Source organism: Variovorax sp. PDC80, assembly GCF_900115375.1.
GTDB lineage: Bacteria > Pseudomonadota > Gammaproteobacteria > Burkholderiales > Burkholderiaceae_C > Variovorax.
On the sequence record NZ_FOWG01000006.1, the window covers coordinates 228,040 to 339,363 of the forward strand.

Consider the following 111,324-nt stretch of genomic DNA (forward strand, 5'->3'; position numbering starts at 1 on the left):
AGTCCGTCATGTGTTGTTTTCCTTGGTCGGATGGGAATCGGGTGGCTTGCATCCATGTGGATTGCAATATGCAAGTTACTATACAGTTGCGACTTGCATCGTGCAAGTAACTGACCGATCGACCTTCGAATCCCGCCGCCCAAGGAACCTCCATGAACCTCCGCCAGACCCCGTTGCCGATACCGCCCCGCCGCCTGCGTTGGCCCGGCTTCCGCCGGTTGCGCGTCGGCATCGCCATCGCCTCGCTCGGTGTCGCCGCGTGCGCCGTCGGCCCGGACTACACCGGGCCCGAAGCAGCGATGCCCGAACGTTTCCAGCACGCCGCGCTGCCGTCGCCCGCTCCCGAGGTGCGGCTGGAAGCCTGGTGGAAGGGCTTCGGCGATCCGGTGCTCGAGCGCATCGTCGAGCGCGCGCTCGCGCAGAACCTCGACCTCGCCGCGTCGTTCGCGCGCGTCGCGCAGGCGCGTGCCGCGGCGCAGCGCGCGGTGGCCTCGGAACGCCCGACCATTGCCGCCGATGCGCAGGCCGCGAGGCAGCGCCAGTCGCTCGAAAGCCCGCTCGGCGCGCTGGCCAGCGCGCATCCCGGCTACCAGCGCGATGCCTCGCTCTACGACAGCGGCATCGGCGCCAGCTGGGAGCTCGACCTCGCCGGCGGCCTGCGCTGCGGCGCCGAGGCCTTTGCGGCCGAAGCGCAGGCAGCCGAGGCCGAGCACGCGGGCGTGCGCATCTCGATCGCCGCGGAAGCCGCCGATGCCTACTTCCGCGTGCGCGCCGCGCAGGCCCGCCTCGCGGTCGCGCAGTCGCAGCTCGATACCGACCGCGAACTGCTGAGCCTGGTGCGCATGCGCCTGAGCCAGGGCATGTCGACCGCGCGCGAGCGCGCCCAGGCCGAGGCGCGGGTGGCGCAGGTCGAGGGCACGCTGCCCGCGCTGCAGGCGGAGCGCGACACGCAGCTCAACCGCCTCGACGTGCTGATGGCCGCCACGCCCGGCACGCATGCGGCCGAACTCGCGACGCCCGCCGCGCGCGTGGTGCTGCCCGCGCTGGCGACGGCGCTCACGCCGGGCGAGCTGCTGCGCCGGCGCCCCGATGTGATCGCCGCGGAACGGCGCCTGGCCGCCTCCAACGCCCGCATCGGCGTGGCAACGGCCGAGTACTACCCGAGCGTCTCGCTGTCGGCGTTGTTGGGCTTCGAGAGCCTGCGCACCGCGACGCCGTCGTCGGCCAACTTCCAGCCGCTGGCCGCGGTCGGCCTGCATTGGCGGCTGTTCGATTTCGGCCGTGTCGACGCGGAGGTGGCGAAGGCCGAGGGCGCGAAGGCCGAGGCGCTGGCGCGCTACCGGCAATCGCTGCTGCGCGCCACCGAGGACGTCGAGAACGCGCTGATCCGGCAAGGGCAGCTCGATGCCGAACGCCTCGCGCTGCTGCAGGAGGTCGATGCCGACGTGCGCGCGCGCGGCGCCACGCAGCAGGCCTACGCGGGCGGCGCGGTGAGCCTGCTCGAATTGCTCGAGCAGGACCGGCAACTGCTCGCCGCGCGCGACCGACTGGTGCGCGTGCAGTCCGACAGCGGCCGTGCCGCGGTCGCCACCTTCCGCGCCCTGGGCGGCGGCTGGTAGCGCCTCTGTTCCGCGGACCTCAGAGCAGGTCGGCGCGCAGCTCGCGCACGCCGCGGCCCAGGCGTTCGCGCAGCAGCGCGCCGAGCGTGGAGCCATCGGCATAGCCGACCTCGGCCGCGATGGCCTCGAGGTCGAGATCGCTGCCGTGCACCAGCGAGCGGGCACGCTCGATCCGCAGGTCCTGGATGTAGGCCAGCGGCGACTTGCCGAGCACGGCCTGGCAGCGCCGCTGCAGCGTGCGCGGACTGGTCGCGAGCGCGCGTGCCGCCGTGTCGAGCGAGAAGCCCTGCTTGAGGTTGTCGCGCGCCCAGCGTTCGAAACGCAGGATCGCGGGGTCGGCCTGCGCGAGATGGTGGGGCACGATGTACGGCGCCTGCGAGGAGCGCAGGTCCGCGAGCAGGTAGCGCGAGACCATGGCCGCGAGGTCGGGGCTGGCCTGCTGGATCAGCCACAGCGCGAGATCGAGATGGCCCATCGCCGCGCCGGCCGTCACCACCCGGCCCGAGGGCACCAGCATGCGCGACTCGTCGAGCGAAACCTCGGGATAGCGCTGGCGGAACAGCGGGCCCAGCCACCAGGTCGTGGTCGCCTGGCCGCCGTCGAGCAGGCCGGCATCGGCGAGCAGGAAGGTACCGATGCACGAGGCAGCGATCCGCGCGCCCTGCGCATGCCAGGTGCGCAGCTGCGCCTTGGCCTGGCGCACGTCGGGCCGCGCGAGCGCGGGCACCAGCGATTCGGGTGTCGAGGTGTTCAGCGCGGGCACCACCACCCAGTCGGGCCGCAGGCCCGGCGGTGGCGGCTGCACGGGAATCGCGAAGCCCTGGCCCGAGCGCACGCGCCGGCGCATGCCCACGATCGTCACCTCGAACGACGGCGACCCGCCCATCTCGCGGGCCGCGAACTTGTTGGCGAGGCCGAGGGCGTCGAGCATCACGGTGAGGCCGGTGTCGAACACGCCGTCGAGGGCGAGCAGGAAGATGTGCATGGCGGAAATGGCGGGAAAGACGTCGCTTGCGACTATAGGGACTCGGCGCCGGAACGAGCCTGGAAACCCTTCCGGCAGGTTGGCGGAAATGACCGTGAAGTTGTCGTTCGCGCCTGTTCGGGTTTTTCGCGCCGCCACCTAATCTCGGTCTTCCTCAACAACGCAACGCACTTGCATCAGGAGTCCCCCATGAAAGTCCTCGCCATCGGAACCATCGTCAAGCCGCTCTCGCCCGAGCAACGCCAGCAGGTCATGTCGAAGGAGGTGCCCGACACCCTGCAGCTCTACCTCGACGGCAGGATCGAGCAGTACTGGTACCGCAGCGACAAGCCCGGTGTCGTGTTCCTCATGAGCGCCGAGTCCGTCGAGCAGGCCAAGGCCGCGATCGATGCGCTGCCGCTCGTGACGGGCGGCTTCGCGCAGTACGAGTTCATGCCGGTGGGCCCGCTCGCGCCGCTGGGCCTGCTGCTCCAGGGCCGCTGAGCCACCTACCCGCCGATCTCGACCACGATCTTTCCCTTCGCGCGTCCCGCCTCGACTTCCTCATGGGCCTGCATGGCCGTATCGAGGTCGAAGCGGCGCGCATCCATCAGCGGCAGCAACCGGCCGGCCTCGACCAGCTTCGCGGCCTCGCGCAGGATGTGGCCGTAGTGGGCGCGTCCCTTGCCGCTGAGCATCGGCAGCAGGGTAAAGACGCCCGAATAGGTGGCCGCGCGAAAGGACAGCGGCGCCAGCTTGTGGGTGCCCCAGCCGAGGCAGCTGACGACATGGCCGCGGTACTGGCGCGCCGCGCCGAACGAGGCATCGAGCGTGGCGCCGCCCACGGTGTCGTAGACCACGTCGAAGCCTTCGCCGCCGGTATGGGCCGCCACGTACTGCTCGACCGTCGTGCTCGTGTAGTCGATCGGCGTGGCATCGAAGCCGCGGATGGTCTCCGCCTGGGCGGGCAGCCCGGTGGCGTAGACCTGCGCGCCGAGCGCCACGGCGATCTGCACCGCCACATGGCCGACGCCGCCGGCGCCGCCATGCACCAGCACCTTCTGTCCCGTCTGGGTCCGCGCGCGGTCGACCAGGCCTTCCCACGCCGTGATCACGACCAGCGGCAGGGCCGCGGCCTCGCGCATCGAGAGGTTGACGGGCTTGGGCGCGAGCAGGTCGGCATCGACCGCGGCGAACTCGGCCAGCGAGCCCTGCAGCCCGCCGACGCCGCCGGTGAGGCCGTACACCTGGTCGCCGACGCGGAAGGCCGTGACGCCGGGGCCGACCTGCTCGACCACGCCGGCGAGGTCCATGCCGAGGATCGCTGGCAGCGGATGGCGCGCATGGGCCGCGGCGCCGGCACGGATCTTCGCGTCGAGCGGATTGACGCCGCTCGCATGGATGCGCACCAGCACCTGGCCTTCGCGCGGCACGGGTCGGGGCACCCGGACGGCCTCGAAGCGGCCGCCGGCTTCGCGCACCATCAGTGCGCGCATCGAATCGTCTTTCGACATGGAGAACTCCTTGTGTTGCTTGCAGAGGCGTCCATTGTTCGATCTTCAAAACTGAACGTAAACTCACAGAACTGCATCACATCCATTCACTTTTGATGGGTTGAAAAACATGGACTGGAGCGACGTGAAGATCTTCCTGGCGGTGGCCAGGGCCGGTTCGCTGGGCGGCGCCGCGCGCCTCACCGGCCAGTCGCAGCCGACCATGGGGCGCCGGCTGCGCGTGCTCGAGCGCGAGGTCGGGCAGGCGCTGTTCCAGCGCGGCAAGGACGGCTTCGTGCTGACCGACGAAGGGGCCTCGGTGCTCGCGCATTCGGAACGGATGGAAGAGGAGGCGCTGGCCTTCGAGCGCCGGCTGGCCGGCCAGGCGCAGCAGCTCGAGGGCCAGTTGCGCGTGTCGTCGTCGGACTGGTTCGGCGTGCACATCCTCACCCCCGTGTTCGCGGAGTTCGTGCAACAGCACCCGTTGGTCAACATCGAGCTGATCACCGATGCACGCCTCTTCAGCCTGGCGCGCCGCGAGGCGGACCTCGTGTTCCGCATCCAGCCCTTCGACGAAGCGGACGTGGTGCAGCGCAAGGCCGTGCACGTCGCCTACCGCGTCTATCGCGCGAAGGGCACGGCGCATCCCGTGCGAAGCGATGGCCAGGGCGTGCCGCTGATCACGCTCGACAGCGCGTTCCAGGACTTCCCCGACGCGGCCTGGCTGCGCAAGAAGCTGCCGAAGGCGCGCGTGGCCTTCGGCAGCAACAGCCGCGAGGCGCAGGCCCGGATGTGCGCCGCGGGCGTGGGCCTGGCCGTGCTGCCCGCGCCATTGGGCGATGCCTGCACGGCGCTCGAGGTCGTCGATCTCGGCGGACTGCCGCCGGGGCGCGACGTCTGGGTCGGGTTCCACCGCGACCTGCGCCGCCTCGGACGGCTGCGGGCTCTGGTCGACGCGACGGTCGAGCGCCTGTCCGCGGGCTAGAAAACCATCCCGCCCGCGACGTCGATGGTGCAGCCCGTGACCCAGCCCGCATCCTCGGAGACGGCGAAGGACACCGCTGCGGCGATGTCCCGGGGCTGGCCGGCGCGGCCCAGCGGCGTCTTCGGCACGAAGTGGGCCGAATAGGCCTCGGCACCGGCCGCGTTGCCCTCGGTGAGGACGAAGCCGGGCGCGATGCCCACCACGCGGATGTTGCGCGGACCGAGTTCCATGCCGAGGCTGCGGGTCAGCACGTCGACGGCACCCTTGGTCGCGCAATAGATGTGCGCCTGCGGCGAGGGGCTGGTGGCCACGCCCGAGCTGATGTTGACCACCGTGCCGCCGCTGGGCAGCACGCGCGCCGCGGCCTGCGTCATCAGCAGCAGGCCGCGCACGTTCAGGTCGAAGTGTTCGGCGATGCTTTCGGGCGTGATCGTGTCGAGCGAATCGAGCCTGTAGGTGCCGGCGTTGTTCACGAGGATGTCGAGCCTGCCGAAGCGCGCCAGCGTGGCATCGACCAGCGACTGGATCTGCTCCGGCCGGGAGATGTCGGCCTGCACCGCCACGGCCTGGCCGCCGGCGGCGGTGATCCGGTCGACCAGGGCGGCCGCTTCCTTCTCGCTGCGTGCGTAGTTGATGACGACGCTGGCGCCGTCGCGCGCGAGGCGCTCGGCGATGCCCGCGCCGATGCCCTTCGAGGAGCCGGTGACGATGGCGACCTTGCCTGCGAGATGGGTCATGGTGAATCCTTTGAATGGTGAAGCGTTGGACCCGACGATAGGCCGCCGATTGCTGAATTGAAATATGGATCGGGTCGATGCGGTTTGAAGTCGAGCTTCATAATGAAGCGATGGCTCCCGACCTCATCCCCTTCATCGCGGTCTTCGCCCGCGTCGCGCATCACGGCAGCTTCACGCGCGCCGCGGCCGAGCTCGGCGTGTCGCCCTCGGCACTGTCGCAGACGCTGCGTTCGCTCGAGAAACGGCTCGGCGTGCGGCTGCTCGACCGCTCCACGCGGCGCGTCAGCGTCACCGAGATCGGACAGAGCTTCCTGCAGGATGCGGCGCCCGCGCTGGCGGCGCTGTCGGCCGCCGTGGAGCGCGTCAACGAGGTGCGCGAGAAGCCGGCCGGCCTGCTGCGCATCAACCTCTCGCGCGTCGCGTTCGAACTGCTGCTGCTGCCGCACCTGGCCGCGTTCGCGCAGGCCTATCCGGACATCAGGCTCGAGCTCCATTGCGACAACGCGCTGGTCGACCTCATCGGCAGCGGCTTTGACGCGGGCATCCGCCTTGGCGAGAACCTTGCGCAAGAGGTCGTCGCCGTGCCGCTCGGCGGCCCGCATCGCATCGCGACCATCGCGGCGCCGAGCTACCTGAAGGGCCGCGTGGCGCCGCGCACGCCCGAGGAGCTGAGCCAGCACCGCTGCATCAACATCCGCCTGAGCAACGGCGTCTACCGCTGGGAGTATTCGAACAAGGGCCGCGACTTCGAGGTGGAGGTCGATGCGGCCATCCTCACCAACGACGGCGACGTCTTGCTGAGCGCCGCGCGCGCCGGCGCCGGCATCGCCTGCGTGTTCGAGGCCCAGGTGCACGACGACCTCGCGAGCGGCCGGCTCGTGCCCCTGCTCAAGCCGTGGTGGCCCAGCTTCCCGGGCTTCCACCTCTACCACGCCAGCCGCATGCACGTGCCGCGCAAGCTGCGCGCCTTCATCGACTTCATGCAGCAGCGCACGGGCCCGCGGCGGCGCTGATCAGCGCGGCGCCGCGAGCGAGCGCAGGTAGGCGATCAGGTCGGCGCGGTCCTGCGCGCCGGGCACGTTCAGCGGCATCGTGGTTCCGGGCACGGCTTTGGTCGGCGCCGCGAGGAAGGCCTCGAGGCCCTGCACGTCCCAGGGGCGGGTCGAGGCCGCCATGCCCGGCGAATAGCGAAAGCCCTCGGCCTTGCCCGCGACGCGGCCGAAGACGCCGTCGAGATGCGGGCCGATGCCGTTCCTGCCGGTGACGGAATGGCAGGCGGCGCAGCGGGCGAAGGTGGTCTTGCCGCGCGCCAGGTCGCCAGCGCCGGGATCGACGGTCTGCGCCTGCGCCGCGCCGATTCCTCCCAGGGCCGCCAGGCAGGCGGCGATCAGCTTCGGTCCGAGCTCGTTCGTTGTCATCGTGGATTTCCAATCGTGGGTGGCGCGGCGCTTCATGCCCGCTTGAGTTCTTCCGCGGCGAACGGCAGCCGGCGGATGCGCTTGCCGGTGGCCGCGAACACGGCGTTGAGGACCGAGGGCGCGGTCAGCACGGTGCCGACCTCGCCGATGCCGCCCGGCGTTTCGGTGCTCGGCACCAGGTGCGTCTCGATGACGGGCATCTCGTCCATGCGCAGCACGCGGTAGGTGTCGAAGTTGCCCTGCTCGACGCGCCCGTCCTTGATCGAGATGTTTCCGTAGAGCACCGCCGACAGCCCGAAGGCCGTGCCGCCCTGCATCTGCGCGACCACGGTGTCGGGGCTGATGAGGCGTCCGCAGTCCACCGCGATCACCACGCGATCGACGCGCACCGCGCCGTCGGCATCGACGCTCACCTCCGTCACCTGGGCCGCGTAGCTGCCGAAGCAGAAGGTCAGCGCGACGCCGCGGCCCTTGCCGGCGGGCAGGGCGCCGCCCCAGCCGGACTTCCGCGCGACCAGTTCGAGCACGTGGCGCGCGCGCGGATGCTTCTCGAGCAGCTCGCGCCGGTAGGCGATGGCATCGCTGCCCGCCAGGTGCGCGAGTTCGTCGACGAAGCATTCGACCGGGAAGGCGTTCTGCATGTGGCCGACGCCGCGCCAGAAGGCGGTGGTGATGCCCGCCGGCGGTTCCTCGCGCACGTACTCGACCAGCACGTTCGCGAAGCCGTAGGGTCCGGCTGCGTCGCGGATGGCATCGCCGTCGAGCTCGTTCTGGAACCGTGCCGGCGCCCAGCGCGCGAGGATCGAGGAGGCGGTCACGCGGTGATGCCATGCCACCGGCCGGCCGCGCGCATCGAGCGCGGCGCTGAGCCGGTTGTAGTGGTAGGGGCGGAAGGTGCTGTGCTGCGTGTCCTCCTCGCGCGTCCACACCACCTTGACGGGGCCATTCACCTGCTTCGCGATCTTCACGGCCTGGATCACGAAGTCGATGTCCAGCCGCCGGCCGAAGCCGCCGCCGAGCAGATGGTTGTGGACCTCGACGCGTTCGATCGGCAGGCCCGTGAGTTCGGCCGCGGCGGCCTGCGCGCGCGCCGGCACCTGCGTGCCGACCCAGAGCTCGCAGGCATCGGGCCGCACGTGCACGGTGCAGTTCACCGGCTCCATCGGCGCATGCGCGAGCAGGGGCTGCTGGTAGACCGCGTCCACCGTCCGCGCGGCGCCGCGCGCGGCTGCCACGGTGTCGCCTTCCTTGCGCGCCACGGCGCCGGAGCGCAACGACGCATCGGCGAGCGCGGCGATCAGCTTCTCGGTCGAGTAGTCCGCGTTGGCGCCTTCGTCCCAGCGGATCTCGAGCGCGGCCAGGCCCTTGCGCGCCGCGCCCATGTGGTCGGCCACCACCGCGACCGCGTTGTCGATGCGCACGACCTGCCGCACGCCCTTGACCGCCCTGGCCCGGGTGTCGTCGACAGACGCCACGCGCGCGCCGATCACCGGGCAGTGGGCGATCGCGGCGATGCGCATGCCCGCGACGCTGGCATCGAGGCCGTAGCGCGCGCGGCCGTTGACCTTGTCGGGTCCGTCCAGCCGTAGCAGGGGCTGGCCGATCCGCTTCAGCGTCGCCAGGTCCTTGAGCGGCACCTCGGCGGGCACGGGCAGGCCCGCGGCCGCCTGGGCGAGCTGCCCATAGCCGAGCTTCCTGCGCGTGGGCACATGCTCGACCGCGCCGTCGCTGGCGCGGCAGGTCGACGCATCGACCTTCCACTGGCGCGCCGCCGCCTCGACCAGCAGCAGCCGGGCCGTGGCGCCGGCGCGGCGCATCGGCTCCCAGGTGCTGCGCACCGAGGTCGAGCCGCCCGTGATCTGCCCGCCCGTCAGCGGGTTCGAATAGCGCGTCTCGTCGGCGGGCGCATGTTCGAGGCGAACGCGCCGCGGATCGATCTCGAGCTCCTCCGCGATCAGCAGCGCGACCGCGGTGTAGATCCCCTGGCCCATCTCCACGCGGGGCATCACCAGCGTGACGAGGCCGTCGGTGCCGATGCGGACCACGGCATTGGGCGCGAAGGCCTCTGGCTGCGCGCCGGCGGCCTTGGCGTCGAGCGGCGGCAGGCTCACCGTGAGCGCCAGCCCGCCGCCGGCGGCCAGCGCCGTGGCCACGAAGGCGCGGCGCGTCAGGCCGGGGGTGGATGCGGTGTCGGCCATGGGCATGCGATCGTGCTTCATGTCAGGCCGCCTTGATCGGGATCAGCGTGGCGGCGCGCTGCACCGCGGCCTGGATGCGCACATAGGTGCCGCAGCGGCAGATGTTTCCCGACATGCCGCCCACGATGTCCGCGGGCGTGGGGCGCGGCGTGGCCGCGAGCAGTGCCGTGGCCGACATGATCTGGCCCGACTGGCAGTAGCCGCACTGCACGACGTCCAGTTCCAGCCAGGTCTTCTGCACCGCCTGGCCGACCTGCGTCGCGCCGATGCCTTCGATGGTGGTGATGCGCTGCGCGCCCACCGACTCGACGGGCGTGATGCACGAGCGGATCGCGACGCCGTCCTGGTGCACGGTGCAGGCGCCGCACAGGCCGGCACCGCAGCCGAACTTGGTGCCGTACAGGCCGAGCACGTCGCGCAGCACCCAGAGCAGGGGCGTGTCGCCGTCGACATCGACCTCGCGCGAGCTGCCGTTGATGTGGAGTGTGAAGGGCATGGTGCGGTCCGTGGGCGTGTTGGGGTGCGCAAAGTCTAGGGACGCGCATCGCCGGCACACAGGCCCGAAGTCGCTAAGGCCTTTGAAGCCAAACTGAACAATCGGCCGCCGGACTCCGGTCCGTTCGACCCCGCGTCGAGCGCACGCGAGTAGCGCGAAAGCGCTCGGCCCCGACCGCTCGAAAACCCTTGGCATCGATCTTGCGGAACCGCGCCAGAATTCGGTCTCGTTTTTGATCCTGGTTTCTTTAATGGTGCTTTTTTATCGGATGTGCCGAGTTTTCGAGGCGATACGCCTCATGCCGGTGCACCCGTGCCAGAGCCACCTGTCCGTCGTTCGGGCGTGCCGCGAAGGGGCGCTCGGCGTTCCCTCGAGCCTTGAGAAGTGAGCCACCCATGAAGAGTCTTGTAGTTGCCGCCGTCGCGCTGTCGACGGCTTTTTGCGCCTGCGCGCAGGGCAGTGTGTCGGTGCAGGGATTGATCGACGAATACGCGGGATCGATGCGTTACGCGGGCGACCTCGGCCGCACCAAGGTCCTTGGAAGTGGAGGCATGACCACCTCGTTCTTCGGCTTCGCCGGCACCGAGGACCTGGGCGGCGGGCTCAAGGCCTACTTCGCGCTCAACTCCTTCTTTCGCGCCGATACCGGCAAATCGGGCCGCTTCGACGGCGACCCCTATTTCGCGCGCGATGCCAACGTCGGCATCGCCGGTGCCTACGGCAGCCTTCAGCTCGGGCGCGCCGCGGCGCCGAACTTCATCCCGACCGTGCTGGTCAACCCCTTCGGCAACTCCTTCGCGTTCTCGCCGCTGGTGCTGCATGCCAACGTCAACACCGCGCGCTGGCTGTACCGCACCTCGCCCTCCGATACCGGCTGGAGCAACCAACTGATCTACAGCACGCCGAGCTTCGGCGGCCTGCGCGTGAACCTGCACTACCAGTTCGGCGAGCAGTCCAGCGACACCGGCTACAAGGGGAAGAACAACACCGGCATCAGCGCGACCTACGTCAGCGGGCCGCTCACGGTGGCGGGCTTCTACGAGCGCGACCAGATCTCCAACCCGGTCAACCCGGGCGTCATCACCGCCACGGTCGACGGCGCGGTGGTGCCCACCACGCGCAAGGACTGGATGCTGGGCGGGGCCTACGACTTCGGCCTGCTCAAGGCCTATGCGAGCTACGGCCGGTCGAAGGCCGAAGCGACCGGCTATCGCGGCACCACGAGTTCCCTCGGCGCCAGCGTGCCGGTCGGGTCGACCGCGGGGCAGGTCCTCGCGGCCGTCGCGAGGACAAAGATCGCCGGCTCCTACGACGGCACCCGCACGACGCTGAGCCTGGCCTACGATCACTACCTGTCGAAGCGAACCGACGTCTATGCCGTCCTCATGCGCGATCGCGCGACCGCCATGGCGGGCGGCAACAGCCTCGGCGTCGGCATCCGCCACCGCTTCTAGCGGCCGCGCGAGCCGATGCCAGGCTCGATCCCCCGGTTTCCCTCGTTCCTTTCATCCATCCACAGAGACAACCCCGGTGAACTTTTTCTTGATCGATATCTTTTTTGATACTAGTATCGCAAATGATCGAAACGGACTCCATGTCGAGACCGTTTCCATGGCCCATCCATCCGCCGGCGCCGGGCTTTCCGCGTCGAACCAGGAGTCCTGACGTGTCATCCACCCTAGATTCGACCGCCTCCGCGCCACGCGACGACGCCGTCTCGGGCTACGCCTGGAAGGCGCTGGCCGGCTCCGCCATCGGCTATGCGATGGACGGCTTCGACCTGCTGATCCTGGGCTTCATGCTCACGGCCATCTCGGCCGACCTGCACCTCACGCCGGGCCAGGCCGGCTCGCTGGTGAGCTGGACGCTGGTCGGCGCCGTCGTCGGCGGCATCGTCTTCGGCTCGCTCAGCGATCACTTCGGGCGCATCCGAGTGATGACCTGGACCATCGTCCTGTTCGCGGTGTTCACCGGGCTCTGTGCCTTTGCGCAGGGCTACTGGGACCTGCTGGTCTACCGGACCATCGCGGGCATCGGCCTGGGCGGCGAGTTCGGCATCGGCATGGCGCTGGCGGCCGAGGCCTGGCCAGCCAAGCACCGTGCCCGCGTGTCTTCCTATGTGGCGCTGGGCTGGCAACTCGGCGTGCTGGGCGCGGCCTTGCTCACGCCGCTTCTGATGCCGCACATCGGCTGGCGCGGCATGTTCCTGGTCGGCGTCGTGCCCGCGCTTGTGGCCTGGGTGATCCGCAACAAGCTGCACGAGCCCGAGGTGTTCGTGCGCAAGCCCAAGGTCCGGGGCTCGCGCCTGAGGTCCTTCAAGCTGCTGGTCAAGGATGCGCAGACCACCCGCACCAGCCTGGGCATCGTCGTGCTGTGCGCGGTGCAGAACTTCGGCTACTACGGGATCATGATCTGGATGCCGAGCTTCCTGGCCAACAAGCTCGGGTTCAACCTCACGAAGTCGGCCATGTGGACCTCGGTGACCATCCTCGGGATGATGCTGGGCATCTTCGTCTTCGGCCAACTGGCCGACCGCATCGGGCGCAAGCCGAGCTTCCTGCTGTTCCAGGCCGGCGCCGTGGCGATGGTGCTGGCGTACTCCCAGCTGTCCGATCCGGTTTCGCTGCTGTGGGTCGGTGCCGTGCTCGGCATGTTCGTCAACGGCATGCTGGGCGGCTACGGCGCGCTGATCTCCGAGGCCTATCCCACGGAAGCACGCGCCACGGCGCAGAACGTGCTGTTCAACCTCGGCCGCGGCATCGGCGGCTTCGGCCCGGTGGTGGTCGGCGCGCTGGTCGCCGCCTACTCGTTCCAGATCGCCATCGCGCTGCTCGCCGCGATCTACCTGGTCGACATGGTCGCCACCTACTTCCTCATTCCCGAACTCAAGGGCAAGGAGCTCGAATGATGCTCGCCGCCATCGACCACCAATCGCCCGCGTTCCGGCCCGTGCATCCGCCAGCGCCGCAGGGCGAGGGCGCCTGCTTCCAGCGCAACGCGCAGTCCGTGGCCTCGTACCGCTGCGAGGTCGCCGAGCACCGCTGGGTCAACGACCGCTACAGGTACCTGAAGCTCAGCGCGCCGGCCGACTTGGCGGGCGCGACCAGGCCCGGGCAGTTCTACCAGCTCAAGTGCCCGACGACGAACGACCTCCAACCCTTCCTGCTGCGCCCGATGAGCGTCTACGGCGTGGGACCGGAGGCGGGCACGATCGAGTTCCTCTACAACGTCACCGGCACCGGAACCCACGCGCTGGCCTCGCTGCCCGTCGGCGGCGCGATGGACATCGTCGGCCCGCTGGGCAACACCTTCACGCTGCCGCCCGGCGACGAACGCATCATGGTCGTCGCGCGCGGCGTCGGTCTGGCGACGATGGCGCCGCTGCTGCAGCAGGCGGCCAGGATGGGCATCGCGATCACGGCAGTGATGTCGGCGCGCGCCCCCAAGGACCTGATGCGCGAAGAGTTCCTGCGCGGCGCCGAGGCCGAGGTGCATTGCGTCTACGACTCCGACGGCAGTTCCTCGGTGGAGGCCATGGACACGCTGGTGCGCCGGCTGCTCGGCGAACGCCACCACGACGCCGTCTACACCTGCGGCTCGCACCGCGTGCTGATGCTGCTGCAGCGCATCCTCGCCGACCATCCCGGCACCCGGGGCGAGGTGGCGATGGAACAGCGCATGGCCTGCGGCATGGGCGTGTGCCTGTCCTGCGTCAGGCTGTTCGACCGCGAGGGCGACAAGCAATTCCTGCGCGTCTGCCGCGAAGGTCCCGTGTTTCCCATCGGCGACGTGGTCGGGGAGGTGGAGTTTGGCTGATCTCAACGTCAGGGTCGGCGACGTCGGCCTGCGCAACCCGGTCATGCCGGCCTCGGGCTGCTTCGCCATCGAGTACGCGGAAGCGCTCGACTTCAACCGGCTGGGCGCGCTGGTGATCAAGAGCGTCTCGCCCAAGAGCCGTGCCGGCAACCCGACGCCGCGCGTGGCGGAAACCCGCGGCGGCATGCTCAACGCCATCGGCATTCCGAGCAAGGGCCTGGACTACTACCGCGAGACGGTGCTGCCGCCCTACACGCGCTTCGACACGCCCGTCGTGGTCTCGATCTCGGCGGACACGGTCGACGAGTTCGCCGACGCGGTGGCCGAGATGTCGCTGCCCGAAGTGGCGGTGATCGAGGCCAACATCTCCTGCCCCAACCTCGAGGCCGACGGCATGGCCTTCGCGATGACACCCGAGACCACCTACAAGGTCGTGAGCGCGATCCGCCGCCGCACCCATCACCCCGTGTGGGCCAAGCTCACGCCCAATGCCTCGCACGTGGCGACGGTCGCGAGGGCCGCGGAAGAGGCCGGTGCCGATGCGCTCGTGATGGGCAACACGGTGCTGGCCATGTCGATCGACGTGCGCACCCGCAAGCCCATGCTCGGCAACGTGATGGGCGGCCTGTCGGGGCCGGCCATCAAGCCGATCGCGCTGCGCATGGTGCACCAGTGCTACCGCAGCGTGCGCATTCCGGTCATCGGTTGCGGCGGCATCGCGAGCGCGCACGACGCGGTCGAGTTCATGCTGGCCGGCGCGAGCGCGGTCCAGGTCGGCACGGCCTCCTTCATCGATCCGGGCGCGATGCAGAAGATCATCGACGGCCTGGTCGCGTACTGCGACGAGATGGGCGTGAAGAACATCCGCGATCTCACCGGCCAGGTCAAGCTCGACCGGCAGCTCTCGGACCGCTGGCTGCGCTTCGCGCAGCAGTCGGGCTAGGGAGGGTAAGGATGATGAGCCTGCCGGGACTTCGCCCCATGGCCGAGAAGTTGTTCTCCGACGTGCGCGAGCTGACCTTCGACGGGGTCGGCGTCACGCGGCAGAGCTACGGCCGCGGCGAATCGGACACCGCCGACTACCTGCGCGCCTTCGCCGCGAGCGAAGGGCTCGAGGTCCGGGCCGACCGCGCCGCGAACCTCGTGTTCGGCCTGCCGCAGACCGCGACGGCGAGCGCGGTGACCTGGTGCGGATCGCACATCGACTCGGTGCCGCAGGGCGGCAACTTCGACGGCTATGCGGGCGTGGTCGCGGGCCTTCTGTGCCTCGTCGCGCAGAAGGCCGGCGGCACGCCCTACGCACGCCCGCTCGAGGTGGTCGCGTTTCGCGGCGAGGAGAGCGCCTGGTTCGGCAAGGCCTACATGGGCTCGGGCGCGCTCTTCGGCAAGGTCAGCGAAAGCGACCTCGCGCTCAAGCAGCGCAGCACCGGCGAATCGATGGAGGCCTGCATGCGGCGCTGCGGTGCCGACGTGGAGGCGATCCGCGCGCAGCAGACGCTGCTCGACAAGGCGCGCATCAAGGCCTACCTCGAGCTGCACATCGAGCAGGGGCCGGTGATGGTCGCGCGCCAGCTTCCGCTGGCCGTGGTCTCGGGCATCCGCGGCAACGTGCGGCACAACCGCGTGGTCTGCCACGGCGACGCGCAGCATTCGGGCGTGGTGCCGCGCTGGCTGCGCCACGACGCCATGTTCGCGGTCGCCGACCTGATCATGCGCATCGACGAGCACTGGCGCGTGCTGCTGGAGCGCGGCACCGACCTGGTCGTGACCACCGGCATCGTCAGCACCGACCCGGCCGAGCATTCGATCTCGCGCATTCCGGGGCAGGTGAGCTTCAGCCTCGAGGCGCGCAGCAAGAGCACGGACACGCTCGAGGCCTTCTACCAGCTGGTGCGCGCCGAATGCGGCTCGATCGAGCGCGAGCGCGGCGTGCGCTTCGAATTCGATCGGCGCCTGCTCAGCGATCCCGCGACCATGGACGAGAAGCTCTGCGGCGTGCTGTCCGAGGCCTGCGCCGCGCAGCAGGCGGCCTTCGAGCTCATTCCCAGCGGCGCGGGGCACGACGCCTCGCTGTTCGCCAATGCGGGCATCCCGAGCGGCATGTTGTTCGTGCGGAACCAGAACGGTTCGCACAATCCGCACGAAGCGATGGACATCGAGGATTTCATGCTCGGCGTCGGCGCGATGGATGCGGCCTTCGCCCGATTGAAGTGAGCTTGTTCATGACCCCCCGCATCACCCTGCGCCGCCCCGACGACTGGCACCTGCACCTGCGCGACGGCGCCATGCTGCAGACGGTGCTGCCCTACAGCGCCGCGCAGTTCGGCCGCGCCATCGTCATGCCGAACCTCAAGATCCCCGTGACGACCACCGCGCTCGCGCGGGCCTACCGCGAGCGGATCGTGGCGGCCCTGCCCCCGGGCGCCGACTTCGTGCCGTTGATGACGGTCTACCTCTGCGACGGCACCTCCGCCGACGACCTGTGCCGCGGCTTCGAGGACGGCGTGCTGACCGCGGCGAAGCTGTATCCGGCCGGCGCCACCACGCATTCCGAGCATGGCGTCACGTCGATCGCGAAGGTGGCGCCGGTGCTCGAGACGATGCAGGCCATCGGCATGCCGCTGCTGCTGCACGGCGAGAGCACCGATCCGGCCGTCGACGTCTTCGACCGCGAGGCGGTGTTCATCGAGTCGACACTGCGTCCGCTGCTGCGCGACTTTCCCGCGCTCAATGTGGTGCTGGAGCACATCACGACCGAGGAGGCCGCGGACTTCGTCAGGGCCGATGCGAGCGGGCGCCTCGCGGCGACGATCACGCCCCAGCACCTGATGTTCAACCGCAACGCGATCTTCACGGGCGGCATCCGGCCGCACTTCTATTGCCTGCCGGTGCTCAAGCGCGAACGCCATCGGCTGGCGCTGCGCCGGGTGGCGACCTCGGGCGATGCGCGCTTCTTCCTCGGGACCGACTCCGCGCCGCACCTTCGCACGCTGAAGGAGGCGGGTTGTGGCTGCGCCGGCATCTTCAATGCGCCGGTCGCGCTGCAGAGTTATTGCACGGTGTTCGAGGAGGAGGGCGCACTCGACAGGCTCGAGGCCTTCGCGAGCCTCAACGGCCCGCGCTTCTACGGCCTCGCGCCCAACGAGGCGCGCGTGACGCTCGAGCGCTCGCCCTGGGAGGTGCCGCAGGACGTGGCGCTCGCGGCCGGCGGGGCGCTCCATCCCTTCCTCGGCGGCAGCCGCCTGCCGTGGGCCCTGCGGGACGCGCCCGTGCGCGAGCCGGTCGCGGCGTGAGTTCCCGCACCGCCTCGCGCCTCGCCGGTGACCGTGGGTGCCCGAATTCGCCTATAGTTTCTTTTTCGATCCATAAATTGGAAAACGAGATGGAAGCTGCGAATTCGACCTTCAAGTCATCGATCGACTACGTGGCGCTGGGCAACCGCCTGCGTGCCTACCGGGTGGGCGCCTCGCTGCTGGCCGAGGACGTGGCCGAGCGGCTGGGCATCTCGCGCGCGGTCGTGTACCGGCTCGAGAAGGGCGAGATCGTCAAGATCGAGACGCTCGAACGCCTGGCCCACCTGCTCGACACCACGCTGGCGTCGCTGCTCGGCGTGGAGGTGGAGTACTACTCGACCGCGCTGGGCCTGTTCGAGCGCATGCGCCAGCTCGAGGAGTCGTCCGACCGCATCCTCGCGCACTTCGAGCCCATCTCGCTGCTGCTGACCTCGGAGGACTACCTGCCGACCCTGCGCCAGATGCTGATCGAGGCCTCGCCCAAGGGCGCGGGCAAGGGGCCGACCTCGGCCGACATCGACAAGATGCTGCAGATCATGCAGGAGCGCCGGGCCTTCTTCCAGCGCCGGCGGCCGCACATCGTGAGCCTGATCGGGCTGCGCGAGCTCGAGCGCTTCGTCGACACCGGCCTGGTCGGTCGCATCGACCTGCCCGAGAGCGTGCGCACCGAGCGCCGGCTGGCGGCGCGCCGCGAGGTCGAGCGCATCGCCGACCTGATGGAGAGCGAACCGATCGACGTGCAGATCGGACTGATCGACGACGCCATGCCGACCGCGACCTTCCAGGTGTTCTCCGGCCGGGCCGGCAGCGTGCTGGCCGTGAGCCCGTTCCGGCTCGGCGAGCTGCCGAACGTGCGCAACGGCATCGCGACCGTGACCGCATCGCCCGAGGCGGTGCGCATGTACGAAGCCATGATCGGCAGGCTCTGGAAGGCCGCCTACAAGGGCAAGGCGGGTGCGATGCACCTGCGCAAATTGCTCGACCGAATTCACTAGCCGAAGGCTCGACCGCCATGACCACCGCCCCAGACCCGACTCCGATCCGCCTCGAGGTCGCCGCCCGGCTGCTCGATGCCGGCTGCGTGACCTTGCGCACCGACGAGCCCTTCCGGCTCCCCTCGGGATGGGCGACGCCGGTCTACATGGATTGCCGGCGACTCGTTTCCTTTCCCGAGGCGCGCCGCGCGCTCGTGGGCCATGCCGTCGAATTGCTCAAAGCCGATGGCTGCCTGGCCGGCGTCGGCTCGATCGCGGGCGGCGAGTCGAGCGGCATCGCGCTGGCGGCCTGGATCGCGGATGCGCTGGACCTGCCGATGCAGTACGTCCGCAAGCGCGCGGTCGGCGCCCGCCAGGTCGAGGGCGTGGTGCGCGCCGGCGAGCGCGCGCTGCTGGTCGACGACATGATGGCGGCCGGCGCATCGAAGGCCAATTTCGCGCGGGCGCTGCGCGCCGCGGGTGCCGAGGTCGGCGATGTGCTCGTGCTGTTCGACTACGGCATGTTCGGCGCCGACCGCATGCTGGCCGCGCTGGGGCTCAAGGTCCACGCGCTGGCGAACTGGCACGACATCCGCGCGGTCGCGGCACAAAGAGGCAGTTTCGGCCGCGAGGTGATCGCCGAGTTCGACGATTTCCTGCGCGATCCGGTCGCCTGGTCCGCGGCGCACGGCGGCAAGGGTTTCATCACTGAGCACATCGAAAGCAACGCACCATGAACTTCCAGGACATCAGCACCCGCTTCGCGAACGACCTGTCGGGCTCCGACGCCTTCAAGCTGCTGTACCGCGGCGCCTTCGACCTCATGAAGTCGGACCTCGACAACGCGGGCCTCTATTTCGTCATCGGGGTGGCGGCGCAGGCCTTCGTCCAGAAGTACGAGGACCAGGGCATCACGGTGGAATTCGCCGACAACGCCAAGGCCAAGATGGTGGCGTTGAACACCCGGATCCTGGCCGCGTTGGCTGTCGAGCCCGCGCAGCGCTTGCGCATCCTCGGCGAGGTCGCGACCGAGTACGAGTGGAACGTCACGGCGTTCTGAACGCGCTGCGCCGGTCATGGCGCGTGCGCGCGCCATGACCTATTCACTCAGAGATCGAGGACGAGCCGCGCGGAGCAGCTGCGCGACACGCAAGGCAGCATCAGCGTGCCCGACGCCTTCTCGGGCTCGGTGAGGAAGGAATCGCGATGCTCGGGTTGGCCCTCGAGCACCGTGGTCATGCAGGTGCCGCAATGGCCTTCCTCGCACGAGGTCTCGATGTGCACGCCGTGGGCGCGCAGCACCTCGACGATGCTCTGGCCCGCTTCCACCCGCGCCGAGATGCCCGAGGCGGCGGCGCAGACCTCGAACGCGGCCTGCGGCGCCGATGCGGCGGCGGGCGTCGAACCCGCGCCGAAATACTCGAAGCGGACCTGGTTGGCCGGCCAGTTCGCCGCGGCCTGCCGCACGAGCTCCATGAAGGGGCGCGGTCCGCACAGGTAGAGGTACTTGCCCGGCGCCGGATCGCCGACGATCGATGCCAGCAGCTCGGGCAGCGCGTCGGGGCCATGACCCTGGTGGTGCCTCACGGCAGGTGCCAGGCCCGCGTCCTCGAGATGCCGGCGGAAGGCGACGTGTTCCGCCGACTGTGCGAAGTAGTGCAGCTCGAGCGCTCTTCCGGCAGCGCCCAGGTGCGAGGCCATGCACAGCAGCGGCGTGATGCCGATGCCGCCCGCGACGAGGATGAAGCGCTCGCCGTCCTGCGCGAGCGGGAAGTGGTTTCTAGGCGCGCCGATGGTGAGGACGTCGCCTTCGTTCACGGCCTCGTGCATGAACCGGGAGCCGCCGCGCGAGCGCGGATCGCGCTTCACGCCGATGACATAGCGCCCCTCGCCATGGGGTGCGCACAGCGAGTACTGCCGGGTTTCGCCCCCGCCCACATCGACATCGATGTGGGCGCCGGGCTCGTAGGGCGGAAGCGCTTCGGCGCCGATGGCGACCAGTTCGAAGGAACAGATGTCGGTGGCCTCGGGCACCTTGCGTTGGACTTTGACTTGCATGGGTATCGACGGAGTGGGTGGATGGATGGCGTTCGGTTCGGTGTTCAGGCGGCGGGCCCGGCTTCGGCCACGACCTCGCAGATGTAGGAGCGGTGCGGCGCCGAGCCGCTGATCGGGTCGAGATCGCCGTCGTCGACCAGCAGGTTGAAGTTCGAGCCCTGTTCGGAAAGCGGCGCGTGCGCGGGCAGGCCCAGCTGCTCGTTGCCCTGCCACCAGCCGTACTGCGCGCAGACCACGCGCGGATCGAGGCTGGGATCGAGCGTGGCCTTGAAGCGCACCGAGCCGCTCGGCGAGCGAACGCGCACCCACATGCCGGGCTTGATGCCGCGCGCGGCGGCCGTGGCGGGATTCATGGCCACGAGCGGGTCGGGTGCCTTGCTGCGCAGCGACGCCACCTGCCGGTGCTGGCTGTGGCAGTACTGGGGCAGCTTGGCCGAGGTCAGCACGAGCGGGAAGTCCGAGCTTCCTTCGCGAAGCCGCAGCTTTGGCAACGGCGGCACGTACACCGGCAGCGGCGACTGACCGTGCCGGTGCAGCAGCGCCGAATAGATCTCGACCTTGCCGGTGTCGGTCGCGAAGCGGAAGCCCGCGCCGTGGTGCTTCTGGTAGCGCGTCTTCAGCGGATAGCGGATGCCTTCGGGATGCTGCCGCAGTGCCTCCAGGCCGATGCCCAGCGGCGCGAGCATGTAGCGCATGCCCTCGTCCATGTCGCCGCCCCAGAACCGGTCGGCCAGCCCGAGCCGCTTCGCGAGTTCGAAGACCACCCAGGCATCGGAGCGGCTCTCGCCCACCGGCGCCACCATCCGCGGGCGCAGCTGCACCAGCTCCTCGGCGCCCTGGTTCACCTCGAAGCCGATGCGCAGCGCCTCGCGCTCCCAGGGCGTGCCGATCGGCAGCACCACGTCGGCGTAGTGCGCAGTCGGGGTCAGCGTCAGGTCGGCATGCACGAAGAAGTCGAGCCGGCGCAGCGCCTCGGCACCGCGCAGCGGGTTGGCATGCGCGAGCAGCAGGTTGGCGCCGAAGCCGATCACGCCACGGATCGCATAGGGTTTGGCTTCGAGGATGGCGCGGTACAGCGTGTCGCTGCCGATGCAGCCCTGCGCGGCCGGGCCGAGCGGAAGTTCGTCGATGCCCACGCATTTCGCGAGCTGCGCCGCCGACAGCAGCTCCTTGCCCGATGCCTTGCGCGCCGGCGGATGCGCGAAGTCCACGTTGCCGCCGGCCGCGTCGAAGCTGCCCGTGAGCGCGTAGAGCAGGGCGATCGCTCGGTCGGTCTGCGTCGCGTTGGTGTGCTGGCCGACGCCCGACCACGCGTAGTAGCTGACGGGGCGGTGCGCGAACAGCAGCCGTGCCGTGTCGCGCACCTGCTGCGCGGGGACCCAGCACAGTTCCTCGGCGCGTTCGGGCGACATGGCCTCGCACAGCTCGGCATAGAGCGCGAAGGCGGGCCGGCATCGAACGGGGCCGGTGGTCGTCTGCAGCGTCCTGGTGCCGAAGAGCGCGAGGGTGCAGTCCTGCGATGCGTAGCTGGCCGTGCCGGTGTCGTAGGGCACGATGGATTCGCTCGCCTCGTCGAAGGCCACGAGCCGCTCCGAGGCGAGGCCGGTGATGTCGGCTTCGCGCAGGAACGCGCCCGTGTCATCGCGCACCAGCAGCGGCCCGTTTGAATGCCGACGGATGAAGTCGATGTCGTATTCGCCGTTGCGGATCATCTCGCCGGCGATGGCCAGCGCCAGCGCGCCGTCCGAGCCCGGCCGCACGCGCAGCCATTGGTGGGCGCGCATCGCGAAGCCCGCCTTGCGCGGATCGACCACGACGATCTTCGCGCCGCGCGCGAAGGCCTCCGTCACGCCCGTTGCATGGTCGAGCCAGGTCGCCGACGGGTTGTGGCCCCACAGCACGATGCACTGCGTGTTCGAGAAGTCGGGCGAGCCGATGCCGCGCCCGAAGGTGAAGCCGTGCGCGACGTCTTTGTGCCAGTTGCAGATCTCGGTGCCGCGGCACAGGTTCGGGCTGCCGAAGGCATTGACCAGCCGTTCGATCCAGACGATGCCGTCGGACAGCGGCGAGCCGCTCGGCGAGGTGATGGCGAAGGACACCGACTCGGGACCGCTCTCGTCGCGGAGGCGCCCGATGCGTTGCGCGACGAGGTCCAGGGCCTCGTCCCACGAGGCCTGGCGCCAGAGCGGATCGGCGGCATCCTTCGGCGCCGTGCGTATCAGCGGATGCAGCAGCCGCTGCGGATTGGCGACCAGCTCGGGCGCCGCGCGGCCCTTCACGCAGAGGGCCTTGCCGGTCGGGTGGGAGGGGTTGGCTTCCTGGGCGATCAGCACGCCGTTCTCCACCACGCTGATCGAACCGCAGCGCGAGCGGCAGAGGGCGCAGAAGCCAGGGATTTTTTCGGCCATAGTTCCAGTGCCCAGGCGGAGGTGGAAGTCCGGCCTGGCGCATGATTATATATAAAGTGAAGAAAGTATATATACTTTGAGAAAAGGCGCAACATGAAGGAAAGCAGCTCGCAAGTGGCCGCGGGGTCGGTCTACGAGACGCTCCGCTCCGAGATAGCGACGGCCGTGCTCGAACCCGGCGCGCCGCTGAAGCAGGACCACATCGCGGCGCGCTTCGGCGTCAGCCATGTGCCGGTGCGCGAGGCGCTCTCGCGGCTCGTCGCCGCGGGGCTGGCCACGGCCCGGCTCAACAAGGGCACCTCGGTGGCGTTTCTGAGCGCGCGCGAGGCGGTCGAGCTGATCGAGCTGCGCTGGCTGCTCGAAGGGCGGCTCATCGAGCTGGCCGTGCCCCATCTCTCGCGCGCCGACATCGCGCGCGCCACCGGGCTGCTGGACGAGCTCGGCAAGGCCAGGCAGGTCGAGGAGGTGTTCCGCCTCAACCATGAATTTCATGCGAGCCTCTATGCCAAGGCCGATCGACCGCTGCTGTTGCAGTCGGTCGAGTCCGCGCGGCTCAACCTCGGGCGCTATCTCTACCTGCCGTGGAAGTCGAAGACCAACGTCGATCGCTCCGAGGCCGAGCACAAGAAGCTGCTGCGCCTGTGCCTGGCCGGCGATGCGCAGGGCGCGAAGGCGATGGTGACGGAGCACGTCATCCATACCGGCAAGCTGATCGTCGAGATCATCGAGCAGCAAAAGACGAGCATCGCCATCGACTAGCCCCAGGTGAAGCACGGGCTGTTGCGTTGCGATCGGCGATTCGTCGCGATAATGGCGCCCGTGCACGTCCTTCGAAAACTCTCGACCCTGCATCGCCTCGTGCTGGCGTGGTTCGTGCTGTCCCTGTCCGTCGCGGTCGCCTCGCCGATCGTCAAGCCTCAGCAGATCGACATCGTGTGCTCGGCCTCGGGCCACGTCACGATGGTCGTGCAGACCGAGGATGGAGCGGTGCCGATGGGCAGCATGGGCATGGACTGCCCGTTGTGCGTGATCGGCGGCCTCCCGCCCGCGGTCGCGCAGGTCGAGGTGCCGATGCCGGCACCGCTGTCCTACGCCCTGCGTTCGATCCCCGCCGCGCGCATCGCCGCGGCCACCGCCGCGCCGCTGCCGGCGCGCGGGCCTCCTTCCTTCCTCTTCGCCTGAACCGCTGAATCCGTCGCGCGACGGACCCTGGCGTCGCCTCGTTGGCGTGCCGGTCCGCCCGCGGCGCCCATCGTTCGTCGACGGCATGCGCGGCCACGCGCCGCTGCGCCGTCAGCGCAGCCACGCGCTGCGAGAAGAGAGATCCCGTGCCTTTCATTGCCATTTCCCACGGCCGTGGTGCCGAGCGCCTGCGCGCGCGTGCGCTGTCCTGCTTCGCGCTCGGCGCCTTCGCCGCGCCGTTCGCGCAGGCCCAGGTCCAGACCACGCTGCAAGCGATCGAGGTCGATCCGCCACCGGCGCCCGCGCCCAACGGGCGCCTCAACCTCGACACGCCTTCCGAGACCGGCAGCCGCCTGGGCCTGACGCCGCGCGAGACGCCGGCCTCGGTCAGCGTGGTCGACCGCGCCACCATCGAGGCGCGCGGCGCGCAGGACACGCAGGAGATCCTGCGCGCCGTGCCCGGCATCACGGCGCACAACGCGCCCGGCAACATCGGCGTGAGCTACCGCGGCTTTGGCGCCGGCTCGCTGAGCCAGATGTTCAACGGCATCAACGTGCAGTACTCGATCGCCGCGCGGCCGGTCGACAGCTGGATCTACGACCGCGTCGAGGTCATCGGCGGGCCCTCGAGCTTCCTGTTCGGCGCCGGCGCGGTCGGCGGCTCGATCAACTACATCAGCAAGATCGCCGAGCGCAGCGACCTCACCGAGGCCCGGCTGCGCCTGGGCACGCAGCAACTCAAGGAAGCCTCGATCAGGCTCAACCGCCGCATCGCGGGCGATGGCGGCGCGGGCAGCCACTACGCGCGCATCGACCTCAACCGCAAGGACGCCGACGGCTGGACCGACGGCACGCGCACGCGCGCCACGCAGCTCGCGGCCTCGCTGCTGTCGGACTTCGGCGGCGGCTTCACGCACACGCTGGCCTACGAGTACCAGGACGAATGGGTGGACCGCCCGTACTGGGGCACGCCGCTGCTCAATCCCGTGGTTGGCAGCCTGCGCGTGGACCCGGCCACGCGCTTCAAGAACTACAACAGCGCCGACGGCCTCTATGCGCAGCGCGTGCAATGGCTGCGCTCCATCGCGGACTGGCGCGTGTCCGATGCGCTGCAGCTGAAGAACACTTTCTATGCCTACGACGCGCTGCGCGACTACCGCAACGTCGAGAGCTACCGCTTCAATGCGAGCAACACGGCCGTGATCCGCTCGGCGGCCCTGCTGCAGCGCCATGACCAGCAGGTGGTGGGCGACCGCATCGAGGGCCTCTACAAGGGGCAGATCGCCGGCCTGCGCAGCGACTGGTCCTTCGGGCTGGACTTCAGCGTCAACAAGCAGACGCGCTTTCCGAACAGCCTGCCGGCCACCGTGAGCACGGTGAACCCCTACCTCTTCGCCACCGAGCCCTTCTTCGCGGTGCCGGGCATGCGGCCGGGCTTCAACCCCGACCGTGACAACAAGGTGACGACCACCGCGCTGTCGATCGAGAACCGCACCGCGCTCGCGCCCTCGCTGCACCTCGTGAGCGCGCTGCGCCACGATCGCATCGAGCTCGAGCTGACCAACCGTCGCGCCATCAGCGCCAGCGCGCCGGCCAGCTACCGGCGCAACTACAACCCGACCACGGGACGCGTCGGCCTGGTATGGGACTTCGCGCCCGGCGCCAACCTCTATGCGCAGTACGCGACCGCGGCCGATCCGCCCTCGGGCGTGCTGTCGACCGCCTCGTTCGCCGACGTGATGAACAACAGCGAGCTCACGACCGGCCGACAGGCCGAGGTCGGCGCCAAGCTCGACTTCTGGCAGGGCAAGGGCACGGCGACCGTGGCGGCCTACCGCCTCTCGCGCAAGAACATCGCCACGCAGGACCCGAACAACAGCGCGCTGACCGTGCTCGTGGGCGAGCAGTCGTCGAAGGGCGTGGAGATCGCGGTGGGCCTGCAGCCCACGCCGCAGTGGTCGCTGCAGGGCAACCTGAGCTATGTCGACGCGAAGTACGACAACTTCGTGCAGAACGGCGTGTCGCTCGCGGGCCGCACGCCGACCAACACGCCGGCCGTGGTGGCCAACCTCTGGATGTCGTACGCGATCACGCCCGCGCTGCAGGCCAGCGTGGGCCTGCGCCACGTGGGCAAGACCTACGCGGACGCGGCCAACAGCGCGCGCTGGCCGTCGTACACGCTGGTCGACCTGGGCCTGTCGTGGAAGATCAACCGCTCGCTGACGCTGGTGGGCCGCGTGCGCAATGCCACCGACCGCATCTACGCGGCCAACCTCGGCAGCACCTTCGCCTACCTGGGCGCGCCGCGCACCGGCGATCTCAGCCTGCACGTCGCGTTCTGAGGAGGGCGATTCCATGGCCCATTTCAAGCGCTGGCTGTTCCTGCTGCACCGCTGGCTCGGCATCGTGGTGTGCGCCTTCTTCGCGATGTGGTTCGTCTCGGGCGTGGTGATGATGTACGTGGGCTATCCCAAGCTCACCGAGTCGGAGCGACTGCTGCACCTGCCGCCGCTCGCGGCCGATGCCGCGCTGCTCGGGCCGCGCGAGGCGCTCGATGCGGCGGGCATCGCGGGGCCGCTCAAGGAACTGCGCCTGGCTGTGGCCAGCGGCGGCCGCGCCGTGTATCTCGCGCAGCCGGCGGATGGCAAGGGCGCCAAGGCCGGCGTGGTGATCGACGCGGCCACCGGCACGCCGTTGCGCCATGTCGACCGCGAACTCGCGATGGCCAGCGCCGCGGCCTTCGCGGGGCCGGGGGTGGGCCTGGTGTACGAGGGCACGCTCGACGAGGACGCCTTCACCCATTCGCGCGCGCTCGACGCGCACCGGCCGCTGCACCAGGTGGCGCTGGTCGATGCCGCGCACACGCGGCTCTATGTCTCGGGCCGCACCGGCGAGGTGGTGCGCGATGCGCCGCGCGCCGAGCGGCTGTGGAACTACGCGGGCGCGTGGATCCATTGGCTGTACCCCTTGCGCGGCGGCGCGCTCGATCCGTACTGGGCCGACATCGTCAACTGGCTCTCGATCCTGGGCATCGCGGTCACGCTCATGGGCACGGCCGTCGGCATCCTGCGCTGGCGTTTCGCGGGCCGCTACCGCAGCGGCTCGCGCTCGCCGTACCGCGGCTTCATGATGCGCTGGCATCACATCACCGGCCTGCTGTTCGCGGCCGTCACGCTGACCTGGATCTTCAGCGGGCTGATGTCGATGAACCCCTGGCGCGTGTTCGACAGCGGCGCACCCGCATTGCGCACCGAGGCGATGAACGACGGGCCGCTCGTGCCGCCGGCCGATGCCGCCTCGCCCCAGGCGCTGATCGCGGCCGCGGGCGGCACGGTGCGCGAGCTGCGCTGGACCCGCGCCGCGGGGCGCGATCTCGTGCTCGCGCGCGGCACCGCGCTGCGCCCCACGGTGCTCGATGCCGCGAGCGCCATGCCCACGGCGCTGGACGCCGATGCGTTGAAGGCCGCGGTCGCGAAGCTCTCGAGCGCACCGGTCGCGCGCATCGAGGTGCTGACCGCCTACGACAGCCACTACTACACGCGCGAGCCGCACACCATGACCGGCGGCGGCGACAAGCCGCTGCCCATCTGGCGCGTGGTGTTCGCGGACGAGGCCGGCACCTGGGCCCATGTCGATCCGCGCACCGGTGCGCTGCTGAACCGCAGCGACAGCCACCGCCGCGCCAGCCGCTGGCTGTTCGCGATGCTGCACAGCTGGGACTGGCGCCCGCTGCTCGAACGCCGTCCGCTGTGGGACCTGGCGATGGTGCTGCTGAGCCTCGGCGGCGCGGCGCTGAGCCTCACGGGCGTGGTGATCGGCTGGCGCCGGCTGGGCCGCAAGCTGACACCGAAGCCGGCGGCCCGGCGCATTCCCCCATTCACTCCCTCGAAGGAACATCCATGACCCGCGTACTACCGACGACCCGCCGCCGCCTGCTGCTGGGCACCGCCACGCTGCCCCTGTGGGCCGCGCTGGCCGCCTGCGGCGAATCCGAGCCGAAGCCGAGCTTCACCGGCACCGACATCACCGGCGCCAACTACGGCCGCGACTTCGCGCTGAGCGATCCCGATGGCAAGCGCCGCACGTTGGCCGACTTCAAGGGCAAGGTGGTGATGATCTTCTTCGGCTTCACCCAGTGCCCCGACATCTGCCCGACCGCGCTGACGCGCGCGGCGGAGGTCAAGCAGCAGCTGGGCGCGGCCGGCGACGACCTGCAGGTGATCTTCGTCACCGTCGATCCGGAGCGCGACACGCCCGAGGTGATGCGCGCCTACACGGCGGCCTTCGACCCGAGTTTCCTCGGGCTGCGCGGCGACCTCGCGCAGACCGAGGCGACCGCGAAGGAGTTCAAGGTGTTCTACGAGAAGGTCCCCACGCGCACTTCGTACACCATGGACCATTCGGCCTTCACCTACCTGATCGACCGCAAGGGCCGCATGCGCGTGGTGATGCGCTATGCGCAGAGCGCGAGCGAATTCGCCGCGGACGTGCGCGCGCTGCTGGCGGCGGGCTGAGGGAAAGTCCCCATGCGCGGCGTCGCTCGCGCATAAGTTTTTGCCCGTCGCGCAAAGGACGCGCCGCGCGGCCGTCTATAGACTGCCCCGCATGCAGACCGACCCGACGCCCGCCGTGGCCCCACCGTTCTTCTCCCCGTCGCGCCGCGAGGGCGAGTTCGTCTTCGTCAGCGGCCAGATGGCCTTCGACGCCCAGTGGCGCATCGAGGGCGACACGGTCGGCGAGCAGACGCGGCGCTGCCTCGGTCGCATCGGCGAGATCCTCGCGGCCGAGGGCCTGGGGCTCGCCGATGTCGCGAAGACCACCGTGTGGCTGTCGCGCGTGGAGGACTTCGCCGAATTCAATCGCAGCTATGCCGAATGCTTCGATCCCGCCGCGGGCCCCGCGCCCGCGCGTTCGACGGTGCGCGCCGACCTGATGGTGCCGGGCGCGCTGGTCGAGATCGAAGCCATCGCGCATGCACGCCGCGCCCGCCGCGCACCTGGAGCCTGACGCCATGAGCACCACATTCCCAGCCGCTTCCGAACTGCCCGACCTCGATCTCGAGGCCATCCGCGAGACCGCGCGTGCCAATGCCCAGGCGCTGCTGCGCACGCCGGTCGCGCCGCTGCACGGGCCCACGGTCGAGCGCCTGCTCGGCCGCGCCGACGTGCACATGAAGCTCGAGCTGTTCCAGCGCACCGGCACCTTCAAGGCACGCGGCGCGCTCAACGTGGCGCGCCGGCTGTCGAGCGAGCAGAAAGCGCGCGGCATCACCGCGATGAGCGCCGGCAACCACGCGGTGGCCGCGGCCTTCGCGGCGCGCGAGGCCGGCGTCTCCGCGAAGATCGTGGTGCAGGCCTCGGCCAATCCGGCGCGCGTGGCGATGGCGCGCGCCTACGGCGCCGAACTGCTGATCGCGCCCGACGGCGCCACCGGCTTCGCGATGGCCGAAGCGCTGGTGCGCGACGAGGGTCGCACCTTCATCCATCCCTTCGAGGGCGAGGGCACCTCGCTGGGCACCGCCACCGTGGGGCTCGAGTTCGCCGAGCAGGTGCCGGGCCTCGACACGGTGCTGGTGGCCGTGGGCGGCGGCGGCCTCGGCAGCGGCGTGGCCACGGCGATCCGCAAGCTGATGCCCGGCTGCCGCGTGATCGGCATCGAGCCCGAGGGCGCCGACGTGATGCGGCGCAGCTTCGAGGCCGGCTCGCCGCAGCGCATGGAGAAACTCTCGACCATCGCCGACAGCCTGGCGCCGCCGATGACCACGCCGATGGCCTACGGGCTCTGCCGTCGCCACATGGAGCGCATCGTGACCGTGAGCGACGACGAGATCTGCCGCGCGATGGCCGTGATGTTCCGCGATGCCAAGCTGGCGGTGGAGCCGGCCGGCGCCACGGCGCTCGCCGCGCTGCTCGGGCCGTTGCGCGAGGAACTGCGTGGGCAGCGCACCGGGCTGATCGTCTGCGGCGCGAACCTCGATGCCGAGACCTACGCGCGCCAGCTCGCGCGCGGCGAGCAGTTGCTCGAGGCCTGAGCGCCGGCTTTTTCCTCTTCGTTGCGTTCGTTGTTCCGTGGCCGGTGGGCGCGCGTCGCGCCCGCCAGCCGCTCGTTGCCGTTCGTCCCCTGTCTTTCGGAGAACCCCCGATGAAGCGTCGCGCCTTCCTGCCCCTGCTGCCCGCCGGCGTCATCGCCGCTACCTTGCCGCCACTGGCCGCGGCGCAGCCGTCCGCCACGGCCGGGCGCACCATCCGCCTGGTGGTCGGCTATCCCGCGGGCGGCACGGCCGACGCGGTGGCGCGCCTCTATGCCGAGGAGCTGCAGAAGCGCCTGGGCGCCACCGTGGTGGTGGACAACCGTCCCGGCGCGGGCGGCCAGATCGCGGCCGAGCAGTTCCGTGCACTGCCGCCCGACGGCAGCGCGCTGCTGCTGGGCAACAGCCACATGTTCTCGACCCTGCCGCTGACCTCGCGCTCGGTGAAGTACGACCCGGTGAAGGACTTCGCGCCGGTGGCGCGGCTCGCGACCTTCGAGGTGGCGCTCGCGGTCAGCGCGGCGCAGCCCGCGAAGACGCTGCAGGAGTACCTGGCGCTGGCGCGCGCGAAGCAGGAGGCGCGCAGCTTCGGCGTGCCCGCCGCGGGCAGTTCGCCGCACTTCGTGGGCTACGTGGTCGGCAAGAAGGAGGGCATCGAACTGCTGCCCGTGCCCTACAAGGGCGGTGCACCGCTGCTGGCCGACCTGATGGGCAACCAGATTCCGGCCGCCGTCGATGCGCTCGGCGGTTTCCTGGGCGCGCACCGCGCCGGCAAGATCCGCATGCTGGCCGTGACTGGCCCGCGCCGCGCGGCCAGCGTGCCCGAGGTGCCGACCTTCGGCGAGCTCGGCTTCACAGCGCTCGGCAGTTCGAGCTGGGTCGGGCTGTTCGCGCCGCCCGGCACCTCGCAGGCGCTGGTCGATCGCGTGAGCGCGGCCGTGGCCGAGATCGCGGCGCTGCCGTCCACCACCGCGGGCCTGGCCAACGTGGGCTTCGATCCCGCGGCCGGCAATCCGCAGCAGTTGCGCGAGGCGGTGCGCAGCGAACTCGCGCTGTGGCAGCCGATCATCCGGGAATCCGGCTTCCAGATCGATTGACGAATGGAGCGCCGATGATCCCCACCGACACGCTGTTCAGCGCCGACTACGCGACGGCGCGCCGCAAGTTCCTCGCCGCCTGCGCGCTGCGCGGTCTTGCGCCCGAGGTGCATGGCCATCCGCTCGCGGGCGCGCAGGGCGAGGCGCTCGCCACCGACGTGGTGCGCATCGGCCCGGCCGACGCGCAGCGCGTGCTGGTGCTGACCTCGGGCGTGCATGGCGTGGAGCTGTTCGCGGGCTCGGGCTGCCAGATCGACTGGCTGCTGACGCAGTCGGCCGACGACCTGCCGCCCGACACCGCCGTGGTGCTGGTGCATGCGATCAATCCCTGGGGCGCTTCCTGGCTGCGGCGCTACACCGAGGACAACGTCGACCTCTGCCGCAACTTCATCGACCACGCGCAGGCGCCGCCCTCGCACAAGTACGCGCCACTGCATGCCGCGATCGCGCTCGATCCCGGCGATGCCTCGGCCGTGGCCGCCGGCGATGCGCTGCTCGCGGAGTTCGCGCGCAGCCATGGCAGCGAGGCGCTCTACAACGCGCTGATGGCCGGGCAGTACGCCTTCGCGCAGGGCATGGGCTTCGGCGGCCAGGCGCCCACCTGGTCGCGCCTGACCATCGAGGCCGTGCTGCGCCGCCATGGCGCGTCGGCGCGCGAGGTCTGCCTGGTCGACTACCACACGGGGCTCGGCCCCTATGGCTACGGCTCGCTGGTCGCGCTGCAGCTGGGCGAGGCGCTGGCGCGCATGCGCGAGGTGTTCGGCGAATGGGTGGTGGCGGTGCACGAGAGCGGCGCGCCCGAGGACTTCGCGCCGGTCACGGGCCACAGCACGCCGGGCTACGAGCGCGCGCTGCCGCAGGCGCGCGTGACGGCGGCCGTGCTCGAGTTCGGCACCGCGCGGCCGCAGCGCATGCTCGAGCTGCTGGTGCGCGACCAGCGCGAATGGGCGACGGGCATCGGCCGCACGCAGCTGTCGGACACGCGGCGCGAGCTGCTGCGTTTCTTCTATCCGGGCGAGCCCGCGTGGTAGCGCAGCCTGGTCGACCAGTCGCGGCAGGTGATCGCGAACGCGTTGCGCTGGTTGGGCGAGGCCTGAAGCCTCGACGTCCTAGGCGTTGTCGACCTGCGCCAGCGAAGTGCGGAAGGCCTGCAGCAGGTCGTCGAAGTCGGCGCGCCTGCGGCCTTCCGCGACCGACAGCGCCGACACCGTCACCGGGATGCGCGGCGAGACATTGCGGATCGACAGCGATTCGCCGCGCGAGAAGCCCGCGGTGAAGGAGTCGATCACGCAGGGGCCGAAGCCGTCGAGCGTGAGCAGCAGCGCGGACTGGTAGGTCTGAGCCGAGAGCCGCGTGCCCGCGAACACCGCGCTCTCCGACAGCAGGCCCAGCAGGGCCTTGCCGACGAGGTCGTCCTTGTCGATGCCGATGAAGTCGCGCGCCGCGATCTCGGCGATCGGCATGTCCGCAGTGTCGGCGCGCTTCCTCGCGCCGGCCTCGCGACGCTCGACCCACACCAGGTGGCCCGTGCCCACCACCTCGGCGTCGATCGGGGGCGCATCGATCTCGCCATAGGCGATGCCCAGGTCGCATTCGCGCAGCGCCACCGAGCGCGCGATCTCGTCGGAATGGAGGATCTTGATCGAGACCGCGCTGCGCGGATGGCGGGCCTTGAACGACGCGAGCGCGCGCGACAGGCAGGTGGTGGACAGCGAGGGCACGATCGCGATGCGGAACTGCGCCAGGTGATCGGGCCGCAGCGACTGCGCGAGGCGCCGCAGTTCGTCGACCTGCTCGAAGATCTTCTGCGCCCGCAGATGGAGCTGCCGCGCCTCGGGCGTCGGCTTCATGCCGCCCTTGTCGCGCACGAACAGCGCATAGCCGAGTTGCTGTTCCGCATGCTTGAGCGTCTGCGTCACGGCGGGTTGCGTGACGTTGAGGATGCGCGCCGCGGCACTCACGCTGCCCGACAGCATGATCGCGTTGAAGACCTCGATGTGCTTGAGTTTCATAGGGGGGCCATTAGAAGACCTTATCGCCTTGCGTCAAATTCTGATTTGACGCTCCCGGGCCCCGGATCGGAGACTTCGATGCATGGAAGACAGCCGGGGCGCGCCGATCATGGCGCACGCCGGAAGTCGATGGCAACAACCGGCATCGGGAACCTATGGCGCATTCATTGGCGGTGGACCACACCGCACGACACGAGATCGATCCAGGCCTGTTCGACACGCCCGAGGTGCAGCAGGCTTGCGTCGACCTCGCTGCCTGCTTTCGCATGGCTGCGAGGCTCGGCATGGAAGAGGGCATCTGCAACCACTTCTCGGCAGTGGTGCCGGGCTTCGACCACTGCTTCATCGTCAATCCCTTCGGACTGGCGTTCGACGAGATCCGCGCTTCCGACCTGATCATCTGCGACTTCGATGGCCGTGTGCTCAAGGGCGACCGGCCGCCCGAGATCACCGCGTACTACATCCATGCGCGGGTGCACAGGAGCCTGCCGCGCGCCCGCGTCGCGTTCCACACGCACATGCCGTACGCGACCAGCCTCGCGCTGGTCGAAGGTCAGCCACTGCAATGGGCCGGCCAGACCGCGCTGAAGTTCTACGGGCGCACGGCGGTCGACGACTTCAACGGTCTGGCGCTCGATGCGAGGGAAGGCGACCGCATCGCGGCGGCGATCGGCGACGCCGACGTGGTGTTCATGCGCAACCACGGCGTGATGGTGGTCGGCGCGACCATTGCGGAAGCGTGGAACGACCTGTACTACCTCGAGCGTGCCTGCGAGGTGCAGGTGCTGGCCGAGTCCACCGGCCGCAAGCTCAGCCCCGTGCCGAAGGAACTGGCCGCGGCCACCTATGGGCAGATGCGCAGCGGCGGCAACGAAAGCGCGGTCCAGCACCTGGCGAGCATCAAGCGGCGCCTGCTCAAGACCGATCCCGATTACCTGCTCTGAATGCCACTCCTCGAACCTCTCATGAAATCCCGTCTTCCGCATCTCGCCATCGCCGCTCTCGCATTCGCCTGCCTGGGCGCGAACGCCGCCGAACTGACCGGCCGCCTCAAGGCCATCAAGGAGCGCAACACCATCACCGTGGCCTACCGCGAGTCCTCGATCCCGTTCTCCTACCTCGGCGGCAACGGCCAGCCCATCGGCTATGCGCAGGACATCTGCCAGAGGATCGTCGAGGACATCAAGACCGCCATCGGCAGCCCGGACCTCGTGGTGAAGCGCCAGGCCGTGACCTCGCAGAACCGCATCCCGCTGATCCAGAACGGCACCATCGACCTCGAGTGCGGCACCACCGTCAACAACCCCGAGCGGCAGGCGCTGGTGAGCTTCAGCACTACCTACTTCGTGGTCGGCACCAAGTTCGTTTCGCGCAAGGCCGACAAGCTCGCCACGCTGCAGGACCTCAAGGGCAAGACCGTCGTGGCGACCACGGGATCGAACACCGTGATGCGCCTGCGCGGCATCGACCGCAAGGAAAGCCTGAACCTCAACCTGATCCAGGCGAAGGATTTCTCGGACAGCATGCTGACCTTCACCTCGGGCCGCGCCGATGCCTTCTTCGAGGACGACATCAACCTGGTCGGGCAGATCTCGTTCTCGCTCAACCCGGCCGATTTCAGCCTGAGCACCGACACCCTGAGCCGCGACCCCTATGCGGTCATGCTGCCGCGCGGCGAACCCGAGTTCAAGGCCGTGGCCGACAAGACCATCGCGCGGCTGTTCGCCAGCGGCGAGATCAAGGCGCTCTACGACAAGTGGTTCCAGTCGCCGATTCCGCCGCGCGGCGTGAACCTGCATTTCCCGATGAGCGATGCGCTGGCCAAGGTGATCGCGAAGCCGACGGATTCGCCGAATCCGGCGGACTACTGAGCAAGGAGTCCGGCGTGCCTGACACCCGCAAGGTCGGCATCCTGGGTGGCATGGGGCCCGCGGCCGGTGCGGATTTCCTGCGGCTCTTCGTCGGCGCCTGCGAGGCGCGACTGCGAGCCAGCGGCAGTCCCGTGTCCGACCAGGCCTTTCCCGAACACTGGCTCGCGCAACTTCCGGTGCCTGACCGCACGCTGGCGCTGCTCGAGGACGGCCCCTCGCCCTTCGAAGGAATGACGAGCGGCATCGAGGGCCTGCGCAGCCACGGCGTGGCGAGCATCGCGATCGCGTGCAACACCGCGCATGCGTGGCACGCGAAGCTACAGCGCTCGCATCCCGACGTGGAGCTGCTGCACATCGTCGAGGAGACCGCGAAGTACCTCGCGGCGCAGCGCATCGAAGCGGTGTGCCTGCTCGCGACCCAGGGCACCTACAGCCTGGGCTTCTACCAGGCGGCGTTGGCGGAGCGCGGCATCGCCTGCCATCTGCCGACGGAGCCGGAGAGGGCGCAAGTCATGCGCGGCATTCGCGATGGCGTGAAGGCCGGGGACCTCGGGCTCGCGACGCGGCTGTTTGCCGAGGTGGCGCGGCGGATGGTCGAGCGGCATGGGTGCGACAGCCTGCTGCTGGCTTGTACCGAGATACCGCTGGCGTTGCATGGTGTGCCGGGGCATGCGGGGGCACGGTTGGTGGATCCGGCGGATGTGCTGGCGAGGGCGTTGGCGGGGCGGGCCTATGCAGTGGGCTGAGTTTGGGCATGGTGCTCCTCCATAAGGAGGAGTGGCAATCCGGAAATCGGGAACCGTCCATCCTCTGATGTAGCATCCGCGCGCTCAAATCAAGAGGGAGAGGTTTCCGATGGAAAGAGGGTTGCGTTTTTCGCCGGTCGTCGTTGGACTGGCCATCTTGCTGACGGCCTGTGGCGGGGGCGGAGGTGGTGGCGGTGGTTTCCCCTTGGTGGGCGCAGCTCCTTCGACCACACCCACGTCTTCGGATCCGGCATCCACGCCGAATCCCGAAACGCCATCGAGCCCCTCGGAGCCCTCGGGGCCTTCAGGTCCCACGCCCGGTACGGATCCTGATCCGGGTTCTCCCAAACGGACGACGCCCTATTCATACAAGGTTGGAAGCGCGACCTACGAGAATCGCGAGGCGTTCCTGGCCGAATTGAGCAGCCCGGCGATGGCGGGCCGCCTCTTTTTCTCGACCACGGGTGCCGAGGAAGGCGGGAAGATGGTCGTCAAGGCGGTCTACGAGAAGAAGGGCAACGCCACGAAGTACGAGCATCGCATGGCACTGGCGACCGAATCCAGGTCTGCCGCAGGCCTCAAGGCGCAGGGGGCCGAAGGCTTTATTCCGACCGCTATCTGGGTGGATCCTCTCAAGCCGTGGATGGAAGCGATCCTCAGCAAATCGCTGGATGTTCCGACGAAGTACGAGTACGTCGAAGTCGACGATCTGACTGGCAAGGTCGATCCCGAAGCCGTGGCGCCGCTGAACGTGCTGGGACAGCAGGGCTATTGCAAGCTGGATTTGACTTTCGATGGGAAGACGGTTCTATCGAGGGAGGCGCCTACATCGGCACGGTGCACCTTCGAGCTGCAGCCGACGCGTTCATTGGTGTTTCGCGAGTTCGTGGGCCAGTTGAACGATCAAGGCCAGCGAGGCTACAAGTTCGCCTACAACACATCGACGTTCACTTCCGCGGGCGCCAAGTACGCGACGATTTTCGTGCGGGACGAATCACAGAAGACGACGTTCCACTATGAGATCGTAGCCAATACGCTGGTGGGCCTGGGTACCCAGCAGGCAACGGACGAATATCTGGCGGTACTGAATCGCCAGGGTGCGGCAGGCGCTCGGTCGGTGACCGATTTTTCCGAGAACGGTAAGAGTTTCTGGCTTTTCATGACCGCCTACGATTGCAGCGGCCTTTTGTGCAACTGACCGGCGGTGGTGTTGATCGGCGCAGACCTTCTCTGCTCACCGATCGACACCCCTCGGCATGAAACAGACAGGGGCGGCGAACCCCTGTCGTTGACCGCGTCTCTCGCGGACTGACTCAGAGCCCCAGCGCCTTCGCCACCCCCGCCCCATACGCCGGATCGGCCTTGCTGCAGTTGTCGATGTGCCGCCGCTTGATGAACTCCGGCGCATCGCCCATCGCGCGCGCGGTGTTGTCGAACAGCACCTGCTGCTGCTCGGGCTTCATCAGGCGGAACAGGTCGCCGGGCTGTTTGTAGTAGTCGGCGTCGTCCTCGCGGAAATTCCAAAAGTCGGCGTCGCCGCGCAGCTTGAGCGGCGGCTCGCGGTAGTCGGGCTGTTCCTGCCATTGGCCGAAGCTGTTGGGTTCGTAGTGCAGGGTGCCGCCGTAGTTGCCGTCCACGCGCATGGTGCCGTCGCGGTGGTTGCTGTGCACCGGGCAGCGCGCGGCGTTCACGGGGATCTGGTGGTGGTTGACGCCGAGGCGGTAGCGCTGCGCGTCGGAATACGCGAACAGGCGCGCCTGCAGCATCTTGTCGGGCGACACGCTGATGCCGGGCACGAGGTTGTTGGGCGCGAAAGCGCTCTGCTCGACGTCCGCGAAGAAGTTCTCGGGATTGCGGTTGAGCTCCATCACGCCGACCTCGATCAGCGGATAGTCCTTCTTGGGCCAGACCTTGGTGAGGTCGAAGGGGTGGTAGGGCACCTTCTCGGCATCGGCCTCGGGCATGACCTGTACGTAGAGGGTCCACTTGGGGAAGTCGCCGCGGCCGATCGAGTCGAACAGGTCGCGCTGGTGGCTCTCGCGGTCGCCGCCGACGAGCGCGGAGGCCTCGGCGTCGGTGAGGTTCTGGATGCCCTGCTGCGTCTTGAAGTGGAACTTGACCCAGAAGCGCTCGTTGGCCGCGTTGACGAAGCTGTAGGTGTGCGAGCCGAAGCCGTGCATGTGGCGGTAGCTGGAGGGAATGCCGCGGTCGCTCATCACGATGGTGACCTGGTGCAGCGCCTCGGGCAGCGAGGTCCAGAAGTCCCAGTTGTTGGTGGCGCTGCGCATGTTGGTTTTCGGATCGCGCTTCACCGCCTTGTTGAGGTCGGGGAACTTGCGCGGATCGCGCAGGAAGAACACGGGCGTGTTGTTGCCCACCAGGTCCCAGTTGCCTTCCTCGGTGTAGAACTTCAGCGCGAAGCCGCGGATGTCGCGCTCGGCATCGGCCGCGCCGCGTTCGCCGGCCACGGTGGTGAAGCGCGCGAACATCTCGGTCTTCTTGCCGACGGCGCTGAACAGCTTGGCGCGCGTGTACTTCGTGATGTCGTGCGTGACGGTGAAGGTGCCGAAGGCGCCGGAGCCCTTGGCGTGCATGCGGCGCTCGGGAATGATCTCGCGGTTGAGGTTGGCGAGCTTCTCGATCAGCCAGACGTCCTGCATCAGCAGCGGGCCGCGCGGGCCGGCCGTGAGGCTGTTCTGGTTGTCGACCACGGGTGCGCCGAAGGCGGTGGTCAGGGGGGTCTTGTTCTGGGGATCGGATGGGTTGCTCATGGGGCGTCCTCTCGTCGTGGGTTGAAAGCGGGTCCACTCTACGAGCATCCGATGACCTTTCCAAACGACCTCCGTGGGGGGACGGGGGATACGATGGAATGATGCGGCGAGGCGCGGAATGGAGTAGGCAATCGGCCCGGCCCTGTGCGCGCTATCGCCGGCCCTAGCCGCGCATCCGTTCGACCGCGTCGATCCAGCGCGCGAAGGCCGCCATCTGGTCGGTGACGAACTTGCGCGTGGTGTCGTCGGTGCAGCGGCCGCTCTCGGCGTCGAACTTGGTGGGCGCGTGGCCGATGAAGACCTCGGGCTTGACCAGCGGCATGGCGTTGAGGAACAGCATGACCTTGCGCAGGTCGTACTGCACGCGCGCGCCGCCCAGCGGGCCCGGCGCGGCGCTGACGATCGCCACCGGCTTGGCGTTGAAGGGCTGGTCTTCGCCGCGGCTGAGCCAGTCGATGAGGTTCTTGAGCCCGCCGGGAATGCTGAAGTTGTACTCGGGCGTGGCGATCAGCACGCCATCGGCGGCGCGGATGCGCTCGCGCAGCGTGGCGACCGGTGCCGGCAGGCCGCGCGCGTAGTCGTCGGCGTCGAACACGGGCACCTCGCGCCATTCGAGCAAAGTGAGGGAGGCGCCCTCGGGCAGCACCTCGCGCGCGAGCTGGACCACGTGGCGGTTCACGGAGGCGGCGCGCAGGCTGCCGCAGAGGGCGACGATGTCGCGGGTTGTCATTCGGAATCCTTCGGGAGCAATGGGAACGGGAAAGTGGCGAGCGGGCTCACTCGAGCGAGATGTTGTTGTCCTTGACGACCTTGACCCAGCGCTTCGATTCGGTGCCGACCAGCTGGGTGAAGTCCGCCGGAGAACCGCCGACGGGAATCAGCCCGAACTCGCCGAGGTAGCGCCGGTACTCGTCGGACTCGGCGATGCGGCGCGACAGGCTGGCGAGCAGGTCGACGATGGGCTGCGGCGTGCCCTTGACCGCGAACACGCCATGCCACGAATCGCCTTCGAAGCCCGGGAAGGCCTCGGCCACGGTGGGCACCTGCGGCAGCGACTCGAGCCGGTGCGTGCTCGACACGGCGAGCGGCCGCACCTTGCCGGCCTTGATGTAGGGCAGTACGTCGGCGATCGGCGAGAACGCGGTGCTGACGCGGCCGCCGAGCACGTCGGTCAGGCCGCCATCGCGGTAGGGCACGTGGTTGAGCGCGAGGCCGGCGCTGTTGGCGAAATAGGCCATCGACATGTGCGGCACCGTGCCCACGCCGTACGAGGCATAGCTGACCTCGCCGGGGCGGGCCTTCGCGTCCTTGATCAGGTCGGCGAGCGTCTTGTAGGGCGACTGCACCGGCACCGAAACTACCAGCGGGATCGACAGCATGCGTGTCACCGGCACCAGGTCCTGCGGCTGGTAGGGCAGCTTCTTGTAGACGAAGGGGTTGATGGTGAGCGTGCCGCTCGCGGTGTAGAGCAAGGTGTAGCCGTCGGCGGGCGCGGTGGTGACGGCCTGCGTGCCGACGATGGTGGAGGCGCCGGCGCGGTTGTCGATCACCACCGGCTGCTGCAGCTGCTTGGAGATGCGGTCGCCCCAGTAGCGCGCCATCACGTCGGGCGCGGTGCCGGCGGGGAACGGCACCACCACGCGGATCGGCTTGCTCGGGTACTTGTCCTGGGCTTGAGCACTGGCGGCGACGGTGAGGCCGAGGGCCAGCGTCCAGGCGGCGCGTTGGAAGAAGGGGCGGATCGCGGTCGGCATGGTTGTCTCCGGTGGGCCGGACTTGGGTGCCGGCTGGTTGAAGCGCGGGGTGCGCGCAGTGCCAGCGAATCTAGGTGTTCCATCGAGCGCAATGAAGCGCCCCCGGCGGAAAGCTTTGTTCCGCCTGTAGGAAAACTCGGGCGCGGGAGTATCCTCGGCGCCTCTTCGAACCCGCCCACGGACCCAAGCGATGGACACGCCGTTCAGCCTGCCTTCCGCCTATCGCCTCGCGTCGACCCGCCGCTGGGGCCGCACCCAGGGACTGACGGTGACGCCGACCGGCGCGGCGCGCGGCCGGCGCGAGTTCCTGTGCTTCCGGCCCGGCTTCTATCTGTCGCTGGGCCATGTCACGCACCTGGAAGAAAGCCGCGAGGTCTATCGCAGCGGCGACTTCATCAAGCTGCATTTCCGGCTCGAGGGCGAGAGCCGGGTCGGCCAGCCCGGCAGCACGGGCGCGCAGACGGTGAACGCGATGAGCGTGAGCACCCTGCTGCAGCCGCCCGGCGCGGCCAAGGAGGAGTTCTTCGCGAGCGAGGTGCGCGAGCGTTCGGTCACGCTGTGCTGTTCGCGCGATTTCCTGTCGGAGGAACTCGGCCTGCTCGAGCTGCCGCTGGATGGGCCTTTCGGCGCCTTCATGCAGGCGCGGCCCGATCGCTTCGAACTGCTGCGCTTTCCGTTGAGCATGGCGCAGCATGGGATCGCGGATGCGCTGCTCGACGATGGATCGGGCGACCGCTTCAGAGGGCTCTATGCCGAGGCCAAGGCTTTCGAGTTGCTGCATGGCTTCCTGACGCGCGGCTTCGGCGATGCGCCGGTCGATGGCGCCACGGCCGCGGCGCGCGAGCGGCTGGCGCCGCTCAAGGACCATATCGACACGCATCTGGGCGAGGTCTTCGACATGCGCAGCCTGGCGCGCCGTTTCGGGCTCAGCGAGAGTCGCCTCGCGCGCGGCTTTCGGCAAGCCTACGGGAGTTCGCTGTTCGAGTACGTGGCCAAGGCGCGGCTGGCACGCGCCAGGGTGCTGCTGGAACAGGGGCACCAGAGCGTGACCGAGATCGCGCTCGACGTGGGTTATGGCCATGCCGCGAACTTCAGCACCGCCTTCAAGCGCCACTTCGGGCTGAGCCCGCAGGCGGCGCGGCAGGCCGCGCGCTCGGGTCACGGCGGGCACTGACGCGCCGGCTCAGACCACGTCGGCCGGGGCAATCAGCACCCGCGTGTACTTGTTCATCGCCTCGACCTCGAGGCCGAGCCAGCGCGCCACCTGTTCCACCGACGTGCCGCGACGAAGCTGGCGCAGCGCGAAGGTATGGCGTAGCCGGAACGAGCCACCCTCGGCGCTGTCGAGCCCGGCCTGTGAGAGCAGTTCGCGGGCGCAGCGGTAGTGCGATTCCTTGCCCCATGGCTTGCCCGTGCGCGTCGAGGGAAAGAGGTGTTCGCCAGGAATACCCAGTTCGGCGCGGACCTGCAGCCAGTGCTTGAGCAACTCGGCGGCCCAGGGCGCGATCGGCGTTTCGCGCGGCGGCAGGTTGCCGTTGCCGGGCACGGCGATCTTCCAGGGGCGGTCGGCCACGCGGCCACCGGCGGTGGTGGGGGCGTCGATGGCCAGTGCGCGCACGTCGCCCGGCGCGAGGCCGGCACCGAGCTGCAAGCCGACGGCCGCGTGGTTGCGCAACTGCTGCCAAGTCAGCGGCTGGCCGCGGCCTTCCGACGAGGCGCCGGGGCGCGGGCGGGCACTGGAGAGAAACAGGATCAGGTGCTTGGCCTCGGACGCGGACAGGAACTCGGGCGGCGGGTCGGCACTGGCCGCTTCGGCATAGCGGATCTCGGGATGGGCCAGCAGCCAGTCGGCGGCCGCCGTGCTCGGGGGCAGGTCATGCATGGCGCAGCGATGGCGCAGCACGTGATCGATCAAGCGCACCAGCCGCAGCGCATGTCGCGGTGAGAGCGACAGGTCGCTGCTCTTGATGCCGTAGCGCGCGGCCTTGAAGGCGTCGAGGTCGGCGGGTGACAGGGACTCCAGCGTCACCTTCGGCGACTGGCTCAGGCACCACGAGGTGAAGCCGTTCCACATGTCGCGGTAGACGGCCATCGACGAGGCCTCTCGCAGGGTGCCTGCGGCGCTGCGGGCCGCGAGCCATTCCTGGAAAGCCGATTCATGCGGGCTGCCGACGGGGTCGGTATCGAAGAGGGAAGGCGTGACCATGAAAATACGCTAACGGCCTGGGTTTGTGGTTGAGGGGCGGTGTTTGTTTCGGCGGAGACTTAAAAGGGGTTCGTATCAAGAGTAAGCCGTTAGTGTATTTATAGAGTCTTGCTCCTGCTGCATATAGAGGCCTGAAAGAGACATCTTTTCGATTCCCACTAGCCGACCTGTTGCAACCCGACCCGTCGCACTACCGTTTTCCGTTGGCAACTTGTCGGGCAGCCGTTTTCAAGAATCGCCCGAGGCCGCCGAGATGCCCTCTGACAGGCCATCTCGTGGGGACGCTGCAAGTTCCAGCGCATGCTGAGCCTGAATGCCCTCTCACCCATGCTGGCCGACTCGCGCACCATCGATCTGAGCGAGTCGGGCTGGATCTTCGAGCAGCGACTGAGCGGCTGCCGCCTGCTGGCGCAGACCCGCACGCCCACGCGATCGGGCAAGGTGCAATTGCAGACGCGTGACGGATCGGACGCCACGGGCTGGTTTCCCGAGGTGGTGGAGAGCCTGGCCCAGTTGAAGGAAGGTCCCTGCATCCTCGATGGCGTGGCCTGTGTGCTCGACGACAGAGGCCGTTGCGACCGCGAAGGGCTCAGCGAGCGTGCCAAGCGGCGCGGGTGGTATCGCGGCGCCAGGCCGGTGTTCTATTTCGTCTTCGACCTGCTGATGGTGCAGGGCACCGATCTCACCAGCGAGCCCTTGTCGCAGCGCAAGCAAAGGCTCGCGCGTCTGCTCGGAACGCCCTTGCTCAACGTGATTCCGGTCCATCACTACGAACGTTCGGAGGCCGTCGCATTGCTGCAGCAGGGCAGGGCCCAGGCGGACTTCGCGGGCCTGATGGCCAAACGGGGAGCCAGCATCTACAAGCCTGGCATCCGTTCGGCCGATTGGGTGGCACTCAACGCACAGGGTCCGCACGAGCGCATTGCGACCTGAGCCGATGCCTCGGCGCCTTCAGCGCGTGTCGGTCGTCTCGAGCTTGGCGGCCAGTTCCTCGAGGATCGAGCGCAACTGCGCGATCTTGCGTTCGCCGAGCAGTCCGGCCAGCCGCTCCTCGTAGCTCTTCGACAGCACGATCCCGGTCAGCACCGCCTTCTCGCCGCGCGCGGTGAGCTGCACCGTGTTGGCCCGGCGGTCCTGCGCATCGGGCGTGACCATGACGAGGCCGCAGCCCTGCATCTGTTCGACGAGGTAGCTCATGCTCTGCTTGGTCATGCCGGCGCGCGCCGCGAGTTCGCTCACGCGCGAACTGCCGGGCCCCAGGTTGCGCAACACCGCGCTGAAGGCGGGCCGGATGTCGTCGAAGCCGCTTTCCCGGAGCTCCGCATAGAGCCATCCGGACATGCGCTCGTAGGGCATGCGCAGCAAGGCACCCAGGGTCTGGTGGGTGTCGGTGAAGGGCTTTTCCTGTGGCATCGCGCGAGTATCCCGAACGACAGTCCACCTGTCCATCTGCGATCCCGCCTATGGCCAATGGCCGATGGAAAAGACAGGGCCTTTGTCAATAATTGGCAGACATTCTGTCTTTCAACGGCGCCCCGGCAGAGGCGTCACCTGCATCAGGAGCTTTGGCTTGCAAACGATCGAACACAACCTGGCGGTGGTGGACCGCCATATCCAGGGGGAGGCCCGCGATGTCGACTCCATCCTCGACCTCTACACCGACGACATCGTGCTCGAGGTCCCGGGCCGCGGCCTGCGCTTCGTCGGCCGCGATGCCGTGCGTGCCAACTACCTCGCGATGTGGCCGTCGATGGCGGAGGTGGAGATCACGCCGCTCGACCGCTTCGCCACAGAGCACCGCGTGGTCGACGACATGCTCGTCCACCTGCGTCTCGTCGGACCGGGCATGGTCAACGCGCCGGTGGCCATCGGCTCGCGCGTGGCGCTGCGCCTCGTTCACCACTTCGAGATGCGCGACGGACTGATCGCGCGCGAGCAGGTGTTCGAGATGTGGAACCTGCGCGAGCCCGAGGCCGGTCGCTGAACAGGAAGAGGCATTCGCGGCGGAACCAGTGCCGGCTTTAGCGAGTCGCATCGGTCGGTCGGTGAGCAGCCGTCTTGCGCGTGTCGGCATCTCTTCCGACAGGCGCGGCGAAGGCCGCTGACTACGCTCGTCGGCAGACCCGGGTGACACCGGGGCCCGATTCCTGCCACGCCTGCTTCTGCGTCACGCGACATGTCCTCGATGCCTCTGCCACCGTCCCTCCATCCGTTCTTTCTCCGGAAGCAGCCGAAGACGCCCGCATCGAGCGGCATCGGGCGCGACACGCTCTCGCATTCCGAGCAGCACCAGGGATGGGAATTCCACTACAGCCTCGCGCCGGTGCCCGCGCGCGCCACCTTCTCGGGCACAGCGCAGATCCATCGCCAGGGCGAACGGCATTGCGAGCTGCCGATCTTCGAACCGCAACGCAATGCGCTGGCATCGATCGACCTGTTGCGCGAGCAGTGCCTGGCGTGGATCGAGAGCCGCTCGGCGGCCACGGGCCAGCCGCCGCCCTCCGCGAACTGAGCCCCCATGGACTGGATCTCCTGGCTGCAATGGCCCGCCTTCGTCGCCTCGGTCGGCGCCGCCTGGCTGGTGGCATCGAGTGCGAAGGGCAGGCGCAACACGGGGTTCTGGGTATTTCTCGCGAGCAATGTGCTGTGGGGCATCTGGGGCGTGTATTCCAGCGCCTGGGCGCTGATCGCGCTCCAGGTGTGCCTGGCCGCCATGAACCTGCGCGGTCTCGGCAAGACCAAGGAGGCGTCGTCGCAGAACTGATCGGCAACCGATACGGAGCGGAAAACAGCCCCATCGGTCAAAAATAGCCAATAGGGCTAGAATGGCCAGATTCCTCCCTCGGAGAAGACCATGGCTGCCCTCTGGCCCCCGCTCGATCAACTGCCGCGTCAGAACGCCTCGCAGGTCAAGAACCGCTGGGGCGAGGTCGTGCGCCAGGTGCGCCAGTCGGGCAGCGTGGCGATCACCAACCACGCCAATGTCGAGATGGTGCTGCTCGACGCAGCCACCTACGAACAGCTGACCACCGACCTGCAGGCCCTGCGCTCGCGCGAGGCCAACGTGCTCGAGGAGCTCGGTGCGCGCTTCGATGCGCGGCTGGCGGTGCTGCAGCAAGAGGACAGCGCTGGCAAGCTCGACGGCCTGTTTGAAGCGCGCGGCAAGCAGCGCCGGCGTCCGCGGGCCGGCGAAAGCTTCTGATGGGTGCCGCCGCGGCACGGCGGCCGTTCATCTTCGTGCTGGCCGGCGTCAATGGCGCCGGCAAGAGCTCGGTCGGCGGCGCGATGCTGGCCGAGCACGGCCTCGACTGGTACAACCCCGACCGCTTCGCGCGCGAGCTGGTGGCCGCGCTCGGCATCGACATCGCCGATGCCAACGGCCGCGCCTGGGAGCATGGCCGTGCGCGGCTAGCGGCCGCCGTCGAGAGCGGCCGCAACTTCGCCTTCGAGACCACGCTCGGTGCCCGCACCATCCCCGACCTGCTGGCGCGCGCCGCGCGCAGCCATGACGTCTCGATGATCTTCTGCGGCCTCGCTTCGCCCGAGCTGCATCTGCGCCGCGTGCGCGCCCGCGTGCTGCGCGGCGGCCACGACATCCCCGAAGCGAAGATCCGCGAGCGCTGGACCGCCTCGCGCGCCAACCTGATCCGGCTGCTGCCGCATCTCGCGCGGCTGCAGGTGTTCGACAACAGCGCCGAGGCCGCGCCGGGCGAGGAGATCGACGATCCCGTGCTGGTGCTCGAAGTCATCGGTGGCCGCGTCACGTACCCGGCGCCCGAGGACGCCGCGGCACTGGCCGCCACGCCCGCGTGGGCGCGGGCCATCGTGCAGGCGGCGATCGAGCAGGCGCGATCGCCGGGTAGCGCCGCCTGATTCGAGTTCAGGCGGGCAGCGCGCCGGGCCGGACCGTCTCGCCCGCGATCGCGCGCCGCGCGACATGGGCCACGCCCTCGGCGTCCAGCAGGTAGTGGCGGTACAGGTGCGTGGGCGGCGCGATCAGGCTGTATTCGTCGTGGATGCCGTGGCGCACGAGCCGCACCGACCCGCCGACATCCGACAGCACCTCCGCCACCGCGGCGCCGAGGCCGCCGAGCACGTTGTGCTCCTCCACCGTCATCAGCAGCTTCGATCGGCCGGCGGCCTCGAGCACCGCCGCGCGGTCCAGCGGCTTCACCGTGGCCATGTCGAGCACGCCGACCGACAGCCCCTCGGCGCGCAGCGCCTTGGCCGCCTCGAGCGCGGAGAAGACCGGCATGCCGCAGGCCATGATCGTGAGGTCGGTGCCCTGGCCGTGCGCGATCGCCTTGCCGATGCGGAAGTCGATGCCGCCCGCGTAGATCTCCGGATCGCGGCCGCGCCCGATCCGGAAATAGATCGGCTCGGGCCAATCCACCGAGGCCTTGATCGCGGCCTTCAGCTGGTGGCCGTCCGCGGGCGAGATGATCGTGAGCCCGGCGATCGAGCGCATGGTGCCGATGTCCTCGGTCGCATGGTGCGAGGTGCCGTAGAAGCCGAGCGAGATGCCCGTGTGGTGGCCGATCAGCCGCACCGGCAGCGCGCTGTAGGCCACGTCCATGCGGATCTGCTCGCAGCACAGCAGGCCGAGGAAGGAAGCGAAGGTCGCCACGAACGGCATCTGGCCCGTGGTCGCGAGGCCGGCGGCGGCCGACACCATGTTCTGTTCGGAGATGCCGAACTGGATGTAGCGCTCGGGAAAGGCGGCCGCGAACTTGTTGAGGCCGTTCGAATACTGCAGGTCGGCCGAGCCGGCCACGACCGGATGGCCGGCCTCGGCGAGTTCGATCAGGGCGTCCGACAGCATGCTCAATCCGGGCGTGGTGGCGTTGAGCGAGCGGTACTGCCAGCTTTCGGGGGAGAGGGGGTGGGACATCGGGTGGGCCTCGTGGTCAGATTTCGGTTTGCATGATTTCTTCGATCGCGCGCGCGGCGTCGTCGGGCGACAGGTAGCCCAGGTGCCAGCCGGGCTCGGTCTCCATGTACGACACGCCCTTGCCCTTCACCGTGCGGGCGATCACACAGGCCGGCCGCTCGCGCCGCGCGTCCTGCTTGAGGCGGCGCAGCAGCTGCGTGAGGGCCGAGAGGTCGTGGCCGTCGACCTCGTGCGTCTCCCAGCCGAAGGCGCGCCACTTGTCGGCCAGGCCCTCGATGCCGATCACGTCGTCGACGCGGCCGTCGAGCTGGAAGCCGTTGCGGTCGACGATGGCGATGAGCTTCGAGAGCCGGTAGTGGGCCGCGAACATCGCCGCCTCCCAGACCTGGCCCTCCTGCATCTCGCCGTCGCCGAGCATCACGAAGGTGTTGAAGCCGCGCTTCGCGATGCGCCCGCCGAAGGCCATGCCGGCACCGGCCGACAGCGCATGGCCGATCGAGCCCGAGCTGAAGTCGATGCCCGGCACCTTGCGCATGTCGGGGTGGTCGCCCAGCGGATTGCCCAGGCGGGTGTAGCCGTCGAGCGTGGCGCGGTCGATGTAGCCGTACTCCGCGAGGATCGGGAACAGGCCCACGGCCGCATGGCCCTTGCCCATGAGGAAGCGGTCGCGATCGGGCCAGCGGGGCTCGTTGGCGCGGATGGCCATCACGTCGTAGTAGAGCGAGGCGAACAGCTCGGCGGCGGAGAACACCGAGCTGTAGTGGCCGACCTTGGCGATCTCGATCAGCCGGATCGTTTCGAGACGGATGAAGCGGGCCTTCTCGCGCAGGCGGTGGAGCTCTTCCGCGGACAGGGCGGACGGGGCGGGCGGTGATTCGGACGGGAATGGCATATCGGTTGGGTGGCTAGAGGGTGAAAGAAGAGCCCGCGCGCATGGGCATGCGGCGCGGGCGGGCTAAGGGGTTCGGGAGCGTCGTGCCGGGCCTGCGTCCTCCATCGGGTTTTCCATCAACGGATCGAGCGAAAAAAGACTTGTCTCGCTCGAAATCAACATATAGGATATATCCTACATCACCGATCGGGACCTGCAAAGTCCGATTTCCTCCCCACTGTCCAGAAGGTCGTCCATGACAGTCGTATCCGCGCGTTCCCGCTGTCGCGCAGGCATTTCCAAACTCGCCGCGCTCCTCGCGCTGGCCGCCGCCGCCACCGCGTCGATGGCGGCCGATCTCACGGTCGTCGGCTTCGGCGGCGCCTTGCAGGAAGCATTTCGCAGCGCCTACTTCGAGCCGTTCAGGAAGCAGGGCGGCATCGCGCTGGTGGAGGACAGCTACCCCGGCGGCTACGCGCGGCAGAAGGCCATGGTCGAGACCGGCAACGTGACCTGGGACCTGGTGCAGATGGACGAGAACGAGATGGCCTCGGCCTGCGAGCAGGGCCTGCTCGAGCCCATCGACCGCAAGCAGTTCGCAAAGGCGCAGGACATCAATCCCGCGGCCTTCGCCAGGTGCGGCGTGGGCGCCTTCGTCTGGTCGAAGGTGCTGGCCTACGACGGCCGCAAGTTCGGCGACAACGGGCCGCGCACCTGGGCCGAGTTCTGGGACACCCGGCGCTGGCCCGGCAAGCGCGGCCTGCGCAAGCAGCCGCGCATGACGCTCGAGATCGCGCTGCTCGCGGACGGCGTGCCCGCCGCCGACGTCTACAAGGTGCTCGCCACCAAGGCCGGCCAGGACCGCGCCTTCGCCAAGCTCGAGCAGTTGCGGCCTGCCATCGTCTGGTGGGAGTCGGGCGCGCAGCCGCTCGAATGGCTCGAGAGCGGCACGCTGGCCGCCACCGCCGCCTACAGCGGACGCATCGCCTCGGCCAACCAGCAGGGCAAGCAGTTCCGTTTCAGCTGGGACGGCCAGCTCTACAGCATGGACTACTGGACCATCGTGAAGGGCAGCCCGCACCGCCAGCAGGCCTACGCGCTGCTCGACTCGATGTTCGACGCGCAGCGCCAGGTCGCCTTCGCGCAGGCCATTCCCTACGGCGTGACCAACACCCGCGCCGCCGCCGCGATGCCCGAGGCGCTGCGCCCGCTGCTGCCCACCTCGCCGCAGAACCTGCGCAACGCGCTGCTGCTCGACACCGCCTTCTGGGTCGACCACGAGGAAGAGCTGCTGCAGCGCTTCACGCGCTGGGTGTCGCAACGTTGAGGCCCGCGACGATGTCCACCGGTTCCTCCGCCGTCTCGCTCGCCGTTCCAACCCCGCCGGTGGGTGCCGGCGCGGCCCTCAGGCGCTCGACCCACCGCGCGGGCCGGCGCCAGCGGCTGGTGTCGCTGCTGCTGGTCGCGCCGCTGCTGCTCTACGGCGCCGTCTTCTTCCTGCTGCCGCTCGCGATGATGATCCACCGCGCCGTCGACAACCCCGAGGTGCGCGAGGCGCTGCCGCGCACCGCGCAGGTCCTGGCCGACTGGCAGCCCGCGGCCGCTTCGCTGCCCGGCGACCCCGCCTTCGCCGCGCTGGCCGCCGACATGGCGCAGGCCCAGGGCACGCGCGCCATCGGCGAGCTGGGCCGCCGCATGAACTACGAGATCAGCGGCTACCGCACGCTGGTGATGAAGACCGCGCGCCGCGCCGGCACCGACGCGCCTGCCGCACCCGATGCCAGGGCCTGGCTGCTCGAGGTCGACCCGCGCTGGGGCGAGGCCGTCTACTGGAGCGCGCTGCGCCGCGCCGCCACGCCCTACACCGCGCGCTACCTGCTGGCCGCGCTCGACATGGCGGAGAACGACGAGGGCCGCATCGTGCGCGCCGAGCCCGACCAACGCATCTACCTCGACATCCTCTGGCGCACCCTGTCGATCGCGGGCGCGGTCACGCTGGCCTGCCTGCTGCTCGGCTATCCGCTCGCGGCGCTGCTCGTGAAGGCGCCGAAGCCGATCGCCTTCGCGATCATGCTGGCGGTGCTGCTGCCCTTCTGGACCTCGCTGCTCGCGCGCACCACGGCCTGGATCGTGGTGCTGCAGGAGAACGGGCTGGTCAATGCGCTGCTGCAGGCCATCGGCGTCGTGAACCAGCCGCTCGCGCTGATCTTCAATGCCACCGGCCTCTACATCGTGATGGTGCACATCCTGCTGCCCTTCGCCGTGCTGCCGATCTACAACAGCCTCAAGGGCATCCCGCCGCACCTGATGCGCGCCTCGTCCTCGCTCGGCGCGCATCCGGTGCGCGGCTTCCTGCACGTCTACCTGCCGCTGAGCCTGCCGGGCGTGGCGGCCGGCGGCCTGCTGACCTTCATCGTGGCCGCGGGCTACTACATCACGCCCTCGCTGGTCGGCAGCGCGCGCGAGCAGATGCTCGGCTACTTCGTCGCCTTCTACGCCAACAACACCGTCAACTGGGGCATGGCCTCGGCGCTCGGCCTGATGCTGCTGGCCTGCGTGATGGCGGTGTACCTGGTGGCGGCCTCCACGCTCGGCGTGAAGCAGCTCGCGGGCATCAAGTGAAAGACGGGAACCCCTTCGCATGACCCACCGCCAATTCGCCCGCGCCGCCGGCGCCGTGCACTACCTGTACGGCGCGCTGATGGTGTGCTTCCTGCTGCTGCCGCTGCTCGCGATGACGCCGATCTCGCTGAGCGCCGGCTCCTTCCTGTCCTACCCGCTGCCCGGCTTCTCGACCCAGTGGTACCAGCGCGTGTTCTCGCCCGGCCCCTGGCTCGATTCGCTGCGCAACAGCCTCGTGGTCGGCGTGTGCTCGACCCTGATCGCCACCGTGCTCGGCACGCTCGCGGCCTTCGCCTTCGCGCGGCGCAACCTGCCGGCGCGGCGCACGCTGCTGGGCTTCCTGATGGCGCCGATGATCGTGCCGCCCGTGATCACCGGCCTGGGCATGTACTTCCTGTTCTCGCGCATCGGCCTCACGGCCTCGCTGCCGGGACTCGTGATCGCGCACGCGGTGCTGTCGACGCCCTTCGTCGTCATCACGGTCACGGCCACGCTGCAGCAGTTCGACATGGGCCTGCTGCGCGCCGCCTACAGCCTGGGCGCCTCGCCCGTGCGCGCCTTCTTCACCGTGGTGGTGCCGATCGTCATGTCGGGCATCGTCTCGGGCGCGCTGTTCGCGTTCATCACCTCGTTCGACGAGGTCGTGGTCGCCATCTTCATCGGCGGTCCAGGCCAGCGCACGCTGCCGCGCCAGATGTTCGACGGCATCCGCGACACCATCGACCCCTCGATCATCGCCATGTCGACCTTCCTGATGGTCGTCGCGGCGGTGGCGCTCACGCTGTCGGCCTGGCTGAGCCAGCGCGCGGCCCCTGTTCAACGCCCCCAGGACCCCGGAAGCTCCACATGAACCCAGACTTCTCCGCCGGCGTCGCCCACGTCGACGGCCAGTACGTCGCGCTGCGCGACGCCCGCATCCCCCTCGTCGACCGCGGCTTCGTGCGCTCCGACGCCACCTACGACGTGGCCCACGTCTGGCAGGGCCGCTTCTTCCGGCTCGACGACCACATCGACCGCTTCCTGTGGTCGATGGGCGAGCTGCGAATGAGCCTGCCGCTCTCGAAGAAGGAGATGCGCCACATCCTCGAGCAATGCGTGGCGCTCAGCGGCCTGCGCGATGCCTATGTGCAGATGACCTGCACGCGCGGCGTGCCGCCGCCGGGCTCGCGCGATCCGCGCGAATGCCAGAACCGCTTCTATGCCTTCTCGCAGCCCTTCGTCTGGATCGGCACGCCGGCACAACAACGCTCGGGGCTCGCGATGGTGATCAGCCAGGTGCAGCGCATCGCGAGCGCGGCGATCGACACGCGCGTGAAGAACTTCCACTGGCTCGACCTGACCATGGGCATCTTCGAAGCCTACGACCGCGGCGCGCTGGTCGCGGCGCTGCCCGATGCGCAAGGCAACGTGACCGAGGGCGCGGGCTTCAACATCTTCGGCGCCAAGGACGGCGCGCTGTTCACGCCGCGGCGCAATGTGTTCGAGGGCATGACGCGGCGCACCGTGATCGAGCTCGCGCGCCAGCTCGGCATCGGCTGCGAACTGGCCGACATCCCCGTGCAGCGGCTGCGCGAAGCCGACGAGATCTTCATCACCAGCACCGCCGGCGGCGTGATGCCCGTGACCCGGCTCGACGGCGCCAGCGTGGGCAACGGCGAGGTCGGTCCGCTGACGCAGCAGCTGCAGCGCATGTACTGGCAGCGCGCGGCGGACGACCCGCGCAACACCCCCGTGCCCTACGAGAACGTGGCCGCCGCGCGCGGCGGCAAGGAGCTCGCATGATCGTCGTCACCGGAGGCACCCACGGCATCGGCGCGGCCATCGTGGCCCAACTGGCCGGCCATGGCGAACAGGTGCTATTCACCGGCCGCGACACCGCGGCCGGCGAGGCACTGGCGCAGCACACCGGCGCCCACTTCGCGGCCGCGGATGCGTCCGACCCCGCGGCCGTGGCCGAGGTCGTCGCGCGCGCCGAGGCGCTGGGCGGCGGCGTGATCGACGGGCTGGTCAACAACGCGGGTGCCGGTTCGCGCAGCGCCTTCCTCGAGCTGGGCGTCGACGACTGGGACCGGCTGATGGCGGTCAACCTGCGCTCGGTGTTCCTGTTCAGCCAGAAGGCGCTGCCGGCCCTGCAGAAGTCACAGCGCGGCGCCGTCGTCAACGTGGCCTCGATCGCCGGCAAGGTCGGCGAGGAGGGGCTCGCGGCCTACTGCGCCTCGAAGGGCGGCGTGATCGCGCTCACGCAGGCGCTGGCGCTGGAGTTCGGCGAGCGCGTGCGCTTCAACGCGGTGTGCCCCGGCCAGATCGCCACGCGGATGATGGCGCGCGTGATCGCCGACGCCGACCGCCTGGCCGCGCTCACGCGGCGCATTCCCGCCGGCCGGCTCGGCGAGGCCGGCGAGGTGGCCGACACGGTCTGCTGGCTGCTCTCGGCGCAGGCCAGCTTCATCAACGGCGCGGTGCTCACGGTCGACGGCGGCGAAACCGCGGGCTACCGCACGCCGCCGCTGCCCGGCGCACCGCGCGCCTGAACGCTCCTTCCTTCGATAGCGAGACACCCATGCTTCCCGTCCTCTACACCCCCATTCATCGCGAGCACGAGCCCTCGTTCTTCTTCGTCACCGGCCGCTTCACGCCCGCGCAGGAGCGCATCGACCGCGCGGAGCAGCTGCGCGATGCGGCCGTGCAGGCCGGCTGCGAACTCGTGGCCGCCGCCGAGCATGGCCTGGGCCCGGTCGCCGACGTGCACACGCCCGACTACCTGTGCTTTCTGCAGGACGGCCATCGCCGCTGGTCCGAGATCCCGGGCGCCGCGCCCGAGATCGTGCCCAACGTGTTCGCGGTGCCGGGCCTGCAGCACGGCTACCCCGAGCGCGTGGTCGGCCAGGCCGGCTACCACATGCAGGACCTGGCCTCGCCGATCGGCCCGGGCACGGCCGCCGCGGCCTTCGCCTCGGCCAACCTCGCGGCCGATGCCGCGCAGCGCGTGCTGCAGGGCGCCAAGGCGGCCTACGCGATCTGCCGGCCGCCCGGCCACCACGCCTACCGCGAGCGCGGCGGCGGCGTCTGCTACCTCAACAACGCCGCGATCGCCGCACAGCTGCTGCGCCGCCATGGCCGCCGCGTGGCCGTGATCGACATCGACGTGCACCACGGCAACGGCACGCAGGGCATCTTCTACGAGCGCTCCGACGTCTACTTCGTCTCGCTGCACCGCGACCCGACGAACTACCACCCTTACTTCTGCGGCTACGCGCAGGAGCGCGGCGCCGGCGCGGGCCTGGGCTACAACCTGAACCTGCCGCTGCCGGCCGAGACCGGCGACGACGCCTACCTGGTGGCGCTCGAGCACGCCTGCCGCCGCCTCGCGGCCTACAGCCCCGACGCGCTGGTGATCTCGCTGGGCCTCGATGCGCACGAGCACGATCCGTTCAAGGGCCTGAAGGTGACGACCGAGGGCTTCCGCCGCATCGGCGAGCGCCTGGGCCGGCTCGGCATGCCGAGCGTGATGGTGCAGGAGGGCGGCTACGACTGCGACCACATCGGCGCCAACCTCGTGCACTTCCTCGACGGCTTCACGGGCGGGCTGCGCGCCTGAGCCTGTTCCTTTCTTTCCTCCCCGTTCCTTTCTCCCGGAGTTCCCATGAACCTTTCGCTTTCCCTGCGCGGCCTCGTCCTGGCCGGCCTCGCCTTCGCCGCCCCGTGGACCCAGGCGCGCGACCTCACCGTCGTGAGCGTCGGCGGCGCGTTGCAGGAGTCCTTCCGCAAGGCCTACTGGCAACCCTATGCCGCCGCGAAGTCCGAGAAGCTGGTGGAGGACAGCAACGTGGTCGGCCTCACCAAGGTCAAGGCCATGGTCGAGTCGGGCAACGTGATCTGGGACCTGGTGCAGATGGACGAGGAGGACGTGATGGTCGGCTGCGACTCGGGCCTGCTCGAGAAGATCGACTGGGCCAATGCGGCGCCTGCCACGCGCGACTTGCCCAGGGAGTTGATGAACCCCTGCGGCGTACCGGCCATGCTGTGGGCCAAGGTGCTCAGCTACGACAGCAAGCGCCTGCCCGACGGCCCGAAATCGTGGGCCGACTTCTGGGACACCAAGCGCTGGCCCGGCAAGCGCGCGCTGCGCAAGCAGGCCAAGCAGACGCTCGAGATCGCGCTGATGGCCGACGGCGTGCCGGCCGCCGAGGTCTACAAGCTGCTGGCGACCAAGGCCGGCCAGGACCGCGCCTTCGCCAAGCTCGACCAGATCAAGAAGGACGTGCAGTGGTGGGAGGCCGGCGCCCAGCCGATCGAATGGCTGGCCTCGGGCGCGGTGGTGATGGCCTCGGCCTACAACGGCCGCATCGATGCCGCGAACAAGGAAGGCCGTTCGCTGGCCATGGTGTGGAAGAACCAGGTCTACGGGCCGACCGACTGGGTGGTGGTGAAGGGCAGCCCGAACAAGGCCAAGGCGCTCGCGCTGATCGACTACATGAGCGCGCCGGCGCAGCAGAAGCTGTTCGCCGAGACCATTCCCTACGGCCCGGCCAATCCGAAGGCGCAGGCCCTGCTCTCGAAGGCCGTGCTCGACAAGCTGCCCAACGCGCCGCAGAACATCGACCAGCCGCTGCTGCAGAACACCGCCTTCTGGGCCGACCATCTCGACGAGCTGCAGCAGCGCTTCGCGAAGTGGGTGTCGAACTGAGCGGCATGGCGATGGCGGCTGACGCCAGCGGGTTGCAGATCCTGCACACGCCGCTGCATGCGCTGCACCGCCCCGGGCTGCTGGGCGCGCGCGGTGGATGGCGCAGCTCGCGCGATGTGCCCGAGCGTGTCGACGCGATGCGCGCTGCGCTCGGCGCAGCGGGCTTCGCGGTGGAGGACGGCACGGTATCGCACGGCCTGGCGCCGCTGGCGCGCGTGCACGATGCGCGCTATCTCGACTTTCTCGCCACCGCGCATGCCGAGTGGTTGGCGCTGCCGGGTGCCTCGGCCGAGGTGCATGCCAACGTGTTCGCGATGCGGCGCCACGGCGGCGGCTATCCGCGTTCGGTCGAGGGCCGCGCGGCCTTCCACTTCCACGACCAGTTGGCCCCGATCGGGCCCACGACCTGGGAGGCCGCGCGCGCCGCCGCGGACCTGGCCGTCGAGGCCGCCGAGCGCGTGCTGCGTGGCGCGCGCTGCGCCTATGCGCTGTGCCGGCCGCCCGGCCACCATGCCTATGCCGACATGGCCGGCGGCGGCACCTATCTCAACAACGCGGCGATCGCCGCCGAGCATCTGCGCCAGCGCTTCGCGCGTGTCGCGGTGCTCGACCTCGACGTGCACCACGGCAACGGCACGCAGGACATCTTCTGGCGCCGCGCCGACGTGCTCTTCGTCTCGCTGCATCGCGACCCGGTCGACTACCACCCGTTCTTCGCGGGCCATGCCGATGAGCGCGGCGAAGGGGAGGGCGAGGGCTTCACCTTGAACCTGCCGCTGCCCGCGGGCACGGGCGACGCGGATTACCTGCGGCAGCTCTGGCCCGCGCTCGAGCGCATCGACCGCTTCGCGCCCCAGGCACTGGTGGTGTCGCTGGGCCTCGACGCCCACGAGTCGGACCCGGCCGCGGGACTGCGCCTCACCGAAACGGGCTTCGCCGGCATGGGCCGGCAGGTGGCGTCGCTGGGGCTGCCGACGGTGCTGGTGCAGGAAGGTGGCTACAACCCCGCGGTGGTCGGGGCGTCGCTGGTGGCGTTCCTCGACGCCTGGCGCTGAGCGCGCGGGCCGATCAGGCCTCGGCGGCCTCGAGGCTCTGCTCGTATTCCTTGAGGAAGCGCTCGATGCTCGGCCCGGCCGACATCAGGTCGGCCCGGATGGCCGTCACGGCGGCGGCCGGGTCGCGACGCGCGAGCGCGTCGAGCAGCGCATCGTGCTGGCCGTAGCCCTGGTCGTACGAACCGTCGGACTTCTCGTAGAAGGCGCGCAGGATCGGGCCCATCGAGGCCCACATGTTCTCGATCATCGACAAGAGCCGCGGCAGGCCGCAGTGCTCGTAGACGCCGAAATGGAACTCGCGGTTGTAGCGCAGCTGGTTCTCGGGATGGTGCGCCGCCTCGGCCTGCGCGAACTTCTTGTTGATCCGCACCAGCTCCGCCACGTCCTTGTCGCTGACCTTGAGCGCGGCCTGCTCGACCGCCGCGCTCTCGAGCGCCACGCGCACCGTGCGGATCTCGATGTAGCGCTCCAGGCTCAGCGGCGGCACGATGATCTGCTTGGCCGTCTCCATCTCGAGCGCATGCTCGCTGACCAGCCGCAGCAGCGCCTCGCGCACCGGCGTGTCGCTGGTGCCGAACATCTGCGCCGCCTCGCTGATGCGGATCCGGTCGCTGGGCATGAAGCGCCCGGCGATCAGCGATTCGCGCATCTCCGAGTACACGCGCGCGGCGAGGTTGGTCTTGTCGATGGGTTTGATCTTGGGTTTCACGGGTTCTTTTCAGGCGGGTCGCGCGAAAACGAGCATATCGCGGGATTGCCATCCCAGAGCGACGTCCGCGCCCACCACGGTATCGCGCGGCAGCGTGCCGTGGCCGAGCTTGGCCACGATCTGGTCGCCGTTGCGCAGCCGCGCGATCAGCCGCGTGTGGTCGCCCAGGTAGACCAGGTCGACCACCTCGGCGCTGACCTGCACGCCCTGGCCGTCGGCCAGCCGCACGCACTCGGGCCGCACCAGCGCGCAGCCCGCGCCCGCCGGATGCGATGCCTGCCCCTGGCCGGTCTCGGGCAGCGGGATCCGCAGGCCGTCGCGCAGCTGCAGCACGCCCGCGGGCTCGATGGTGCCGTCGAGCCGGTTGTTCTCGCCGATGAAGGTGGCGATGTAGTCGGTGGCGGGCGCGTCGTAGATGGTGCGCGGCGGCGCCAGCTGCTCGATGCGGCCGTCGTGGAAGACCGCGACCCGGTCGGACATCGTCAGGGCCTCGCCCTGGTCGTGCGTGACGTAGACCACCGTCACGCCCAGCTCGCGGTGGATCTGCTTGATCTCGTACTGCATGTGCTCGCGCAGGTTCTTGTCGAGCGCGCCGAGCGGCTCGTCCATCAGCACCAGCTCGGGGTCGAACACCAGCGCGCGCGCCAGCGCCACGCGCTGCTGCTGGCCGCCCGAGAGCTGGCCCGGCTTGCGCTCGGCCATGCCCGCGAGCCGCACCAGCTGCATCGCGCGGTCGACCTTGTCGCGCAGCGCCTGCCCCGAGATGCCGCGCATCCTCAGCGGATAGGCCAGGTTCTGCGCCACGCTCATATGGGGAAACAGGGCGTAGTTCTGGAACACCATGCCGATGCCGCGCTTGTGCGGCGGCACGTCCTGGATCGGCCGGCCGTCCATGAGGATGCGCCCGCGCGTCGGGTTCTCGAAGCCGGCCAGCATCATCAGCGTGGTGGTCTTGCCCGAGCCCGAAGCGCCCAGCATGGTGAGGAATTCGCCGCGGCGGATCTCCAGGTTCAGGTCGGGGATGACGAGGTGCTCGCCGTCGTAGCTCTTCTGGACGCCGATCAGCTCGATCAGCGGGCGTTCCGTCGTGGTGTTCACGCTGCTTCCTTTCGCGCCGCGGCGGGTGCCTTCCAGGGATCGCGCGCGGCCACCTCGTCGAGCGCGGCGCCGAGGGTATGCGCCATCCATTCGACCTGGGCCTCGTCGAGCACATAGGGCGGGCTCAGCGCGATCACGTCGCCCATGTTGCGCACGATCAGGCCGCGCTCGCGCGTGGCCTGCTCGACCTGGGCGCCCACGCCCTGCGTCGGATCGAAGGCCTCGCGCGTGTCGCGGTCGCGCACCAGCTCGATGCCCGCGATGAAGCCCCTGCCGCGGATCTCGCCGACCAGCGGATGCGCGGCCAGCGGCGCCAGGCTCGCGTGCAGCCGTTCGCCGAGGCGACGGGCATGGGCCGGCAGGTCCATCTGCTCGTAGATCGACAGCGCCTCGAGCGCCACGGCCGCGCCCAGCGGATGGCCGGAGTAGGTGAAGCCGTGGCCGAAGCCGCCGGTGCGGCCGCTCTCGGCCTCGATGACCTCGTACACCCGCGGCGCCACCACCACGCAGGAGATCGGCGCGTAGCCGGCCGACAGCCCCTTGGCGCAGGCCATCATGTCGGGCTCGAAGCCGAAGGACTGCGCGCCGAACCATTCGCCGGTGCGGCCGAAGCCGCAGATGATCTCGTCGGACAGCATCAGGATGCCGTGGCGCCGCAGCACCGCCTGCACGCGCGGGAAGTAGCCCTCGGGCGGCACCAGCACGCCGCCGGCGCCGATGATCGGCTCGGCGATGAAGGCCGCGATGGTGCCGGCGCCCTCGCGCTCGATGGTCTGTTCCAGGTCGGCCACCAGCCGGTCGACGAAGGCCGCGTCGCTCTCGCCGGGCAGGGCGTGGCGGTAGGCCGAGGGGCATTCGAGCCGCACGATGCCGGGGATCGGCAGGCCGAAGGCGGCATGCATGTTCGGCAGGCCCGAGAGGCTCGCGCCCATCACCGTCGAGCCATGGAAGCCGCGCTGGCGCGCGAGGATCTTGCGGCGCGCCGGCTCGCCGCGCGCGATGTGGAAGTTCCAGGCCAGCTTGACCATGCTGTCGTTGGCCTCCGACCCCGAGGTGGCGAAGAACACGCGCGCATCGCGCATCGGCGCCAGCGCCGCCACCTTGGCCGCGAGCAGCGAGGCGACGTCGGTCGAGCGGTGGTTGAAGGTGTGGTAGTAGGGCAGCCGGCGCATCTGGCGCAGCGCGGCGTCCACCAGCCGCGACTCGGAGAAACCCAGCGAGGCGCACCACAGGCCGGCCATGCCCTCGAGGTAGCGCTGGCCGTGCTCGTCGAACACGTAGGCGCCTTCGCCGCGCACCATCACGAGCGGGCCGCGGCTGCGATGGGTCTGGAGGTTGGTCTGGGAATGCAGGTGGTGTGCCGTGTCGGCCTTGCCGACGGCGCTGTGGCGCGCCGTGTCCGGGGAGAGGGTTTCGATGTCGGTCATGGTCTGGGTTTGGATGCAGGATATATCCTATATGACGAATTGAAACGGTGCAAGCCGATGGCTGGCGGCGCGAAACGCTGGATGGAGGGGGGCGGCGGGCACGCGAAGGCCCATGCGCAGCGCGCCCGGGCCGAAGGCGACCGGGCGGAGGGAATACCAAAGGATGAAGGGGTTCGGCGCTCGCGCCCTCAGCGGTGGAGGGCGTTGGTCAGGGAAAAGATGGCGCCGGGAACCTGCCAGACAAAGCTGTGCACCGCACAAACTTTAAGCAGACTGTTGTTTCCCCTTTGAAAACAACAGCTTAGATCGCTTTTACAACGCAGTACCTGAGTTATCCACAAAGTTGCCCACGGAAAATGGGGAGCACTTGGACATCATCAGCTCGCGCGCGGAGAAGGTACGGCGCAGGTGGGGCCGCGGCAGCGCGAAGGTCGGGCGGTCGCGCTCCTCGATCCAGTGCGAACCCACGCCGTAGACCGCGTTCTGCACCTCGCACACGATGCGGGCCTCGCGCCGAGCCGCGGCCGTGGCCGGCACCCACATGCCGCCATCGTGGTGCTCGTCGTCCTCGTGGTGGCGCACATCCCAGCGCCAATGGACGCGGATCTGGGCGGTCTCCACACCCGGAAAGATCTCGGCGATGAAATTGTTAAAAATCATTAACTGCATGCTAGGCAGGCCCGGCGGAGGCACAAGGGCCGCCGGCGAAACCTGCCTTCAAGGCTGTGCAGTTTTCCTCACTTTTTGACACATTTTTGTTCCGTGTCACGTTTCGTTTGTTCCCGAAGGAACGTAACGCCCGTAACGCCGGCAGCCCCGAAGGGCGGTCGGATGCCCGGGTTCAGGCGTCGACAGGCAGTCTCAGTCCCGTTCGCGTGTCGAACAAATGGACCTTGCGCACGTCGGGCAGGAAGCCGACCCGGTCGTCGACCCGGGCCTGGGTGCGCTCGCGCAGCACGCAGTTCAGCCGCAGCGTCTCGCCGATGCCGAGCACCACGTGGGTCTCGGGCCCGGTCGGCTCGATCGACCGCACCACGGCCGAGCCCTCGCCCGGAACGCCGCCGCCCAGCGCGATGTCCTCGGGCCGCACGCCGTAGGTGCAGTCCTGGCCGGCCCAGCGCCGTGCCGCCTCGGGCAGCGCCAGCACCAGGCCTTCGGGGGTGCGCAGCACCGGCGCGCCGCCGTCGGGCGACTCGACCCGGCCCGGCACGAAGTTCATGGCCGGCGAGCCGATGAAGCCCGCCACGAAGACGTTGCGCGGCCGGTCGTAGAGCTCGAGCGCCTCGCCCATCTGCTCGACCACGCCGTCGCGCATCACCACGATGCGGTCGGCCATGGTCATGGCCTCGATCTGGTCGTGCGTGACGTAGACCATGGTGGTGCCGAGCCGGCGGTGCAGCGCCTTGATCTCGGCGCGCATCTGCACGCGCAGCTTGGCGTCGAGGTTCGACAGCGGCTCGTCGAACAGGAACACCTGCGGATCGCGCACGATGGCGCGGCCCATGGCCACGCGCTGGCGCTGGCCGCCCGAGAGCTGTTTCGGAAAGCGCTGCATCAGCGGCTCGAGCCCGAGGATCGCGGCCGCGTTGGCCAGCCGGCGCTCGATCTCGGCCTTGGGCTCGTTGCGCATCTTCATCGCGAAGGCCATGTTGTCGGCCACCGTCATGTGCGGGTAGAGCGCGTAGTTCTGGAACACCATCGCGATGTCGCGCTCCTTGGCCGGCAGGTGGTTCACCAGCCGCTCGCCGATCCGGATCTCGCCCGCGCTCACGCGCTCGAGCCCCGAGATCATGCGCAGCAGGGTCGACTTGCCGCAGCCCGAGGGCCCGACCAGCACCACGAACTCGCCGTCGGCCATCGGGATGCTGACCTCCTTGATGACGGCCGTGTCCCCGAAGGACTTGCTGACCTTGTCGATCTGGATCGCTGCCATAGCGCGCTCAGGCCTTCGCTTGCGCTGCGCGCCATGCCTCGTAGGCGCGGCGGCTCTCGTCCGAGGGCGGGTAGAGGCCGAAGGTGGAAGCGCCCTGGTCGACCTGGCGCGTGACGTAGTCCTCGAACTCCGTCATCTGCGCGGCCTCCTCGGCCACCTCGTCGACCAGGTGCGGCGGGATCACGATCACGCCCTCAGCGTCGCCCACGATGACGTCGCCCGGATAGACCGGCACGCCGCCGCAGCCGATGGGCACGTCGATGTCCATCGCATGGTGCTTGGTGAGGTTGGTCGGCGCGGCCGGCTGGCGGCAGTACACAGGGAAGTCGAGTTCGCGCAGCTCGGGCGTGTCGCGAAAGCCGCCGTCGGTGACCGCGCCCGCGGCGCCGCGCCGCAGCATGCGCGTGATCAGGATGGCGCCGGCCGAGGCCGCGCTGGCATCGCCGCGGCTGTCGATCATGAGCACATGGCCCGGCGGGATGGTCTCGACCACCTTGCGCTGGGCGTTCTCGCGGTCTGCGAACACGCCCAGGTGATCGAGGTCCTCGCGCGCCGGGATGTAGCGCAGCGTGGTCGCCAGGCCGACCATGCGCGCGGCGCGCCGGTTCAGTGGCAGCGCGCCCTGCACCACGGCATTGCGCAGGCCGCGCTTGAACAGCGCGGTCGACAGGGTGGCGATGCTGATGCCGCGCAGTTGCGCCGCGCGCTCGGGGCTGAGGGTCGGGGTCGTGGAGGTGGTCATGGGTGAAGGCCTGGAGAAGTGGATCTGTGCGGTGGATCAGGCGGCGCCGATCGGCTGCGCGAAGGCGAGTCGGTTGCGCTCGCGCGCCTGCTGCAGTTGCGGATGCGCGAGCAGGGTGCGCAGCAGCGCCTGGTCGGCGTCGGACAGCTCGGGCCGCGCGGCCGCCTCGACGCTGGCCGACAGCTGCTCGGGCGTGCCCGCGCCGACGATCAGGCCGTCGACGCCGGGCTGCGCGAGCGTCCAGCGGATGGCGGCGCGTGCCACCGCGGCGCGGTCGTCGATGCCGGCGGCCGCGGCGATGCGGAACAGCTCGCCCTTCATGAAGACCTCGCGCACCACCACGCGCACGCCCATGGCCCGCGCGGCGGGAATCAGGCGCTCGAGGGCACCGTCGTCGGCCAGGTTGAAGTTGAGGTTCAGCGAGGCGAAGGCGCCGGTCTCGAGCAGCGCGAGGTAGGTGGCCGCGCCCGAGAAGCTGTCGGCCGCGGCGCAGCGGATCAGCCCTTCCTGCTGGAGCGCGCGCACCGCTTGCGCGAGCTTGCCGGGAAAGGCGCGGTCCTGTTCGATGGCGTCCTTCAGGATGCCGAGATTGAGGATGTCGATGCGCTCGCGGCCCATCAGCGCGAGGATGCGCAGCACCTCTTCGCGCAGCTGGCCCGGCGAGACCATCCGGCGGTTGCCGGGGTCGTAGCCGTAGACCATGCCTTCGGGCCGGGTCTGCACCACGGCCGCTCCGGGTGGCGGCAGTTCGCGCAGGTTGCGGCCCAGCGCTTCCTTCTCCGAATCCATGGTCACGTCGAAACTGTCGATGCCCAGCGCGTAGGCGCGCTCGAGCACCGAGCGGCGCAGCGGCCCGCCGAAGCCCGGGAACAGGTGGCCGGGCGTGACCGCGAGGCGCAGGTCCTCGTTGAAGGCGCGCGAGCGGCCGTCGGGCAGGTACTCGTGCCCGCCGAGCACGATGCGCGAGAGCCGTACGCCGCTGGCGCCCAGCGTGAAGTGGTCCATCGGCGTCATCCCTTCACGGCCGAGCCGGCCGAACTCTTGACCAGGTAGCGCTGCAGGAACACGTAGGCCCCGGCGGGAATGGCGCAGCCGATGACGGTGGCGGCCATGATGTCGGACCACAGCACGCGGAACTGGCCCACCAGGTTGGTGATGCCCAGCGTCATCGTTTGCTTGCTGGGCTCGCTGATCAGGCACAGCGCCCACAGCAGGTCGCCCCAGGCGAGCAGGAAGGCGAACACCATGGTCGCCACCAGCCCGGGCAGGATGTTCGGCAGGATGCAGTGCCACAGGCATTGCAGGCGCGAGGCGCCGTCGATCTCGGCGGCCTGGTCGATCTCCAGCGGCACGCTGTCGATGTAGCCCTTGAGCATCCAGACCGAGAACGGCAGGGTCAGCGTGGTCTGCGCGAGGATCAGCCCGAGATGGGTGTTGTAGAGCCCCGCGAAGGACATCATCTTGAAGTAGGGCCCGACCAGCAGCACGCCCGGGATCACCTGGCTCGCGAGGAACATCACCATCATGGTGTCGCGCCCGCGGAAGCGGAAGCGCGAGAAGCCGTAGGCGCAGAACACGCCGATGGTGGCCGAGAGCAGGGCGGTGGCGCCCGACACCTGCAGGCTGTTGAGGAAGTAGCGCACCAGCCCTTCCTGCCCCCAGATGCGCGCATAGGCGTCGACCGTGAACGACTGCGGCAGGATGGTGGCGGGAAAGCTCGTGACCTCGATGTCGGTCTTGAACGAGGACGACACCATCCAGAAGAAGGGCAGCAGGTTGTAGAGCGCCATCGCGGCCAGCGCCGCGTAGATGCCGAGCCAGCGCGCGAAGCCGCCGCCGCTCTCGTCGTGGGTGCGCATCACTTGTCCTCCTTGAGCGTGAGCCGCACGTAGGGCACCGCGAGCACCATCAGGATGGCCGCGAGCACGACCGCGATCGACGAGGCATAGGCGGTGTCGAAGAACTGGAAGTAGTTCTTGTAGACCTGCAGCGAGAGGTTCTGCGTGGCGTAGCCGGGGCCGCCGCCGGTCATGCCGTAGACCATGCCGAACAGCCGGCATTCCCAGATCGCGTCGAGCACCACCGCCAGCAGGATCATGGTGCGCAGGTTGGGCAGCGTGATGTGGCGGAACTTCTTCCAGGCGCCGGCGCCGTCGATCTCGGCCGCCTCGTACTGGTCGCGCGGTATCGCCTGCAGGCCGGCCAGCAGGATCAGCATCACGTAGGGATAGCCGCGCCAGGTCTCGGCCATGATCACCGACAGCAGCGACAGCGAGGGATCGCCGAGCCAGTCGATCGGGCCGGGCAGGTCGAGCCGCTGCATCACGGCGTTGATGCCGCCGGTGAGCGTGTCGAAGATGAAGCGGAAGATCAGCCCGCCGATCACGTCGGGCATGGTCCACGGCAGGATCGCGATCACGCGGAACAGCCAGCGCGCCTTCATGTCGAGGTTGAGCAGCATCGCCACGCCCAGCCCGAGCACGAGGTGCAGGCTCACGACGGTGCCGACGAACAGCGCGGTGTTGAACAGGGTGCGCGCGAACTCGGCATCGCCCAGCAGCCGCCGGTAGGCGCCCAGGCCCATCGGCGCGCTGCCGCCGGCGCCGAAGCTCTGGAACACCGAGGCGATGGCCGGGAACCCCAGGATCACCACCATCAGCACCACGGCGGGCATGACAAAGGCATAGCCCGCGCCGCGGGACTCGTCGGACATCGTCGGTTCCTTCGCTTGAACGCCCGGGGGCTTACTGCTTGAGCAGCGCTTCGATCTGCTGGTGGGCGTCGGCCAGCGCCTGCTCGCGCGGCTTCGAGCCCGCCACCGCGGCCTGCAGGTTCTGGCGGAAGATCTCCAGCGCCTGCGGCCACTTCGGCGTCTGCGGCAGGAAGGCGCCGTGCGCGATCTCGGCCGCGACGATGCGCGCCGATTCGCTGTTGGCGATCTTGTCGTAGCCCTCGTTCACGCTCTTGCGCGACGACAGCATGTTGTTGTCGTCGAACCATTTCTTCATGCTCGCGCTGTCGGTCAGGTACTTCGCGAGCTTCCAGGCTTCCTCGGGATGCTTGCTGTTCTTGCCGACGAAGATCGACTTCTGGAACAGCGTGGTGCGCACCTGCTTGCTGCTGCCGGCCGGCTGCGGCATCGGCGCCATCGCCAGCACGTTCCAGCCGTCGAGCTGCGGGTTCATCGCGCTGACCTCGGGGTAGCTCCAGGTGGTGCCGATCTTCATCGCCACGGTGCGATTGGCCAGCAGCCGGCGCGAGCCGTTGGCGTCGACCTGCGCGGCGCCGGGCGGCACCGACTTGTCGACCAGGATCAGGTCGACGATGAAGTTGAAGGCCGCCTTGGCCTCGGGCGTGTCGAGCGCCGAATGCTGGCCGTCGGGCGTGATGAAGTCGGCGCCGAAGCCGCGCAGGATCGACGACACGCGCAGGTCGAAGCCGGCCGGCGCGAGCACCACCGAGAAGCCCCAGCGGTCGATCGCCGAGCCGCCGGTCGATGAGCGCGTGAGCTTCTTCGCGGCGGCGCGAAACTCGTCCCAGGTCTTGGGCGGCCCGGCCACGCCGGCCTCGGCGAACAGCTTCTTGTTGTAGACCAGGGTCATCGCGACGGTGTTCATCGGGATGCCCCAGGTCTTGCCGGTGACGGTGACCGGCAGCAGCGAGTTCGGATAGAAGTCGGCCAGGAAGTTGCCGCCTTCCTTCTGGATGTAGGGCGTGAGATCGCGCACCCAGCCCTCGGCGATGTACTGGCGCACCGGGTTGGCGTCGAGCGCGAACACATCGGGGCCTTCGCCCGCGCGGATCGCGGTGCTGTACTTCACGTCGCGCTGCGCCAGCGGAACCGGCTCGCGCTTGACCTTGATGCCGGGGTTGGCCTTCTCGAAGGCGTCGATCACGCCGTTGAGCGACTTGCCCCAGACGTCCTGCGCGAGCTGCCAGTCCGAATAGGTGATCGTGACATCGGCATGCGCCGACATGGCCGCGGCCATGCCCGCACCCGCCACCATGGCCCGCAGCAGATGCGCGGCCCGCAGGGATAGCTTCATTTCTTGTCTCCGGTTTCCGAGGTTGTCGCTCATGACGCCTTCTTCGTGGCGTTCTGGGATACTAGTATACCAGTTGAGCCAAATCAAGTTCTTTCGCGATCGGCCGGCCCATAATCGGCCGCGATCCCACTTTCCGAACAAGATGAATGCGCCTTTGCTGAAGCCCGCGCTGAAGATGCCGCCGCGCGAAAGCACCAGCCAGCAGGTCTACGAACTGCTGCGCACCGCCATCGTCAATGCCACGCTGGCGCCGGGCCGCGCGATCTCGGAGATCGAGATGGCGAACCAGCTCGAGGTGAGCCGCACGCCGGTGCGCGAATCGTTCCGCCGGCTGGCCGCCGAAGGCTTTCTCAAGGTGGTGCCGCAGGTGGGCACCGTGGTCTCGAAAATGAGCCGGCGCGAGCTGATGGACGCGCTGTTCATCCGCGAGTCGATCGAATGCGCGGCTGCGCGCCTGGCCGTGAAGGCGCCGCTCGAGGAGCGCGAGGCGCTGCACCGGCTGATGCTGCGCCAGCGCGCGGCGGTCGACCGCGGCGACATCGAGGAGGGACTGAACAAGGACGAGGACCTGCACCGCGGGCTGATCGACCTGTCGGGCCATCCGCGTGCCTGGGAGCCGGTGCGCCAGGCCCGCGCTCACATGGAGCGCGTGCGCCGCATGGCGATTCCCGAACTGCAGAGCAACATCAAGGCCGCCGAGCAGCACGAGCGCATCGCCGCGGCGCTGGTGGCGGCCGATACCGAGGTGCTGGTGAGGGAACTGCAGGCGCACATCCGGCTGATCGAAGGGTTCATCGAGGGCATCTCGGCGCGGTACCCGGACTACTTCGAGGACTGAAGCGCACCAATGAAACGCGCAAAAAAACACCCGCCGAAGCGGGTGTATCCCTTGCGGGCCCAGAGGGAGGTTCTTCTTGCTCTTCTTGGCACCCTGGTGCGTGACAGCGACGCCATGTTCGATGCGAAGCCGTAAGAGACGCGTCAGCCTTTGGGAGGCAGCGCGTGTAGGCCATTGCAAAAATCGTGAAGAATTGCTCAGAATTATTCATATGGGATGCCGAAAAGCCCGCCCTCCCATAGAAATGTCGGTGTCGTCTGACGTGAGATGACTGTTTCAGGCTCGAACATCCTTGTGTCCGGCCGTTCCTCCCTCGGCTGGGCGCCTAGTGTGTGACAGCAACTTAGGCTTCGCGCCCGGCCTCGTGCCGGGCGCTTTTCTTTGTGCCGCCCGATCCGGTCCTCGAGTCCACGTAAAGCTTGTGTGAAACCGTGCCAATAAGAATCATTCTTATTAAAATGATTTCAATAGTGTTACAGCCGAGGATCAGGCATGGACAAGTTCATGGCACGTGCCGAGTGCGAATGGCTCGCACAGTTTTTTCCGGATTCGGGGGCGGACACCGCGCCCGCGCCGCTGAGCCAGCGCGGGAACGTCCCTCCCAAGCAAGAGGCCGCCACAAGCCGCGCGCCCTGGCATCGGGCGATCCGGTCGTCGGTCGCGCGCGTGCTGCGCCCCGGCGCGCCCAAGGCCGGCGCCTGAGCCGGTGCCGGCCCGGCGCTGAGCTCAGCGCCGACGCAAGGCCCGGCTCAGATGCGGGTCCGCTTCCTCGTCGTCGGGCGCGTCCGCACCCAGGCTGACTTCCACGGTGTGGAGGTGGCTGCGCAGCAGCGCCAGCGCTTCCTCGGTCGATCCGCTTTCGATCAGGGCGATCAATTGCGCATGCTCGTCCTGCAGGCATTCGGTGTGCTTGTCGTATTCGTGCTGGTAGAGCAGCAGGATCAGCGCGATCCGCCCGACCAGTTGATCGAGCGTCTGCGCGAGCAGGTCGTTGCCCGCGAGCCGCGCGAGCAGCACGTGGAATCCCGCGCCGAGCCGGCGCACCTCTTCCATGTCGTTGCCCACGCGCGCCGCGCGCTCCTGCTTGACGTGCGCGCGCAGCGCCGCCAGGTCCTTCTTGCTATGGGCCTGCGACAGCTTCTCCAGTGAGTGGCGCTCGATCGCCCAGCGCAGATCGAAGGTGTCGCGCGCTTCCTTCGGCGTGGGCTTGGCCACCGAAGCGATCTTGCCCGGCGTGAGGTCCACCAGCCCCTCGCGCGCCAGGCTCTGGAGCGCCTGTCGCACCACCGTGCGACTCACGCCGTAGAGCTTGCCCAGGCTCACTTCGCGCAGCTGCGTGCCCGGCAGCAGGCGGTGGGCAGCGACGGCCTCCCGGATGCTGTCGCTGATCTCTTCGTTCTTGGTAGACATGGTCCGGGATTGTAATTAGACTGAATCGGTATACCGATATAGAGTACTGATTCAGAATTCAGACTGCCCCAACCACCCTCGAGGACAACGCCCCATGATCGAATTTCGCCCGGCTGTCGCAGCCTTCGCGGCCTTCTTCTGCGCCGCACCCACGTTCGCGGCCGAGCCGCTCCAGATCGGCTTCGTCTATCAAAGCCCCGTCTCCGACGTCGGCTGGGTGGCCGTCCACGAAAGCGCGCGCAAGCAGCTCGAGAAGGAATTCGGCAACCGCATCAAGACCCAGGTGGTGCAGGACGTGAAGGCCGGCCCCGACGGCGCGCGCGTGATCCGCGAGCTGGTCGGCAACGGGGCGGGGCTGATGGTGCTCGGCAGCTTCGGCTACATGAACGACGGCCTGAAGGCGGCCGCCGAGAACCCCAAGGTCAATTTCGTCCACGCCAGCGGCTTCAGGCAGGCCGCCAACTTCGGCACCTACAACGCGCGCTGGTACGAGGCCGCCTATGTGGCCGGCCTGGTGGCGGGCAAGGTCACGAAGTCGAACAAGCTCGGCTACGTGGGCGCGCTGCCGATCCCCGACGTGGTCTCGACCATCAACGCCTTCGCGCTCGGCGCGCAGAAGAGCAATCCCGCCGCCAAGGTGTCGGTGGTGTGGGTCAACGAGTGGTTCAACCCCGGCAGCGAGCGCGATGCCGCCAACACGCTGATGCAGCAGGGCGCGGACGTGATCGGCTCCGGCTTCCAGGACAACCCCGCCGTGCTGCAGGCGGCCGAGGCCAAGGGCGTCTGGTCGATCGGCATGTTCTCCGACCATCGCAAGTCCGCGCCGCAGAAGCTGCTGACCTCGCTCACGCACGACTGGACGCCCTACCTGCGCCAGGCCGTGCAGGACACGCTCGACGGCAAGTTCAAGGGCACGGCCTATGCCGCGACCCTGGCCAATGGCGGCGTGAGCCTCGCGGACTGGAACCCCGGCGTGCCGGCCGACGTGGTCCAGATGGCGAAGCAGGCGCGCGCCGACATCGTGGCCGGCAAGCTCAAGGTCTTCGCCGGCCCGCTCAAGGACAACACGGGCAAGCAGCGCGCGGCGCCGGGTGCCTCGCTGCCCGATTCGGACATCGCCGGCATGAACTGGTTCGTCGAGGGCATCCAGGGCGCGATCCCGCGTTGAGGCCCGGCCATGAACCAGACCGCAGACACAGCGGCGACCTCCGCCGACTGGTTTCCCGTGGAGTTCTCGCGCAACCTGCTGCCGGGACAGGTGCTGCAGTCCACGCTGCTCGGCCATGAACTGGCCCTGTGGCGATCGGCCTCGGGCGCGATGGAGGTGTGGGAGAACCGCTGCCCGCACCGCAGCGTGCGACTCAGCCTCGGCTTCGTCGTCGGGGAAGAACTGGTCTGCCGCTACCACGGCTGGCGCTATGGCCGCGACGGCCACTGCGTGTCGGTGCCTTCGTCGCCGAAGGACGCGAGCCCGCCTGCCGCCTGCGCGCGGACCTACCTCAGCCGCGAGAGCGACGGCATCGTCTGGGCCAGCCTCGCGCGCATGCCGGCCGGCTATCCGCCGCGCCTCTGCGAGGGCCTCGTGCCGTCGCGCAGCTTCACGGTCGACCTCGATGCCGGCACCTTCGCGCTGCAGGCCGAACGCGCGGGCTGGTTGCAAGGGCAGAGCACTTGCGTCTGGCAGGAAGGCGCGTTGGCCCTGCTGATCCAGCCGCTGCTGCCCGACACCTCGATCGTCCACCTGCTCGTCGCGCGCGGTTCATCGAGCCTCGACAAGCAACGGGCCATCGAAAGCATCAAGACGCACATCGCGCAATGGACGGCCGAGGCCCGCGCCCCGAGGGAGACCGAACATGCCTGACACCATCGATCCCGCGATCGCGGCCGACTGGCTCGCCATCGGCGACAGCCTGGGCCTCGCGCCCGGCACGGGCCGGCGCACGCGCCTGCTGGGCCACGACCTGCAAGTGCGCCGCCAGCCCGACGGCGCGCTCGAGGCCTGGTTCGAGGCCGAACCCACGAGGCCTTGCCACGCCACCGACCACTGCGGCTTCATCCTGCTGTGCCTCGGCGACGAGCCCAGGCCACTGTTCGAACTGACGGCCTTCGCGAACCCCGCGCGCCGCTTCCTCTACATGGGCGGCTTCGGCATCCACAGCGGCCCGCTGCGGGTGGTGGAGAACTTCCTCGACATGGCGCACTTCCCCTTCGTCCATGCCCACATCCTCGGATCGGAAGAGGCGACCGAAGTGCGCGGCTACGAGGTCGAGCTAGACGCCCGTCAGGAACTCTGGGCCCGCGACTGCAAGTTCATCCAGCCGCTGGCCTCGGCGGATGCAAAGGGCGGAGCGGACGTCGACTACGTCTACCGCGTCGTCAATCCGTTTTCGCCGATGCTCTACAAGCATCCGGCGGGCCGTTCGGCCGAGCTCGCCGACATCATCTTCCTGTTCATCCAGCCCACCGACGAAGAGCGCTGCATCGCGCACTTCGCGATCAGCCTGTTCGATGTCGAAAGCTCGAGTGGCGAAATCATGGCCTTCCAGCAGAACATCCTCGGGCAGGACAAGCCGATCCTCGAGAACCACGTCCACAAGAAGCTGCCGCTCGATCCGCGCATCGAAGTGCCTTCGCGCGCCGATGCGGCCTCGAGCACCTTTCGCCGCTGGCTGCGCGACATCCATCTGCGCTGGGGCATCGAAGCGCAGAGCACCGAGCCAAGGCCGCGGCTCAGCGTGGAGGTGGCGGGAAAAAGAACCGTGGCGCAGGACATCGTCGAGTTCAGGCTGCGCTCGCCGCGCCGCGGACCGTTGCCGAGCGCCACCGCGGGCTCGCACCTCGACGTGCACCTGCCGAACGGCCAGATCCGCCAGTACTCGGTCTGCGGCCAGGACGACGAGGGCTACACCATCGCCGTCAAGCGCGAGGCCGATTCGCGCGGCGGTTCCATCGCCTTGCACGAGTCGGTGCAGGCCGGCATGCAGCTCGAGATCGGACTGCCCAAGAACAACTTCCGGCTCGACCCGCGCATCGAACACGCGGTGCTGATCGCGGGCGGCATCGGCATCACGCCGATTCTCGCGATGGCGCGCGATCTAGTGGCAAGGGGAAAGCGGCTGGCTCTGCACTACTTCTGCCGCTCGGCCGAGCATGCCGCGTACCGTGCCGAGCTCGAGGCACTGCTGGGAATGAACCTGCATCTGCACCTGGGCCTGTCGCCGCAACAGACCGAAGACCACGTACGGCAGGCACTGCAAGCCGGTGGCGACGCGCATGCCTTCGCCTGCGGGCCCACACCGCTGATGCAGTGCATCGAGCGCGTCGCGGCAGAACTCCATTGGCCCGCCGATCGCGTGCACTTCGAATACTTCCGGCGCACCACGCCTGTCGAGGCCTGCGGCCCCGCCTTCACCGTCGAACTCGCGCGCAGCGGCCGCCGCGTGCAGGTTGCGAGCGACACCACCATCGTCGAAGCACTGCGCGCCATCGACATCCACCTCGACACCAGCTGCGAACAGGGCGTCTGCGGCACCTGCCTGTGCACCGTCATCGACGGCCAGCCCGACCATCGCGACCAGTACCTGAGCACGGGCGAGAAGGCGTCCCACATGCAGATGCTGCCTTGCGTCTCGCGGTCGCGTTCGGCGACGCTGGTGCTCGATCTCTGAGGGCTGGCGATGATCAAGCTCTACAACGAACAGATGTCCGGCAACTGCTACAAGCTGCGGCTCTTCATGGCGCTGCTCGGCATCGCCCATGAGCGCGTGCCGGTCAACTTCCATCCCGGACGCGAACACAAGCAGGCCGAATTCCTCGCGCTCAATCCCTTCGGCCAGTTGCCGGTGATCGACGACGACGGCTTCGTGCTGCGCGACGCGCAGGCCATCCTCGTCTACCTCGCGAGCATCCACGACAGCATGGGCACCTGGTTCCCCGCCGATCCGCAGCGTCGCGCCCAGGTCATGCTGTGGCTCACCGTGGCCGAGGACATCACGCGCAGTGCCTCGGCCGCGCGCCTGCACGATGCCTTCGGCTATGACTTCGACGCACCGGCCTGCCGCGCGGCCGCGCACAAGCTGTTCGCGCACATCGAAGACCACCTGGGCGACCGCGAGGCCGCGGGCGAGGGCTGGCTGGTCGGCGCCACGCCCACGCTCGCCGACATCGCCTGCTTCCCCTACATCGCGCTCGCGCCCGAGGGCGGCATCGCATTGACGCGCTATCCCGCGCTCAGGCGCTGGATCGCACGCGTCAAGTCGATTCCCGGCTTCATCGGCATGCCCGGCATCTTCGCGCTCGGCATCGACGCCGAAGCCTCCTGATGCGTCGCGGGATGCCCCGCTGATTCGCCTCAAAAAACCTCATCCCGGTCGATTGGTCCGGGTCGCCGCGTCCCTTAACCTCGGTCGCGAGGCAGCAAAGCACTGCCTCGATTCGACCCAGGACAGGAGACAAGCCATGACCCCAACGAGCGCGACCGCCGCGCCGGCCGCCGATGCACGCGGCTTCGAACCCGACGCGCCGATCCGTTGCCGCGATTTCCGCATCGGTGCCATCGGCGCCGGCTTCATCATGGCGGACGTGCAGCTCGCGGCCTACCGCGAGGCCGGCTTCCCCGTGGTGGCGATCGCCTCGCGCACCCGTTCCAAGGCAGCCGATGTGGCGCAGCGCTGGAATATCCCCACGGTGCACGACACGCCCGAGGCGTTGATCCGCGATCCGCAGGTTCAGATCGTCGATATCGCCTTTCCGCCCGACCGCCAGCCCGAGCTGATCCGCCTCGCGCTCGCGCAGCCGCACGTGAAGGCGGTGCTCGCGCAGAAGCCGCTGGCGCTCGACCTCGACACGGCGCGCGCGCTGGCCGAGGAGGCGCGCGCGGCCGGCAAGCCGCTGTCGGTGAACCAGAACATGCGCTTCGACCAGTCGATGCGCGTGCTCAAGCAACTGCTCGACCGCGGGGAACTCGGCACGCCGGTGCTCGCCACCATCGAGATGCGCGCCATCCCGCACTGGCAGGAGTTCCTGCGCGGCTACGGCCGCCTCACGCTGGCCAACATGAGCGTGCATCACCTCGACGTGCTGCGCTTCCTGTTCGGCGAGCCCGAGGACATCTACACCGCCGCGCGGCCCGATCCGCGCACCGGCTTCGAACACAGCGACGGCATCGTCTGCTCGACCCTGCGCTTTCGCAGCGGCGTGATGGCGCTCAGCATGGAGGACGTCTGGACCGGCCCGCATGGCGAGGGCTTCGATGCCGGCATCTTCATCAAGTGGCGCGTCGAGGGCACCGAGGGCGTGGCCGAAGGCACGATCGGCTGGCCCGACTATCCCGAAGGCAGCCCGAGCACGCTGCGCTACAGCTCGCGCCACGGCACGGACGGCCAATGGGTCGAACCGAGCTGGTCCACGCGCTGGTTCCCGCAGGCCTTCGCGGGCGTGATGGAACAGCTGCAATGGGCGCTCGCCCAGGGCGAGGCGCCGATGCTCGACGTCGCCGACAACGTGAAGACCATGGCGCTGGTCGAAGCCGGCTACCGCTCGCTCGCCGAGCGGCGCGCCGTGCCGCTGGCCGAGTTCGGCGTCTGAGCTGCGCGCTTTCCCCGCATCCCCACCCACAACCCATCGGAGACAACCCATGATCCAAGTCGGCATCTTCAGCGGCTACTTCCCCTATGCCCTCGAGGAGTCCGCGCGCCGCATCAAGGCGCAGGGCTTCAACACCGTGCAGCTCGACCTCGCGTTCAAGGACATCGACTTCTCCACGCCCGAGGCCATCACGCGCGAGAAGTGCCACCGCGTGCGCGACACCTTCCGCCGCCACGACCTGCCGATCAGCTGCATGTCGGCGTACACGAACATCGTTCACCCCGATGCCGGCGAGCGCAAGCGCCGCAACGACTACCTCAAGGCCACGCTGCGCCATGCGCGCGACTGCGGCACGCCCTACGTGATCAGCGAGACCGGCACCGTCAACCCCGACAGCGACTGGTCCTCGCATCCCGACAACAAGAGCGAGCGTGCCTACGCCGACTGCGTGAAGGTGGTGCGCGAGCTCGCGCAGGAGGCGCACGACCACGGCGCGGTGTTCCTGGTCGAGACCTACGTGAACAACATCATCGGTTCGGTCGAGGAGACGCTGCGCCTGTTCGCCGACGTCAACCATCCGGGCCTGGGCCTGCTGATGGACCCGACCAACTACTTCGAGACCCACAACATCGACCGGATGGACCAGGTGCTCAACCAGATGTTCGACGCGCTCGGCGACAAGGTCCGCATCGCGCATGCCAAGGACGTGAAGCGCGCCGCCGGCGACGACAAGAGCGAGAAGTTCGCCGACATCGACGCCTCCGAAGCGCACCAGTTCCGCGGCGTGGGCGAGATCGAGCTGCCGGCGCCGGGCCTGGGCGCGCTGAACTACGACCTCTACCTCAAGCGGCTCGCGCAGCACCATCCCAACATCCCGATCATCATCGAGCACCTCGACGAATCGGACGTGCCGCGCGCCAAGCGCTTCCTCGACGACAAGCTGCTGGAGGCCGGCGCGTGACCCAGCTCCACGGCCGCCACTGGACCCGGCGCGAGTTGCGCGAACACGCGGGCACGCTTGCGCAGTTCGCGGGCGTGCGACTGGTGACGCTGGGCGACGGCGTGGAACGCGGCATCCGCTGCCTCGAGTTCCGCACCGGCACCGGCTTCGCGTTCCAGGTGCTGGTCGACCGCGCGATGGACGTGGGCGCCTGCGAATACCGCGGCGCCGCCATCGGCTGGCAATCGCCTACGGGCTTCCGGCATCCGGGGCTGCACGAGAACGCGGACGAGGGCGGCCTCGGCTGGCTGCGCTCCTTCTCGGGCCTGCTCGTGACCTGCGGCCTCGACCACACGCTGTTCATGGACAGCGACCCGGCCGGCCACTACCACTACACGCCGCGCAAGAGCGTCGACAGCGGCCTGCACGGCCGCATCGCGAATATTCCCGCGCGGCTCACCGGCTACGGCGAGCGCTGGGAGGGCGACGACTGCATCCTCTGGTGCGAGGGCGTGGTGCAGCAGTCGGCCGTGTTCGGCGAGGACCTGCACCTGGTGCGGCGCATCAAGGCGCGCGTGGGCGATCACGGCTTCACGCTGCACGACCGCGTGGTCAACCACGGCTTCTACCGCACGCCGCACATGTTCTGCTACCACATCAACGCCGGCCATCCGGTGCTCGACGAGGGCAGCCGCTACATCGCGCCGATCCGCCACACGCCCTGGGCCGCGCATGCCGATGCATTGCGCAAGCAATCGGTGGGCTACCGCACCCAGCCCGGACCGCAAGCCGACTTCCACGAGCAGGTCTACGAGCATGCGATGGCGGCCGATGCGCAAGGGCGCATCCCGGTCGCGCTGGTCAACGAGGGCTTCGACGGCGGCCGTGGCATCGGCCTCGCGGTCGAGGTCAACCGCGACGAGTTCCCGTGCCAGTTCCAGTGGCAGAACTACCAGCGCGGCCAGTACGCGATGGGCATCGAGCCGAGCACCAACCACGTGCTGGGCAAGCCCTTCGCACGCGAACGCGGCGAACTGATCTGGCTCGAGCATGGCGACGAGCGCCGCTACACCACGCGCTTCTCGGTGCTCGACGGGCGCGGCGAGATCGCGGCCTTCGAGGAGCGCGTGCGCGCCATCTGCGCGCAGCCCGCCGACGAGTACCCGGCCATCACCGGCCGCTGGGACTGAGGCGCGAAGAAGATGGGCGAGCCGGTGCGGACATCGCGGCAGGGCGTCTCGTTGCGCGGAATACTCGGCGACATGAAGACGAAGACATCGACGCCCTCCGCCGAGGCCCCCGGCCGCTCGCGCCTGGCCGACGTCGCGCGCGTGGCCGGCGTTTCGAAGGCCACGGCCGACCGCGCGCTGCATGCGCGCAAGGGCGTGCGCTCGGCCACGGTGCAGCGTGTGGTGCGCGCGGCCGCGCAGCTGGGCTACCTGCCCGACGAGAGCCTGCACCAGGTGCTGCGCCCCAGGCCGATGGAGCTGATCTTCCTGCTGCCGGCCGGCACCAACCAGTTCATCCGCATGCTCGGCGACTACGTGGGCATCGTCGAGAAGCAGCTCGAGCCCTTCAACGTGCGCTGCCGCCGCGTCGAGATCGAGGGCTTCGATGCCGAGGTGCTGGCCGCGCGGCTGCTGCGCCATGGCCGGCAATGCGACGGCATCGCCTTCGTGCCGCTCGAGCATCCGGCGGTGCGCGAGGCCGTCGCCACGCTGGCCGACCAGGGCGTGCACCTGCTCACGCTGCTGTCGGACCTGCCGGGCTCGCGGCGCGCCGCCTATGTGGGCATCGACAACCATGCGGCCGGCCGCACCGCGGGCTATCTCATGGGCCGCATGCTCGACCGCAAGTCGGGCAAGGTCGGCCTGATCGCGGGCAGCCTCAGCTACCGCGGCCACGAGGAGCGCGAGGTCGGCTTCCTGCAGGTGCTGGCCGAGCAGTTCCCGGGGCTGCGCGTGGTGGGCCTGCGCGAGGGCCACGACGACGTGGCGCAGAACTACCGCCAGGCGCGCACCTTGCTGCGCCAGCATGCCGACCTGGTGGCCCTCTACAACATCGGCGGCGCCTCCGAAGGCATCGGCCGCGCGCTCAAGGAGGCGGGCCTCGACCGCAAGGTGGTCTTCATCGGCCACGAGATCACGCCCGACACCCGCGCCATGCTGATCGACGGCACGCTCGACGCGGCCATCAACCAGAACCCGCAGACCGAGGTGATGAACTGCGTGCGCATCTTCGCCAACCTGCGCGCGGGCCGCGATGCGCTCGCGGGCGTGGAGCCGGTGCGCGCCGGCATCGCGGTGCGCGAGAACCTGCCCTGACCCTCCTTTCCTCCCACGACTTCAAAAGACACGACACGACCATGGACATGACAGGCAAGAAGGTGCTGGTGACCGGCGCCGCCGGCGGACTCGGCACCAGCATCTGCTGGGCTTTCGCGCGCGCGGGCGCGCAGGTGCTGGCGCTGGACATCGATCCGGCCAAGGGCGAGCGCCTGGTCGCGGCCGGGGAGGGCGAGGGCGCCGAGGTGCGCGCGCGGCTGCGCTTCGTGCAGGGCGACCTCGCCGACCTCGGCGCGCTCGCGGCGCAGCTGGCCGCGCTGTTCGAGGCCCAGGGCGGCGTCGACGTGCTGATCAACAACGCCGCCATCTATCCCTCGCGCAGCATCGAGGAGTTCAGCATCGAGGAGCATCGCCGCGTGCAGGGCGTGAACGTCGACGCGGCGCTGGTCTGCGTGCAGGCCGCGCTGCCGCACATGAAGCGCCAGCGCTTCGGCCGCATCGTCAACGTCGTCAGCATCACGATGTACGGCGGCTGGTCGCTGCTGCTGCCCTACGTCACTTCCAAGGGCGCGCTGCTGGGCATGACGCGCGCGATGGCGCGCGAGCTCGGACCGCACGGCATCACGGTCAACGCGGTGTCGCCGGGCGCCTTCCCGACCGATGCCGAGAAGATCCATCCCGACCCCGAGGGCTACGAGCGCTTCGTGCTCGAGCACCAGTCGGTCAAGCGCCGCGGCGCGCCCGACGACATCGCGAACGCGATGCTGTTCTTCGCGGCCGAGGGCAGCGGCTTCATCACCGGCCAGACGCTCAACGTCGATGGCGGCTGGGTGATGCAGTAGCCGCCGAAGCTCCGCCCTTTCACTCGACCTCTCGACCACCAGCTAGGGAAATCCCGTGATCGCAGCCATGGGCTGCAACGCTAAAGTCGTACTTGTTAGCGCTAACAGTTAGCGCTAATAATCTCGCCAACAACAGCGCGACGGCTTCGGCCGGACGCCTCGAATCCCACGGCAGGGCCTGCCGTCATCGGAGACAGACACACATGAAGCAACGCCTTTTCACCGGCCGCCGCGCGGCCCTCGCCGCGATCGCCATCGTTCCGGCCCTGCAGCTGCTCGCCGCGGGCAGCGCCCAGGCGCAGGCCGCCGGCAAGCAGGTCGTGACCTTCGCCGCATCGAGCTTCGCCGAGCCCGGCCGCGGCGAGAAGATGCGCGCCTGGATCGGCAAGTTCAACCAGAGCCAGGACAAGGTCGAGATCCAGCCGGTCACGATCCCGTTCTCGTCGTTTGCGAGCACCGTCTTCACGCAGATGGGCGGCAATGCCGGCCCCGACCTCGTGCGCTTCGACCTGCCCGAGTTCTATGCCGCGGTCGATGCCAAGCGCCTCGTGCCCATCGACGACGTGATCGCCGACGGCGCCTTCCCGCTCACCGGCCCCGACAAGTACATGAAGATCGGCGGCAAGCGCTACGGCGTGGTGTTCGAGGTCAGCAACTACGCGATGGTCTACAACAAGGCGCTGCTCAAGGGCACGCCGCCTTCGAACTTCGACGAGTTCCTGGCCGCCGCCAAGGCCGCGACCGCCGCCGGCAACTACGGCTACGCCTACCGCGCCACCATGGCCGAGCGCGGCGGCTTCTGGTATGACCTGTGCAACTACGTCTACGGTTTCGGCGGCCGCTGGTCCGACGAGCAGGGCAACCCGACCATCAACAGCGCCAAGGTGATCGAGGGCGTGGCGGCCTACAAGAAGGTCTACGACGCCGGCGCGATCCCCAAGGGCGCCGATGCCGCCACCTACCGGCGCATGTTCGCCGAGGGCAAGATCGCGATGCAGGTCGACAACGGCGGCGTGGCCGCCAACCTCGCGACCCAGGCCAAGGGCTTCGAGTTCGGTGCCGCGCCTTCGCCGTTCCCCACCAAGGCGCAGGGCATGATCCTGGCGCCGATCAGCATCAATGCCAACAGCAAGAACAAGGCCGCCGCCGGTGCCTTCCTGCAATGGATGCTGACGCCCGAGGCGCAGCGCGAGCTGCAGCTGATCCACGGCGCCTCGAGCGTCGCGATCGCCGTGCCGCGCTCGGCCGAGGAGGTCGCCAAGTGGCCCTGGATCTCGGTCTATGACCAGCAGACCGCCAACAGCGTGCCCGCGCTGCCGCAGGGCCTCGAGGTCAAGGCGCCCGAGATTCAGCAGATCGTGATCGAGCAGGTCATCAAGGTGCTGCAGGGTGGCGTCGATCCCGCCAAGGCGATGAACGACGCGCAGCAGACCGTGCTGAGCCGCGTGCTCAAGCGCTGAACCCGCGCCACATCCCGTGACGATGAACGCCACGCTGTCCTCCGCCGCCGCGGTGGCCCGCCGCGAGGGTGCGCGCCGCCGCGCGCGCCTCGACGGCCACCCGCTCGCGCCCTATGCGCTGGTGCTGCCGGCCACGCTCTACCTGCTCGTGTTCCAGGGCTATCCGCTGTTGCGCGAACTGGTGCTGAGCTTCACCTCGACCTCGCTGCTCGCGGCTTCGCAGGGCGAATGGGTTGGCCTGCAGAACTACGCCGACCTCTGGAACGATCCCGACTTCCACCGCGTGATCTTCACCACGCTGCTCTACACCGTGGCCTGCGTGGCCTCGGCGATCGGGCTGGGCCTGGCCTCGGCGCTGCTGCTCGACGCGCCGTTCCGCGGCCGCGGCATCGCGCGCGCCGCCGTCACCATCCCGTGGGCCGCGCCGCCGGTCGCGGTGGCGCTGATCTTCATCTGGATCTACAACGCCCAGTACGGCGTGTTCGGCCACACGCTGCGCTTCTTCGGCATCGCCGCGGGCAGCGAGAACTGGCTCGACAGCATGCAGCACGCCATGCCCGCGGTGCTGATCACCACCATCTGGCAGATCTTCCCGTTCGCCTCGGTGGTGCTGCTGGCTGCGTTGCAGGGCGTGCCTTCCGAGTTGCGCGAGGCGGCCGTGATGGACGGCGCCGACCGGCTCAGCGTGTTCAAGGCCGTGGTGTGGCCCACCATCCGGCCCTCGGTCGCACTGCTGGCGCTGTTCTCCACCATCTGGTCGCTGCGCCGCTTCGACCTGATCTGGCTGCTCACGCAGGGCGGGCCGGTGGGGGCCACCAACACGCTGGTGATCGACCTCTACCGGCGCGCCTTCGTCAACCACCACCTGGGCCAGGCCGCGGCCGTCGGCATGGTGGGCGTGGCGATCGCGCTGGCGGTGACGCTGGTGTACTTCCGTTACACCGCGCGCGCCGAACGCGAGGGAGAGCGCTGATGCACGCCGCCATGAGCCGACAGGCGCTGCGCATGCTCGCGGTGCTGGTGCTGCTGGGCGCCGCGGCCTTCCCCATCTACTGGATGCTGGTGACCTCGCTCACGCCGACCGAGGCGCTGTTCGCCGACCGGCCGCAACTGCTGCCGTCGCTGGGGCAACTGCCGGTGTATGCGAGCGTGTTCGCCATCAAGCCGGTGGCGAGTTGGCTCTTCAACAGCGCCTGCGTCGCGATCGGCACCACGGTGCTGAGCATCGCGCTGGCGGTGTTCCCGGCCTATGCGCTGTCGCGCTTCCGCTTCGGCGGCAAGGGCGCGATCGGCTTCGGGCTGTTCGCCACCCAGATGCTGCCCGAGGCGATGCTGGTGGTGCCGCTGTACGCGATCTTCGCGCAGATGCAGCTGCTCAACACCCTGAGCGGCCTGATCCTCGCGAACACCGCCTTCACCGTGCCGGTGATCACCTGGATCCTCAAGGGCGCCATCGACGGCGTGCCGATCGAGGTCGAGGAGGCCGCGCGCGTCGACGGCTGCTCGCGCATCGGCATCGTGCTGGGCGTGGTGGTGCCGCTGATCGCGCCCACGCTGGCCGCGGCCGCGGTGATCTCCTTCTTCCATGGCTGGAACGAGTACGTGTTCGCGCAGACGCTGATCACCGAGGAGCGTCTCCACACGGCCTCCGTCGGCCTGGCTGGCTTCATCGGCGAGCTCAGCACGCCGCTCGATGCCGTGATGGCGGTGGGCGTGATGTACACGCTGCCGGCCGTCATCTTCTATCTGATCGTGCAGCGCCACGTCGTCTCCGGCATGACGGCCGGCAGCGTCAAGGGCTGACCCCGAACCATCGAACCGAACACACAGCCATGGCTTCCATCAAGCTCCAGGACATCACCAAGAACTTCGCCGACAAGCATGTCGTCAAGGGCGTGTCGATCGACGTGCCCGACGGCGAATTCCTCGTGCTGCTCGGCCCCTCCGGTTGCGGCAAGTCGACCCTGCTGCGCATGCTCGCCGGGCTCGAGAGCATCAGCGGCGGCGAGATCCACATCAACGAGCGCCGCGTCGACGAACTGCCGCCGACCGAACGCGACATCGCCTTCGTGTTCCAGTCCTATGCGCTCTATCCGCACATGACGGTGCGGCGCAACATCGCGTTTCCGCTGATCATGCGGCAGCACCGCTGGTGGTTCCACATTCCGCTGCTCGGCGGCATGGCCAAGCGGCGCATCGAGCGCTCGCCGGCCGTCTCGCAGCTGGTGGAGCGCACCGCGCGCACGCTGGCGCTGACCGACTGGCTCGACAAGTACCCGCGCACGCTCTCGGGTGGCCAGCGCCAGCGCGTGGCGCTCGGCCGCGCGATGGTGCGCGAGCCGCAGGTGTTCCTGATGGACGAGCCGCTGTCGAACCTCGACGCCAAGCTGCGCACCACCATGCGCGCCGAGATCTCGAAGCTGCATCAGCGCGTGGGCGGCACCTTCGTCTACGTCACGCACGACCAGGTCGAGGCGATGACCATGGGCACGCGCATCGCGCTGCTCAAGGACGGCGTGGTGCAGCAGTTCGGCAGCCCGCGCGAGATCTACGAGGCGCCCGCCAACCTCTACGTGGCGCGCTTCATCGGCACGCCGCCGATGAACCTGCTGCAGGCCACGGTGAACGCCGACGGCAGCGCGCTCGCGCTCGGCGGCGAGGCCTCGATGCCGCTGCCCGCGCACCTGCGCGGCCTGGCCGCGCCCGGCGCCGCCGTGGTGCTCGGCCTGCGGCCAAATGCGCTGACGGTGGCGCGCGGCGGCCAGGGCCTGGCCGGGCGCATCGCGCTGGTCGAGCATGTCGGCGCCGAGTCGCTGGTGGCGGTCGCGCTCACCGACGCCCGCACGCTGCACGACGAGGAAGGCGCCGCGAGCGCCGACCTGATGGTCACGGTGCCGGGCTACACCGACCTCGCGAACGGCGACCCGGTCGCGGTCGGCTTCGATGCCGCGCAGGCCGTGCTGTTCGACGCCGCCACGGGCCGCAACCTCGCCGCCGCGCCGCGCGCGCACTGAATTCCTCCCACCCCTCATCGCCAACACACTCCATGAACAAATCCTCCGCCATCCTCGAAGGCTTCCGCGTCCTCGACTGCTCCATCGCCATGGCCGGCCCCTTCGCGGCCCAGCGCCTGGGCGACCTGGGCGCCGACGTCATCAAGGTCGAGCCGGTCGCCGGCGAATGGCAGCGCCACGTCTCGGCCGGCGGCGCGCGCGGCAACCGCATCAACGTCTCCTTCCTCTCGCTCAACCGCAACAAGCGCAGCCTCGCGGTCGACCTCAAGAGCGACGAGGGCCGCGACGCGCTCTACGAGCTGGTGCGCGGCTCCGACGTGTTCCTGCAGAACTACCGTCCCGGCGTGGCCGAGCGCCTGGGCGTGGACTACGCCACGCTGTCGAAGATCAACCCGCGGCTGGTCTACGTCTCGATGTCGGGCTACGGCGAGGACGGCCCCTACAAGCTCTGGCCCGGGCAGGACCTGCTGCTGCAGGCGATGAGCGGCGCCATGCTCTCCACCGGCCGCGCCGGCGAGCCGCCGTCGCCCGCGGGCCAGTACCTGGTCGACGCCATCACGGCCTCGACCGCCTTCGAGGCCGTGATCGCCGCGCTGCTGCACCGCGAGCGCAGCGGCGAGGGCCAGCTGGTGCAGGTCAACATGCTCGATGCCATCGTCGCGCTGCAGATGCAGGAGCTGTCGGTGTTCAGCGTGGCCGGCAAGCCGCAGGAGCGCACGGCCGAGCCCCATGCCCACGTCTACATCCGCGCGCCCTACGGCGTGTTCGCCACGCAGGACGGCTTCCTCGCGCTGGCCTTCCCGAAGATGGCGGCGCTCGCGCAGGCCATCGGCGCGCCGGTGCTGGCCGACTTCGACGACGAGCGCGACACCTTCGCGCGGCGCGACGAGATCTTCTCGATCACGCGCGAGAAGCTGCGCCACCGCAGCACCGCCGAGTGGCTCGCGGTGTTCCGCGCGGCCGACATCTGGGCCGGCCCGGTGTACGGCTATGCCGACGTCATGAACGATCCGCAGATCGTCCACAACGGCACCTTCGTCGAGTACGAGCATCCGACCGAAGGCAAGGTGAAGACGCCGGGCTTCCCGATCAAGTTCACGCGCACGCCCTCGAGCGTGCGCCGCGGCGCGCCGCTGGCGGGCCAGCACACGCGCGAGATCCTCGGCGAGCTGGGCTGGAGCACCGAGCGCATCGACGGCCTGCTCGCGGCCAAGGTGATCGGGGAAGAGACGCTGTGAGCGGCGCGCCGATCCAGGGCCTGACCTGGAACCATCCGCGCGGCTACGTCGCGCTCGAGCGCGCGGCCGAACGCGCGCGCGCCGAGGGCCTCGACCTGCGCTGGGAACGCCAGCCGCTCGAGGGCTTCGAGTCGCATCCGATCGAGGACCTGGCCGAGCGCTACGACCTGATCGTGCTCGACCATCCGCACATCGGCGACGCGGTGGCCGGCGACTGCCTGCAGCCGCTCGAATCGCTGTTCGCCGCCGACGATCTCGCGCGCTGGCGCGCGCAGAGCATCGGCCGCTCGTTCGACAGCTACCGCTATGCCGGCGTGCACTGGGCGCTGCCGCTCGATGCCGCCACGCAGGTGGCGGTGGCGCGCACCGATCGACTCGAGGGCGCGCTGCCGCGCAGCTGGACCGAGGTGCTCGCGCTGGCCGCGCGCCAGCCGGTGTGCCTGTCGCTGGCCGGCCCGCATGCCGCGCTCTCGCTGTTCAGCATGGCGGCCGCGCATGGCGACGCGCCCACGGGCAGCGAGCCCGGCCGCCTGTTCACGGGGCAGGGCGCCACCACGGCCTGGGAGCTGCTGTCGGAACTGCATGCGCTGGCCTTTCGCGGCTGGGCCGGGCTCAATCCGATCGGCATCCTCGATGCGATGTCGCGCGATGCGCAGGCCGTGTACTGCCCGCTGGTCTACGGCTACGTCAACTACGCGGTGGCCGGCGCCGGCGCGCAGCCGCTGCACTTCGCCGACGTGCCCGCGGGTTCGCACGGCCTCGGCTCGACGCTCGGCGGCACCGGCCTCGCGGTGAGCCGGCGCGCGACGGTCGGCGATGCGCTGCGCGCCCACCTCGTCGCGCTGATGAGTCCGGCGATGCAGGAAGACTTCATTCCCTTCGCCGACGGCCAGCCGAGCGCGCGCAGCGCCTGGAGCAACGAGCGCGTCAACGGTGCCTGGAACGGCTTCTTCGCGCAGACCCAGGCCACGCTCGAGGCCGCGATCGTGCGGCCGCGCCACCCGGGCTACATCCCGTTCCAGACCGCGGCCTCGGCGCTGGTGCGCGAGATGCTCGCCGACCGGCTCGCGGCCAGGGCCGCGCTCGAGCGGCTGCAGTCCCTCTACCAGGCCCACCGACCCGCGGACAGCGAAGTCTGAGCCCGTCTTCCCTTCTTCAGTCCACCTCCGCCATGAACCACATCCTCTTCGAGGTCCGCGACCAGGTCGCGACCCTGATCCTCAACCGCCCCGAGAAGCTCAACGCCGTCACGCCCGAGATGGCCGATGCGCTGGTCGCGCACGTGAAGGACTGCAACGCGCGCGCCGACGTGCGCGCCGTCGTCATCACGGGCGCCGGCGAGAAGGCCTTCTGCGCCGGCAGCGACATCGCCGAGCTCGACGGCTACGACACGCCCTGGACCTTCCGCAACCGGCCCGACTACTGCGACGCGATCCGCGCGCTGCGCAAGCCCGTGGTCTGCGCCATCAACGGCTATGCGCTCGGCGGCGGCCTCGAGACCGCCATGTCCTGCGACATCCGCATCGCGGCCGAGCACGCGCGCTTCGGCGCGCCCGAGGTCAAGCTCGGCTGGATCGGCGGCGGCGGCATGTCGTACATGCTCGCGCACAGCATCGGCGCCTCGAACACCGCGCTGATGCTGATGGGCGGCGATCCCGTCAGCGCGCAGCAGGCGCTGCAGTGGGGCCTGGTGAGCGAGCTGGTGCCGGCCACCGAGCTGCTGGCGCGCGCGCAGGCCATTGCCGCCACCATCGCGAGCCGCCCGCCGATCGCGGTCGAGACCGCCAAGGCCAACCTGCGCGCCGCCTATGCGATGCCGCTGGAGACCGCGATCCAGTACGAACGCGACCTGCAGACCGTGTGCTTCGCGACCGAGGACGCGAAGGAAGGCCGCGCGGCCTTCAAGGCGCGCCGTCCGGCCGTGTTCGAGGGGCGCTGAGATGCAGGCGATTCCCGACATGGTCGATGCCGCGGCCACGCTTCCCATCGATGCGGAGAAAGCGCTGCTCGTGGGCCGCGCCTGGTTGCCGGGCGAGCAGGGCGGCCCGACGCTGGTGACGGTGCGCGAAGGCCAGCTGGTCGACATCGGCGCGCTCGCGCCCACGGTCTCGGCGCTGCTCGAGCGCGAGGACGCGGCCGCCGCGGTGCGCGATGCCGAGGGCGTGCCGCTCGGCACGCTGGCCGACTGGCTCGCGAGCACCGCCGCGCACGGTCCCGATCCCGCGCGGCGCCATCTGCTCGCGCCCAACGACCTGCAGGTGGTGAAGGCGGCCGGCGTGACCTTCGCGGCCAGCATGGTCGAGCGCGTGATCGAGGAGCAGGCGCGCGGCGACGCGAGCCGCGCCGAGGCCGTGCGCCGCCAGGTGGTGGCCGTGGTCGGCGACGACCTCTCGGGCATCGTGCCGGGCTCGCCCGAGGCGATGCAGCTCAAGCAGGTGCTGCTCGCGCAGGGCCTGTGGTCGCAGTACCTCGAGGTCGGCATCGGACCCGACGCCGAGGTCTTCACCAAGGCCGCGCCGCTGGCCTCGGTGGGCACCGGCGTGCAGGTGGGCCTGCATCCGGGCTCGACCTGGAACAACCCCGAGCCCGAGGTCGTGCTGGCCGTCGACAGCCGCGGCCGGACCGTCGGTGCCGCGCTCGGCAACGACGTCAACCTGCGCGACTTCGAAGGCCGCAGCGCGCTGCTGCTGGGCAAGGCCAAGGACAACAACGCCTCGTGCGCCATCGGCCCGTTCATCCGCCTGTTCGACGCCCACTACGGCATCGACGACCTGCGCGCCACCGTGGTCGAGTTGCGCGTGGAAGGCGAGGACGGCTTCGTGCTCGAGGGCTCGAGCTCGATGGCGCGGATCAGCCGCGATCCGCTCGAGCTGGTGCGCCACGCCATGGGCGCGCACCACCAGTACCCCGACGGCATCCTGCTGTTCTGCGGCACCATGTTCGCGCCGATCCAGGACCGCGACGCGCCCGGCGCCGGCTTCACCCACCACGAGGGCGACCGCGTCGCCATCCGCGCCGAGCGGCTGGGCACGCTGTTCAACCGTGTCGGGCGCAGCGACCGCATTCCGCCGTGGACCTTCGGCATCGGCGCGCTGATGCGCAACCTCGCCGCGCGCGGGCGGCTTTGAGCGCGGCGGTGGCCGGGCGCGCTTGGCGGCAGAATCCGGGCCACCCATGACAGAACCCGAAAAAAGACAGGGCCGCCGCCGCTTCGGCACCAACTCCGTCACCATGGCCGACGTGGCCCAGGTGGCGGGCGTGTCGGCACAGACCGTGTCGCGCGTGCTGCGCGACCCCGAGGGCTGCACGCCGCAGACGCGCGAGCGCGTGGAGGCGGCGATCCGCAGCACCCGCTACGTGCAGAACCTCGCGGCCAGCCACCTGGCCTCGAACCGCAGCATGACGGTGGCCGCCGTGATCCCGCAGATCGCGGCCTCGGTCTTCGCCGAGACGCTGCAGGGCCTGTCGAACGTGCTGCTGCAGGCCGGCTACCAGGTGATCATCGGCCACACCGACTACAGCCACGAGCGCGAGGAGGCCGTGGTGCGCAGCCTGCTGGGCCGCCGTCCCGACGCCTTCTTCCTCGTCGGCACGCGCCACACCGACGCGGTGCGCGAGATGCTCGCGCGCGCCGCCATTCCCGTGGTCGAGAGCTGGGCCTGGACGCGCAAGCCCATCGACCAGCTCGTGGGCTTCTCGAACCAAGAGGCGCTGGCTGCGGCCGTGGCCTATGCGCAGCGCCGCGGCTACCGCCATCCCACCTTCGTGGGCGCCGCACGCCCCGGCGACGACCGCGCGCGCGAGCGCCTGGACGGCTACACCACCGGCATGGCGCGTCACTACCCGGGTCAGGCGCCGCGCAGCCTGGTGGTGGAGAACCTGCCCTACACCATGGGCAGCGGCAGCACCCTGCTCGAGGCCGCGCGCGCGCGTTTCCCCGACAGCGACCTGCTGCTGTTCTCGAGCGACCTGCTGGCCTCGGGCGCGCTGCTGGCCTGCCAGCGGCTGGGCATCGCGGTGCCGAAGCAGCTCGCGATCATGGGCTTCGGCGACTACGAGATCGCGCGCGAGCTCAACCCCGGCCTCACGACCATCGCGGTGCCGACCGTGCGCATGGGCGAGGAGGCCGCGCGCATGCTGGTGCAGCGGCTGCGCAGCGAGACGCCGGCGGCGCGCAAGCGCGACCTGGGTTTCGAGCTGATCGAGCGCGGGAGCGCCTGACGGGACCGCGCCCCGTGGGGGGCCATGAGAAAAGGGGCCGACCGTCGCCGGTCCGCCCCTTCTCGTCGTGCGCCGCGGCGCGAGCCGCGGTGCGCGATCAGCCCAGCAGGCCGTGCAGGATGTTGGCGACCGGGGTCACCACGTTGCCCACCGTGTGCTCGACCTGGCTGGTGATCGGGGTCACCACGTCGGCGACCACCGAGCCCACCGCGTGATCGACGTTCTCGACCACATTGGACACGGTCGCGACCACCGGGGCCGCCGCCGCGGTCGCGCCGGCCAGGATGTCGGTCACCGGGGCCAGGGCACCGGAGCCGGCGCTGGTCAGCGTATCGACCACCGGAGCGAGGGTGTCGCTCAGGCCGCTGGCGATCTCGGTCACCGGCTGCAGGATGTTGGCCACCGGACCGTCGCCGCCCAGCGCGCCGAGCAGGCTGCCGACGAGGCCGTCGTTGCCGAGCAGGCCACCCACCAGGCCACCGACCAGACCGTCGCTGCCCAGCAGGTTGCCCACCAGGCCGTCGTTGCCGAGCAGACCGCCGACCAGGCCGTCGTCGCCGAGGACGCCACCAAGCAGGCCGCCTTCGCCACCGCCGAGCACGCCACCCAGCAGGCCGCCGTCGCCCAGCACACCACCGAGCAGGCCGCCGTCACCGCCGAGCACGCCGCCCAGAAGGCCGTCGTCACCCAGGATGCCGCCGAGCAGACCGCCGTCGCCACCGAGCACGCCGCCCAGGAGGCCGTCGTCACCCAGGATGCCGCCGAGCAGGCCGCCGTCACCGCCGAGGACACCGCCCAGGAGGCCATCGTCACCCAGGATGCCGCCGAGCAGGCCGCCGTCACCGCCGAGCACGCCGCCCAGCAGGCCATCGTCACCCAGGATGCCGCCGAGCAGGCCACCTTCGCCACCGAGCACGCCGCCCAGAAGGCCACCGTCGCCCAGGACGCCACCGAGCAGGCCGCCGTCGCCACCGAGCACGCCGCCCAGCAGGCCGTCGTCGCCGAGGATGCTGCCGAGCAGGCCACCGTCACCGCCGAGCAGACCGCCCAGCAGGCCATCGTCACCGAGGATGCCGCCGAGCAGGCCGCCTTCGCCACCCAGCAGACCGCCGAGCAGGCCACCGTCGGCCGGCGCATCGGCCGCGACCATCAGGCTGGCCGAGGCGCTGGCATCGGCACCACCGCCGAGCAGGCCGCCCAGCAGACCGCCGAGAAGGCCGTCATCGCCGAGGATGCCGCCGAGCAGGCCACCGTCGCCACCGAGCACGCCGCCGAGCAGACCATCGTCACCCAGGATGCCACCGAGCAGGCCATCGTCACCCAGGATGCCACCGAGCAGGCCATCGTCGCCGAGGACGCCACCCAGGAGGCCGCCGTCACCGCCGAGCAGACCGCCCAGCAGACCGTCGTCGCCCAGGACACCACCCAGGAGGCCACCGTCACCACCGAGCAGGCCGCCCAGCAGGCCGTCATCACCCAGGACGCCACCCAGGAGACCACCGTCGCCGCCGAGCAGACCGCCCAGCAGGCCGTCATCGCCTAGCACGCCACCCAGCAGGCCACCGTCGCCGCCGAGCAAACCGCCCAGCAAGCCGTCGTCACCCAGGACGCCACCCAGCAGGCCACCGTCACCGCCGAGCAGACCGCCCAGCAGACCGTCATCGCCGAGGACGCCACCCAGCAGGCCGCCGCCACCGCCGAGCAGGCCGCCCAGCAGACCGTCGTCGCCCAGGATGCCACCCAGCAGACCACCGTCGCCACCGAGCAGGCCGCCCAGCAGACCGTCGTCGCCCAGGACGCCACCCAGCAGACCGCCGTCACCACCGAGCAAGCCGCCCAGCAGGCCGTCGTCGCCCAGCACGCCACCCAGCAGACCACCGTCGCCGCCGAGCAAACCGCCCAGCAGACCGTCGTCACCCAGCACGCCACCCAGCAGGCCGCCGTCGCCGCCGAGCAAGTCACCCAGCAGGCCGTCGTCGCCCAGCACGCCACCCAGCAGACCACCGTCGCCGCCGAGCAGACCGCCCAGCAGGCCGTCGTCACCCAGCACGCCACCCAGCAGCCCATCGCCGCCGATCAGATTCGCCACGCCATCGGTCAGGAAGTCGACCTGCGTGCCCACCGCGCCCAGCAGTGCGTCGGTGGTACCGGCGCCCAGCAGCTGGTCGGTCAGCGGGCTCAGCAGGCCGCCCAGGCCGTCGGTGACCTGGCCCACGAGGTCGTCCACCGGATCCAGCACGTTCGGGTCGTTCGGCGTGAAGGTGTCGCCGAGCAGCGGGCCCAGCAGGCCGCTCACCGTATCGGTCAGGCTGTCGGTCAGGCCGACCACCGGGGCGAGCACGTCGCCCAGGCCGAGCTCGCCGAGCAGGCCGTCGTTGAGGCCGTCGACCAGGCCACCGACGATGCTGTCGGTCGGGTCGAGCAGTTGGGCACCGGTGCCGCCGCCGCCACCGCCGATGCCGCCGAGCACGCCGCCCAGCAAGCCACCGAGCAGACCGTCTTCACCGAGCAGGCCGCCCACGAGGCCGTCGCTGCCCAGCAGGCCGCCGACCAGGCCGTCGTCGCCGAGCAGGCTCGGCACCAGGCCGTCTTCACCCAGCACGCCGCCGAGGATGCCGCCTTCGCCGAGCAGGCCACCCAGCAGGCCGTCGTCGCCCAGCAGGCCACCGACCAGGCCTTCGTCGCCGAGCAGACCGCCCAGCAGGCCATCGCCGCCGATCAGGCCACCGAGCAGGCCGTCGTCGGCCAGCACGCCGCCGAGCAGGCCGTCGTCACCGAGCAGGCCACCGAGCAAGCCGTCATCGGCCAGCAGACCGCCGAGCAGGCCGTCGTCGCCCAGCAGGCCGCCGAGCGGGCCACCGGCGCCGAGGATGCCGTCTTCGCCGAGCACGCCACCGAGCAGGCCGTCGTCGCCGAGCAGACCACCCAGCAGGCCGTCGTCACCCAGCAGGCCGCCGAGCAATCCGTCTTCACCGCCGAGCAGGCCACCGAGCGGGCCGTCGGCCAGCAGGCTGCCGACCACGCCATCCGGTCCCAGCAGGCTGCCGACCAGACCGTCGGGTCCGAGCAGGCCGCCGCTCAGGCCATCGCTGCCGAGCAGGTTGCCCAGCAGGCCGTCGTCGCCGAGCAGGCTGCCCACGATGCCGTCTTCGCCGAGCAGGCCGCCGAGGGCACCGTCGTCGCCCAGCAGGCCACCGAGCAGGCCGCCTTCGCCGAGTGCCGGGCCCAGCAGGCCGCCGAGCAATCCGTCTTCGCCGCCCAGGCCGCCGAGCAGGCCGCCGTCACCCAGCAGGGTGTCGAGCAGGCTGCCGACCGCGGTGCCTTCGCCGATCAGGCCACCGACCAGACCGTCGTCGCCGAGCAGGCCGCCCACGAGGCCGTCTTCGCCCAGCAGGCCACCGAGCAGGCTGTGCTCGCCGAGCAGGCCGTCGAGCACCTGGCCGACCACGCCGTCGTCGCCCAGCAGGCCGTCGACGAGGCCGTCGATGCCCAGGCCGGTGGTCACGCCGCCCAGCAGGCCGTCGCTGCCCAGCACGTTCTCGAGGATGTTGTTCAGCGCATCGGTCAGGTAGTCGACCTGGCCATTGAGCGTGTCGATGATCGCGCCGGTGGTGCCGCCGCCCAGCAGGCCGTCGACCACGGGGGACAGCACGCCGCCGAGGTTGGTGGTGACATGGTCGACCACGTTGTCCACGGGATCGAACTCGTTGGGGTCGTTGGGCGTGAAGTCGCTGCCGGCGATCGGCGCGAGCACGTCGTCGATCACGTCGGTGACGCTGTCGACGATGGGCTTCACGGTCTGGAGCGCGCCGCCCAGGCCCAGGGTGTTGTCCACGGCATCGATCACGTGGCCGACGGTGCCGTCGCCCGGATCCAGCAGGTGGTCGGCATCCGCGTCGGCGTCGGCGTCCGCATCGGCGTCAGCGTCGGCATCCGCGTCAGCGTCCGCATCCGCATCGGCGTCTGCATCCGCATCGGCATCGGCGTCCGCATCGGCATCGGCATCCGCGTCTGCGTCGGCATCGCCGTCCGCATCGGCGTCGGCATCCGCGTCCGCATCGGCATCCGCATCGGAATCGCCGACACCGGGAATGAAGAAGGGAACGCTCGAATCGCTGCCGCCGCCGCCCAGGGCCGCGGCCAGTGCGATGCCGCCCAGCGCGCCGAGCGCGAACTCGCCGACGCCGAGGCCGCCGCCGGTGGCGAGCTTCTTGGTAACGGCCAGCGCCGCCGCATCGGCGTCGGCATCGGGCGGGGTGACGGCGAGGTCGCCCGAGGCCACGTCGACATTCACCTGCTCGAGGCCGCCCGGCAGCTTGGTCGACGTGACGGTGGCATCGGTGCCGCCCGCGAAGACGCCGGCCAGCGGCGCCTTGTTGGTGGCCGAGCCGGGGAACAGCACATTGGCCTGGCCGCCATCGGGAACGATCACGCGGTCGCCGGCGATCAGCGACTGGTTGCCGTCCACCGGGATGCTCACGCCGTCGCGCACGATGGTCGTGCCGGGCGTCGCATTCGATAGCGATCCGATGCTGGCGGGTGCGGCGGCCGCGGGTGCCGAGGAGGGTACTGCCGCGGTCGCGCCCATCGGGGCGATCGGCGAGGCGGTGGCTTGAGCGAGGACCACGGGCGCCCCACCGTTTACGGTGGTGCCAGGGGTCGTCGGAGTCGATGATTCTGTTGTAGTCATGGCGGCCTCTGTGACAAAGATATGGCCTACAGGGGCAACATGCGTGCCGCCTTCGCGCTGCCGCCATGGCAGGCCTTTGTTACGGCACCGTGATCGACTTATCTCGTTGATTCAAAAGACTTTTCGCAATTGGGGTAACACGCGGCGGGAACATGCGTAACACCGCTTTTCGCCGCGCGTTACGTAACGCGGGGCGCTTTTTTTCCGGAACGCCAAGCGGGTTCCGGGGACATGCAACGGCGCAGGCGCACGCCCCGAAAAGCCGTCGGACGGCGTCCGCGCGTGAACGTCTGGACATCTGGCATCCACCTGATGACGGCCGGAGAGCTCGGTCCGGGGCTCTTCGATCGTCAACGGGCGAAAGGGGAAATGCCCAATGCAGCGTGGCCGTTGGAGGAGAACATCGACATGAAATCCGAAAGGCTCATGGAATCGCGCAAGAGCTTTCCAAGCTCCAAGGCGTAGATCACGGTTCCGGCCGGAAATGCGTCGCTGTTGACCTGTCCGAAATCCGTGGAAAGCAGCACCCTGCCTGGACCGGTGGCCCGGATTGAATCGGCAAACCTGTTCAGGTCAACCCCGTCCTGTGTGTGGATGGCAAAACAATGCTCCACGTAGACCCCGTCGTACTGAACGAGCGAGCAGAGTTGCTCGTCGGTCAGACCGACGGCCGGATAGTGCGGGTGCGTGACGATGATCTTTCCGACACCCAATGAAATTGCCAGCGGCACCAGCTCCATGATCTCCGCCGCGCAAAGATGACCCGTCGCCAGCACGCAGCCGTGCCGGGCAATGGTGCCCAGCACCTCCAGGAGCCCGGGCGTGGGACGCAGGTCTTCGGTGAACGCAACGACGAGTTCACGCCCGCCAAGATCATCCGCCGAGAGCGCGGAGGGCTGTGACCCGCAGCAGCCCGACCAATTCGGATCGAATCCGAAACCATGGGTCTTGACGTGGGAGACGGAGTCCACGGTCGGCATCCACACGACGATCGGTGCGTTGTCCGGCTGCGCGTTCTGGACCTCCGCCTTGTTGCCTGAAACCGCCCCTGATATGGCTGCCGGGTTGAGCCCTCCAACGTAGCTGTTGAGAACAACGCCACCGTAGAACCTCACTCCATGGCGAGCACGTGCGAGTGACGCCAGTGGCGTGGTGGAGAAGGTGTGGTTCTTCAGTACCAGTACGGCTGCGAACGGGCGAGCAGCCTCCGCAAGCGATTGGACGTCGTAACGACGAGCAACAAGCTCGGGGCCGACATGGTAGTGAGTCTCGACGACGCCCGCGTGCGCCAGGAGTTCATGGGCGTGGCTGTAGGAATCAAACATGAGTCGCTCCTTGTCAGGAGAGTTTTCTTGACCGGGATATCCTGTACTCGAGGTACCGAATCGCAATCGCGCTCGAGATGCTGATCGCGAGATAGAAGACGCCGACCAATGTCATCGGTTCGACGTAGCGATAACTCTCGTTCGAGAAGACACGTGCCTCCCCCATCAGATCGAGCACAGCGATTGCCGAGAGCAAGGCGCTTTCCTTGAACATCAGGATCAGATAATTTCCCAAGGCGGGAATCATCGGCGGTATGGCTTGCGGCAAGACCACTTCCGTCCACTGCCGGTACATCGAGTAGTTGAGAGCCCTGGCCGCCTCCCATTGCCCACGGCTCACCCCGTCGATTCCAGCCCGGTAGACCTCTGCCATGTAGCAGCCGACGTGCAGGCCGAGAACGAGCACGCCGCAAACGACTGCATCGAGGCGGAGTCCGACTTCAGGCAGTACATAGAACGCAAAGAAGAGTTGGATCAACAGGGGCGTACGTCGCGCGGCTTCCATGAATCCATGAGCGAGTTTGCGCACGAGAAAAGAAGGCATGCGCGAGGCAACCGCCAAGGCAAGGCCTACGCACAGCGCCAGGATCGTGGCCAGCAAGGTCACCTGTCCCGTCACGGCAAGACCCCGCAGAAGCCTCGGCACCACCTCGGCGGCGGTTTGTGGATCCCAGAGCATCATCCGCGCGTCCCTTCGAAGCCCTTGCTGGCCCAGATCTCGGCGCGCCTGAAGCCGTGGATGATCAAGGACGACAGCAAGAAGTAGATGACCAGGAGAATGCCGAAGGCCTGGAGCGGGCTTCCGGCTTCCTGCCGGTAGATCTGTCCCAGGAAGGTGAGGTCGGCGATGGTCACAAGCGAAACCAGCGGCGTGATCTTCAAGAGATCGACCATGAGGTTGCACATGGGAGGAAGCATTCGCGGAAACGCATCGGGCAGAACGACGTTCACCATCGTCTGCGTGTGGCTCATGTTCAGCGCCCGCGCCGCCTCCCGCAGCCCGCGGGGCACGGCCAGGATGGAACTCCTCACCACCTCGGAACCGTAGCAGCCGACGTTCAAGCCGATGGCCAGTATGGCGACGGTCATCGCGCTGATCTCGACTCCCATGAAGGGCAAGACGAAATACAGCCAGAACAGTTGCACATAGCACGAGGTGCCACGAACCGCTTCCACGATAGCCGTGACCGGCCAATTGACGAGGCGAGATTCCGAGAGCTTGCACAACCCTGCGGCGAACGCCACCAGCCATGCAACAAGGCCGGCGCCCAAGGTGATCTGGACAGTCACGAAGGTCGCTTGCGCGAACTTCCCAACGATATCGATAGCGCTTTGTGGCTCCATGCCGCCAGCTCCCTAGTTGGCCCCGCCGCACAGGTCCGCGCGCTTGGCCGTCCTGGCCAGCTTCGAATCGAACCCGTACTTCGAAACGATCTTGTCGTACTCGCCAGACTGCTTGAGCGCCTCCAGCTTCCTATCCACCAGATCACGCAGTTCCCGCTGATCATTCCTGAACGCAATGCCCGAGCACTTGGCCGGTTCGCCTGCAACGGGGCGGACCTCGAATCGGTCTGTCACGCCCATGGCTTCGGCAGCGGAACGCAGTGCCAGATCGGGCGCGGCGTAGACATCGATCCGACCGTCCAGGAGCATCTTGATTCCGCTTTGATGATCGGGCGCAATCGTGATCCGGTTTCTAGCAACGCCGAGTTCGGTGGCGCGCTTCTCGGCGGAGCAGCCTCCGCAGACTCCATAGCGAATGTTGTCGTTGACCGCCACATCCGAAAACGAGTTGAGAGACTTCGGATTTCCCTTCGGCACGATGAATCCCTCGGCCGTGCAAAGATCAGGCTCGGAGAACAACACCGCCTTGCATCGCATTGGATTGATGTACAAGCCAGTGGAGATGACGTCCACGCGGCCGGCCTGCAGACTCGGAATCATCGCGCCGAATTCCAGGACCTTTGGGTCGAGCTCCTTCACGCCGAAATCTTTCATGATCCGAAAGAGGAGATCAGGTGCTGCGCCACTGAGTGCTCCGCCGGCTTGAAAGTTGGTGTATGGCGGCTCGTGGGCAAGGCCCACGACGATCTTTTCCTTCACCTTGGGCTGTGCCTGTGCCGTCACCCACGACGGCGAGAAAGAGACGAGCGCCGTGAGCGCGAGAGCAATGAACTTCAGCATTTGAGCAACTCCATGAAAATTAGTCGACACGCTGTCCGGCGGCTGCGATCTTCTTGAGAAAGGACTTGGTACGGGGTTCGCGAGGCGCGTGGAAAAGTTGGTCCGGAGGACCCTGCTCGACGATCCTTCCGCCATCGAGAAAGAGGACGCGGTCCGAGAACTCCCGCGCGAAGTTCATTTCATGGGTCACCATGAGCATCGTCATGCGGCTTTCCAATGAAATGTTCCGGAGCACCTGCAGGACTTCGTCCACCACCTCCGGGTCGAGTGCCGACGTCACCTCGTCGAACAGCATGATTCGCGGCTCCATGGCGAGTGCGCGCGCGATCGCGACCCGCTGCTTCTGACCGCCCGAGAGCATGGACGGATAGCTGTCGGCCTTGGCTGCGAGGCCCACCCGATCGAGAAGCTCCCGAGCCACTCGATCCGCGGTCGTCTTGTCCAGGCCTTTCACAATCTGTTGAGGCCGGGAGACGTTCTGTCCCGCGGTCATGTGCGGAAACAGGTTGAAGTGCTGAAAGACCATCCCGATCGAAGCGCGCATGCGCCCGAGGTGCCGCTCATCGGCAGGGACGAGCTGGCCGTTCCTCGGCATGTGCCACAGCGGCGCGCCGTCGATCCAGACATGGCCGCCTTCGATCTTCTCCAGCGTCATCAAGATGCGCAGGATCGTCGTCTTGCCCGAACCGCTGGGGCCGATCAGCGACAGCTTCTCGCCCTCGTGAACGTCCAGATTCAGGTCGTCCAACACCACCGACGTCCCGTATCGCTTCTCCACGCCTTCGAAGCGAATGAGCGGCTTGGCGGTCGAATCGATCCGCGGCGAGGAATCAGCGGCCATGATCGAAGTCGTTCCCGATGCTCGATGCCGGCCGACGCATCACGCGGGCCCGTGCAAGGCTCGGCAAGCAAGCGGCAATGGATGCCGCGAACGAGGTTTCCCTCTCGGTGCGTCTACAGGTGTTCATCATGGTTTTTGCCTCAGGCGAGGTGGGAATGGGCGGGACTCTAGTCATCGGCCTGTCGTTAGAAAAACGATTCTTTTGACGTGATGGTTCCAGAAAGTGATACTTTCTGAATGCCCCACCTTGACTTCAATGAACGAGATCTGCGCTCGCTGCGCATCTTTTGCGCCGTGGCGGAGGCAGGCGGCTTTGCTGCCGCCGAACACCGGCTGAATCTGTCGAAGGCCTCGATCAGTCGTCACGTTCGCGAGGTCGAGGAGCGCTTGGGCGTGCGGCTTTGCGAGCGCGGGCCAGGCGGCTTCAAACTCAGCGCAGCCGGGATCGTGGCGGTGGATCTCGCCTCCAATGCGCTCAAGTCGCTGGAGCGCATCCGCCCCGAGATCGACGCGGTGAGGGGCGTGCTGTCAGGTACTTTGTCGATCGGAATGACCGAGCACGTCATCACTCACGATCACTGCCGCATCCCCGAAGCACTGGCCACGCTGCGACGACGCGCGTCGGGCGTCCAGCCGGAGCTGACGGTGATGAACTTCGCCCAGTTGAACGATGCCTTGCGAGAGCGGCGGGTCGAAGTGGCGATCCGGGGCATGTACAAGAAGGACCGGGTGTTCGACTACCAGAAGCTTTTTGTCGAAGTGCACCGCGTCTACGTCAGCAAGGAAGGCGCACGGGGACGCAGGCGCCTGCTCCCGCTCGTGTACCGCCCTCATCCCTTCGTGGAGCAGGCCATCGCGGAGCATGGCTTCGAGCGCGGGCCCGACGTCGGTGGACTGGAGGCTATCGGCGTGTTGGTGGCAACGGGCAACTATGCCGGGTTGCTTCCCGAACACTACGCGAAGCTGGTAGCGAAGCGACATTCGCTCGTCGCATTGACGTCGGGGCCCGTCTTCGAGAACACGATCTGCGCGATCACCGAAGCCTCTCGTCCACTCACACAACGCGCGAAGCTTTTTCTCGAGGTGTTGAGGGGACTCCATGCCGGAGCCACGGACGCCTGAACCGGCCATCGAAGGTCCGATTCGATCCAGCGGATCGAGCCCGTTCACCAACTGAAGGTATCGATTCTCGAAACCTTGATATCAAAAGAATCATTTTTCATCGCACTGAACGATCGATAGATTCCGCTCCAGACCCAATCACCCCACCTGGAGCTGGCACCATGATCGATTCGATTCGAAGAAATTCTTTGAAGACCCTGGCTGTGGCCACGGTGCTGGCCTGCATGTCCACAGCCGCGCTGGCCGAAGGCGGAAGCCTCGCCGAAATCAAGGCACGCGGCCAACTGACGGTCGGAACGGAAGCGGCGTACGAACCGTATGAATTCGTCGAGAACGGCGTCGTGGTGGGCTATGGCCGCGATGTGCTGGACTACATGGCGGCCAAGTTGGGCGTCAAGCTGGTTCAGCTCAATCTGCCGTTTCAGGGACTGCTGCCGGGCTTGATGTCGCGCCGCTTCGACTTCGTCGCGACGAGCGTAGGCATCACGGAAGAGCGGGCGAAGCGCTTCGCCTTCAGCCGTCCGATCGGCATCGTCCGTTCGATGCTTGTGGTGAGCAACACCAGCAAGGGCGTGAATCAACCGGAAGACCTGGCGGGAAAGATCGTTGGCACGCAGATGGGATCGCAGGCACAACCGGTGGCCCAAGAATTCGATCGACAGCTCAAGGAGAAGCATGGCAAGGGCTATGCCGAGTTGAAGCTGCTCCAGGCGTATCCCGACGTCAGCGTCGCGCTCAGCAACGGCACGCTCGACGTAGGCGTTTTGCCCTCGAACGTCCTCGGCGTGCAGATGCGCCGCCAGCCGAACGCCTTCAAGTCGGTCGGTGAAATCGGCTCGCCCCGGTTGCTGGCCTGGGTCGCCAACCCCAAGGACGAGGAGATCCGCAGCTTCATCAACACCACGCTGGAAGAGATGCGCGCGAACGGAAAGCTCGGCGAACTGCAGAAGAAGTGGTTCGGAGAAACCTTGACGCTGCCGACGTCCGACTACCTGCCCAAGGGCGCGCTGTAAGCGAGCCGCTCGATGATCGACTGGCTGACCGCGGGCGGGGCGCTGCGCCCGCTCTATGACGGCGTGCTCCAGGGCGCGGGCGTCACGCTTTTCTGCAGCACCCTCGCTTTTGCCGCAGGCGTTGCCATCGGCCTTGCGCTGCTCGTGCTCCGTGTCGGGGGAGGCGCCGTCGCCCGATGGGCGGTGGCAACCTACGTGAGCGCCATACGCGGCACGCCTCTGCTGATTCAGTTGCTCATCGCCTACTACGTCATTCCGGGCGTGCTCGACGTGACCATCTCGCCGATCGCGGCCGGCATCCTGGCCTTGGCGTTGAACACGGCCGCGTATGGCAGCGAGATCATGCGGGCCGCCCTGTCGACCATTCCGCGCGGCCAGACCGCCGCGGCCAAGGCCCTGGGCATGCAGCCCTGGCATGTCTGGGTGCAGGTCTTGCTGCCGCAGATGCTGCATCGCTCGATCCCGCCACTGACGAACGAGTTCACGGTGCTGCTCAAGGCGTCCTCGTTGCTTTCGATCATCGCGGTCAACGACCTGGCGACCGTCGCGCGCAACGCCACCTTGCAGAGCGACCTGCCGCTACAGGTGTTCGCCGCGACCGCGGTGGTCTATTTCCTCATGCTGCTGTGTGCCTCATCGTTGTCTCGCGGCATCGAGCGGCGCTTCGCCAGGATGCTTCCCAATGTCCATTGACTTCGGCATCGTTCGAGAATCGGCTCCCGCTCTTTGGCAGGGCTTGAAGGTGACGGCCCAGGTCAGCGGCGCCGGCATCCCGCTGGGCATCGCACTGGGTGTCGTTGCCGCCTACATGGCGGATTCGAGCCACCGAGCCCTGCGCGCCGTGGCACTCGGCTACGTCGAGCTGGTGCGCAACATCCCGTTTCTGATCCTGGTGTACCTGTCGTTCTTCGGACTTCCGAAGCTCGGCCTACTGGCCTCCGCCTTCTACATCGCGATCGGCACGACGGCCTTCTACACCGGCGGCTATTTCTGCGAAATCCTTCGGGCCGCTTTGCGCAGTGTTCCGGCGGGGCAGCTTCGAGCGGCGAAAGCGCTGGGCATGAGCACCTGGCATGTACAGCGGCTCATCGTGGTGCCGCAGATCTTCGGCTTCCTGCTTCCGCCGACGGTGAGCCTCACGATCATGATGTTCAAGGACTCCGCCGTCTTCTCGGTGATGAGCCTTCCGGAGCTGACTTACCAAAGCAACCTGAAGACCGCCGACACCTTCGCGTACCTGGAAGTGCTCGGTACCACGGCGCTGATCTATTGGGGCTGCAGCGTCCTCATGGAAACGCTCGGCCATGCGATGGAAACGCGAGTGCGCCGCTGGAGCCATCGCTGACACGCGTCCCGAACTGCAACAACACACCGACTCACCCTGGAGATACTGATGGAAAAACTGACCGTTCCCCCGCGCACCGGACATGCGACCCTGCTCTATTCCGAGCTGGTGACGGACCTGGACAACCTGAAGGCCGACATCGCCGTGATCGGCATGCCCTTCGGCTCGGCCTATGGCGCGCGGTCCTTCACCAACGACCAGACGAATGCACCTCAGGCCATTCGCGACGTCACCGACCGCATCGTTCGCGCGCCTGGCCACTTCGACTTCGACATCGACGGGCCCCTGCTGCAAGGACGCTCCGACATCCGCTTCGTGGACTGCGGCGACGTGATCCCCGACCTCGGCAAGCCCGGTGACCACTATCGGCGCGTGGAACTGGCGGTGCGCCAGATCCTCAAGGGCGGAGGCCTTCCGATCGTGCTCGGCGGCGACCACGGCATCACCACGCCGGTGCTTCGCGCCTACAGCGAGAGCGGGCCGATCACGCTGGTGCACGTGGATGCGCACCTGGACTGGCGCGACGACGTCAACGGTGTCAAGGACGGGTTGTCCAGCCCCATCCGCCGGGCATCGGAAATGAAGCATGTGGTGCGCATCGTGCAGATCGGATTGCGCGCGCAAGGCAGCGGTCGCCCCGAGGACTACGAGACCGCGCGCCGCTACGGGGCCGAGCTCATCAGCGCCTACGAATTGCACGACATCGGCATCGACGCCGTGCTGGCGCGGATTCCCGATGGCGGCAACTACTACCTGTCGATCGACGCCGACGGCATGGACCCGACGATCATGCCCGCCGTCGACGGACCGGCACCTGGGGGCATGGACTTCCTGCAGGTGCGAAAGCTGATACATGGCCTGGTTAGGAAGGGTCGCGTCGTGGGCATGGACATCGTGGAGATCCAGCCCTCGAAGGACAACGCAAGCAAGCTGACCCTGGTGACGGCCGGTCGTCTCATCGTGAACCTCATCGGCTCGACCATCAAGGCCGGCTATTTCGACAAGTGACCCGGGGCACGACGATCGCGTCGCACGCGATCGTCGCTAGCGCTCGAACCCATAGGGCGCGAACCGGCTCTGGTTCTCGTCCACGTCCAGCGCCTCGCCGATGAACGGAAAGGCGCGCTGCGGGCAGCGCTCGCGTTCGCAGACCTTGCAGCCCATGCCGATCGGCGTGGCGGCCTCGGGGTCCTGCAGGTCGAGCCCCTTCGCATACACCAGCCGCGGCGCATGGCGGATGTCGCAGCCCAGTCCGATCGAGAAGGTCTTGCGCGGCGAACCATAACCGCGCTGCCCGCGCGAGACCGAGCGCGCGATCCACAGGTAGCGGCGCCCGTCGGGCATGCGCGCGAGCTGCGGCAGGATGCGCTCGGGCTGCGCGAAGGCCTCGTACACGTTCCACAGCGGGCAGGTGCCGCCGGTGCGGCTGAAGTGGAAGTGCGTGGCCGACTGGCGCTTGGAGATGTTGCCGGCCTTGTCCACGCGCACGAAGAAGAAGGGCACGCCGGGCGCGCCCACCCGTTGCAGCGTGCTGAGCCGGTGGCACACGGTCTCGAAGCCGACGCCGAAGCGCTGGCCGAGCAGGTCGATGTCGTAGCGCAGCGATTCCGCGGCCTCGAGGAAGGCGCCGTAGGGCAGCAGCAGGGCGCCCGCGAAGTAGTTGGCGAGGCCGATGCGCGCGAGCTTGCGCGAGGCCGGGTCCTCGGTGAAGGGCGGTGCGTCGACCAGCGCGTCGATCGCCGCGCCGAGCTCGAGCAGCGCGAGCTGGGTGCCGAGCTGAAAGGCCTGCTGACCAGGCTCGAGCGCGGGCGACAGCCGCAGGCTGCGCTGCGCGGCGTCGTAGCGGCGCTTGCTGACCTCGGTGTCGTCGGTCAGCAGCACGCGCACGCCATGGCGCTGGCGCAGCCGCTCGATCAGCCATTCGGCGAGATGGCCGCCGTGCTCGCGCGCGCCCGGCGCGGCCTGCGCCTGCTGCGCTTCCCGCGCCAGCGCCTCGGCCGCGCGGTCGAGGGTGTCGAAATGGTTCTGGTGCGCGAAGAAGAAGTCGCGCACCACCTCGAAGGGCATGGCGCGCGGCGCGGCCAGGCCCGAGCGCTCGTCGCCCAGGCGCAGCGCCATGGTCTCGAGCTGCTCCATCGCCTCGATGTTGCGGCGGTGCAGGGCCAGCAGCGCGCGGCCCAGCGCGGGCATCTGCGCCGCCACCTCCTGCAGCTCGGGCAGCGCCACCGGCTCGGCGGCATCGGCCAGCGCCTCGCGCATGCCGGCCACCAGCCGCGCCTCCTCGTCCTCGGAGAACTGCTGGATGTCGACGCCGAGCGCGCGGCTGATCTTGAGCAGCACCGCCACCGTCAGCGGCCGCTGGTTCTGCTCGAGCTGGTTGAGGTAGCTGGGCGACAGCTCCAGCGCATTGGCCAGCGCCACCTGCGACAGGCCGCGCTCCGCGCGCAGGCTGCGCAGGCGCACGCCCATGAATGTCTTCTTCATCGTTTCGCCTTTGCTGCGAATGCGGGGAAATTCGCAAAATTTGCAAATTGGAGGATTGGGGTTCGCAAGAATTTGCCTTTTCAGTCCTTCTGCAAACCGCATTCTCTGCGTAGATTGCGAAGCATGACAACACCCACTGGAACGACCGAACTGCGCGAACTGGTGCTGCCGGTGCATGCCAACCACCGCGGCACGCTGTTCGCCGGGCAGGGCCTGCAACTGATGACCAAGGCCGCCTTCCTGGCCGCGCGCGGCCTGGCGCAGCGCGAGGTGGTGATGGCCGGCGTGACCGGCGTCGACTTCCTCGCGCCGGTGCCGGTGGGCCACCAGCTGCTGCTGCGCGGCTGGGTCAGTCGCATCGGCCGCAGTTCGATGACCGTGTGCGTGACCGGCCTGGCCGACGTGCCGGGCGCGCCAGCCGAAGAAGTCCTCAAGGGCGTGTTCGAGATGGTGGCGGTCGACGCCGCCGGTCGTCCCGCCGCCATCGATCGCGCCTACCTCAACGAAGAAACCGCATGAACCCCATGACCGACACCACCGCACCCGCGGGCTTCCGCCCCAAGAAATCCGTTGCCCTCTCGGGCGTGACCGCGGGCAACACCGCGCTGTGCACCGTGGGCCGCACCGGCAACGACCTGCACTACCGCGGCTACGACATCCTCGACATCGCCGAGGTCTGCGAGTTCGAGGAGATCGCCCACCTGCTGGTGCACGGCAAGCTGCCCACGCGCGCCGAGCTCAAGGCCTACAAGGCGCGGCTCAAGGCGCTGCGCGGCCTGCCCGCGAGCGTGAAGGAGGCGCTCGAGAGCCTGCCGGCCGGCGCCCATCCGATGGACGTGATGCGCACCGGCGTCTCGGCGCTGGGCTGCGTGCTGCCCGAGAAGGACGACCACAACCTGCCGGGCGCGCGCGACATCGCCGACCGCCTGATGGCCTCGCTCGGCTCGATGCTGCTGTACTGGTACCACTGGAGCAGCCAGGGCAAGCGCATCGACGTGGAGACCGACGACGACTCGATCGGCGGCCACTTCCTGCACCTGCTGCATGGCCGGAAACCCTCCGAGGCCTGGGTGCGCGCGATGCACACCTCGCTCAATCTCTACGCCGAGCACGAGTTCAACGCCAGCACCTTCACCGCGCGCGTGATCGCCGGCACCGGCAGCGACATGCACTCGGCCATCGCTGGCGCGATCGGCGCGCTGCGCGGCCCCAAGCACGGCGGCGCCAACGAGGTGGCGTTCGAGATCCAGAAGCGCTACGACAGCCCGGCCGAGGCCGAGGCCGACATCCGTCGCCGCGTGGAGGCCAAGGAAGTGGTGATCGGCTTCGGCCACCCGGTCTACACCGTGAGCGATCCGCGCAACGTGGTGATCAAGGGCGTGGCCCGGCGCCTGTCGCAGGAGGCCGGCTCGACCAAGATGTACGACATCGCCGAGCGGCTCGAGTCGGTGATGTGGGAGGTCAAGAAGATGTTCCCCAACCTCGACTGGTTCAGCGCCGTGAGCTACCACATGATGGGCGTGCCCACCGCCATGTTCACGCCGTTGTTCGTGATCGCGCGCACCAGCGGCTGGGCCGCGCACGTCATCGAGCAGCGCGTGGACAACAAGATCATCCGCCCGAGCGCGAACTACACCGGTCCCGAGGACCTGGCGTTCGTGCCGATCGAGGCGCGCGCCTGAGGCGAGAGGCTGAGGCGCGGTGAAGTCCTTCCAGGCTGATGTCGCTCGGAGCACACTCTGCGGTGCCGCCCCGCGGGGCGGCGCTCCCACATCGAAGCACAACACTGGAGACAAGACCATGACGCTGAATCGCCGCGCCTTCTCGGCCGCCGCCCTGGCGGGACTGACGCTGCCCGCCGCCACCCTGAGCCGCGCCCAGGAGGCCTTCCCGAACAAGCCGCTGCGCATCGTCTGCCCCTTCGCACCGGGCGGCGGCTCCGACTTCATCGCCCGCGTGGCGGCCAACGTGCTGACCCAGCAGCTGGGCCAGTCGGTGGTGGTGGACAACCGGCCCGGCGCCGGCGGCACCATCGGCACCGAGTACGCGCTGCACACGCCGCCCGACGGCTACACGCTGCTGCTGATCGCGGGCAGCTACACGGTCAATCCCTCGCTCTACAAGCTGCGCTTCGATCCGGTGGCCGAGATGACGCCGGTGATCCAGCTCTCCAAGGGCGCCTACGTGCTGTGCGTCAACCCGTCGAAGGTGCCCGCGAAGAACCTGCAGGAACTGCTGGCCTTCGCGCGCCAGAACCCCGGCAAGCTCACCTTCGCCTCGGCCGGCAACGGCAGCCACCTGCACATCGTGAGCGAGTACCTGTTCGGCATGGCGAAGGTCAAGGCCACGCACGTGCCGTACCGCGGCACCGGGCCGGCCGTCACCGACCTGGTGGCGGGCAACGTCGACATGCTGATCGCGGGCACCGAGGCGCTGATGCCGCACGTGCAGTCGGGCCGGCTGCGCGCCTTCGCCGTCACCACGGCGAAGCGGCTGCAGGCCTATCCCGACATCCCCTCGATCGCCGAGAGCGGCGGCCTGCCCGCGTACGACGTGGTGGCCTGGCACGGCCTGATCGCGCCCCGGGGCGTGCCGCCGTCCGTGCTCGCCAAGCTCAACGGCGCGCTCGACACCGGCCTCAAGGCGCCCGAACTGGTCGCGAAGCTCGATCCCACCGGCGTGTCGCCGGCCGGCGGCAGCGCCGAGCAGTTCGGCGCGCTGATCGGCACCGAGATCCCGCGCTATGCCAAGGTCGTGAAGGACAACGACATCCGCTCCGAATGAACCCCGCGCGGCCCCTCGCAGCGGGGCCGCATCGCTTTCCTGCCCGCTTCCCACGATGACTTCAAGCCACAGAAAAAAACTCCCCGGCACCGCGCTCGACTACATCGACGCGCGCGCCGCCATCGAAGCGCTGCGCCCCGGTGCCTGGGACACGCTGTCCTACACCGCGCGCGTGCATGCCGAGAACCTCGTGCGCCGCTGCGATCCCGCGATCCTCGACGAATGCCTGCTGCAGATCGCCGAGCGCCGGCGCGATCGCGACTTTCCGTGGTTCCCGGTGCGCGTGGTCTGCCACGACATCCTGGGCCAGACCGCGCTGGTCGACCTCGCGGGCCTGCGCGATGCGATCGCGGCCGAGGGCGGCGATCCGGCGCAGGTGAATCCGGTGGTGCCGGTGCAGTTGATCGTCGATCACTCGCTGGCCGTGGAGTGCGGCGGCTTCGACCCGCGGGCCTTCGAGAAGAACCGCGAGATCGAGGACCGGCGCAACGAGGACCGCTTCCATTTCATCGAGTGGACCAAGCGCGCCTTCGCCAACATGGAGGTGATCCCCGCGGGGAACGGGATCATGCATCAGATCAACCTCGAGAAGATGTCGCCCGTGGTCTACGTGCAGGACGGCCTGGCCTTTCCCGACACCTGCGTGGGCACCGACAGCCACACGCCGCACGTCGACGCGCTGGGCGTGATCGCGGTCGGCGTGGGCGGGCTCGAGGCCGAGAACGTGATGCTCGGCCGCGCCTCGTGGATGCGGCTGCCCGAGATCGTCGGCGTGGAGCTCACGGGCCGCCGCCAGCCGGGCATCACCGCCACCGACATCGTGCTGGCGCTGACCGAGTTCCTGCGCAAGGAAAAGGTGGTCGGCGCCTACCTCGAGTTTTACGGCGAGGGCGCGCGCAGCCTCACCATCGGCGACCGCGCGACCATCTCCAACATGTGCCCCGAGTACGGCGCCACCGCCGCGCTGTTCCACATCGACGAACAGACGCTGGCCTACCTGCGGCTCACCGGCCGCGAGGACGCGCAGGTCGCGCTGGTCGAGACCTATGCGAAGACCGCGGGCTTCTGGGCCGACGCGCTGGCATCCGCCACCTACGAGCGCGTGCTGAAGTTCGACCTTTCCAGCGTGGTGCGCAACATGGCGGGCCCGTCGAACCCGCACCGCCGCTTGCCGACCTCGCAGCTGGCCGAGCGCGAGATCGCCATCGGCCTGCACGAGGCGCGCCAGCAGGAGGCCGCGGGCCTGATGCCCGACGGCGCCGTGATCATCGCGGCCATCACCTCGTGCACCAACACCTCGAACCCGCGCAACGTGATCGCGGCCGGGCTGCTCGCGCGCAACGCCAACCGGCTGGGCCTGGTGCGCAAGCCCTGGGTCAAGTCCTCGCTGGCGCCGGGCTCGAAGGCCGTCGAGCTCTACCTGCGCGACGCCGGCCTGCTCGCCGAACTCGAGCAGCTGGGCTTCGGCATCGTCGCCTTCGCCTGCACCACCTGCAACGGCATGTCGGGCGCGCTCGATCCGAAGATCCAGCAGGAGATCGTCGAGCGCGACCTCTACGCCACCGCCGTGCTCTCGGGCAACCGCAACTTCGACGGCCGCATCCATCCCTACGCCAAGCAGGCCTTCCTGGCCTCGCCGCCGCTGGTGGTGGCCTATGCGATCGCGGGCACCATGCGCTTCGACATCGAGCGCGACATCCTCGACGTGGTCGACGGCAAGGAGATCCGCCTGGCCGACCTCTGGCCCGCCGACGAGGAGATCGACGCGATCGTCGCCGCCTCGGTACGGCCCGAGATGTTCCGCCAGGTCTACGAGCCGATGTTCGCGATCCATGCCGACCACGGCGAGAAGGCCAGCCCGCAGTACGACTGGCGCCCGCAGTCCACCTACATCCGCCGCCCGCCCTACTGGGACAGCGAGGGCGTGGGCGCGCTCGCGGCCAATCCGCGCACCCTGCGCGGCATGCGGCCGCTGGCACTGCTGCCCGACAACATCACGACCGACCACCTGTCGCCGTCGAACGCGATCCTGCGCGACAGCGCCGCCGGCGAGTACCTCGCGAAGATGGGCCTGCCGGAAGAGGACTTCAATTCCTATGCCACGCACCGCGGCGACCACCTGACGGCCATGCGCGCCACCTTCGCCAATCCGCAGCTCGTGAACGAGATGGCGGTGGTCGACGGCGTGCAGAAGAAGGGATCGCTCGCGCGCATCGAACCCGAGGGCCGCGTGGTGCGCATGTGGGAGGCGATCGAGACCTACCTGAACCGCCGCCAGCCGCTGATCATCGTGGCCGGTGCCGACTACGGCCAGGGCTCCTCGCGCGACTGGGCCGCCAAGGGCGTGCGCCTGGCCGGCGTCGAGACCGTGGTGGCCGAGGGCTTCGAGCGCATCCACCGCACCAACCTGCTCGGCATGGGCGTGCTGCCGCTCGAGTTCAAGCCCGGCACCACGCGGCTCACGCTGGGGCTGGACGGCACCGAGACCTACGACGTGGCCGGCGAGCCGGCCCCGCGCGCCGACCTCGCGCTGATCGTGCATCGGCGCGATGGCGAAGTGCTGCGCGTGCCGGTGACCTGCCGCCTCGACACCGCCGAGGAAGTGTCCATCTACGAGGCCGGCGGCGTGCTGCAGCGTTTTGCGCAAGACTTCCTGGCCGCGAATACCGCGGCCGCTTGAGAACCCATCACCATGGCATCCATTCCCCAGATCAAGATTCCCGCCGTCTACATGCGCGGCGGCACCAGCAAGGGCGTGTTCTTCCGCCTGCAGGACCTGCCACAGGCCGCGCAACAGCCGGGCCCGGCGCGCGACGCGCTGCTGCTGCGCGTGATCGGCAGCCCCGACCCCTATGCCAAGCAGATCGACGGCATGGGCGGCGCGACCTCGTCGACCTCGAAGACCGTGATCCTCTCGCGCTCGACGCGGCCCGATCACGACGTCGACTACCTGTTCGGTCAGGTCTCCATCGACAGCGCCTTCGTCGACTGGTCGGGCAACTGCGGCAACCTGTCGGCCGCCGTCGGTCCGTTCGCGATCGCGCAGGGCCTGATCGACCCGGCCCGCGTGCCACCCGACGGCGTGTGCACCGTGCGCATCTGGCAGGCCAACATCGGCAAGACCATCGTGGCCCATGTGCCGATCTCGCTCGGCCAGGTGCGGGAGACCGGCGACTTCGAGCTCGACGGCGTGACATTCGCGGCGGCCGAGGTGCCGCTGGAGTTCATCGATCCGGCCGACGAAGGGGAGGGCGAGGGCGGCGGCGCGATGTTCCCCACGGGCAGGCTGGTCGACGACCTCGAGGTGCCCGGCGTCGGCACCTTCAAGGCCACGCTGATCAACGCCGGCATCCCCACCATCTTCGTCAACGCCGCCGACATCGGCTACAGCGGCACCGAGCTGCAGGACGCGATCAACGGCGACCCCGAGGCACTCGCGAGGTTCGAGACCATCCGCGCGCACGGCGCCGTGAAGATGGGCCTGATCCAGGACATCGCCGAGGCCGCGAAGCGCCAGCACACGCCCAAGGTCGCGTTCGTCGCGCCGCCGAAGGACTACGTCGCGTCCAGCGGCAAGCCGGTGCGGGCCGCCGACGTCGACCTGCTGGTGCGCGCCCTGTCGATGGGCAAGCTGCACCACGCCATGATGGGCACGGCCGCGGTCGCGATCGGCACCGCGGCCGCGATCCCCGGCACGCTGGTGAACCTCGCGGCCGGCGGCGGCGAACGCCAGGCGGTGCGCTTCGGCCATCCATCGGGCACGCTGCGCGTCGGCGCCGAGGCGCGTGCGGTCGATGGCCAATGGGTCGTGACCAAGGCCCTGATGAGCCGCAGCGCGCGCGTATTGATGGAAGGCTGGGTGCGCGTGCCCGGCGACAGTTTCTGAAAAACGGATCCTCCCCATGTCCACCCGCAAGCAACTCAAATCCCTCGCCGAGGCCCGCCGCGGCCTGATCGTTCCGGGCGCCTTCAATGCGCTCTCCGCCCGCGTCGTGGAAGACCTCGGCTTCCAGGCCATCTACGTCACCGGTGCCGGTGTCACCAACATGTGGTTCGGCATGCCCGACCAGGGCTTCATGGGCCTGTCGGAGATCGCCGACCACACGGCGCGCATCCGCGATGCCGTGTCGGTGCCGCTGATCGTCGATGCCGACACCGGCTTCGGCAATGCGCTCAACGTGCGCCACACCGTGCGCACGCTCGAGCGCGCGGGGGCCGACTGCATCCAGTTCGAGGACCAGGTCGCGCCCAAGCGCTGCGGCCATTTCTCGGGCAAGGAAGTGATCTCCACCGAGGAGGCCGTGAGCAAGATCAAGGCGGCCGTCGATGCGCGCCGCGATCCCGACCTGCTGATCATGGCGCGCACCGACGCGGCCGCGATCCATGGCTTCGAGGCCGCGGTCGAGCGCGCGCAGCGCTTCGCCGAGGCCGGCGCCGACATCCTGTTCGTCGAGGCCGTGACCAGCGCCGAGGAAGTCCGCGCGCTGCCGAAGCGGCTGGACCGGCCGCAGCTCATGAACATGGTGATCGGCGGCAAGACGCCGATCTTCAACGCGACCGAACTCGGCGAGCTCGGCTACGGCATCGTGCTCTATGCCAATGCCGCGCTGCAGGGCGCGGTGGCCGGCATGCAGAAGGCGTTGACGGTGCTGCGCGACGAGAAGGAAGTGCGCGAGTCCAGCGGCCTGGTCACGCCCTTCGCCGAGCGCCAGCGGCTCGTGGGCAAGCCCGAGTGGGACGCGCTGGAGAAGCGCTACACCTGAAGCACCGCGGCCAGCAGCCGCACGCCCTGCGCGATCTGCTCGACCGTGAGGCTTGCATAGCCGAGGATCAGGCCGCCGCAACGGACACTGGTGGATCGGCCGCCGGTGGCCTTGCCCGCGTAGAGCGGCGACACCGGATAGACACCCACGCCACGCAGCCGCGCGGCGGCGACCAGCGCCGCTTCGTCGCGCGGCCGCAGCCACGGCAGCCACAGCACCACGTGCAGCCCGGCCGCCGTGCCCGCGACCTGCGCCTCGGCCGGCAGATGGCGCGCGATCGCCTCGAGCAGCGCCGTGCGGCGGCGCTCGTTCTCGCGCCGCGCGCGCCGCACGTGGCGCTCGTAGGCGCCGCTGTCAATCAGGGCCGCCAGCACCCGCTGCTCGAGCAGCGGCGCATGGCGGTCGGCCATGCGCTTGGCCTGGCGGAACACCGGCACCAGCTCGGGCGGCAGCACCAGGTAGCCGAGCCGCATCTGCGGCGACAGCGCCTTCGAGAAGGTGCCCACGTAGAGCACGCGCCCGTCGGCATCGATCGCGCGCAGCGCATCGATCGGGCGCTGGCCGTAGCGGAACTCGCCGTCGTAGTCGTCTTCCACGATCCAGGCGCGCTGCTGCCGCGCCCATTGCAGCAGTTCGAGGCGCCGGCCGATGGCGAGCACGCCGCCGAGCGGGAACTGGTGCGAGGGCGTGACATAGGCCAGGCGCGCGCGGCCGTCGCGCGGCAGCGCGGCC

Annotated in this window: 109 protein-coding genes (2 of these 109 cut by a window edge); 73 read left to right on the plus strand and 36 right to left on the minus strand. The window is 69.0% G+C overall.

Annotated elements, in window-relative coordinates:
* Window positions 1-10: the start of an HlyD family secretion protein gene (locus tag BM109_RS18945; protein ID WP_093345518.1), read on the minus strand. The gene continues 1,115 nt to the left of window position 1, outside the view; the window shows 10 of its 1,125 coding nt (coding positions 1-10); the start codon lies at window positions 8-10; the stop codon falls past the left edge of the window.
* A 142-nt stretch (window positions 11-152) separates the two neighbouring features.
* On the opposite strand from BM109_RS18945, the gene BM109_RS18950 reads away from it, so the two are divergent.
* Window positions 153-1,619, plus strand: a complete 1,467-nt coding sequence (locus BM109_RS18950; RefSeq protein WP_093345520.1) for an efflux transporter outer membrane subunit — start codon at window positions 153-155, stop codon at window positions 1,617-1,619.
* A 19-nt stretch (window positions 1,620-1,638) separates the two neighbouring features.
* Here the strand turns inward: BM109_RS18950 and BM109_RS18955 are convergent, their stop codons facing one another.
* Window positions 1,639-2,604: a GlxA family transcriptional regulator gene (locus tag BM109_RS18955; RefSeq protein ID WP_093345523.1), complete on the minus strand. Its 966-nt coding sequence runs from the start codon at window positions 2,602-2,604 to the stop codon at window positions 1,639-1,641.
* A 189-nt stretch (window positions 2,605-2,793) separates the two neighbouring features.
* Between BM109_RS18955 and BM109_RS18960 the strand changes: the two genes are divergently transcribed.
* Entirely contained in the window at window positions 2,794-3,087 is a 294-nt protein-coding gene (locus BM109_RS18960) for a hypothetical protein (RefSeq protein ID WP_093345525.1), read from the plus strand.
* 5 nt (window positions 3,088-3,092) lie between these two features.
* On the opposite strand, the gene BM109_RS18965 is transcribed toward BM109_RS18960, so the two are convergent.
* Window positions 3,093-4,097, minus strand: coding sequence for a zinc-dependent alcohol dehydrogenase family protein (locus BM109_RS18965; RefSeq protein WP_093345528.1), 1,005 nt, complete (start codon window positions 4,095-4,097; stop codon window positions 3,093-3,095).
* A 109-nt stretch (window positions 4,098-4,206) separates the two neighbouring features.
* On the opposite strand from BM109_RS18965, the gene BM109_RS18970 reads away from it, so the two are divergent.
* A complete protein-coding gene (locus BM109_RS18970; protein ID WP_093345530.1) occupies window positions 4,207-5,061 on the plus strand; it encodes a LysR family transcriptional regulator in 855 nt (284 codons plus the stop codon).
* Here the strand turns inward: BM109_RS18970 and BM109_RS18975 are convergent.
* Window positions 5,058-5,798: an SDR family NAD(P)-dependent oxidoreductase gene (locus BM109_RS18975; RefSeq protein ID WP_093345533.1), complete on the minus strand. Its 741-nt coding sequence runs from the start codon at window positions 5,796-5,798 to the stop codon at window positions 5,058-5,060. The two genes, BM109_RS18970 and BM109_RS18975, sit on opposite strands and share 4 nt — an antisense overlap.
* 110 nt (window positions 5,799-5,908) lie before the next feature.
* Between BM109_RS18975 and BM109_RS18980 the strand changes: the two genes are divergently transcribed.
* On the plus strand, window positions 5,909-6,811 hold the full coding sequence (locus BM109_RS18980; protein WP_093345535.1) for a LysR family transcriptional regulator: 903 nt from the start codon (window positions 5,909-5,911) through the stop codon (window positions 6,809-6,811).
* On the opposite strand, the gene BM109_RS18985 is transcribed toward BM109_RS18980, so the two are convergent.
* Genes BM109_RS18985 through BM109_RS18995 form a run of 3 tightly spaced genes read right to left on the minus strand, consistent with a single transcriptional unit; the run spans window position 6,812 to window position 9,910 of the window.
* On the minus strand, window positions 6,812-7,216 hold the full coding sequence (locus BM109_RS18985) for a c-type cytochrome (protein ID WP_177239387.1): 405 nt from the start codon (window positions 7,214-7,216) through the stop codon (window positions 6,812-6,814).
* 32 nt (window positions 7,217-7,248) lie between these two features.
* A complete protein-coding gene (locus BM109_RS18990; RefSeq protein WP_093345540.1) occupies window positions 7,249-9,435 on the minus strand; it encodes a xanthine dehydrogenase family protein molybdopterin-binding subunit in 2,187 nt (728 codons plus the stop codon).
* Between the two features lies 1 nt (window position 9,436).
* Entirely contained in the window at window positions 9,437-9,910 is a 474-nt protein-coding gene (locus BM109_RS18995; RefSeq protein WP_093345543.1) for a (2Fe-2S)-binding protein, read from the minus strand.
* A gap of 395 nt (window positions 9,911-10,305) precedes the next feature.
* Here BM109_RS18995 and BM109_RS19000 point away from each other — a divergent pair, with 395 nt between their 5' ends.
* The 9 genes from BM109_RS19000 to BM109_RS19040 all read left to right on the plus strand — a co-directional run bounded on the left by BM109_RS19000 (window position 10,306) and on the right by BM109_RS19040 (window position 19,053).
* A complete protein-coding gene (locus BM109_RS19000) occupies window positions 10,306-11,364 on the plus strand; it encodes a porin (RefSeq protein ID WP_093345545.1) in 1,059 nt (352 codons plus the stop codon).
* 212 nt (window positions 11,365-11,576) lie between these two features.
* Window positions 11,577-12,818 carry an MFS transporter gene (locus BM109_RS19005; RefSeq protein ID WP_371268821.1) on the plus strand — a complete coding sequence of 414 codons (1,242 nt, stop codon included), beginning with the start codon at window positions 11,577-11,579 and terminating at the stop codon, window positions 12,816-12,818.
* A complete protein-coding gene (locus BM109_RS19010; protein ID WP_093346150.1) occupies window positions 12,818-13,726 on the plus strand; it encodes a dihydroorotate dehydrogenase electron transfer subunit in 909 nt (302 codons plus the stop codon). Before BM109_RS19005 ends, BM109_RS19010 begins: the two co-directional genes overlap by 1 nt.
* Complete coding sequence (locus BM109_RS19015; RefSeq protein ID WP_093345548.1) at window positions 13,719-14,669, plus strand: dihydroorotate dehydrogenase; 951 nt, start codon at window positions 13,719-13,721, stop codon at window positions 14,667-14,669. The genes BM109_RS19010 and BM109_RS19015 overlap by 8 nt, the downstream gene beginning before the upstream one ends.
* Window positions 14,670-14,683: 14 nt before the next feature.
* Window positions 14,684-15,940, plus strand: coding sequence for a hydantoinase/carbamoylase family amidase (locus tag BM109_RS19020; RefSeq protein WP_093346153.1), 1,257 nt, complete (start codon window positions 14,684-14,686; stop codon window positions 15,938-15,940).
* Between the two features lie 8 nt (window positions 15,941-15,948).
* Window positions 15,949-17,019 (plus strand): dihydroorotase, encoded by a 1,071-nt coding sequence (gene pyrC, locus BM109_RS19025; protein ID WP_093346155.1) that lies wholly within the window; start codon window positions 15,949-15,951, stop codon window positions 17,017-17,019.
* Window positions 17,020-17,108: 89 nt separating this feature from the next.
* Window positions 17,109-18,014 carry a helix-turn-helix domain-containing protein gene (locus BM109_RS19030; protein WP_093345550.1) on the plus strand — a complete coding sequence of 302 codons (906 nt, stop codon included), beginning with the start codon at window positions 17,109-17,111 and terminating at the stop codon, window positions 18,012-18,014.
* A gap of 17 nt (window positions 18,015-18,031) precedes the next feature.
* Complete coding sequence (locus BM109_RS19035; RefSeq protein ID WP_093345553.1) at window positions 18,032-18,730, plus strand: orotate phosphoribosyltransferase; 699 nt, start codon at window positions 18,032-18,034, stop codon at window positions 18,728-18,730.
* Window positions 18,727-19,053, plus strand: a complete 327-nt coding sequence (locus BM109_RS19040) for a hypothetical protein (RefSeq protein ID WP_093345556.1) — start codon at window positions 18,727-18,729, stop codon at window positions 19,051-19,053. Before BM109_RS19035 ends, BM109_RS19040 begins: the two co-directional genes overlap by 4 nt.
* A 47-nt stretch (window positions 19,054-19,100) precedes the next feature.
* On the opposite strand, the gene BM109_RS19045 is transcribed toward BM109_RS19040, so the two are convergent.
* Both BM109_RS19045 and BM109_RS19050 read right to left on the minus strand, forming a co-directional pair.
* Window positions 19,101-20,051 carry a PDR/VanB family oxidoreductase gene (locus tag BM109_RS19045; RefSeq protein WP_093345558.1) on the minus strand — a complete coding sequence of 317 codons (951 nt, stop codon included), beginning with the start codon at window positions 20,049-20,051 and terminating at the stop codon, window positions 19,101-19,103.
* 44 nt (window positions 20,052-20,095) lie between these two features.
* Window positions 20,096-22,459, minus strand: a complete 2,364-nt coding sequence (locus tag BM109_RS19050) for a molybdopterin-containing oxidoreductase family protein (RefSeq protein ID WP_093345561.1) — start codon at window positions 22,457-22,459, stop codon at window positions 20,096-20,098.
* Window positions 22,460-22,552: 93 nt separating this feature from the next.
* On the opposite strand from BM109_RS19050, the gene BM109_RS19055 reads away from it, so the two are divergent.
* The 9 genes from BM109_RS19055 (at window position 22,553) to BM109_RS19095 (ending at window position 31,797) form a co-directional block, all read left to right on the plus strand.
* Window positions 22,553-23,218 carry a GntR family transcriptional regulator gene (locus BM109_RS19055; protein ID WP_093345564.1) on the plus strand — a complete coding sequence of 222 codons (666 nt, stop codon included), beginning with the start codon at window positions 22,553-22,555 and terminating at the stop codon, window positions 23,216-23,218.
* Between the two features lie 51 nt (window positions 23,219-23,269).
* Window positions 23,270-23,641 (plus strand): DUF2946 family protein, encoded by a 372-nt coding sequence (locus BM109_RS19060; RefSeq protein ID WP_177239388.1) that lies wholly within the window; start codon window positions 23,270-23,272, stop codon window positions 23,639-23,641.
* Between the two features lie 155 nt (window positions 23,642-23,796).
* A complete protein-coding gene (locus BM109_RS19065; RefSeq protein WP_371268823.1) occupies window positions 23,797-25,983 on the plus strand; it encodes a TonB-dependent receptor in 2,187 nt (728 codons plus the stop codon).
* Window positions 25,984-25,996: 13 nt separating this feature from the next.
* Complete coding sequence (locus tag BM109_RS19070) at window positions 25,997-27,544, plus strand: PepSY-associated TM helix domain-containing protein (protein WP_093345566.1); 1,548 nt, start codon at window positions 25,997-25,999, stop codon at window positions 27,542-27,544.
* Window positions 27,541-28,155 (plus strand): SCO family protein, encoded by a 615-nt coding sequence (locus BM109_RS19075; RefSeq protein WP_093345569.1) that lies wholly within the window; start codon window positions 27,541-27,543, stop codon window positions 28,153-28,155. The genes BM109_RS19070 and BM109_RS19075 overlap by 4 nt, the downstream gene beginning before the upstream one ends.
* Window positions 28,156-28,246: 91 nt before the next feature.
* The gene (locus BM109_RS19080; RefSeq protein ID WP_093345571.1) at window positions 28,247-28,648 is read left to right on the plus strand and encodes a RidA family protein; all 402 of its coding nucleotides are present in this window, start codon (window positions 28,247-28,249) and stop codon (window positions 28,646-28,648) included.
* A gap of 4 nt (window positions 28,649-28,652) precedes the next feature.
* A complete protein-coding gene (locus BM109_RS19085; RefSeq protein WP_093346161.1) occupies window positions 28,653-29,672 on the plus strand; it encodes a pyridoxal-phosphate dependent enzyme in 1,020 nt (339 codons plus the stop codon).
* 110 nt (window positions 29,673-29,782) lie between these two features.
* Window positions 29,783-30,766, plus strand: a complete 984-nt coding sequence (locus BM109_RS19090; RefSeq protein ID WP_093345575.1) for a tripartite tricarboxylate transporter substrate-binding protein — start codon at window positions 29,783-29,785, stop codon at window positions 30,764-30,766.
* 14 nt (window positions 30,767-30,780) lie between these two features.
* On the plus strand, window positions 30,781-31,797 hold the full coding sequence (locus tag BM109_RS19095) for a DUF2817 domain-containing protein (RefSeq protein WP_093345578.1): 1,017 nt from the start codon (window positions 30,781-30,783) through the stop codon (window positions 31,795-31,797).
* Between the two features lie 78 nt (window positions 31,798-31,875).
* Here BM109_RS19095 and BM109_RS19100 read toward each other — a convergent pair whose 3' ends face one another.
* Window positions 31,876-32,778: a LysR family transcriptional regulator gene (locus BM109_RS19100; protein ID WP_093345580.1), complete on the minus strand. Its 903-nt coding sequence runs from the start codon at window positions 32,776-32,778 to the stop codon at window positions 31,876-31,878.
* Between the two features lie 155 nt (window positions 32,779-32,933).
* Here BM109_RS19100 and BM109_RS19105 point away from each other — a divergent pair, with 155 nt between their 5' ends.
* From BM109_RS19105 to BM109_RS19120, 4 genes are all read left to right on the plus strand, one after another.
* Entirely contained in the window at window positions 32,934-33,722 is a 789-nt protein-coding gene (locus BM109_RS19105; RefSeq protein ID WP_093345583.1) for an aldolase, read from the plus strand.
* A 21-nt stretch (window positions 33,723-33,743) separates the two neighbouring features.
* Window positions 33,744-34,649, plus strand: a complete 906-nt coding sequence (locus tag BM109_RS19110) for an amino acid ABC transporter substrate-binding protein (protein ID WP_093345585.1) — start codon at window positions 33,744-33,746, stop codon at window positions 34,647-34,649.
* Between the two features lie 14 nt (window positions 34,650-34,663).
* Window positions 34,664-35,395 (plus strand): aspartate/glutamate racemase family protein, encoded by a 732-nt coding sequence (locus BM109_RS19115; RefSeq protein WP_093345587.1) that lies wholly within the window; start codon window positions 34,664-34,666, stop codon window positions 35,393-35,395.
* Window positions 35,396-35,504: 109 nt separating this feature from the next.
* Complete coding sequence (locus BM109_RS19120) at window positions 35,505-36,593, plus strand: hypothetical protein (protein ID WP_143129198.1); 1,089 nt, start codon at window positions 35,505-35,507, stop codon at window positions 36,591-36,593.
* A 115-nt stretch (window positions 36,594-36,708) separates the two neighbouring features.
* On the opposite strand, the gene BM109_RS19125 is transcribed toward BM109_RS19120, so the two are convergent.
* From BM109_RS19125 to BM109_RS19135, 3 genes are all read right to left on the minus strand, one after another.
* Window positions 36,709-38,166, minus strand: a complete 1,458-nt coding sequence (locus tag BM109_RS19125; protein WP_093345592.1) for a catalase — start codon at window positions 38,164-38,166, stop codon at window positions 36,709-36,711.
* Window positions 38,167-38,329: 163 nt separating this feature from the next.
* Complete coding sequence (locus BM109_RS19130) at window positions 38,330-38,896, minus strand: NADPH-dependent FMN reductase (RefSeq protein WP_093345595.1); 567 nt, start codon at window positions 38,894-38,896, stop codon at window positions 38,330-38,332.
* 46 nt (window positions 38,897-38,942) lie between these two features.
* The gene (locus tag BM109_RS19135) at window positions 38,943-39,920 is read right to left on the minus strand and encodes a Bug family tripartite tricarboxylate transporter substrate binding protein (protein WP_093345598.1); all 978 of its coding nucleotides are present in this window, start codon (window positions 39,918-39,920) and stop codon (window positions 38,943-38,945) included.
* A 190-nt stretch (window positions 39,921-40,110) separates the two neighbouring features.
* On the opposite strand from BM109_RS19135, the gene BM109_RS19140 reads away from it, so the two are divergent.
* Window positions 40,111-41,094, plus strand: coding sequence for a helix-turn-helix domain-containing protein (locus BM109_RS19140; RefSeq protein ID WP_093345600.1), 984 nt, complete (start codon window positions 40,111-40,113; stop codon window positions 41,092-41,094).
* A 9-nt stretch (window positions 41,095-41,103) separates the two neighbouring features.
* On the opposite strand, the gene BM109_RS19145 is transcribed toward BM109_RS19140, so the two are convergent.
* Window positions 41,104-42,126 carry a tyrosine-type recombinase/integrase gene (locus tag BM109_RS19145; RefSeq protein ID WP_093345603.1) on the minus strand — a complete coding sequence of 341 codons (1,023 nt, stop codon included), beginning with the start codon at window positions 42,124-42,126 and terminating at the stop codon, window positions 41,104-41,106.
* 300 nt (window positions 42,127-42,426) lie between these two features.
* Between BM109_RS19145 and BM109_RS19150 the strand changes: the two genes are divergently transcribed.
* Entirely contained in the window at window positions 42,427-43,059 is a 633-nt protein-coding gene (locus BM109_RS19150) for an ATP-dependent DNA ligase (RefSeq protein ID WP_093345605.1), read from the plus strand.
* 18 nt (window positions 43,060-43,077) lie between these two features.
* Here BM109_RS19150 and BM109_RS19155 read toward each other — a convergent pair whose 3' ends face one another.
* Window positions 43,078-43,539 (minus strand): MarR family winged helix-turn-helix transcriptional regulator, encoded by a 462-nt coding sequence (locus BM109_RS19155; protein WP_093345608.1) that lies wholly within the window; start codon window positions 43,537-43,539, stop codon window positions 43,078-43,080.
* A 157-nt stretch (window positions 43,540-43,696) separates the two neighbouring features.
* On the opposite strand from BM109_RS19155, the gene BM109_RS19160 reads away from it, so the two are divergent.
* From BM109_RS19160 to BM109_RS19180, 5 genes are all read left to right on the plus strand, one after another.
* The gene (locus BM109_RS19160) at window positions 43,697-44,110 is read left to right on the plus strand and encodes a nuclear transport factor 2 family protein (protein WP_218159386.1); all 414 of its coding nucleotides are present in this window, start codon (window positions 43,697-43,699) and stop codon (window positions 44,108-44,110) included.
* Window positions 44,111-44,302: 192 nt separating this feature from the next.
* Entirely contained in the window at window positions 44,303-44,638 is a 336-nt protein-coding gene (locus tag BM109_RS19165) for a hypothetical protein (RefSeq protein WP_093345613.1), read from the plus strand.
* A gap of 6 nt (window positions 44,639-44,644) precedes the next feature.
* Window positions 44,645-44,890, plus strand: a complete 246-nt coding sequence (locus tag BM109_RS19170; protein WP_093345616.1) for a hypothetical protein — start codon at window positions 44,645-44,647, stop codon at window positions 44,888-44,890.
* A gap of 90 nt (window positions 44,891-44,980) precedes the next feature.
* The gene (locus BM109_RS19175) at window positions 44,981-45,328 is read left to right on the plus strand and encodes a type II toxin-antitoxin system prevent-host-death family antitoxin (protein ID WP_093345618.1); all 348 of its coding nucleotides are present in this window, start codon (window positions 44,981-44,983) and stop codon (window positions 45,326-45,328) included.
* Window positions 45,328-45,999 carry an ATPase gene (locus BM109_RS19180; RefSeq protein WP_093345621.1) on the plus strand — a complete coding sequence of 224 codons (672 nt, stop codon included), beginning with the start codon at window positions 45,328-45,330 and terminating at the stop codon, window positions 45,997-45,999. Before BM109_RS19175 ends, BM109_RS19180 begins: the two co-directional genes overlap by 1 nt.
* Before the next feature lie 7 nt (window positions 46,000-46,006).
* Here BM109_RS19180 and BM109_RS19185 read toward each other — a convergent pair whose 3' ends face one another.
* Both BM109_RS19185 and BM109_RS19190 read right to left on the minus strand, forming a co-directional pair.
* On the minus strand, window positions 46,007-47,017 hold the full coding sequence (locus BM109_RS19185; protein ID WP_093345623.1) for a transketolase family protein: 1,011 nt from the start codon (window positions 47,015-47,017) through the stop codon (window positions 46,007-46,009).
* A gap of 16 nt (window positions 47,018-47,033) precedes the next feature.
* A complete protein-coding gene (locus BM109_RS19190; protein WP_093345626.1) occupies window positions 47,034-47,909 on the minus strand; it encodes a transketolase in 876 nt (291 codons plus the stop codon).
* A gap of 235 nt (window positions 47,910-48,144) precedes the next feature.
* On the opposite strand from BM109_RS19190, the gene BM109_RS19195 reads away from it, so the two are divergent.
* Genes BM109_RS19195 through BM109_RS19230 form a run of 8 tightly spaced genes read left to right on the plus strand, consistent with a single transcriptional unit; the run spans window position 48,145 to window position 56,252 of the window.
* Window positions 48,145-49,215 (plus strand): ABC transporter substrate-binding protein, encoded by a 1,071-nt coding sequence (locus BM109_RS19195; RefSeq protein WP_093345627.1) that lies wholly within the window; start codon window positions 48,145-48,147, stop codon window positions 49,213-49,215.
* An 11-nt stretch (window positions 49,216-49,226) separates the two neighbouring features.
* The gene (locus BM109_RS19200; protein ID WP_093345630.1) at window positions 49,227-50,510 is read left to right on the plus strand and encodes an ABC transporter permease; all 1,284 of its coding nucleotides are present in this window, start codon (window positions 49,227-49,229) and stop codon (window positions 50,508-50,510) included.
* A 19-nt stretch (window positions 50,511-50,529) separates the two neighbouring features.
* Window positions 50,530-51,360, plus strand: coding sequence for an ABC transporter permease (locus tag BM109_RS19205; protein WP_093345632.1), 831 nt, complete (start codon window positions 50,530-50,532; stop codon window positions 51,358-51,360).
* On the plus strand, window positions 51,357-52,292 hold the full coding sequence (locus BM109_RS19210) for an aminotransferase class IV (RefSeq protein WP_093345635.1): 936 nt from the start codon (window positions 51,357-51,359) through the stop codon (window positions 52,290-52,292). The genes BM109_RS19205 and BM109_RS19210 overlap by 4 nt, the downstream gene beginning before the upstream one ends.
* Window positions 52,289-53,041 (plus strand): SDR family NAD(P)-dependent oxidoreductase, encoded by a 753-nt coding sequence (locus BM109_RS19215; RefSeq protein WP_093345638.1) that lies wholly within the window; start codon window positions 52,289-52,291, stop codon window positions 53,039-53,041. Before BM109_RS19210 ends, BM109_RS19215 begins: the two co-directional genes overlap by 4 nt.
* 29 nt (window positions 53,042-53,070) lie before the next feature.
* On the plus strand, window positions 53,071-54,108 hold the full coding sequence (locus BM109_RS19220; RefSeq protein ID WP_093345640.1) for a histone deacetylase family protein: 1,038 nt from the start codon (window positions 53,071-53,073) through the stop codon (window positions 54,106-54,108).
* Between the two features lie 45 nt (window positions 54,109-54,153).
* Window positions 54,154-55,197 (plus strand): ABC transporter substrate-binding protein, encoded by a 1,044-nt coding sequence (locus tag BM109_RS19225; RefSeq protein ID WP_093345643.1) that lies wholly within the window; start codon window positions 54,154-54,156, stop codon window positions 55,195-55,197.
* A gap of 11 nt (window positions 55,198-55,208) precedes the next feature.
* Window positions 55,209-56,252 carry a histone deacetylase family protein gene (locus BM109_RS19230; RefSeq protein WP_093346164.1) on the plus strand — a complete coding sequence of 348 codons (1,044 nt, stop codon included), beginning with the start codon at window positions 55,209-55,211 and terminating at the stop codon, window positions 56,250-56,252.
* Window positions 56,253-56,265: 13 nt separating this feature from the next.
* Here the strand turns inward: BM109_RS19230 and BM109_RS19235 are convergent, their stop codons facing one another.
* From BM109_RS19235 to BM109_RS19280, 10 genes are all read right to left on the minus strand, one after another.
* Window positions 56,266-56,961 carry a GntR family transcriptional regulator gene (locus BM109_RS19235; protein WP_057590058.1) on the minus strand — a complete coding sequence of 232 codons (696 nt, stop codon included), beginning with the start codon at window positions 56,959-56,961 and terminating at the stop codon, window positions 56,266-56,268.
* 9 nt (window positions 56,962-56,970) lie between these two features.
* The gene (locus tag BM109_RS19240) at window positions 56,971-58,059 is read right to left on the minus strand and encodes an ABC transporter ATP-binding protein (RefSeq protein WP_256222661.1); all 1,089 of its coding nucleotides are present in this window, start codon (window positions 58,057-58,059) and stop codon (window positions 56,971-56,973) included.
* Complete coding sequence (locus tag BM109_RS19245; protein ID WP_093345648.1) at window positions 58,056-59,486, minus strand: aminotransferase; 1,431 nt, start codon at window positions 59,484-59,486, stop codon at window positions 58,056-58,058. Before BM109_RS19245 ends, BM109_RS19240 begins: the two co-directional genes overlap by 4 nt.
* Window positions 59,487-59,798: 312 nt before the next feature.
* Window positions 59,799-60,155: a hypothetical protein gene (locus BM109_RS19250; protein ID WP_093345651.1), complete on the minus strand. Its 357-nt coding sequence runs from the start codon at window positions 60,153-60,155 to the stop codon at window positions 59,799-59,801.
* A 172-nt stretch (window positions 60,156-60,327) separates the two neighbouring features.
* A complete protein-coding gene (locus BM109_RS19255; RefSeq protein ID WP_093345654.1) occupies window positions 60,328-61,419 on the minus strand; it encodes an ABC transporter ATP-binding protein in 1,092 nt (363 codons plus the stop codon).
* Window positions 61,420-61,426: 7 nt separating this feature from the next.
* Complete coding sequence (locus tag BM109_RS19260) at window positions 61,427-62,161, minus strand: ribonuclease activity regulator RraA (RefSeq protein WP_093345656.1); 735 nt, start codon at window positions 62,159-62,161, stop codon at window positions 61,427-61,429.
* 36 nt (window positions 62,162-62,197) lie between these two features.
* Window positions 62,198-63,166, minus strand: coding sequence for an aldo/keto reductase (locus BM109_RS19265; RefSeq protein ID WP_093345659.1), 969 nt, complete (start codon window positions 63,164-63,166; stop codon window positions 62,198-62,200).
* Window positions 63,167-63,171: 5 nt separating this feature from the next.
* The gene (locus BM109_RS19270) at window positions 63,172-64,020 is read right to left on the minus strand and encodes a carbohydrate ABC transporter permease (protein WP_093345661.1); all 849 of its coding nucleotides are present in this window, start codon (window positions 64,018-64,020) and stop codon (window positions 63,172-63,174) included.
* The gene (locus BM109_RS19275; protein ID WP_093345663.1) at window positions 64,020-64,874 is read right to left on the minus strand and encodes a carbohydrate ABC transporter permease; all 855 of its coding nucleotides are present in this window, start codon (window positions 64,872-64,874) and stop codon (window positions 64,020-64,022) included. Before BM109_RS19275 ends, BM109_RS19270 begins: the two co-directional genes overlap by 1 nt.
* A 31-nt stretch (window positions 64,875-64,905) precedes the next feature.
* A complete protein-coding gene (locus BM109_RS19280) occupies window positions 64,906-66,207 on the minus strand; it encodes an ABC transporter substrate-binding protein (protein ID WP_177239389.1) in 1,302 nt (433 codons plus the stop codon).
* A 142-nt stretch (window positions 66,208-66,349) separates the two neighbouring features.
* On the opposite strand from BM109_RS19280, the gene BM109_RS40770 reads away from it, so the two are divergent.
* Both BM109_RS40770 and BM109_RS19290 read left to right on the plus strand, forming a co-directional pair.
* Window positions 66,350-67,045, plus strand: coding sequence for a GntR family transcriptional regulator (locus tag BM109_RS40770; protein WP_177239390.1), 696 nt, complete (start codon window positions 66,350-66,352; stop codon window positions 67,043-67,045).
* 492 nt (window positions 67,046-67,537) lie between these two features.
* Window positions 67,538-67,747, plus strand: a complete 210-nt coding sequence (locus BM109_RS19290) for a hypothetical protein (RefSeq protein WP_093345667.1) — start codon at window positions 67,538-67,540, stop codon at window positions 67,745-67,747.
* A gap of 24 nt (window positions 67,748-67,771) precedes the next feature.
* On the opposite strand, the gene BM109_RS19295 is transcribed toward BM109_RS19290, so the two are convergent.
* Entirely contained in the window at window positions 67,772-68,455 is a 684-nt protein-coding gene (locus BM109_RS19295; RefSeq protein WP_093345670.1) for a GntR family transcriptional regulator, read from the minus strand.
* A 94-nt stretch (window positions 68,456-68,549) separates the two neighbouring features.
* On the opposite strand from BM109_RS19295, the gene BM109_RS19300 reads away from it, so the two are divergent.
* From BM109_RS19300 to BM109_RS19385, 18 genes are all read left to right on the plus strand, one after another.
* A complete protein-coding gene (locus BM109_RS19300) occupies window positions 68,550-69,623 on the plus strand; it encodes a BMP family ABC transporter substrate-binding protein (protein ID WP_093345672.1) in 1,074 nt (357 codons plus the stop codon).
* Window positions 69,624-69,632: 9 nt separating this feature from the next.
* Window positions 69,633-70,316, plus strand: coding sequence for a Rieske (2Fe-2S) protein (locus BM109_RS19305; protein WP_093345675.1), 684 nt, complete (start codon window positions 69,633-69,635; stop codon window positions 70,314-70,316).
* Entirely contained in the window at window positions 70,309-72,123 is a 1,815-nt protein-coding gene (locus BM109_RS19310) for a 2Fe-2S iron-sulfur cluster-binding protein (RefSeq protein WP_093345677.1), read from the plus strand. The genes BM109_RS19305 and BM109_RS19310 overlap by 8 nt, the downstream gene beginning before the upstream one ends.
* A gap of 9 nt (window positions 72,124-72,132) precedes the next feature.
* Window positions 72,133-72,777 carry a glutathione S-transferase family protein gene (locus tag BM109_RS19315; protein ID WP_093345680.1) on the plus strand — a complete coding sequence of 215 codons (645 nt, stop codon included), beginning with the start codon at window positions 72,133-72,135 and terminating at the stop codon, window positions 72,775-72,777.
* 136 nt (window positions 72,778-72,913) lie between these two features.
* Entirely contained in the window at window positions 72,914-74,041 is a 1,128-nt protein-coding gene (locus BM109_RS19320; RefSeq protein ID WP_093345681.1) for a Gfo/Idh/MocA family protein, read from the plus strand.
* A gap of 49 nt (window positions 74,042-74,090) precedes the next feature.
* The gene (locus BM109_RS19325) at window positions 74,091-75,002 is read left to right on the plus strand and encodes a sugar phosphate isomerase/epimerase family protein (protein ID WP_093345684.1); all 912 of its coding nucleotides are present in this window, start codon (window positions 74,091-74,093) and stop codon (window positions 75,000-75,002) included.
* Window positions 74,999-76,171, plus strand: a complete 1,173-nt coding sequence (locus BM109_RS19330; RefSeq protein WP_093345686.1) for an aldose 1-epimerase family protein — start codon at window positions 74,999-75,001, stop codon at window positions 76,169-76,171. Before BM109_RS19325 ends, BM109_RS19330 begins: the two co-directional genes overlap by 4 nt.
* A 72-nt stretch (window positions 76,172-76,243) precedes the next feature.
* On the plus strand, window positions 76,244-77,305 hold the full coding sequence (locus BM109_RS19335; RefSeq protein ID WP_093345689.1) for a LacI family DNA-binding transcriptional regulator: 1,062 nt from the start codon (window positions 76,244-76,246) through the stop codon (window positions 77,303-77,305).
* Between the two features lie 41 nt (window positions 77,306-77,346).
* The gene (locus BM109_RS19340) at window positions 77,347-78,108 is read left to right on the plus strand and encodes an SDR family NAD(P)-dependent oxidoreductase (protein WP_218159387.1); all 762 of its coding nucleotides are present in this window, start codon (window positions 77,347-77,349) and stop codon (window positions 78,106-78,108) included.
* A gap of 203 nt (window positions 78,109-78,311) precedes the next feature.
* Window positions 78,312-79,568: an ABC transporter substrate-binding protein gene (locus BM109_RS19345; protein WP_057590043.1), complete on the plus strand. Its 1,257-nt coding sequence runs from the start codon at window positions 78,312-78,314 to the stop codon at window positions 79,566-79,568.
* A 22-nt stretch (window positions 79,569-79,590) separates the two neighbouring features.
* On the plus strand, window positions 79,591-80,541 hold the full coding sequence (locus BM109_RS19350; protein ID WP_093345691.1) for a carbohydrate ABC transporter permease: 951 nt from the start codon (window positions 79,591-79,593) through the stop codon (window positions 80,539-80,541).
* The gene (locus tag BM109_RS19355; RefSeq protein WP_256222662.1) at window positions 80,541-81,371 is read left to right on the plus strand and encodes a carbohydrate ABC transporter permease; all 831 of its coding nucleotides are present in this window, start codon (window positions 80,541-80,543) and stop codon (window positions 81,369-81,371) included. Before BM109_RS19350 ends, BM109_RS19355 begins: the two co-directional genes overlap by 1 nt.
* 29 nt (window positions 81,372-81,400) lie before the next feature.
* Window positions 81,401-82,582, plus strand: a complete 1,182-nt coding sequence (locus BM109_RS19360) for an ABC transporter ATP-binding protein (RefSeq protein WP_093345694.1) — start codon at window positions 81,401-81,403, stop codon at window positions 82,580-82,582.
* A gap of 32 nt (window positions 82,583-82,614) precedes the next feature.
* Window positions 82,615-83,820, plus strand: coding sequence for a CaiB/BaiF CoA transferase family protein (locus tag BM109_RS19365; protein WP_093345697.1), 1,206 nt, complete (start codon window positions 82,615-82,617; stop codon window positions 83,818-83,820).
* Complete coding sequence (locus tag BM109_RS19370) at window positions 83,817-84,959, plus strand: extracellular solute-binding protein (RefSeq protein ID WP_093345700.1); 1,143 nt, start codon at window positions 83,817-83,819, stop codon at window positions 84,957-84,959. The genes BM109_RS19365 and BM109_RS19370 overlap by 4 nt, the downstream gene beginning before the upstream one ends.
* A gap of 32 nt (window positions 84,960-84,991) precedes the next feature.
* Complete coding sequence (locus BM109_RS19375; RefSeq protein ID WP_093345702.1) at window positions 84,992-85,759, plus strand: enoyl-CoA hydratase/isomerase family protein; 768 nt, start codon at window positions 84,992-84,994, stop codon at window positions 85,757-85,759.
* 1 nt (window position 85,760) lies between these two features.
* Entirely contained in the window at window positions 85,761-86,948 is a 1,188-nt protein-coding gene (locus BM109_RS19380) for a fumarylacetoacetate hydrolase family protein (RefSeq protein WP_093345705.1), read from the plus strand.
* Between the two features lie 46 nt (window positions 86,949-86,994).
* A complete protein-coding gene (locus BM109_RS19385) occupies window positions 86,995-88,041 on the plus strand; it encodes a LacI family DNA-binding transcriptional regulator (protein WP_093345707.1) in 1,047 nt (348 codons plus the stop codon).
* A 97-nt stretch (window positions 88,042-88,138) separates the two neighbouring features.
* Here the strand turns inward: BM109_RS19385 and BM109_RS19390 are convergent, their stop codons facing one another.
* The 6 genes from BM109_RS19390 to ehuA form a co-directional block, all read right to left on the minus strand.
* On the minus strand, window positions 88,139-92,629 hold the full coding sequence (locus tag BM109_RS19390) for a hypothetical protein (protein ID WP_371268824.1): 4,491 nt from the start codon (window positions 92,627-92,629) through the stop codon (window positions 88,139-88,141).
* A 452-nt stretch (window positions 92,630-93,081) separates the two neighbouring features.
* A complete protein-coding gene (locus BM109_RS40775) occupies window positions 93,082-94,056 on the minus strand; it encodes a DUF6282 family protein (RefSeq protein ID WP_143129201.1) in 975 nt (324 codons plus the stop codon).
* A gap of 13 nt (window positions 94,057-94,069) precedes the next feature.
* Window positions 94,070-94,738: an ectoine/hydroxyectoine ABC transporter permease subunit EhuD gene (gene ehuD / locus BM109_RS19400; RefSeq protein WP_256222664.1), complete on the minus strand. Its 669-nt coding sequence runs from the start codon at window positions 94,736-94,738 to the stop codon at window positions 94,070-94,072.
* On the minus strand, window positions 94,735-95,400 hold the full coding sequence (gene ehuC / locus BM109_RS19405; RefSeq protein ID WP_093345715.1) for an ectoine/hydroxyectoine ABC transporter permease subunit EhuC: 666 nt from the start codon (window positions 95,398-95,400) through the stop codon (window positions 94,735-94,737). Before ehuC ends, ehuD begins: the two co-directional genes overlap by 4 nt.
* Window positions 95,401-95,412: 12 nt before the next feature.
* The gene (gene ehuB, locus BM109_RS19410; RefSeq protein ID WP_177239391.1) at window positions 95,413-96,240 is read right to left on the minus strand and encodes an ectoine/hydroxyectoine ABC transporter substrate-binding protein EhuB; all 828 of its coding nucleotides are present in this window, start codon (window positions 96,238-96,240) and stop codon (window positions 95,413-95,415) included.
* 19 nt (window positions 96,241-96,259) lie between these two features.
* The gene (ehuA, locus tag BM109_RS19415; RefSeq protein ID WP_093345720.1) at window positions 96,260-97,081 is read right to left on the minus strand and encodes an ectoine/hydroxyectoine ABC transporter ATP-binding protein EhuA; all 822 of its coding nucleotides are present in this window, start codon (window positions 97,079-97,081) and stop codon (window positions 96,260-96,262) included.
* Between the two features lie 17 nt (window positions 97,082-97,098).
* Between ehuA and BM109_RS40780 the strand changes: the two genes are divergently transcribed.
* From BM109_RS40780 to BM109_RS19440, 6 genes are all read left to right on the plus strand, one after another.
* Window positions 97,099-97,287, plus strand: coding sequence for a hypothetical protein (locus BM109_RS40780; protein ID WP_143129202.1), 189 nt, complete (start codon window positions 97,099-97,101; stop codon window positions 97,285-97,287).
* Window positions 97,288-97,318: 31 nt separating this feature from the next.
* Window positions 97,319-98,203 carry a LysR family transcriptional regulator gene (locus BM109_RS19420; protein WP_093345722.1) on the plus strand — a complete coding sequence of 295 codons (885 nt, stop codon included), beginning with the start codon at window positions 97,319-97,321 and terminating at the stop codon, window positions 98,201-98,203.
* A 161-nt stretch (window positions 98,204-98,364) separates the two neighbouring features.
* A complete protein-coding gene (locus tag BM109_RS19425; RefSeq protein ID WP_093345725.1) occupies window positions 98,365-99,216 on the plus strand; it encodes a transporter substrate-binding domain-containing protein in 852 nt (283 codons plus the stop codon).
* Window positions 99,217-99,228: 12 nt separating this feature from the next.
* Window positions 99,229-99,909 carry an amino acid ABC transporter permease gene (locus BM109_RS19430; RefSeq protein WP_093345727.1) on the plus strand — a complete coding sequence of 227 codons (681 nt, stop codon included), beginning with the start codon at window positions 99,229-99,231 and terminating at the stop codon, window positions 99,907-99,909.
* Window positions 99,899-100,561 carry an amino acid ABC transporter permease gene (locus tag BM109_RS19435; RefSeq protein ID WP_093345730.1) on the plus strand — a complete coding sequence of 221 codons (663 nt, stop codon included), beginning with the start codon at window positions 99,899-99,901 and terminating at the stop codon, window positions 100,559-100,561. Before BM109_RS19430 ends, BM109_RS19435 begins: the two co-directional genes overlap by 11 nt.
* A 48-nt stretch (window positions 100,562-100,609) precedes the next feature.
* The gene (locus BM109_RS19440; protein ID WP_093345733.1) at window positions 100,610-101,569 is read left to right on the plus strand and encodes an agmatinase; all 960 of its coding nucleotides are present in this window, start codon (window positions 100,610-100,612) and stop codon (window positions 101,567-101,569) included.
* 36 nt (window positions 101,570-101,605) lie between these two features.
* On the opposite strand, the gene BM109_RS19445 is transcribed toward BM109_RS19440, so the two are convergent.
* A complete protein-coding gene (locus tag BM109_RS19445) occupies window positions 101,606-103,045 on the minus strand; it encodes a short-chain fatty acyl-CoA regulator family protein (RefSeq protein ID WP_093345735.1) in 1,440 nt (479 codons plus the stop codon).
* Window positions 103,046-103,168: 123 nt separating this feature from the next.
* Here BM109_RS19445 and BM109_RS19450 point away from each other — a divergent pair, with 123 nt between their 5' ends.
* The 6 genes from BM109_RS19450 to BM109_RS19475 all read left to right on the plus strand — a co-directional run bounded on the left by BM109_RS19450 (window position 103,169) and on the right by BM109_RS19475 (window position 110,592).
* Window positions 103,169-103,564, plus strand: a complete 396-nt coding sequence (locus BM109_RS19450; protein ID WP_093345738.1) for an acyl-CoA thioesterase — start codon at window positions 103,169-103,171, stop codon at window positions 103,562-103,564.
* Between the two features lie 5 nt (window positions 103,565-103,569).
* Window positions 103,570-104,727 (plus strand): bifunctional 2-methylcitrate synthase/citrate synthase, encoded by a 1,158-nt coding sequence (gene prpC, locus BM109_RS19455; protein ID WP_093346175.1) that lies wholly within the window; start codon window positions 103,570-103,572, stop codon window positions 104,725-104,727.
* A 118-nt stretch (window positions 104,728-104,845) separates the two neighbouring features.
* Complete coding sequence (locus BM109_RS19460) at window positions 104,846-105,829, plus strand: tripartite tricarboxylate transporter substrate binding protein (RefSeq protein ID WP_093345741.1); 984 nt, start codon at window positions 104,846-104,848, stop codon at window positions 105,827-105,829.
* Between the two features lie 55 nt (window positions 105,830-105,884).
* Window positions 105,885-108,509: a Fe/S-dependent 2-methylisocitrate dehydratase AcnD gene (gene acnD / locus BM109_RS19465; protein WP_093345742.1), complete on the plus strand. Its 2,625-nt coding sequence runs from the start codon at window positions 105,885-105,887 to the stop codon at window positions 108,507-108,509.
* 12 nt (window positions 108,510-108,521) lie between these two features.
* A complete protein-coding gene (gene prpF, locus BM109_RS19470; RefSeq protein WP_093345744.1) occupies window positions 108,522-109,715 on the plus strand; it encodes a 2-methylaconitate cis-trans isomerase PrpF in 1,194 nt (397 codons plus the stop codon).
* A 16-nt stretch (window positions 109,716-109,731) separates the two neighbouring features.
* Entirely contained in the window at window positions 109,732-110,592 is an 861-nt protein-coding gene (locus tag BM109_RS19475; RefSeq protein ID WP_093345747.1) for an isocitrate lyase/PEP mutase family protein, read from the plus strand.
* Here BM109_RS19475 and BM109_RS19480 read toward each other — a convergent pair.
* Window positions 110,583-111,324, minus strand: the 3' portion of a protein-coding gene (locus BM109_RS19480) for a MocR-like pyridoxine biosynthesis transcription factor PdxR (RefSeq protein ID WP_093345749.1). The gene runs 728 nt beyond the window's last position; 742 of the gene's 1,470 nt are visible here — the last part of the coding sequence; its start codon lies off the right edge, out of view; the stop codon is at window positions 110,583-110,585. The genes BM109_RS19475 and BM109_RS19480 overlap by 10 nt on opposite strands.

Bases quoted from the DNA above. Each gene is read 5' to 3' on its own strand.
- BM109_RS18950 (WP_093345520.1), top strand. From the start codon at position 153: ATGAACCTCCGCCAGACCCCGTTGCCGATACCGCCCCGCCGCCTGCGT.
- BM109_RS18955 (WP_093345523.1), bottom strand. From the start codon at position 2,604: ATGCACATCTTCCTGCTCGCCCTCGACGGCGTGTTCGACACCGGCCTC.
- BM109_RS18960 (WP_093345525.1), top strand. From the start codon at position 2,794: ATGAAAGTCCTCGCCATCGGAACCATCGTCAAGCCGCTCTCGCCCGAG.
- BM109_RS18965 (WP_093345528.1), bottom strand. From the start codon at position 4,097: ATGTCGAAAGACGATTCGATGCGCGCACTGATGGTGCGCGAAGCCGGC.
- BM109_RS18970 (WP_093345530.1), top strand. From the start codon at position 4,207: ATGGACTGGAGCGACGTGAAGATCTTCCTGGCGGTGGCCAGGGCCGGT.
- BM109_RS18975 (WP_093345533.1), bottom strand. From the start codon at position 5,798: ATGACCCATCTCGCAGGCAAGGTCGCCATCGTCACCGGCTCCTCGAAG.
- BM109_RS18980 (WP_093345535.1), top strand. From the start codon at position 5,909: ATGGCTCCCGACCTCATCCCCTTCATCGCGGTCTTCGCCCGCGTCGCG.
- BM109_RS18985 (WP_177239387.1), bottom strand. From the start codon at position 7,216: ATGACAACGAACGAGCTCGGACCGAAGCTGATCGCCGCCTGCCTGGCG.
- BM109_RS18990 (WP_093345540.1), bottom strand. From the start codon at position 9,435: ATGAAGCACGATCGCATGCCCATGGCCGACACCGCATCCACCCCCGGC.
- BM109_RS18995 (WP_093345543.1), bottom strand. From the start codon at position 9,910: ATGCCCTTCACACTCCACATCAACGGCAGCTCGCGCGAGGTCGATGTC.
- BM109_RS19000 (WP_093345545.1), top strand. From the start codon at position 10,306: ATGAAGAGTCTTGTAGTTGCCGCCGTCGCGCTGTCGACGGCTTTTTGC.
- BM109_RS19010 (WP_093346150.1), top strand. From the start codon at position 12,818: ATGCTCGCCGCCATCGACCACCAATCGCCCGCGTTCCGGCCCGTGCAT.
- BM109_RS19020 (WP_093346153.1), top strand. From the start codon at position 14,684: ATGAGCCTGCCGGGACTTCGCCCCATGGCCGAGAAGTTGTTCTCCGAC.
- pyrC (WP_093346155.1), top strand. From the start codon at position 15,949: ATGACCCCCCGCATCACCCTGCGCCGCCCCGACGACTGGCACCTGCAC.
- BM109_RS19030 (WP_093345550.1), top strand. From the start codon at position 17,109: ATGGAAGCTGCGAATTCGACCTTCAAGTCATCGATCGACTACGTGGCG.
- BM109_RS19035 (WP_093345553.1), top strand. From the start codon at position 18,032: ATGACCACCGCCCCAGACCCGACTCCGATCCGCCTCGAGGTCGCCGCC.
- BM109_RS19040 (WP_093345556.1), top strand. From the start codon at position 18,727: ATGAACTTCCAGGACATCAGCACCCGCTTCGCGAACGACCTGTCGGGC.
- BM109_RS19045 (WP_093345558.1), bottom strand. From the start codon at position 20,051: ATGCAAGTCAAAGTCCAACGCAAGGTGCCCGAGGCCACCGACATCTGT.
- BM109_RS19050 (WP_093345561.1), bottom strand. From the start codon at position 22,459: ATGGCCGAAAAAATCCCTGGCTTCTGCGCCCTCTGCCGCTCGCGCTGC.
- BM109_RS19055 (WP_093345564.1), top strand. From the start codon at position 22,553: ATGAAGGAAAGCAGCTCGCAAGTGGCCGCGGGGTCGGTCTACGAGACG.
- BM109_RS19060 (WP_177239388.1), top strand. From the start codon at position 23,270: ATGGCGCCCGTGCACGTCCTTCGAAAACTCTCGACCCTGCATCGCCTC.
- BM109_RS19070 (WP_093345566.1), top strand. From the start codon at position 25,997: ATGGCCCATTTCAAGCGCTGGCTGTTCCTGCTGCACCGCTGGCTCGGC.
- BM109_RS19075 (WP_093345569.1), top strand. From the start codon at position 27,541: ATGACCCGCGTACTACCGACGACCCGCCGCCGCCTGCTGCTGGGCACC.
- BM109_RS19080 (WP_093345571.1), top strand. From the start codon at position 28,247: ATGCAGACCGACCCGACGCCCGCCGTGGCCCCACCGTTCTTCTCCCCG.
- BM109_RS19085 (WP_093346161.1), top strand. From the start codon at position 28,653: ATGAGCACCACATTCCCAGCCGCTTCCGAACTGCCCGACCTCGATCTC.
- BM109_RS19090 (WP_093345575.1), top strand. From the start codon at position 29,783: ATGAAGCGTCGCGCCTTCCTGCCCCTGCTGCCCGCCGGCGTCATCGCC.
- BM109_RS19095 (WP_093345578.1), top strand. From the start codon at position 30,781: ATGATCCCCACCGACACGCTGTTCAGCGCCGACTACGCGACGGCGCGC.
- BM109_RS19100 (WP_093345580.1), bottom strand. From the start codon at position 32,778: ATGAAACTCAAGCACATCGAGGTCTTCAACGCGATCATGCTGTCGGGC.
- BM109_RS19105 (WP_093345583.1), top strand. From the start codon at position 32,934: ATGGCGCATTCATTGGCGGTGGACCACACCGCACGACACGAGATCGAT.
- BM109_RS19110 (WP_093345585.1), top strand. From the start codon at position 33,744: ATGAAATCCCGTCTTCCGCATCTCGCCATCGCCGCTCTCGCATTCGCC.
- BM109_RS19120 (WP_143129198.1), top strand. From the start codon at position 35,505: ATGGAAAGAGGGTTGCGTTTTTCGCCGGTCGTCGTTGGACTGGCCATC.
- BM109_RS19125 (WP_093345592.1), bottom strand. From the start codon at position 38,166: ATGAGCAACCCATCCGATCCCCAGAACAAGACCCCCCTGACCACCGCC.
- BM109_RS19130 (WP_093345595.1), bottom strand. From the start codon at position 38,896: ATGACAACCCGCGACATCGTCGCCCTCTGCGGCAGCCTGCGCGCCGCC.
- BM109_RS19135 (WP_093345598.1), bottom strand. From the start codon at position 39,920: ATGCCGACCGCGATCCGCCCCTTCTTCCAACGCGCCGCCTGGACGCTG.
- BM109_RS19140 (WP_093345600.1), top strand. From the start codon at position 40,111: ATGGACACGCCGTTCAGCCTGCCTTCCGCCTATCGCCTCGCGTCGACC.
- BM109_RS19145 (WP_093345603.1), bottom strand. From the start codon at position 42,126: ATGGTCACGCCTTCCCTCTTCGATACCGACCCCGTCGGCAGCCCGCAT.
- BM109_RS19150 (WP_093345605.1), top strand. From the start codon at position 42,427: ATGCTGAGCCTGAATGCCCTCTCACCCATGCTGGCCGACTCGCGCACC.
- BM109_RS19155 (WP_093345608.1), bottom strand. From the start codon at position 43,539: ATGCCACAGGAAAAGCCCTTCACCGACACCCACCAGACCCTGGGTGCC.
- BM109_RS19165 (WP_093345613.1), top strand. From the start codon at position 44,303: ATGTCCTCGATGCCTCTGCCACCGTCCCTCCATCCGTTCTTTCTCCGG.
- BM109_RS19170 (WP_093345616.1), top strand. From the start codon at position 44,645: ATGGACTGGATCTCCTGGCTGCAATGGCCCGCCTTCGTCGCCTCGGTC.
- BM109_RS19175 (WP_093345618.1), top strand. From the start codon at position 44,981: ATGGCTGCCCTCTGGCCCCCGCTCGATCAACTGCCGCGTCAGAACGCC.
- BM109_RS19180 (WP_093345621.1), top strand. From the start codon at position 45,328: ATGGGTGCCGCCGCGGCACGGCGGCCGTTCATCTTCGTGCTGGCCGGC.
- BM109_RS19185 (WP_093345623.1), bottom strand. From the start codon at position 47,017: ATGTCCCACCCCCTCTCCCCCGAAAGCTGGCAGTACCGCTCGCTCAAC.
- BM109_RS19190 (WP_093345626.1), bottom strand. From the start codon at position 47,909: ATGCCATTCCCGTCCGAATCACCGCCCGCCCCGTCCGCCCTGTCCGCG.
- BM109_RS19195 (WP_093345627.1), top strand. From the start codon at position 48,145: ATGACAGTCGTATCCGCGCGTTCCCGCTGTCGCGCAGGCATTTCCAAA.
- BM109_RS19200 (WP_093345630.1), top strand. From the start codon at position 49,227: ATGTCCACCGGTTCCTCCGCCGTCTCGCTCGCCGTTCCAACCCCGCCG.
- BM109_RS19205 (WP_093345632.1), top strand. From the start codon at position 50,530: ATGACCCACCGCCAATTCGCCCGCGCCGCCGGCGCCGTGCACTACCTG.
- BM109_RS19210 (WP_093345635.1), top strand. From the start codon at position 51,357: ATGAACCCAGACTTCTCCGCCGGCGTCGCCCACGTCGACGGCCAGTAC.
- BM109_RS19215 (WP_093345638.1), top strand. From the start codon at position 52,289: ATGATCGTCGTCACCGGAGGCACCCACGGCATCGGCGCGGCCATCGTG.
- BM109_RS19220 (WP_093345640.1), top strand. From the start codon at position 53,071: ATGCTTCCCGTCCTCTACACCCCCATTCATCGCGAGCACGAGCCCTCG.
- BM109_RS19225 (WP_093345643.1), top strand. From the start codon at position 54,154: ATGAACCTTTCGCTTTCCCTGCGCGGCCTCGTCCTGGCCGGCCTCGCC.
- BM109_RS19230 (WP_093346164.1), top strand. From the start codon at position 55,209: ATGGCGGCTGACGCCAGCGGGTTGCAGATCCTGCACACGCCGCTGCAT.
- BM109_RS19245 (WP_093345648.1), bottom strand. From the start codon at position 59,486: ATGACCGACATCGAAACCCTCTCCCCGGACACGGCGCGCCACAGCGCC.
- BM109_RS19250 (WP_093345651.1), bottom strand. From the start codon at position 60,155: ATGCAGTTAATGATTTTTAACAATTTCATCGCCGAGATCTTTCCGGGT.
- BM109_RS19255 (WP_093345654.1), bottom strand. From the start codon at position 61,419: ATGGCAGCGATCCAGATCGACAAGGTCAGCAAGTCCTTCGGGGACACG.
- BM109_RS19260 (WP_093345656.1), bottom strand. From the start codon at position 62,161: ATGACCACCTCCACGACCCCGACCCTCAGCCCCGAGCGCGCGGCGCAA.
- BM109_RS19265 (WP_093345659.1), bottom strand. From the start codon at position 63,166: ATGGACCACTTCACGCTGGGCGCCAGCGGCGTACGGCTCTCGCGCATC.
- BM109_RS19270 (WP_093345661.1), bottom strand. From the start codon at position 64,020: ATGCGCACCCACGACGAGAGCGGCGGCGGCTTCGCGCGCTGGCTCGGC.
- BM109_RS19275 (WP_093345663.1), bottom strand. From the start codon at position 64,874: ATGTCCGACGAGTCCCGCGGCGCGGGCTATGCCTTTGTCATGCCCGCC.
- BM109_RS19280 (WP_177239389.1), bottom strand. From the start codon at position 66,207: ATGAAGCTATCCCTGCGGGCCGCGCATCTGCTGCGGGCCATGGTGGCG.
- BM109_RS40770 (WP_177239390.1), top strand. From the start codon at position 66,350: ATGAATGCGCCTTTGCTGAAGCCCGCGCTGAAGATGCCGCCGCGCGAA.
- BM109_RS19290 (WP_093345667.1), top strand. From the start codon at position 67,538: ATGGACAAGTTCATGGCACGTGCCGAGTGCGAATGGCTCGCACAGTTT.
- BM109_RS19295 (WP_093345670.1), bottom strand. From the start codon at position 68,455: ATGTCTACCAAGAACGAAGAGATCAGCGACAGCATCCGGGAGGCCGTC.
- BM109_RS19300 (WP_093345672.1), top strand. From the start codon at position 68,550: ATGATCGAATTTCGCCCGGCTGTCGCAGCCTTCGCGGCCTTCTTCTGC.
- BM109_RS19305 (WP_093345675.1), top strand. From the start codon at position 69,633: ATGAACCAGACCGCAGACACAGCGGCGACCTCCGCCGACTGGTTTCCC.
- BM109_RS19310 (WP_093345677.1), top strand. From the start codon at position 70,309: ATGCCTGACACCATCGATCCCGCGATCGCGGCCGACTGGCTCGCCATC.
- BM109_RS19315 (WP_093345680.1), top strand. From the start codon at position 72,133: ATGATCAAGCTCTACAACGAACAGATGTCCGGCAACTGCTACAAGCTG.
- BM109_RS19320 (WP_093345681.1), top strand. From the start codon at position 72,914: ATGACCCCAACGAGCGCGACCGCCGCGCCGGCCGCCGATGCACGCGGC.
- BM109_RS19325 (WP_093345684.1), top strand. From the start codon at position 74,091: ATGATCCAAGTCGGCATCTTCAGCGGCTACTTCCCCTATGCCCTCGAG.
- BM109_RS19335 (WP_093345689.1), top strand. From the start codon at position 76,244: ATGAAGACGAAGACATCGACGCCCTCCGCCGAGGCCCCCGGCCGCTCG.
- BM109_RS19340 (WP_218159387.1), top strand. From the start codon at position 77,347: ATGGACATGACAGGCAAGAAGGTGCTGGTGACCGGCGCCGCCGGCGGA.
- BM109_RS19345 (WP_057590043.1), top strand. From the start codon at position 78,312: ATGAAGCAACGCCTTTTCACCGGCCGCCGCGCGGCCCTCGCCGCGATC.
- BM109_RS19350 (WP_093345691.1), top strand. From the start codon at position 79,591: ATGAACGCCACGCTGTCCTCCGCCGCCGCGGTGGCCCGCCGCGAGGGT.
- BM109_RS19355 (WP_256222662.1), top strand. From the start codon at position 80,541: ATGCACGCCGCCATGAGCCGACAGGCGCTGCGCATGCTCGCGGTGCTG.
- BM109_RS19360 (WP_093345694.1), top strand. From the start codon at position 81,401: ATGGCTTCCATCAAGCTCCAGGACATCACCAAGAACTTCGCCGACAAG.
- BM109_RS19365 (WP_093345697.1), top strand. From the start codon at position 82,615: ATGAACAAATCCTCCGCCATCCTCGAAGGCTTCCGCGTCCTCGACTGC.
- BM109_RS19375 (WP_093345702.1), top strand. From the start codon at position 84,992: ATGAACCACATCCTCTTCGAGGTCCGCGACCAGGTCGCGACCCTGATC.
- BM109_RS19380 (WP_093345705.1), top strand. From the start codon at position 85,761: ATGCAGGCGATTCCCGACATGGTCGATGCCGCGGCCACGCTTCCCATC.
- BM109_RS19385 (WP_093345707.1), top strand. From the start codon at position 86,995: ATGACAGAACCCGAAAAAAGACAGGGCCGCCGCCGCTTCGGCACCAAC.
- BM109_RS19390 (WP_371268824.1), bottom strand. From the start codon at position 92,629: ATGGGCGCGACCGCGGCAGTACCCTCCTCGGCACCCGCGGCCGCCGCA.
- BM109_RS40775 (WP_143129201.1), bottom strand. From the start codon at position 94,056: ATGTTTGATTCCTACAGCCACGCCCATGAACTCCTGGCGCACGCGGGC.
- ehuD (WP_256222664.1), bottom strand. From the start codon at position 94,738: ATGATGCTCTGGGATCCACAAACCGCCGCCGAGGTGGTGCCGAGGCTT.
- ehuC (WP_093345715.1), bottom strand. From the start codon at position 95,400: ATGGAGCCACAAAGCGCTATCGATATCGTTGGGAAGTTCGCGCAAGCG.
- ehuB (WP_177239391.1), bottom strand. From the start codon at position 96,240: ATGCTGAAGTTCATTGCTCTCGCGCTCACGGCGCTCGTCTCTTTCTCG.
- ehuA (WP_093345720.1), bottom strand. From the start codon at position 97,081: ATGGCCGCTGATTCCTCGCCGCGGATCGATTCGACCGCCAAGCCGCTC.
- BM109_RS40780 (WP_143129202.1), top strand. From the start codon at position 97,099: ATGCTCGATGCCGGCCGACGCATCACGCGGGCCCGTGCAAGGCTCGGC.
- BM109_RS19420 (WP_093345722.1), top strand. From the start codon at position 97,319: ATGCCCCACCTTGACTTCAATGAACGAGATCTGCGCTCGCTGCGCATC.
- BM109_RS19425 (WP_093345725.1), top strand. From the start codon at position 98,365: ATGATCGATTCGATTCGAAGAAATTCTTTGAAGACCCTGGCTGTGGCC.
- BM109_RS19430 (WP_093345727.1), top strand. From the start codon at position 99,229: ATGATCGACTGGCTGACCGCGGGCGGGGCGCTGCGCCCGCTCTATGAC.
- BM109_RS19435 (WP_093345730.1), top strand. From the start codon at position 99,899: ATGTCCATTGACTTCGGCATCGTTCGAGAATCGGCTCCCGCTCTTTGG.
- BM109_RS19440 (WP_093345733.1), top strand. From the start codon at position 100,610: ATGGAAAAACTGACCGTTCCCCCGCGCACCGGACATGCGACCCTGCTC.
- BM109_RS19445 (WP_093345735.1), bottom strand. From the start codon at position 103,045: ATGAAGAAGACATTCATGGGCGTGCGCCTGCGCAGCCTGCGCGCGGAG.
- BM109_RS19450 (WP_093345738.1), top strand. From the start codon at position 103,169: ATGACAACACCCACTGGAACGACCGAACTGCGCGAACTGGTGCTGCCG.
- prpC (WP_093346175.1), top strand. From the start codon at position 103,570: ATGACCGACACCACCGCACCCGCGGGCTTCCGCCCCAAGAAATCCGTT.
- BM109_RS19460 (WP_093345741.1), top strand. From the start codon at position 104,846: ATGACGCTGAATCGCCGCGCCTTCTCGGCCGCCGCCCTGGCGGGACTG.
- acnD (WP_093345742.1), top strand. From the start codon at position 105,885: ATGACTTCAAGCCACAGAAAAAAACTCCCCGGCACCGCGCTCGACTAC.
- prpF (WP_093345744.1), top strand. From the start codon at position 108,522: ATGGCATCCATTCCCCAGATCAAGATTCCCGCCGTCTACATGCGCGGC.
- BM109_RS19475 (WP_093345747.1), top strand. From the start codon at position 109,732: ATGTCCACCCGCAAGCAACTCAAATCCCTCGCCGAGGCCCGCCGCGGC.